The 115,343-nt window shown below is 57.3% G+C and carries 71 protein-coding genes and 3 tRNA genes (1 of these 74 running past the window's edge); 56 read left to right on the top strand and 18 right to left on the bottom strand.

Going from position 1 to position 115,343, the window contains the following annotated elements:
* On the bottom strand, positions 1 to 206 hold the 5' end (the start) of the coding sequence (locus B9Z42_RS15200; RefSeq protein WP_100134262.1) for a type II 3-dehydroquinate dehydratase. Its footprint begins 238 nt before the window's first position; only the first 206 of its 444 coding nucleotides appear in the window; the start codon lies at positions 204 to 206; its stop codon lies beyond the left edge, outside the window.
* Between the two features lie 162 nt (positions 207 to 368).
* Here B9Z42_RS15200 and B9Z42_RS15195 point away from each other — a divergent pair, with 162 nt between their 5' ends.
* A complete protein-coding gene (locus B9Z42_RS15195; protein ID WP_100134261.1) occupies positions 369 to 1,160 on the top strand; it encodes an IclR family transcriptional regulator in 792 nt (263 codons plus the stop codon).
* On the opposite strand, the gene B9Z42_RS15190 is transcribed toward B9Z42_RS15195, so the two are convergent.
* Positions 1,161 to 3,083 carry a methyl-accepting chemotaxis protein gene (locus B9Z42_RS15190; protein WP_158235974.1) on the bottom strand — a complete coding sequence of 641 codons (1,923 nt, stop codon included), beginning with the start codon at positions 3,081 to 3,083 and terminating at the stop codon, positions 1,161 to 1,163.
* Positions 3,084 to 3,305: 222 nt separating this feature from the next.
* Between B9Z42_RS15190 and B9Z42_RS15180 the strand changes: the two genes are divergently transcribed.
* Positions 3,306 to 3,650 (top strand): hypothetical protein, encoded by a 345-nt coding sequence (locus tag B9Z42_RS15180; RefSeq protein ID WP_143474103.1) that lies wholly within the window; start codon positions 3,306 to 3,308, stop codon positions 3,648 to 3,650.
* A 13-nt stretch (positions 3,651 to 3,663) separates the two neighbouring features.
* On the opposite strand, the gene B9Z42_RS15175 is transcribed toward B9Z42_RS15180, so the two are convergent.
* Entirely contained in the window at positions 3,664 to 4,479 is an 816-nt protein-coding gene (locus B9Z42_RS15175) for a hypothetical protein (protein WP_100134257.1), read from the bottom strand.
* A gap of 460 nt (positions 4,480 to 4,939) precedes the next feature.
* On the opposite strand from B9Z42_RS15175, the gene B9Z42_RS15170 reads away from it, so the two are divergent.
* The 7 genes from B9Z42_RS15170 (at position 4,940) to B9Z42_RS15140 (ending at position 49,047) form a co-directional block, all read left to right on the top strand.
* Complete coding sequence (locus tag B9Z42_RS15170; RefSeq protein WP_100134256.1) at positions 4,940 to 46,282, top strand: VCBS domain-containing protein; 41,343 nt, start codon at positions 4,940 to 4,942, stop codon at positions 46,280 to 46,282.
* 153 nt (positions 46,283 to 46,435) lie between these two features.
* Positions 46,436 to 46,741 carry a DUF4160 domain-containing protein gene (locus tag B9Z42_RS15165; RefSeq protein WP_100134255.1) on the top strand — a complete coding sequence of 102 codons (306 nt, stop codon included), beginning with the start codon at positions 46,436 to 46,438 and terminating at the stop codon, positions 46,739 to 46,741.
* Positions 46,738 to 47,019 (top strand): DUF2442 domain-containing protein, encoded by a 282-nt coding sequence (locus B9Z42_RS15160; protein WP_100134254.1) that lies wholly within the window; start codon positions 46,738 to 46,740, stop codon positions 47,017 to 47,019. Before B9Z42_RS15165 ends, B9Z42_RS15160 begins: the two co-directional genes overlap by 4 nt.
* Positions 47,020 to 47,142: 123 nt before the next feature.
* The gene (locus B9Z42_RS15155; protein WP_100134268.1) at positions 47,143 to 47,508 is read left to right on the top strand and encodes a type II toxin-antitoxin system RelE/ParE family toxin; all 366 of its coding nucleotides are present in this window, start codon (positions 47,143 to 47,145) and stop codon (positions 47,506 to 47,508) included.
* A gap of 25 nt (positions 47,509 to 47,533) precedes the next feature.
* Positions 47,534 to 47,812 carry an XRE family transcriptional regulator gene (locus tag B9Z42_RS15150; protein ID WP_369806885.1) on the top strand — a complete coding sequence of 93 codons (279 nt, stop codon included), beginning with the start codon at positions 47,534 to 47,536 and terminating at the stop codon, positions 47,810 to 47,812.
* A gap of 129 nt (positions 47,813 to 47,941) precedes the next feature.
* Positions 47,942 to 48,697: an AzlC family ABC transporter permease gene (locus B9Z42_RS15145; RefSeq protein ID WP_100134252.1), complete on the top strand. Its 756-nt coding sequence runs from the start codon at positions 47,942 to 47,944 to the stop codon at positions 48,695 to 48,697.
* Positions 48,694 to 49,047: an AzlD domain-containing protein gene (locus B9Z42_RS15140; protein ID WP_100134251.1), complete on the top strand. Its 354-nt coding sequence runs from the start codon at positions 48,694 to 48,696 to the stop codon at positions 49,045 to 49,047. Before B9Z42_RS15145 ends, B9Z42_RS15140 begins: the two co-directional genes overlap by 4 nt.
* A 14-nt stretch (positions 49,048 to 49,061) precedes the next feature.
* Here the strand turns inward: B9Z42_RS15140 and B9Z42_RS15135 are convergent, their stop codons facing one another.
* Positions 49,062 to 50,036 carry an NADPH:quinone oxidoreductase family protein gene (locus B9Z42_RS15135; protein ID WP_100134250.1) on the bottom strand — a complete coding sequence of 325 codons (975 nt, stop codon included), beginning with the start codon at positions 50,034 to 50,036 and terminating at the stop codon, positions 49,062 to 49,064.
* A 94-nt stretch (positions 50,037 to 50,130) separates the two neighbouring features.
* Here B9Z42_RS15135 and surE point away from each other — a divergent pair, with 94 nt between their 5' ends.
* Genes surE through rlmD form a run of 4 tightly spaced genes read left to right on the top strand, consistent with a single transcriptional unit; the run spans position 50,131 to position 53,933 of the window.
* Positions 50,131 to 50,892 carry a 5'/3'-nucleotidase SurE gene (gene surE / locus B9Z42_RS15130; RefSeq protein WP_100134249.1) on the top strand — a complete coding sequence of 254 codons (762 nt, stop codon included), beginning with the start codon at positions 50,131 to 50,133 and terminating at the stop codon, positions 50,890 to 50,892.
* Entirely contained in the window at positions 50,889 to 51,692 is an 804-nt protein-coding gene (locus B9Z42_RS15125; protein WP_100134248.1) for a protein-L-isoaspartate(D-aspartate) O-methyltransferase, read from the top strand. The genes surE and B9Z42_RS15125 overlap by 4 nt, the downstream gene beginning before the upstream one ends.
* A gap of 16 nt (positions 51,693 to 51,708) precedes the next feature.
* On the top strand, positions 51,709 to 52,539 hold the full coding sequence (locus tag B9Z42_RS15120; RefSeq protein WP_100134247.1) for a peptidoglycan DD-metalloendopeptidase family protein: 831 nt from the start codon (positions 51,709 to 51,711) through the stop codon (positions 52,537 to 52,539).
* Positions 52,539 to 53,933, top strand: a complete 1,395-nt coding sequence (gene rlmD / locus B9Z42_RS15115; protein WP_100134246.1) for a 23S rRNA (uracil(1939)-C(5))-methyltransferase RlmD — start codon at positions 52,539 to 52,541, stop codon at positions 53,931 to 53,933. The genes B9Z42_RS15120 and rlmD overlap by 1 nt, the downstream gene beginning before the upstream one ends.
* A 110-nt stretch (positions 53,934 to 54,043) precedes the next feature.
* On the opposite strand, the gene B9Z42_RS15110 is transcribed toward rlmD, so the two are convergent.
* Positions 54,044 to 54,730 (bottom strand): Bax inhibitor-1 family protein, encoded by a 687-nt coding sequence (locus B9Z42_RS15110; RefSeq protein ID WP_100134245.1) that lies wholly within the window; start codon positions 54,728 to 54,730, stop codon positions 54,044 to 54,046.
* A gap of 172 nt (positions 54,731 to 54,902) precedes the next feature.
* Between B9Z42_RS15110 and B9Z42_RS15105 the strand changes: the two genes are divergently transcribed.
* Complete coding sequence (locus B9Z42_RS15105) at positions 54,903 to 55,310, top strand: heme-binding protein (RefSeq protein WP_100134244.1); 408 nt, start codon at positions 54,903 to 54,905, stop codon at positions 55,308 to 55,310.
* A gap of 4 nt (positions 55,311 to 55,314) precedes the next feature.
* Here B9Z42_RS15105 and B9Z42_RS15100 read toward each other — a convergent pair whose 3' ends face one another.
* Positions 55,315 to 56,136 (bottom strand): pyruvate, water dikinase regulatory protein, encoded by an 822-nt coding sequence (locus B9Z42_RS15100; RefSeq protein WP_100134243.1) that lies wholly within the window; start codon positions 56,134 to 56,136, stop codon positions 55,315 to 55,317.
* A gap of 181 nt (positions 56,137 to 56,317) precedes the next feature.
* Between B9Z42_RS15100 and ppsA the strand changes: the two genes are divergently transcribed.
* The 8 genes from ppsA to dnaB all read left to right on the top strand — a co-directional run bounded on the left by ppsA (position 56,318) and on the right by dnaB (position 64,002).
* Positions 56,318 to 58,708 (top strand): phosphoenolpyruvate synthase, encoded by a 2,391-nt coding sequence (ppsA, locus tag B9Z42_RS15095; protein ID WP_100134242.1) that lies wholly within the window; start codon positions 56,318 to 56,320, stop codon positions 58,706 to 58,708.
* Between the two features lie 19 nt (positions 58,709 to 58,727).
* Positions 58,728 to 58,946, top strand: coding sequence for a hypothetical protein (locus B9Z42_RS16300; RefSeq protein ID WP_158235973.1), 219 nt, complete (start codon positions 58,728 to 58,730; stop codon positions 58,944 to 58,946).
* Positions 58,936 to 60,930, top strand: a complete 1,995-nt coding sequence (locus B9Z42_RS15090; protein ID WP_158235972.1) for a VC_2705 family sodium/solute symporter — start codon at positions 58,936 to 58,938, stop codon at positions 60,928 to 60,930. Before B9Z42_RS16300 ends, B9Z42_RS15090 begins: the two co-directional genes overlap by 11 nt.
* Positions 60,931 to 61,002: 72 nt before the next feature.
* A complete protein-coding gene (gene rpsF, locus B9Z42_RS15085) occupies positions 61,003 to 61,368 on the top strand; it encodes a 30S ribosomal protein S6 (protein WP_100134240.1) in 366 nt (121 codons plus the stop codon).
* Between the two features lie 20 nt (positions 61,369 to 61,388).
* Positions 61,389 to 61,679, top strand: a complete 291-nt coding sequence (priB, locus tag B9Z42_RS15080) for a primosomal replication protein N (protein ID WP_369806884.1) — start codon at positions 61,389 to 61,391, stop codon at positions 61,677 to 61,679.
* A 12-nt stretch (positions 61,680 to 61,691) separates the two neighbouring features.
* Positions 61,692 to 61,973 (top strand): 30S ribosomal protein S18, encoded by a 282-nt coding sequence (gene rpsR, locus B9Z42_RS15075; RefSeq protein WP_044397946.1) that lies wholly within the window; start codon positions 61,692 to 61,694, stop codon positions 61,971 to 61,973.
* An 11-nt stretch (positions 61,974 to 61,984) separates the two neighbouring features.
* Positions 61,985 to 62,437 carry a 50S ribosomal protein L9 gene (gene rplI, locus B9Z42_RS15070; RefSeq protein ID WP_100134238.1) on the top strand — a complete coding sequence of 151 codons (453 nt, stop codon included), beginning with the start codon at positions 61,985 to 61,987 and terminating at the stop codon, positions 62,435 to 62,437.
* Positions 62,438 to 62,592: 155 nt separating this feature from the next.
* Positions 62,593 to 64,002 carry a replicative DNA helicase gene (gene dnaB, locus B9Z42_RS15065; RefSeq protein ID WP_100134237.1) on the top strand — a complete coding sequence of 470 codons (1,410 nt, stop codon included), beginning with the start codon at positions 62,593 to 62,595 and terminating at the stop codon, positions 64,000 to 64,002.
* A 3-nt stretch (positions 64,003 to 64,005) separates the two neighbouring features.
* Here the strand turns inward: dnaB and B9Z42_RS15060 are convergent, their stop codons facing one another.
* The 3 genes from B9Z42_RS15060 to B9Z42_RS15050 all read right to left on the bottom strand — a co-directional run bounded on the left by B9Z42_RS15060 (position 64,006) and on the right by B9Z42_RS15050 (position 66,856).
* A complete protein-coding gene (locus tag B9Z42_RS15060) occupies positions 64,006 to 65,700 on the bottom strand; it encodes a PhoH family protein (protein ID WP_100134236.1) in 1,695 nt (564 codons plus the stop codon).
* Between the two features lie 150 nt (positions 65,701 to 65,850).
* On the bottom strand, positions 65,851 to 66,330 hold the full coding sequence (locus B9Z42_RS15055) for a peroxiredoxin (protein ID WP_100134235.1): 480 nt from the start codon (positions 66,328 to 66,330) through the stop codon (positions 65,851 to 65,853).
* A 139-nt stretch (positions 66,331 to 66,469) separates the two neighbouring features.
* Complete coding sequence (locus tag B9Z42_RS15050) at positions 66,470 to 66,856, bottom strand: Mth938-like domain-containing protein (protein WP_100134234.1); 387 nt, start codon at positions 66,854 to 66,856, stop codon at positions 66,470 to 66,472.
* Between the two features lie 65 nt (positions 66,857 to 66,921).
* Here B9Z42_RS15050 and B9Z42_RS15045 point away from each other — a divergent pair, with 65 nt between their 5' ends.
* The 10 genes from B9Z42_RS15045 to B9Z42_RS15000 all read left to right on the top strand — a co-directional run bounded on the left by B9Z42_RS15045 (position 66,922) and on the right by B9Z42_RS15000 (position 79,221).
* On the top strand, positions 66,922 to 68,148 hold the full coding sequence (locus B9Z42_RS15045; protein WP_100134233.1) for a pyridoxal phosphate-dependent aminotransferase: 1,227 nt from the start codon (positions 66,922 to 66,924) through the stop codon (positions 68,146 to 68,148).
* On the top strand, positions 68,145 to 69,455 hold the full coding sequence (locus B9Z42_RS15040; protein WP_100134232.1) for a homoserine dehydrogenase: 1,311 nt from the start codon (positions 68,145 to 68,147) through the stop codon (positions 69,453 to 69,455). Before B9Z42_RS15045 ends, B9Z42_RS15040 begins: the two co-directional genes overlap by 4 nt.
* Entirely contained in the window at positions 69,455 to 70,888 is a 1,434-nt protein-coding gene (gene thrC / locus B9Z42_RS15035; RefSeq protein ID WP_100134231.1) for a threonine synthase, read from the top strand. Before B9Z42_RS15040 ends, thrC begins: the two co-directional genes overlap by 1 nt.
* Positions 70,885 to 71,415, top strand: coding sequence for a molybdopterin-guanine dinucleotide biosynthesis protein B (gene mobB, locus B9Z42_RS15030; RefSeq protein ID WP_100134230.1), 531 nt, complete (start codon positions 70,885 to 70,887; stop codon positions 71,413 to 71,415). The genes thrC and mobB overlap by 4 nt, the downstream gene beginning before the upstream one ends.
* Positions 71,412 to 72,653 carry a gephyrin-like molybdotransferase Glp gene (glp, locus tag B9Z42_RS15025; protein WP_100134229.1) on the top strand — a complete coding sequence of 414 codons (1,242 nt, stop codon included), beginning with the start codon at positions 71,412 to 71,414 and terminating at the stop codon, positions 72,651 to 72,653. The genes mobB and glp overlap by 4 nt, the downstream gene beginning before the upstream one ends.
* Positions 72,650 to 72,901: a molybdopterin converting factor subunit 1 gene (gene moaD, locus B9Z42_RS15020; protein ID WP_100134228.1), complete on the top strand. Its 252-nt coding sequence runs from the start codon at positions 72,650 to 72,652 to the stop codon at positions 72,899 to 72,901. Before glp ends, moaD begins: the two co-directional genes overlap by 4 nt.
* A 25-nt stretch (positions 72,902 to 72,926) precedes the next feature.
* Complete coding sequence (gene moaE / locus B9Z42_RS15015) at positions 72,927 to 73,409, top strand: molybdopterin synthase catalytic subunit MoaE (protein ID WP_100134227.1); 483 nt, start codon at positions 72,927 to 72,929, stop codon at positions 73,407 to 73,409.
* A 151-nt stretch (positions 73,410 to 73,560) separates the two neighbouring features.
* Positions 73,561 to 76,170, top strand: coding sequence for an ATP-dependent chaperone ClpB (gene clpB / locus B9Z42_RS15010; RefSeq protein ID WP_100134226.1), 2,610 nt, complete (start codon positions 73,561 to 73,563; stop codon positions 76,168 to 76,170).
* A gap of 113 nt (positions 76,171 to 76,283) precedes the next feature.
* Positions 76,284 to 77,492, top strand: coding sequence for an MFS transporter (locus B9Z42_RS15005; RefSeq protein ID WP_100134225.1), 1,209 nt, complete (start codon positions 76,284 to 76,286; stop codon positions 77,490 to 77,492).
* A gap of 19 nt (positions 77,493 to 77,511) precedes the next feature.
* A complete protein-coding gene (locus B9Z42_RS15000; RefSeq protein WP_100134224.1) occupies positions 77,512 to 79,221 on the top strand; it encodes a thiamine pyrophosphate-binding protein in 1,710 nt (569 codons plus the stop codon).
* 93 nt (positions 79,222 to 79,314) lie between these two features.
* Here the strand turns inward: B9Z42_RS15000 and B9Z42_RS14995 are convergent, their stop codons facing one another.
* Complete coding sequence (locus tag B9Z42_RS14995) at positions 79,315 to 79,776, bottom strand: SWIB/MDM2 domain-containing protein (protein ID WP_100134223.1); 462 nt, start codon at positions 79,774 to 79,776, stop codon at positions 79,315 to 79,317.
* Positions 79,777 to 80,278: 502 nt separating this feature from the next.
* Here B9Z42_RS14995 and aceA point away from each other — a divergent pair.
* The 10 genes from aceA (at position 80,279) to B9Z42_RS14940 (ending at position 89,680) form a co-directional block, all read left to right on the top strand.
* Positions 80,279 to 81,610, top strand: a complete 1,332-nt coding sequence (gene aceA, locus B9Z42_RS14985; RefSeq protein WP_100134221.1) for an isocitrate lyase — start codon at positions 80,279 to 80,281, stop codon at positions 81,608 to 81,610.
* Positions 81,611 to 81,712: 102 nt separating this feature from the next.
* Positions 81,713 to 83,620 carry a threonine--tRNA ligase gene (gene thrS, locus B9Z42_RS14980; RefSeq protein WP_100134220.1) on the top strand — a complete coding sequence of 636 codons (1,908 nt, stop codon included), beginning with the start codon at positions 81,713 to 81,715 and terminating at the stop codon, positions 83,618 to 83,620.
* Positions 83,621 to 83,687: 67 nt separating this feature from the next.
* Positions 83,688 to 84,296: a translation initiation factor IF-3 gene (infC, locus tag B9Z42_RS14975; RefSeq protein ID WP_100134219.1), complete on the top strand. Its 609-nt coding sequence runs from the start codon at positions 83,688 to 83,690 to the stop codon at positions 84,294 to 84,296.
* 116 nt (positions 84,297 to 84,412) lie between these two features.
* Positions 84,413 to 84,616, top strand: coding sequence for a 50S ribosomal protein L35 (gene rpmI / locus B9Z42_RS14970; protein ID WP_100134218.1), 204 nt, complete (start codon positions 84,413 to 84,415; stop codon positions 84,614 to 84,616).
* Positions 84,617 to 84,642: 26 nt separating this feature from the next.
* Entirely contained in the window at positions 84,643 to 85,002 is a 360-nt protein-coding gene (gene rplT / locus B9Z42_RS14965; RefSeq protein ID WP_100134217.1) for a 50S ribosomal protein L20, read from the top strand.
* Positions 85,003 to 85,136: 134 nt separating this feature from the next.
* A complete protein-coding gene (gene pheS, locus B9Z42_RS14960; RefSeq protein WP_100134216.1) occupies positions 85,137 to 86,189 on the top strand; it encodes a phenylalanine--tRNA ligase subunit alpha in 1,053 nt (350 codons plus the stop codon).
* Between the two features lie 24 nt (positions 86,190 to 86,213).
* Positions 86,214 to 88,640, top strand: coding sequence for a phenylalanine--tRNA ligase subunit beta (gene pheT, locus B9Z42_RS14955; RefSeq protein ID WP_100134215.1), 2,427 nt, complete (start codon positions 86,214 to 86,216; stop codon positions 88,638 to 88,640).
* Positions 88,641 to 88,665: 25 nt separating this feature from the next.
* On the top strand, positions 88,666 to 89,001 hold the full coding sequence (locus B9Z42_RS14950; protein ID WP_100134214.1) for an integration host factor subunit alpha: 336 nt from the start codon (positions 88,666 to 88,668) through the stop codon (positions 88,999 to 89,001).
* A 108-nt stretch (positions 89,002 to 89,109) separates the two neighbouring features.
* A complete protein-coding gene (locus B9Z42_RS14945) occupies positions 89,110 to 89,568 on the top strand; it encodes a MerR family transcriptional regulator (protein WP_100134213.1) in 459 nt (152 codons plus the stop codon).
* Positions 89,569 to 89,603: 35 nt separating this feature from the next.
* A tRNA-Pro gene (locus B9Z42_RS14940) sits at positions 89,604 to 89,680 on the top strand.
* Positions 89,681 to 89,736: 56 nt separating this feature from the next.
* Here the strand turns inward: B9Z42_RS14940 and B9Z42_RS14935 are convergent.
* Complete coding sequence (locus B9Z42_RS14935) at positions 89,737 to 91,938, bottom strand: OsmC domain/YcaO domain-containing protein (protein ID WP_100134212.1); 2,202 nt, start codon at positions 91,936 to 91,938, stop codon at positions 89,737 to 89,739.
* Positions 91,939 to 92,125: 187 nt separating this feature from the next.
* Between B9Z42_RS14935 and B9Z42_RS14930 the strand changes: the two genes are divergently transcribed.
* The 4 genes from B9Z42_RS14930 to B9Z42_RS14915 are packed head-to-tail and all read left to right on the top strand — an operon-like array spanning position 92,126 to position 97,141.
* Positions 92,126 to 95,074 (top strand): CHAT domain-containing protein, encoded by a 2,949-nt coding sequence (locus B9Z42_RS14930; protein WP_100134211.1) that lies wholly within the window; start codon positions 92,126 to 92,128, stop codon positions 95,072 to 95,074.
* Positions 95,075 to 95,095: 21 nt separating this feature from the next.
* On the top strand, positions 95,096 to 95,611 hold the full coding sequence (locus tag B9Z42_RS16145; protein WP_143474102.1) for a hypothetical protein: 516 nt from the start codon (positions 95,096 to 95,098) through the stop codon (positions 95,609 to 95,611).
* A 2-nt stretch (positions 95,612 to 95,613) separates the two neighbouring features.
* The gene (locus B9Z42_RS14920; RefSeq protein WP_143474101.1) at positions 95,614 to 96,279 is read left to right on the top strand and encodes a hypothetical protein; all 666 of its coding nucleotides are present in this window, start codon (positions 95,614 to 95,616) and stop codon (positions 96,277 to 96,279) included.
* 7 nt (positions 96,280 to 96,286) lie between these two features.
* Positions 96,287 to 97,141 carry an MlaD family protein gene (locus tag B9Z42_RS14915; protein ID WP_100134208.1) on the top strand — a complete coding sequence of 285 codons (855 nt, stop codon included), beginning with the start codon at positions 96,287 to 96,289 and terminating at the stop codon, positions 97,139 to 97,141.
* A gap of 1 nt (position 97,142) precedes the next feature.
* On the opposite strand, the gene B9Z42_RS14910 is transcribed toward B9Z42_RS14915, so the two are convergent.
* Genes B9Z42_RS14910 through B9Z42_RS14900 form a run of 3 tightly spaced genes read right to left on the bottom strand, consistent with a single transcriptional unit; the run spans position 97,143 to position 101,213 of the window.
* The gene (locus B9Z42_RS14910; protein ID WP_100134207.1) at positions 97,143 to 99,029 is read right to left on the bottom strand and encodes a caspase family protein; all 1,887 of its coding nucleotides are present in this window, start codon (positions 99,027 to 99,029) and stop codon (positions 97,143 to 97,145) included.
* Positions 99,026 to 99,658 (bottom strand): OmpA family protein, encoded by a 633-nt coding sequence (locus tag B9Z42_RS14905; RefSeq protein WP_199172102.1) that lies wholly within the window; start codon positions 99,656 to 99,658, stop codon positions 99,026 to 99,028. Before B9Z42_RS14905 ends, B9Z42_RS14910 begins: the two co-directional genes overlap by 4 nt.
* On the bottom strand, positions 99,576 to 101,213 hold the full coding sequence (locus B9Z42_RS14900) for a CHASE2 domain-containing protein (RefSeq protein ID WP_100134206.1): 1,638 nt from the start codon (positions 101,211 to 101,213) through the stop codon (positions 99,576 to 99,578). The genes B9Z42_RS14905 and B9Z42_RS14900 overlap by 83 nt, the downstream gene beginning before the upstream one ends.
* 224 nt (positions 101,214 to 101,437) lie before the next feature.
* Between B9Z42_RS14900 and B9Z42_RS14895 the strand changes: the two genes are divergently transcribed.
* The 3 genes from B9Z42_RS14895 to B9Z42_RS14885 all read left to right on the top strand — a co-directional run bounded on the left by B9Z42_RS14895 (position 101,438) and on the right by B9Z42_RS14885 (position 104,469).
* Positions 101,438 to 103,309, top strand: a complete 1,872-nt coding sequence (locus B9Z42_RS14895; protein WP_100134205.1) for a radical SAM protein — start codon at positions 101,438 to 101,440, stop codon at positions 103,307 to 103,309.
* Between the two features lie 84 nt (positions 103,310 to 103,393).
* Positions 103,394 to 103,469: transfer RNA gene (locus B9Z42_RS14890), tRNA-Gly, on the top strand.
* 64 nt (positions 103,470 to 103,533) lie between these two features.
* Complete coding sequence (locus B9Z42_RS14885) at positions 103,534 to 104,469, top strand: DUF535 family protein (RefSeq protein WP_100134204.1); 936 nt, start codon at positions 103,534 to 103,536, stop codon at positions 104,467 to 104,469.
* A 50-nt stretch (positions 104,470 to 104,519) separates the two neighbouring features.
* On the opposite strand, the gene B9Z42_RS16385 is transcribed toward B9Z42_RS14885, so the two are convergent.
* Positions 104,520 to 104,903 carry a hypothetical protein gene (locus B9Z42_RS16385; protein ID WP_199172100.1) on the bottom strand — a complete coding sequence of 128 codons (384 nt, stop codon included), beginning with the start codon at positions 104,901 to 104,903 and terminating at the stop codon, positions 104,520 to 104,522.
* 115 nt (positions 104,904 to 105,018) lie between these two features.
* On the opposite strand from B9Z42_RS16385, the gene B9Z42_RS14875 reads away from it, so the two are divergent.
* Together B9Z42_RS14875 and B9Z42_RS14870 are read left to right on the top strand one after the other, a co-directional pair.
* Positions 105,019 to 105,109, top strand: a tRNA-Leu gene (locus B9Z42_RS14875).
* 31 nt (positions 105,110 to 105,140) lie between these two features.
* Positions 105,141 to 105,773, top strand: coding sequence for a DUF6806 family protein (locus tag B9Z42_RS14870; protein ID WP_100134203.1), 633 nt, complete (start codon positions 105,141 to 105,143; stop codon positions 105,771 to 105,773).
* 90 nt (positions 105,774 to 105,863) lie between these two features.
* Here the strand turns inward: B9Z42_RS14870 and B9Z42_RS14865 are convergent, their stop codons facing one another.
* The 3 genes from B9Z42_RS14865 to ilvD form a co-directional block, all read right to left on the bottom strand.
* Positions 105,864 to 107,414, bottom strand: a complete 1,551-nt coding sequence (locus B9Z42_RS14865; RefSeq protein ID WP_199172098.1) for a fumarate hydratase — start codon at positions 107,412 to 107,414, stop codon at positions 105,864 to 105,866.
* Positions 107,415 to 107,556: 142 nt separating this feature from the next.
* Entirely contained in the window at positions 107,557 to 107,862 is a 306-nt protein-coding gene (locus B9Z42_RS14860; RefSeq protein ID WP_100134201.1) for a c-type cytochrome, read from the bottom strand.
* Positions 107,863 to 107,876: 14 nt separating this feature from the next.
* Positions 107,877 to 109,571: a dihydroxy-acid dehydratase gene (gene ilvD / locus B9Z42_RS14855; protein ID WP_100134200.1), complete on the bottom strand. Its 1,695-nt coding sequence runs from the start codon at positions 109,569 to 109,571 to the stop codon at positions 107,877 to 107,879.
* Between the two features lie 88 nt (positions 109,572 to 109,659).
* Between ilvD and lgt the strand changes: the two genes are divergently transcribed.
* From lgt to B9Z42_RS14830, 5 genes are all read left to right on the top strand, one after another.
* Positions 109,660 to 110,475, top strand: coding sequence for a prolipoprotein diacylglyceryl transferase (lgt, locus tag B9Z42_RS14850; RefSeq protein WP_100134265.1), 816 nt, complete (start codon positions 109,660 to 109,662; stop codon positions 110,473 to 110,475).
* A 109-nt stretch (positions 110,476 to 110,584) separates the two neighbouring features.
* Positions 110,585 to 111,265: a GntR family transcriptional regulator gene (locus B9Z42_RS14845; protein ID WP_100134199.1), complete on the top strand. Its 681-nt coding sequence runs from the start codon at positions 110,585 to 110,587 to the stop codon at positions 111,263 to 111,265.
* Between the two features lie 12 nt (positions 111,266 to 111,277).
* Entirely contained in the window at positions 111,278 to 112,711 is a 1,434-nt protein-coding gene (locus tag B9Z42_RS14840; protein ID WP_100134198.1) for a malonyl-CoA decarboxylase, read from the top strand.
* Positions 112,712 to 112,747: 36 nt separating this feature from the next.
* Positions 112,748 to 113,740 carry a tripartite tricarboxylate transporter substrate binding protein gene (locus tag B9Z42_RS14835; protein WP_100134264.1) on the top strand — a complete coding sequence of 331 codons (993 nt, stop codon included), beginning with the start codon at positions 112,748 to 112,750 and terminating at the stop codon, positions 113,738 to 113,740.
* A gap of 30 nt (positions 113,741 to 113,770) precedes the next feature.
* The gene (locus tag B9Z42_RS14830; protein ID WP_100134197.1) at positions 113,771 to 115,312 is read left to right on the top strand and encodes a malonyl-CoA synthase; all 1,542 of its coding nucleotides are present in this window, start codon (positions 113,771 to 113,773) and stop codon (positions 115,310 to 115,312) included.
* The last annotated feature ends 31 nt before the right edge of the window (positions 115,313 to 115,343 follow it).

Below are 115,343 nucleotides of genomic sequence, written 5' to 3'. Positions count from 1 at the left end.
TCTTTGATTGCCGCTTCCTGGATCCAGTCCACCAGAATGCCCTCGTGGTTCGTTTGACGAAAGTCGCAATCCAAACCAAGCGACGCAGCCAGCTCCTTGGTTGATTTTTCAATTTCGGCGAGTGTTGTCGTGCCGTAAATGCCTGGCTCTCTTGTGCCGAGCATGTTTAAGTTGGAGCCATTCAGGATGAAAAGTGGGTGCGCCATTTGCAGACTTTCGAGTTGTTTGACTTGATTGTGTTGAGTTTGTTAGGACGTAATTCCAACTTGGAAACGTCTTTTATATAATGAAATTTCATTGAAATGTTCAGATAAATTGAAGCATTCGATCACGACTTAAAAACGATTCTGTTTAGAAAGAACCACCGCATGACGCTCGCCCTCGACCGTGGACTGTCCCTGCTTGAGCAGCTTTGCGATCAGCCTGAAGGCATGCCTCTCACAGAGCTAGCTGACGAGTTAGGCATTCCACGTAGCGCATGCCATCGCCTTTTAGGAGAACTGCAAAGGCGCGGCTATGTTCGCCAATCCCGCAGCCAAGGCGATTACATGCTCACGGCCAAACTTGCGTCGATGGGGTTGGGGTTGCTGAGTAGCAAGGGCATCATTGACATCGCCGAACCCGTGCTCGAGCGATTGGCCAAAGAGTCGGGCGAACTTGTTCGTTTGTCGATCGTTGATGACGATCGACTGGTCTGGGTCTCAAAGTCGCAAGGCACTCGCATGGGGCTGCGGTATGACCCTGACATGGGTATGGAGGCGCGCTTGTCGTGTACAGCTTCAGGTCATGCGTGGTTGTTAACGATGAGCGATGAGAGAGCTGTTGAGCTGGTCAGTCGACAAGGTTTTGGTCAGCCCAAAGAATACGGACCGAAAGCTCCCACCACTGTGGTGTCACTTTTAGACATGATTCATGAAGCTCGTGCGAGGGGTTTCGCAATGATTGATGAAGTGTTTGCCCCAGGTATGACGGCCATAGCCGCACCTGTGGTTCGTGGTCAAGAGACTGTTGGTGTCGTTAGCATTGCAGGCCCGCGTCAAAGACTCACATTGGCTCGTATGCAAAAACTGTCGTCAGCCGTACTTGCTGCTACAGCAGAGCTCGGGCCCATAAGCAAGATTTCCACCCTATCAGGTAAACCAAAATTAGGAAGATCGTGATCACTGCGCCTTGTAGCCCATCCGAAACCCGCCCCAATGCTGTCCCGCCAACATGATGGGCACAGACAGGTCGTGCATGATTTCACCCGTGTCACGTTTGTACGTTTGCAGCAATAACTTTTGCGTGTGTGAGCCACAGCGGCTGCCGGTTCGGTCGCTGAAAATTCGTTTGCTGCGGCTGTTGACCAAGTCCACGTCGTACCGCCCGGTCAGAGGTTTGGCGAATTTATCGTTGTGTGTAGGCACGTAGCCGCGTTTGTTGGTGCAAATGGCAAACACCAACTCGGGGCAGCTTTTCAACACGGTTTCCTGAATGGCGGGTAACACTTGGTCGGTGAATGCATCAAACTTGGAACTGTACTTTTGGGGGTTGGTGTTCACGATGGCGACGTGTTCCACACTCAGCAAATCAGCCTGACTGATCTTGCCCTGCGCCACGCCTTCTTCAAACACTGCTTGCACCGCATCGGCCGCAGCACGTGCCACAGCGTACATGCGCCTGTGAATGGTTTCTAAATTCAACTCAACCAGTTTTTCGTAAAAGCCTTCGCTCAGTTCGGTCAGCCCCATGGTCTGACGTTCTTGCGATTCGATGCGCAGGCCGAAGCTGGCTAACTCGTCTTGAATCTCCCCCAAATAGTTGGAGATGGTGTTCACTTCTTGCGCCGAATGGCTCGAGGCTTGCACGATGCCGTCCATCTGCTCCGACAGCTCGCTCGACGAATTCAAGATACCTGTGAGGCGTTGGCCCACTTGCTCAATCTGCGTGACATTGGCCTGCACATCGCTGAGCAATTCATTCATGTTGTTGACCGCCAAGCCCGTTTGGCTCGTGATGCCTCTGACGCTGTCGTCAATTTCTTGGGTAGCTTCAAACGTCTTTTCAGCCAATTTACGCACTTCGTCGGACACCACGGCGAAGCCCTTGCCGTGTTCGCCCGCGCGTGCGGCTTCAATGGCGGCATTCAATGCCAGCATATTAATTTTGTTGGCAATGTCTTGAATCAGCCGAACCACATGTTCGATTTTTTGGGAGCTGGCTTGCAAATCCGTGATTGAGGACGACACCATCTGTGTACGCGCACCCATGTGGCGCATGGCGTCGATGGTGTTGTTCAGCTCGACTTGGCCCAATTGAGAATTCTCACGGGATTGTTGGGCCAATTGAGCGACCGATGCCGCATCTTTGCTGACACGGTTGGAGTTGTGTGCCAGCGATTGCGAGGAGTCAGAAACTTGCGCACCCTTGTTGGCCAGGGCCTTCATTTCTTGGTTGATGGTGTTGGCCTGCCACGATAAATCTGCCAAGGTGATGGAGCTGTTTTCGACCACCAACGTCATGTCGTGCACGATTTTGAGCAAATTCAAATGACCTGCATCCAGTTTTTCAAGGGCAGGCCCCAGCAGGGGATCGGTGCGCCAAACGGACGCAACCGAAGAACCCGAAACAGACGTGTTGTGCACGTCGGTGTAGACCTGCTGGATGAAGTGATCAAGCTCTGCCATCAATGTTTGTAAGTGGCCTAATCCCAACTGAACGCTGCTCAGCATGTGAGCGCCTTCGCTATCCGTCTCAGACGACGCAGTGCTTGACATCGCTGTGCCAAGTTGGCCTCGTTGCAAAGCCGACATGGCTGTGCCAACTTGTCCCATCGCAACGCTTTGACGATTCAGGCGCGCAGCCACCGTGTGGGTGAGTTGCTTCAATTCGACAGGTAACTGTGCTGGCAAGTCACGATCCCCATCGCCCTGAGCTTGCGTGTGTTCAAGCCGCTGCTGAACAAAGTGCAAACCTGTCAGGATGGGCCGCAAAACAACCCAGCCTATTAACAAAACCAAAAGCAGGGCGGTGAACAACACGCCCATCAGCCATGCCCCCGCTGAACTCTGAATCAATGCCAGAGGCAGCAGTGAAAAGATCACCCCCGAAGCGCAAGCGATCACCAGCGCACAAGAAAGAACAAAGAAAACAAGTCGTTTTTGGATGGAGTGCAGCACAAAGAATTCCCCAACAAATAGTCATTTTTGTTGGTTTTGATGGATTGATACAGTCTCAAATTATCGACGATTGAATTTTTTAGCTTCAGAATGGCGTCGCTTTTGAAGCTAAAAATCGCAGGACCCATAGCCTCATCCACTCCACCTATGCAGCCCATACAAATTTTCACCAAGACCTGTGTCGGCGTTTTGTTTTTCATCGCCTTTGCAGGTTCAATCCATCTGCATGCTGCCAGCTTGTTTGGCGACCACACCTGTGCACGTTGGGCCACATTGTCCGAGGCCGATCAAAAGGCTTGGGCCAACGCGTTTATTGCGCCTTTGAGCCTGACGTTCAAAGGGCTTAGAAAGAGTAACGTCGACAAATACAACGACAACCCCAACGCGTCTTTGCAAGCCACGGAGAGTATCAACGCCTATTGCAAAGCGCACCCAGATCAAACCGCAGCCCATGGCGCTGCGGCTTATCTGAGCCAACTCATCAACAATTAAAGCGCAGCTTCAATCAAGGCTTCAAGTAGGTCTGCACCGTGTCCCAAGCCACTTGCTGCAGATGAAGCGCTACGTCAGGCTTTAAGCCCGCAGAAAACTTCAAGCCAACAGGCGATTGTTTGAACAGCGTGGCATAGGTCGTGGCAGCGGCCAAATACGTGCCTTCCACGCTGGGGTGGCGCTTGTCTGGGGCGTATAAATTCACAGCCGGTTGCACGGCGATCGAGCGCGCAAACGCCAAACCGGCCGGTATCACCAACGCTTGATTGGCGTTGCCAGCCTCGGTGTAAGCCTGTGCCAATTGGGCTGTCATTTCGGGCTTGTCTTGGTAGGCCCATGACATGAAAAAGACGGGCTTCGAGCCATGTTTGCGCACCGTGTCGCTGTGCTTTTTGGCGAATTCTGTGAACACGGGCTTCATGGTGGGGTGAATCGGGCATTGGCTGCAATCCATCATGACCGACGCTTCGAAGAGCTTGTTGGTGCTGGGGTTGAACACCACGCTGTTATCTGCCGCAAACGAGTATTTGCCAATCGCATTGGGTCTGAAATACGAGTCCACGTCGTGCCAATCAAACCCCGATCCACTGATCGTGATCATGGAGCTGCGATACGGATGCCCTTTCAGCCCCTCCGCGACCATGGGGGACAAGTGCGACACGATGCCGTTGTTGAAATAGAAAAAGCTGTTGCCAATGTAGGCCACCGAGGTCGGTGGGGTTCCCACCCATTCTTTGACGGAAGGCTTGTCTTGCGCCATGGCTGCGGTCAGCGAGCTCGTCAGCATCCAGCAGGCGATGGCACGGGTTAAAAATTTAGGCAGGTTCATGGGGTCTCCAAGTTTGAAATGTGAATTTCATTGGACCTCAGCAAGCCATCCCAATTCGTCGCAGAAATGACAGTGCACCCGCCATGTCTGAGGTCCCTTGACCCACGGTTTCCTCACCTCTCATGATGAATCAGGGTTAACCCTTGGGTGATCTTTTATGACGACCTGCCGCGAGTCAAAGAGAGTAGGTTTTTTGCTTTTTAAAAGTCGTACTCAAAAACTGCATTTCCCCTCTTAAAAAACCCCTCAAATACGCCAATTGGCGCATGTACGTACACCTAAAAAAACAAGAAAATAGGTTTTATCAAATTGTGCGTATTTTATGTTTTTAATATTTAATTTGTTTAATTAAATAAATGTAATAAAAACTAGAAATTTATGAGGTTTGCCGCGAACTTGGCAACGTCTCCTTTTCTCCTGCGCACACACCCTGTCTTTGTCGAATTAAGTCACACGCACCATGGTCAACACAATCCAAGTCATCGCCAAAACCAACCTTGCCGATACTTACCAAGCCATCGAAATCGTTTCCGGTCACGGTTCTTTGGGCAAGCCCGTCAGGTTAAAGGCGTTTCCGCGTGGGCGTTATTTGCTGCAAGACCCCGCGTTGAACAACCAAGGTCCGCAAACGTTACGCACCCAGCGTGTTGGCAAAAACTTGCATGTCTTGCTAGATGGCCACGCTCAGCCCGATTTGATCGTCGAGGGCTACTTTGACGAAGCCAACTTGATCGACCCCAACCAAGGCCTCATGGGCCGAGGTCCAGATGGGCTTATGCACAGCTATCTGCCCAGCGAGTCGGGTGTGTCCGGCTTGGGTGTGGACGGCGGGGGCGTGGTGTCCCATTTCCTCAATTCGGTTCCGTTGTCAGAGGTTGCGTGGCCTATGACGGCAGGTGCCACTGCAGGCACCACTGCTGCAACTGGCATTGGTCTGGGTTATCTGGCTGGTACGGGAGCAGGTATTGCTTTGGCTGCGGGTAACGTTCGTCGCAGCGGCAATGCTGCAGGTGGTGCAGACAACAGCGCCGCTAAACAACTCGCTGCCGCGGCCGATCAAGCCGCTGCCGCTGCCGCGACCGATGCCAATAACGCCGCTGCCGCCGCTAACGCCGCCAAGGTCGAACTTGCCAACGCCGTTGCCGCCCTACCAACCCTTCCCACACCAGCCACGCCAGCGCAGTTGGCCGCCGTGGAAGCCAAACAAAATGCAGCAATCGCAGCTGCCACAGAGGCGGCCAACAAAGCCACAGCTGCGACAGTTGCAGCCACTGCTGCCAGTGCCGCCGCGGTTGCCGCGAATCAAGCCGTGCCTGCCAGCGTGGCTGCAGCCAACAACGCCGCCACAGCAGCGAATAACGCCGCGACTGCTGCTACCAACGCAGCCACCGCCAGTGAAACCACCACGGACGCACAAGTCGCCGCTTTGGCCGCAGCCGCTGAAGCCGCCGCCACAGCTGCCAACACGGCTGCCGCAGCGGCCAACACCGCCAAAGATGCAGCCGAAACCGCCAAAGCTGAACTCGCCGCTGCTGTTGCGGCGTTGCCTGCGCCTCCTGCATCGCCCACGCCAAGTCATCTGACCGAATTGAGCACCAAGCAAAGCGCCGCCGAAGCCGCAGCCACTCAAGCTGCGGCCAAAGCCACAGAAGCCAGCAACGCCGCCACAGCTGCCATAAACGCAGCCACGGCAGCACACAACGCCGCTGTTGCTGCCAATGAATCCGACCCCTTGGTCTCTGGCACATCCACCACTGCTGTGGACGCCGCAAACACCGCTGCTACCGCAGCCATGAGCGCAGCTACGACAGCCAACAACGCGGGTCAAGCCCTCGCCTTGGCCATCATCAGCAGCGCCGCGCAGGGCAACAACGCCAGCGCCACATCGCCCTCAGAAAACGTCTACCAACTCGCAGGCGTTTCGGGTGTCACGCCTGCCAACTTGTCAGCGCTGAGCAACTTGCTCAACGGTGGTGCCGTTGACGGTGAGGCCACCAACACCACAGGCGAAGTGCAGGGCATCGTGGACCAGTTGGCCGCCTATTTGGTCGCCATTGACGCCATCCAAACTGCCGCGCAAAACAACTCAGCCACCGACACCAGCCCCAGCTTGCCGCAATACCTGGCCGCGGGTGTGAGTGGTGTCAACAGCAGCAACTTGGCCGCCATCAACAGCGCGTTGAACAGCAGCGCCGTCAATGGTGCGGGTGCTGACACGGCCTCTGAGTTGCAGGCCATCGTCAACAGTTACACCACCCTCTTGGCTGCGGCGGATGGTACGGCGGGCAACGCCACCACCACACCGTCCAGCACTGACTACGCTGCCATTGGCGTGACCGGCGTCACCCCAGCCACCGAAGGTTTGTTGGGCACTGTCATTGACGCCAATGCGGCCACTGCAGTGGACAGCGTGTCCAAACTGCAAGGCTTGGCCAATGCGGTGGCGGCGACCCTCGCTTACACCGGGAACAACGGCGGGAACAACGCCCAAGCTCAAACAGCGCCAACCGTCGACCAACTGAACGCGCTGACGCATGCTGCGACAAACGGCATCAACGGTGGTAACAACGGTGGCGGTCAACCCACCAGCGCCGTCACCCCCGACAACCTAGCTGCCGTGTTGGCCGCCTTAGCCGCCGCCAACGCAGATGGCACGCCCGTGGCCACCCAAGCCGAGCTCGAAACCCTTGTCAACCAATCGGTCAGTGGCTACACCGCAGCCTTGAACCAAATCAGCACCGCGGCAGAAAACAACACCGCCAGCGCCACCAGCCCCAACGCCACGCAGTACACCGCAGCCGGTGTCAGCGGCGTCAACGCCAGCAACTTGGCCGCCATCAACGAAGCGCTCAACAGCGCAGCCGTGAATGGCGACAAAGCCAACTCAGCCGCTGAAGTGCAGGCCATCGTCAACGCCTACAACGCTGTTTTGGGCGAAGCCAACGGCGCGGCCATCGATGCCAACGCCAACAGCAACCCCACGGCTGAGCAGTACGTCCTCATCGGGGCCAACATCGGCGCAGCGGCCACCACACCCGCCAACCTCGCGCTCTTGAACAACCTCGTGGGCGCGCAAATCGCCGCCGGTGTCGACACCATCGCCGAGATCAACGAACTCGCCCGCATCGCCAACGCCATCCAGACCCTTGCGGCTGGTGGCACAGCCACGCCTGCGCTCACCAACGCCGACTTCGCCAAAGTAGGCCTCACCGGCGTCACTCCCGACAACTTGCCCGCTGTTTTGTCCGCCATCGCCAGCAAAAACGACAACGGCAGCCAGACCGAATCGCAGGGCGAGTTGCAAACCTTGGTCGACAACGTCAGTGCCGCACTCAGCGCTTTGAGCAGCTTCGCGCAACTGAACGCCACGGGCATGGCCCATGCGCAAGGCACCACGCCTGACCTCACCACCTACGCCAACGCCGGTGTTAACAGCGTGACCGCCGACAACCTCGCCGCCATCAACGACGCACTGGCCTCCGCTGTGGTCGATGGCGGAAAAGCCGACACGCCAGCCGAGTTGCAGGCCATCGTCGACGCCTTCAACAAAGTGCTCAATGCCGCCAACGGCACCGACGCAGACGCCTCACTGGCCAACACCGCGAACGCCACCGACTACGCCCGCTTGGGACTCACGGGCGTGACCACCGCCACCGCTGCCTTGCTCAGTGACGTGGTGGACAGCAAAGCCAACGCCGATGTGAACACGGTGTCCGAATTGCAAACTTTGGCCGATGCCGCCAAGGTGGTTTTGGGTTACTCCAGCGCAGCCGCTGCCGCTGCCGCCAATACCGTGCCCACCGCCGCCGATTTGAACCATCTGGTGTCAGGCGTCACTGAGGCCAACTTGGCTGCTGTGTTGGCCGCACTCGAAGCCGCCAACGGCAGCGCCACGCCTGCTGCACCGCTCACCCAAGCCACCTTGCAAACCGTGGTGGACAACATCAACAACGCCCTCAACGGCATCGTCACGGCAGCCGGCAACAACAGCGCCGTCTCGGGCGGCCTGTTGACCCTCGCGCTGTATGCGAACGCAGGCGTCACCGGCGTGAGCGCGGCCAATGTGGGCCTCCTCAACGACATGCTCGACACAGCCGCCATCAACGGCAGTGCTGTGGACAGCCCCACCAAAGTGCAAGCCTTGGTCGATGCGTTGACACACATCCGTGCTTTGGCCGATGCCACCTCAGACACAGGCCCGAAATTGGACAACGCCGACCTCTTTGCCCTGGGTCTCAGCGCGGTGGTGCCCCTTGATGCACAACGACAGCTCTTCAACGACACCCTCGACAACGCGGGGGCTGCGAGCGTAGACAGCGCCGCCAAAATTTTGAATCTCGCCAGCATTGCCGAGCGGGTGGTGCAAGTGGGCTTAGGCCAAACCCCTGCCACTGCTTTGACCGCAGCTGACATGACCACCATCGGTCTGAGCGGTGTGACACCCGCGAACCTGAGCCGTGTGCTCGCCGCCATCGACACCGCCGTGGTGGGCAGCGATGCCCGCACCGTCGACACCTTGGGCGAACTGCAAACCTTGGTCAACACCGTCAACTGGCTGGCCAGCACCGCGCCCGTGGTGATGGTTGAAGCAGCCAACGGCGTGAGCACCACAGAGTTGCTGGATGGCTTGCAAACCGTGGTGGTCGTGCCCGCCGATGCCAGCGTGGGCGACGTGTTGACGCTCTCGCTCAAAGACCCCAATGGCGATGTGCGCAGCGTCACCCATGTGTTGACCGCACAAAACTTGGCCAGCAGCAGCGTCACCCTGACCGTGCCCCGCACCGCCGTGGACGAAGACGGCAACTACACCCTCACCAGCCACATCACGCGCCAGAGCGACGGCTTGATCACCGCCGACAGCGTCAGCAACTTTGTGTTGGATGCGACTGCACCCACCTTGTTGGTGACGAGCATCTCGGGCGACGCTGTCTCCTTGCTCACCAACGGCATGGGCCAACTCATCAATGCCAAAGGCGAATTTGACGCCGTTGAGCGCGGTGTGGTGCTCACAGCCGTGGCAACACCTGTGATCATTCAAGGCACCACCAACGCCGAAGTGGGGCAGGGCGTGCAAGTCACGCTCAATGGTCTGACCTACGCCGCCACGGTGGCTGCGGGTGCCAGCGCACAGCCCAACACCTGGACCATCACCTTGCCCACGACCGACGCGATCGCGTTGAACCACGGCAACACCTACAGCGTGAGCGTGCAGGCCAACGACGTGGCAGGCAACCCCACGGTGGAAGACCGCTTCAGCCTGTTTGTGAATACCGCCTACCCTGACATGCCCACGGTGGACAACCTGTTCACGCACGGCGTCCTGCAAGGCTCGGCGTATGCCGCCACGCCCACGCTGTCTGGCAAAGCTGCCAAGCTTGTCTCGGTGGGCGCAGACCCCACTGTCAGCAGCAACTACATCGCCTTGGCCGGCAGTGACCAAATCACCGTGACTGTGGCTGGACAAACCATCACCGGCACCATCGCAGCGATGCCCGCCGGCTTGAGCTACAACGCTGCCGCCAAAACTTGGAACCTCAACACCAGCTTGATCAGCGGCTTCACGCCTTTGGCCGACGGCAGCTACAACGTGGCGGTCACCGTCGCGGCGGGTGGCGTCGTCAAAAACGATCTGGGCAGCAACGAGCTGGTCATCCACAGCACGCCACCCGTGGTCACACTCAACCCACTCGCGGGCGACGGCTACATCAATGCCGCCGAAAACATCCAAGACCTGGTCGTTTCGGGCACCACCGACGCCCAAGTGGGCTCTGCGGTCACCTTCACCGTGGGTGGTGTGACCTACACCGCCCAAGTGCAAGCGGGGGTGGGTGTAGGCGCGGCCAACACTTTCTTGCTGAGCGTGCCAGCCGCCGCCTTGCAAAACTTGGCCAACGGCGCACAAACCGCGCAGTTGAGTGTCACCAACCGCTATGGCAGTGAAACGCTGCTAAGCCCCAGCCTCACCGTGGACACCCAAGCCCCGGGTCAAAACCCAGACGGCAGTGATGCCGCCGTGGCCCTGCCCACCGCCGTGTTGCCCGAGAGCGTCAACGCCACTCCTGGCATCAGCGCGGCCGAGTTGGCCGACGGCGGCGGCATCGAAGTCAACGTCACCTTGCCTACAGGTTCGGTGGCGGGTGATGTGGTGCAAATCGCAGTCACCGCGCCCAACGGCACCGTCCGCACTGTCGACCACGCACTGTCCGCCACAGACATCACCTATGCCGCCACCCACGGGGGCGCGGTGGTGCTCACGCTGCCTGTGACCAGCGTTGCCGCAAACGGCAATTACACGGTTACGGTGACCACCCGAGACGTGGCCGGCAACACCAGCAAAGTCAGCGCAGCTACCAACTTCACGCTCGACACCCAAGCCCCGGGCCAAAACCCCGACGGCACCGACGCCGCCTTGCCTGCGCCCGTGCTCACCTTGGCCGAAGCCGTCAACGGCGTGAACCAAACCGAGTTGGCCGACGGCCTGCAATACCAAATCACACTGCCCAGCGGCAGCAAAACCGGCGACGTGCTCAGCTTCACGTTCACCGCGCCCGATGGCACAGTGCGCACCGACAGCCACACCGTCACCGCCCTTGAGGCAGCAGCAGGCAGCGCCAGCTTGACGCTGGCCAACACCTTGGTCAACGAAGACGGCACTTACACCGTCACCGTCACCAGCACCGACTTGGCGGGCAACGTGGGCAACTACGCGGCCAACACCGGCACCACCACGTTTGTGCTGAACGCCGCCTTGAGCACGCTCATCACCTTTGCACAAACCAACGCCACCGGTTTGGTCAACGCCAGCGGCACCGTGCCCGATGCCACCACATATGCAAAAGCCGGCATCACCGGCGTGGACGCCAACAACCTCAGCGCCATCAACGACGCCTTGGCCAGCGCCGCCGTGGACGGCTCCGCCACCCGCACCGTGGCCCAAGTGCAAGCCATCGTGGACGCCTACAGCGCCATCTTGGCTGAGGCCAATGGCAGCGCCCCCGACGCCAGCCCCATCGCCACCCCCACCACCGACCCCACCCAAGCGCAATACGCCGCCGTGGGCGTGACCGGTGTCGACTCCGCCGCCAAAGAAACCCTGCTCGGTGCCGTCATCGGTGCCAAAGTGGCAGGCGATGTCAACAGCGTCGCCGAGCTGCAAACCTTGGCCAACGCCGTGGCCGCCACCGTCACCTACACCGGCGCAGCGGGCCAAACCGGCCCCGACGCCACCCAACTCAACAGCCTCACCGGTGGCACGGGTGCTGCGCACACCGTCACGCCTGACAACCTGAGCGCGGTGCAAGCCGCCCTCGCAGCGGGCAACACCAATGGTTCGCCCATCGCCAGCGAGACCGAACTGCAAGGCCTGATCGACGCTGCCATCACCGGCTACAACAACGCGCTCAGCACCTTGAGTGGCTTCGCCCAAGCCCAAGCAGGCGGGCTGGCCAACGCCATCGCGCAGGCAGCCACAACCCCTGCGTTGGCCGACTACGCCGCTGCCGGTGTCACCGGTGTCGATGCCAACAACCTCAACGCCATCAATGACGCCTTGGCCAGCCTGATCGTCGACAGCTCACTAGCCGACTCTGCCGCTGAAGTGCAAGCCATCGTCAACGCCTACAAAGCCGTTTTGGCTGAGGCCAACGGCAACTTGGCCGATGGCAACTCCGCCAGCAACCCCACGGCCACGCAATACGCGCAAATCGGTGCCAGCATCGGTGCCGCTGCCAGCGATGCCGAAAACCTGAGCTTGCTCAACGACATCGTGGGTGCCAAAACCACCGCCGGTGTGGACACCGTCGCTGAGATCGACGAATTGGCCCGCATCGCCAACGCCATCCAAACCGTGGCTGCCGGTGGCACAGCCACGCCTGCGCTCACCCCAGCCGACCTCACTTTGGTGGGCCTGTCCGGTGCCAACAGCGATAACCTGAAAGCGCTGATCAACGCCATCGCAGCTCAGCCCAACAACGGCATGGGCACCGACTCGCTCAGCAAGTTGCAAGGCGTCATCGACAGCGCTGCTGCCGCTTACAACAGTGCGCTCACCGCCATCCAATCGGCCGCGCAAAACAACAACGCCACCCCCACCCACCCCAGCTTGGCCCAATACGAATCTTTGGGCGTGAGCGGTGTGACCGATCAAAACTTGGGCGCCATGAACAGCGCCTTGAACGACGCCGACATCAACGGCACGCAGACCAACACCGCCGCCAAAGTGCAAACCTTGGTCGATGCCTACAACACCATCTTGGGCACCGCCGACGGCGTGCCGGGCAACGCCCCCGACCCTGCCGCTAGTGACTACACCGCCATCGGCATCAACGGTGTGAACACCCCACAAGAGCTCAGCCTCTTGGGCGACGTGCTCGACGGCAAAACCAAAACCGACATCAACACCTTGGCCAAGCTGCAAGTCTTGGCTGATGCCGCGCAAGCGGTGATGGACGGCAACGCCACGCAAGCCCAACTCGAAGCCTTGGGCGTGACCGGTGTCACCCCCGACAACTTGAGCACCCTACAAGCAGCCTTGGCAGCTGCCAATGACGCGACCGAGCTCAACACCCAAGCGGGTTTGCAAAGCGTGGTGACCGACGCGCTCAATGCCTTGTCGGCCATCCAATCAGCTGCGCAAAGCAACACCGCCAGCGCCACTACCCCCAGCGTCGCTCAGTACGACGCCATGGGCGTGACCGGGGTCACTGCGCAAAACTTGGCCGCCATCAACAGCGCCTTGAACGATGCCGACGTCACCGGCACCCAAGCTGACACTGCGGCCAAAGTGAAAGCCATCGTGGACGGTTTTAACGCCGTCTTGAACAACGCCGACGGCACCGCCAACAACGCCAGCAATCCGTCTCAAGCCAACTACGACGCCATTGGCGTGAACGGGGTGGACACCCCGCAAGAAGTCGGTTTGTTGGGCGACGTGATCGACGCCAAAGCCAGCACCGACGTCAACACCGTGGTCAAACTGCAAGCCTTGGCCGACGCTGTGCAAGCCGTGATGAACGGCAACCCCACCGAGGCGCAACTCGTCGCCTTAGGCGTGACTGGCGTCACCAGCGCCAACCTCAGCACCGTGCAAGCCGCCTTGGCCGCGGCCAACGATGCCACCCAACTCAACGCGCAGGCAGGTCTGCAAGGCGTGGTGAGCAACGCCATCAGCAGCTTGGCTTTGATTGAAAACGCCGCGCAAACCAACACCGCCACCGACACCACGCCCACTGCTGCGCAATACACCGCCATGGGCGTGACCGGTGTCAGCGCGCAAAACTTGGCCGCCATCAACAGTACTTTGAATGACGCCGATGTCACCGGCGCACAAGCCAACACCGCGGCCAAAGTGCAAGCCATCGTGGACGGTTTTAACGCCGTGTTCAACAACGCCGACGGCACTGCCAATAACGCCGCCAACCCCACCCAAGCCCACTACGCAGCCATCGGCGTCAATGGTGTGGACAGTGCCCAAAAAGTCACGTTGCTAGGCGATGTGGTGGATGGCAAAACACAGGCCGATGTGAACACGACTGCCAAATTGCAAGCCTTGGCCGACGCCGTTCAAGCCGTGATGAACGGCAACGCCACGCAAGCCCAACTCGAAGCTTTGGGCGTGACAGGCATCACGGCTGCCAACCTGAGCACCGTGCAAGCGGCCTTGGTCGCCGCAGGCCCCAACGCTGCCACTCAGCTCGACACCCTCGCACATCTGCAAACCGTGGTGAGCGACGCACTGGGCGCTTTGGCTGCCATCGAAGCTGCTGCACAAGCCAACACCGCCACCGCCACCACACCGAGCGCCGCGCTCTACGTCGCCATGGGTGTGACCGGTGTGACCGCGCAAAATTTGGCGTCCATCAACGACGCGTTGAACGACGCCGACGTCACCGGCGCGCAAGCCAACACCGCGGCCAAAGTGCAAGCCATCGTGGACGGCTTCAACGCCATCCGCAACAACGCCACCGGTGGCAGCAACGCGGTCACCAACCCCAGTCAAGCCCATTACGCCGCCATCGGCGTGACCGGTGTGGACACGCCGGAAGAAGTCAGCCTGATGGGCGACGTGATCGACGGCAAAGGCAATCACGACGTCAACACCGTGGCCCAAGTGCAAACCTTGGCCGACGCCGTGCAAGCCGTGATGAACGGCAATGCCAGCGAAGCCCAACTCGTTGCCTTGGGTGTGACCGGCGTCAGCAGCGCCAATCTGAGCACTCTGCAAGCCGCCTTGGCCGCGGCCACAGATGCCACCCAACTCAACACCAAAACGGGCGTGCAAACGGTGGTCACCAACGCCATCAATGCCTTGAGCGCCATTGAAGCCGCTGCCCAAAGCAACACCGCCACAGCCATCACCCCCAGTGCCGCGCAATACGCCGCCATGGGCGTGACCGGCGTCACCGCACAGAACCTGGCCGCCATCAACGACGCGCTGAACGACATGGACGTCACAGGCTCGCAAGCCAACACCGCGGCCAAAGTGCAGGCCATCGTTGACGGTTTTAATGCCGTGTTGAACAACGCCAACGATGCCACCACCGCCAACCCGTCGCAAGCCAACTACGCCGCCATTGGCGTGAGCGGTGTTGACAGCGCAGCCAAAGCCAATTTGTTGGGCGACCGCATCGACGCCTTGGCTGCCGCCGATGTGGACCAAGTCTCCGACGTGCAAAGCTTGGCCGATGTGGTGTCTGCCGTCATGGCCGCCGCTGCCTTGGGCGCGGGTGCCAGCAGTACTCTCAGCAAAGCCCAACTCGAAGCGCTGGGCATCACCAGCGTGACCGACGACAACCTGAGCGCCGTGCGTGCAGCGATCGTGGCCACCGCAGACAACGGCAGCGCGGTGGACAGTCTCAGCAAATTGCAAGCTGTGGTGAGCGCCGCTGCGACCAATGCCGCCAGTGCCTTGACCACCCTGAGCACGTTCGCGCAAGCCAACACCCAAGGCGTGGCCACGCCCACGGGCACCGTGCCTGATCTGAGCGCTTACACCCAAGCCGGTGTCGCGGGTGTCAACGGCAACAACCTGAGCGTCATCAACGACGCGCTGGCCAGTGCACCGGTGGACGGTTCGGCGGTCAACACCACCGCCAAAGTGCAAGCCATCGTCGATGCCTACAACGCCATTCTGGGCGAGGCCAACGACACCACCAGCGCCGCAGGCAACACCACACCCGATGCCACACCGAGCGTCAACCCCACGGCTTCGCAATACGCCTTGATCGGTGCCAACATCGGTGGTGCCGCCACCGATGCAGACAACCTCAACCTCTTGAACGACATCATCGGCGGCCTGCAAACCACCGACGTCAGCACCATCGCCGCCATCAACGATTTGGTGCGCATTGCCAACGCCATCCAACTCACGGCCGCCAATGGCACACCCACGCCTGTCTTGACTGCTGCCGACTTGGTCAAAGCCGGTTTGTCTGGCGTCACCCCTGACAACCTGCCCGCCGTGTTGGCCGCCATCGCCGCCCAAAACAACGACGGCAGTGCGACAGACGCCTTGAGCGAGTTGCAAGCCATCGTCACCACGGCTGGCAACGCCGCCGCCAGTGCGCTGGCCACCCTCAGCGCCTACGCCGAAACCAACACCACCGGTTTGGCCAGCGCCACCGGCACTGCGCCTGTGTTGGCCGACTTCACCGCCGCTGGCGTGACCGGCGCCGATGCGACCAACCTCAATGCCATCAAAGATGCGCTGGCCAGTGCCAGCGTCAACGGTGCGGCTGCCCAAACCACGGCGCAAGTGCAAGCCATCGTCAACGCCTACAACACCGTGTTGGCCCAAGCCAACGATGTGGCCGACAGCGTGGGCAACAACACGCCCGCCACCACGGCCAACACCACAGCCGTGCAATACGAACTCTTCGGTGCCGACATCGGCGCGGCCGCCAGCGACACCGACAACCTCGGCCTCTTGAACGACGCTGTCGCGGGCAAACAAGCCGCTGACGTGGACACCGTGGCCGAGATCAACACCTTGGCCCGCATTGCCAACGCCATTCAGCTCACTGCGGCCGATGGCACAGCCACGCCCGCTTTGAGCGTGGCCGACTTCGTGACGCTGGGCCTCACCGGCGTGACGGTGGACAACTTGCCCGCCGTGCTGGCGGCCATCGCCGCCAAAGCCAACAGCGGCACCGAGACCGACAGCCTGAGCAAGTTGCAAGCGCTCATCGACACCACCGCCACCGCGCAAACCACCGCCATCAACCTGATCGCGGCCTATGCCGAAACTGGGGCCACTGCACCCGCCACCACCGACTACGCCGCTGCGGGTGTGAAGGGCGTGAACGCCACCAACCTCAGCGCCATCAACGACGCCATCAACCACCAAAAAGGCGCTGACCTCGTTTTGGGCAACGCCAACGACCGAGACGGCGCCGACACCACCGCCGAAGTGCAAGCCATCGTGGATGCCTTCAACACCCTCTTGGCCCAAGCCAACGACGTGGACAGCACAGCCGGCAACAACACCGCCGCCACCAGCCCCAACGCCACCGCGGCGCACTACGCGCGCATCGGTGCCAACATCGGCGCAGCCGCTACCGACACAGAAAACCTGAGCCTACTCAATGAGATCGTTGGCGGCCAACAAAGCAGCGATGTCAACACCGTGGCCAAGATCGACAACTTGGCCCGCATCGCCAATGCCATTCAACTGATCGCAGCGGGTGGCACACCCAACCCTGCTTTGACGACCTCAGACTTTGCCACGGTGGGCTTGACGGGCGTGACCTCAGAAAACCTGCCCGCCGTGCTGGCTGCCATTGGCGCTAAAGCCGACGACGGCACCCAGACCGACAGCTTGAGTGAGATGCAAACCATCGTCACCGCAGCAGCAGCAGCAGCCGTGGTCGCCTTGGGCGACTTGAGCACCTTTGCCAACGCCAACGCCACGGGTTTGGTGGCTGCCATCAACGCAGCCCCTAGCACCGTCCCCGTGCTTGGCACCTACGTGGCCGCTGGTGTGACCGGCGTCAACGCCAACAACCTCGACGCCATCAATGACGCCTTGGCCAGCGCCCCCATCAACGGTGCAGCGGCTGACACCGCCCCCAAATTACAAGCCATCATCGATGCCTACAACACCATCTTGGCCCAAGCCAACGATGTCGATGGCACGGCGGGCAACAACACGGCTCCCACCTCGACCAATGCCACCGCCGCGCAATACGCGCTTGTCGGTGCAGACATTGGCACCGCCGCCAGCGACGCCGACAACCTCAGCCTTTTGAACGACATCGTGGGCGGTCAACAGACCGCGGGCGTGGACACCGTGGCCGAGATCAACAACTTGGCCCGCATCGCCAACGCCATCCAAACTGTGGCCGCCGGTGGCACGCCGGCGCCCGCTTTGAGCGCTGACGACTTTGCACAAGCCGGTTTGGAGGGCGTGACGGCAGACAACCTGTCAGCGGTTCTTGCTGCCATTGCCGCTAAGAACCCCAACGGCAGCGAAACCGCCAGCCTGGGGGCTTTGCAAACCCTCATCACGGCCACAGCCGCCGCACAAACCGCCGCGATCAACAAGATCGCGGCTTACGCCGAAGACGGCGTGAACAACCCCGCACCCGACGCGCAAGACTACGCCGACGCCGGTGTGGCCGGTGTGACGGATGGTGCCTCGGGCAACCTGAATGCCGTCAGCGACGCCATCAACAGCCAAAAGGGCAGTGATGCCATCTTGGGCAACACCAACGACAAAGACGGCGCCGACACCACGGCCGAAGTGCAAGCCATCGTCAACGCCTACAAGGTCATCCTGGCCCAAGCCAACGACGCCACCAACAGCGCAGGCAACAGCACCGCAGCCACTACGCCCAACGCCACGGTCGCGCAATATGCCGCCATTGGCGCAGACATCGGTGCCGCCGCCACCGACGCTGACAACTTCAACTTGCTCAGCGACATCGTCGCGGGCAAGCAAGCTGCGGATGTGAACACCGTGGACGAGGTCAACGAACTCGCCCGCATCGCCAACGCCATCCAAATTTTGGCCGCTGGTGGCACCAGCACGCCTGCACTGACCGAACTCGACTTGGCCAAAGCCGGTTTGAGCGGCGTGACCGTGGACAACTTGCCTGCAGTGCTAGCCGCCATCGCTGCTCAAAACCCCAACGGCTCAGACACCGACAGCCTGAGCAAAGTGCAAGCCGTCATCACCACCGCAGCTGCGGCGCAAACAGCAGCGATCAACAAGATCGCGGCCTATGCCGAAAACGGCGTGAGTAACCCAGCCCCCACCGCTGCCGATTACGCGGCCGCGGGTGTGTCGGGCGTCACCGCAGGGGCTTCGGGCAACTTCGGCGCCATCAACGACGCCATCAACAGCCAAAAGGGCAGCGACGCCACGCTGGGCAACGCCAACGACAAAGACGGCGCAGACACCACGGCCAAAGTGCAAGCCATCGTCAACGCCTACAACGCCATCTTGGGCGAGGCCAACGACACCACCAGCGCGGCTGGCGACACCACCACGGACGCGACGCCCACCGTCGACCCCACTGCGGACCAATACGCCCTCATCGGCGCGAGCATTGGCAACGCGGCCAGCGACGCCGACAACCTGGCACTGCTCAACGACATCATCGGTGGCCTGCAAAACACCGATGTCAACACCGTCGCCAAAATCAACGATTTGGCCCGCATCGCCAACGCCATCCAAACCATGGCAGCCGGTGGCACACCCGCGCCCGCTTTGACCGACGCCGACTTGACCCAAGCGGGCTTCTCCGGTGTCACCCCCGACAACTTGCCCGCTGTGCTGGCCGCCATTGCCGCCAAAAACGACAACGGCAGCGAGACCGACAGCTTGGCAAAAGTGCAGGCCGTGGTCACCGCAGCGGCCAATGCGGCCAGTGCTGCGCTGGGCACCATCAGTGCGTTTGCACAAACCAATGCCTCAGGCTTGCTGATGGCTACAGGCGCCGCACCTGCGTTATCCGACTTCACGACGGCGGCTGTCACCGGCGTGGACGCCAACAACCTCGCGGCCATCCAAGACGCCTTGGCCAGCGCCGTCATCGACGCCGCCAAGTCCAACACCCGCGTGCAAGTGCAAGCCATCGTCGATGCCTACAACGCGGTGTTGAGCGAAGCCAATGGTGCGACGACCGATGCCAGCGCCACCGACCCCACGGCCGAACAGTACGCCGCCATAGGTGTCACTGGCATCACCACCGGCGTGAAGACCGATTTGCTGGGCGACGTGATCGGCAGCAAAGTCAGCACCGATGTGGACACCGTGGGCGAGGTGCAAATCTTGGCCGACGCCGTCGCCGCTGTGATGGCCAACGCTGTGAGCACAGGCATCGTGTCGCTGGCACAGTTGCAAGCCTTGGGCATCACGGGCGTGACGGCCGACAACTTGGCCGCCATCCAAGCGGCCATTGCAGCCACCCACAACGATGGCACCGGTGTGGACAGCCAGTCCGATCTGCAAAGCTTGGTCAACACCCTCAACACGGCGGTCACTGCCATCAGCACCTACGCACAGGCCAACACCGGCACTGCACCCACTGAGCAAAACTACGTCGACGCAGGCGTGACCGGATTTGTATCCGCCAACTTGGCCGCCATCAACAACGCCTTGGCCTCGGCCAACGTCACCGGTTTGTCGGTCGACACACCGGCTGAAATTCAAACCCTCGTCAACGCGTACAACGCCATCCTCGCCAGCGCCGACGGCACCGACAACAACGCCACAGCCCCCACCGCCGCACAGTACGCCGCCATTGGCGTGACGGGCGTCGACAGCGCTGCAGAACTGAGTTTGTTGGCCGATGTGATCGACCTCAAATCAGTTGCCGATGTCAACACCGTAGCCAACGTGCAGGCTTTGGCCGACGCCGTGAAAACAGTCATGAACATGGCAGCGGGCATCGCCCCCACCGCCCCCGCTGCCGACACCGTGGCACAGCTCACGCTCTTGGGCGTGACCGGCGTCACCACCGTCAATTTGTCTCGCGTGCTCGCTGCCTTGGCCAGTACATCCGACGACGGTAGCGTGATCAGTACTTTGGCGGGTTTGCACGCCGTGACCGATGTGCCGCAAGCGCACGCCACACTGGTCAGCGTTACCGACGACTTTCCCGTGGCCACCAGCACCATTGCCAACAACGGTTACAGCGACGATGCCACCCCCACGTTGGCAGGCACCTTCACCGGCACCTTGGCCGCAGGCCAAGTCATTGCCGTGTACGACACCGTCAGTGGCACCCGTTTGGGCGTTGCCACCGTCAACGCAGGCGCAGGCACTTGGACCTTCACCCCTACGTTGCCCATCAGCACCATCAAAGCCGACTTCAGCTTCCAAGCCGTGGCCGAAAACGCCTACGGTTTGCGCGACGACACGCCGAGCGGCACCAGCTTGATGCACTTCGACAACACCCCGTTGACCATCGTCACCCAAGTGAGCGATGCGATTGCGTCTGTGGCTGATTTGAAAATCGTCTTTAACCAAGATGTGGTGGGCGTACAAGGCAAGCAAATCAAGCTTTACAACCAAGCCAACGATGCGCTGGTTGCCACCATTGATGCCGATCACACTGTGGTGATCGACGGCGTCGTCACCATTGACCATGCCAGCGTCACCATTGACCCCACCAACCCCTTTGTGCTCGGTCAGCAGTACTACGCCAAGATCGACGCGGGCGCTTTCCGTTCGCTCAGCGGCGTTGAATTTGCAGGTTATGCCAGCGCAAGCGACTGGACGTTCTACCCCGCCGACCCCGTCACCACGGTCGAATTCAGCGGTGCCAGCGTCAATGCCACGAACGGCATCAACGCGGCAGAACTGGCGAACTTGACCATTGGCGGCACCATCTCCAGCAATTCGTGGGGCGCGGTGAGCAACCTGGAGATTGCCAAAATCAGTTTCGTGCCCACGACTGGCACCACGGTTGAGGTGACCTCAGGCTTCACCACCACCCTCAACCAAGGTAGCCCAAACTGGACGCTCGCCAACCACGCCGACTGGACCAGCCAGCTGGTGAGCGGCACCGCTTATCAAGTGCGGGTCGAACTCGCCAGCAGCGTCAGTGGAACGCCCACCTTGTCCACAGCCAGCACGTCTTACACGCTGATCGACACCACGGCACCCATCATCACCCTCGACGCCACACTGGCAGGCGACAACATCGTCAATGCCGCTGAAGACAACGATTTCACCGTCAGCGGCTCCACCTCTGGTGCGGAAGACGGCCAAGTTGTCACCGTGACGGTCACTGATGGCACGAATACGCTCACCAAAACCGCCACCGTGTTGAACAACGCTTGGGCTTTGAGCGTGGCGCAAAAGGCCGACATCAGCGCCTTCATTAACGGCAACGTATCCATCAGCGCGAGCGTGAGCGACCGCGTAGGCAACACTGGTACGACGTCACTCCCAATCCGAACCGTCACGCTGGATAAGGCGCTGCCCACCATCAGCGGCGCGCCTGCCATCACGGCCAACACCGGCCTGACTGACGTCAGCAACATCACCACGCTCAACGAGGGCGACACCGTCACCTTCACCGTCACCTTCAGCGAAGCGGTCGTGGTGGACACCACCGGCGGCACGCCCAAGCTCGCCCTCAACATCGGCGGCACCACCGTGCAAGCCAACTACGCAGGCGGTACTGGCACCACGGCGCTCACGTTCACCGCCACCATCGCCGCCGGTTTGAACGACGCCAACGGCATCAGCGTGGCAGCCAACGCCTTGACGCTCAACGGCAGCACCCTCAAAGATGCCGCTGGTAACCCCGTTGTCTTGACCCACATCGCGATGGGCGACAACGCCAGCTACGTGGTCGACACCGCAGCTCCTGTGGCACCGGTGCTCACCTTGGGCACAGGCGTAGCCAATGGCGCCACAGCCGATGAAGCCACCGCCGCAGGCGGCGTGGTCTTGGTCACGGCAGAGCAGGGCGCGTCTGTCGCGGTGACATTCACCGACGGTGCCAGCACACCGCACACGGTCACCAAAACCGTCACCGGCAACGGCACCACCCCTGTCGCCGTGGTCTTGACCAGTGTCGAGCGTGGTTTGTTGATCGACGGCACCATCCGTGTCAGCGCCATTGCCACCGATGCAGGCGGTAACGCCAGCAACGCAGGCTCGACCAGCTTCACCCTCGACACCTCAGCGCCTACTGCGCCGGTGTTCACTTTGGGCGCTGGTGTGTCGGGCGGCGCCACAGCCGCAGAAGCCATCGCCAGCACGGGCGTGGTCAGCCTCACGGCCCAACAGGGTACGACTGTGGACGTCACTTTTACCGACAGCGCCACGCCAGCCCACACCTTCACCAAAACCGTCACAGGTAACGGCAGCACTGCTGTGCCCGTGGTCTTGACCAGCGCAGAGCGGGACAGCTTGGCGGAAGGCACCATCAACGTGAGCGCTGTGGCCACCAACGCCGCAGGCAGCACCGGTGGCGCAGGCACCACCACGTTCACACTCGACACCCAAGCACCGTCTGCACCCTCGGCTCCTGTTTCATACCAAGACAACGCGGGCAACACCACCGGTGACGCCAGTGCCGCAGCCACCACCGACGACACCACACCTGGCGTGCAAGTCGGCGCAGGTCTCACCACCACGCCCAAGCTCTACGTCAACGGCGTGTTGACGGCGGCCACGTACGACAGCGGTACCGGTTTCTTGACCCCTGTCGCACCTCTGGCCACCGGCGCCCAAGCGCTCACGTACACACTCACCGACGCCGCAGGCAACGAGAGTGGCCAAAGCCCCGCTTTGAACGTGAACCTCTTGGCAGCACCTGTGTTCACCAGCGCGGCCACTGCCACGTTTGCAGAAAACACAGCCACAGCCACCGTGGTTTACACCGCGCAAGCCACGCAATCGGGCAGCGCTGTGAGCTACACCCTGGGTGGCACAGATGCGGGCAAGTTCAGCATCAACGCCAGCACCGGTGCGCTGACCTTTGCTGCTTCGCCCGACTTCGAAGCGCCGACCGATGTGGGCGGCAACAACGTGTACGACGTCACCGTGCGCGCCACCAACAGCGCGGGCGGCTACACCGACCAAGCCGTGGCCATCAGCGTGACCAACGCCAACGACCCAGCGGTTATCGGCGGCAACCTCAGCGGCGCGCTGACCGAATCCAACGCCGCCCAAACCGCCACCGGCACACTGGCCATCACCGACCCCGACGGCGTCGGCCAAGCCGCGTTCCAAGCTCAGACCAACACTGCGGGCAGCAGCGGCTGGGGCAAGTTCAGCCTCACGTCGGCTGGCGCGTGGACCTATGTCATGAACTCGGCACAAGACCAGTTCGTCAATGGCCAGACTTACACCGACAGCTTCACCGCCCTCAGTGTGGACGGCACCACCCAGCTCATCACCGTCACCCTCACCGGGACCAACGATGCGGCTGTGATCGGCGGCGTGACCACTGCCACCTTGACCGAAACCAATGCGGTGCAAAGTGCCAGCGGTGCTTTGACCCTCAGCGATGTCGACAGCGCAGCCACCTTCACCGCGCAAGCGGGCACGACGGGCAACAACAGTTACGGCACCTTCACGCTCAACACTGCTGGCGCGTGGACCTACACCATGGGTTCGGCCCACGATGCGTTCGTGGCGGGCCAGAGTTACACCGACAGCTTCACGGCGGTGTCGGCAGACGGCACCACCCAGACCATCACCGTCACCCTCAACGGCACCAACGATGCGGCTGTCATCACCGGCGTCAGCACGGCAGCCTTGACCGAAACCAACGCGGCCCAAAGTGCCACCGGCACGCTGCTCATCAGCGACGTCGACAGCGCTGCTACCTTCCAGGTGGAGAGCAACATCGTGGGCAACAACAGCTACGGTGTGTTCAGCATCAGCAGCGCAGGCGTGTGGACCTACACCATGAACAGTGCCCACAACGCGCTGGTCGACAGCCAAACCTACACCGACAGCTACACCGCCAAAGCCACCGACGGCACGACCCAAATCATCACCGTCACACTGACCGGCACCAACGACGCCGCCGTCATCACCGGCGACACCGTCAAGGCCTTGACCGAAACCAATGCGGCGCTCAGCACCAGCGGCACCTTGACGATCGCTGACGTGGACAGCGCCACCACCTTCACCGCGCAAGCGGGCACCGCAGGCAGCTACGGCACCTTCACGCTCAGCAGCGCAGGCGTGTGGACCTACACCATGGACGGCGCACACAACGAATTTGTGGCTGGCCAGGTCTACACCGAAACGTTCACGGCGGTCAGTTCCGATGGCACCAGCCAGTCGGTCACCGTCAATATCACGGGCAGCAATGATGCGGCGGTCATCAGCGGTGCGACCACCGGTGCCTTGACCGAAACCGATGCAGCCCTGAACACCAGCGGCGCCTTGACCATCAGTGATGTGGACAGCGCCACCACCTTTGTGGCGCAAGCGGGCACAGCGGGCAGCAACAACTACGGCACCTTCACGCTGGCCACCAACGGCGCATGGACGTACACCATGGGCACTGCCCACAACGAGTTTGTGGCGGGCCAGACCTACACCGACAGCTTCACCGCGGTCAGCGCCGACGGCACCTCACAAGCTGTCACCGTCACGATCACCGGCACCAACGACGCACCCGTGTTGGCCGACACCGTGCTCAGCCTGAGTGGCTTGAACGAAGACGCCGCCGCCCCAGTGGGCGTGGTGGGCAACCTCGTCAGCACCCTCGTGGGCGGCCTGTCTGACGCCGACACGGGCGCTGTCCAAGGCATCGCCATCACGGGCACCAACACCACCAACGGCACGCTGTACGTCAGCACCGACTCGGGCACCACATGGACGCTCGTGGGCGCGGTCAGCAGCACCAGCGCTTTGCTCTTGGCGTCTGACACGGCCACACGTCTTTACTACAAGCCTGCGGCCAACACCAACGGCAGCACCGCCGACGCCGTGACCTTCGTCGCGTGGGACAAAACCAGCGGCACTGTGGGCAGCAAAGTCAGCATCGCCACCCATGGCGGCAGCAGCGCTTTCTCCACGGCGTCCGACACCGTGGCCATCAGCATCAGCGCTGTCAACGACGCGCCGGTCAACACCGTGCCAACCGCACAAACCACGGCCGAAGACACGGCTTTGGTGATCACCGGTTTGAGCATTGCCGACGTGGACGCAGGCACCGGCAGCATGAGCGTCACCCTCAGCGTGAGCCAGGGCACCGTGACGGTGCTCGCCAGCGCAGCGACCACAGCGGGTGTGACCCTCAGCACCAACGGCACCCCCAGCGTGCAGCTGAGCGGCACCGTCAGCGCCATCAACACCTTGCTGGCCACCACCAACGCGTTCACCTACACCCCGAGCGCGAACTACACCGGCGCAGACACCCTGACCCTGCTCATCAACGACGGTGGCAACACCGGCAGCGCTGGCGCGTTGACCGACAGCGACACGGTGGCCATCACCGTCACCGCCGTCAACGACGCACCCGTCAACACCGTGCCTGCATCGCTGAGCACCGACGAAGACACAGCCTTGCTTGTCACCGGCTTGAGCATTGCCGACGTCGACGCAGGCACCGGCAGCATGACCGTCACCCTGAGCGTGGCCCATGGCACTTTGGCCGTGGTCGGTGGCACCGCCACCATCGCAGGCAGCGGCACGGCCAGCGTGACCCTCACTGGTACCTCGGCGCAAATCAACGCCACCCTGAGCGCGTCCAATGCCGTCACTTACACACCGACGGCCAACTACAACGGCGCAGACACCCTCACCATGGTCAGCAGCGACGGTGGCAACACCGGCACCGGCGGCACCTTGACCGACACCGACACGGTGGCCATCACCGTCAACGCCGTCAACGATGCGCCCGTCAACACCGTGCCCGGCGCACAAACCACCGCCGAAGACACGGCCCTGGCCGTGACCGGCCTGAGCATTGCCGACGTGGATGCAGGCAGCAGCACGATGACCGTCACGCTCAGCGTGGGGCAGGGCACCATGACGGTGCTCGCTAGCGCTGCCACCACAGCTGGCGTCACCCTCAGCACCAACGGCACCAGCAGCGTGCAGCTGAGCGGCACGGCCAGTGCCATCAACACCTTGCTGGCCTCGACCAACGGCGTCACCTACACGCCCGCCCTCAACTACAACGGCGCAGACACGCTGACCATGGTCACCAGCGACGGCACCGCGTCCGACAGCGACACCGTGGCCATCACCGTGAGCGCCGTCAACGATGCGCCCACCGTGACCGTGCCTGCGGCACAAAGCACCAACGAAGACACGGCCAAAGTGATTGCCGGTTTGAGCATTGCCGACGTCGATGCCAGCACTGGCACCATGACGGTCACCCTAAGCGTGGGGCAGGGCAGCGTGACCGTGTTGGCCAGTGCGGCCACCACAGCAGGCGTCAGCCTCAGCACCAACGGCACCGCCAGCGTGCAACTCAGTGGCACTGTCAGCGCCATCAACACGCTGTTGGCCATGGCCAACGCCGTGACCTACGCACCCACGGCCAACTACAACGGCAGCGACACCCTCAACGTCACCGTCAGCGACGGTGGCAACACCGGCTCGGGAGGCACCAAGTCCGGCTCGGGCAGCGTGGCCCTGACGGTCAACGCCGTCAACGACGCGCCTGTCAACACCGTGCCCGTGGCACAAACCACCACCGAAGACACGGCTAAAGTCATCAGCGGCCTCAGCATCGCCGACGTGGACGGCGGCAGTGGCACCTTCACCGTCACCTTGGGCGTCGACCACGGCACCGTCACCGTGCTGGCCAGCGCCGCCACCACAGCGGGCGTCACCCTGACCACCAACGGCACCGGCAGCGTGCAGCTCAGCGGCACGGCCAGCGCCATCAACACCGTGCTGGCCACCGCCAACGCCGTCACTTACACGCCATCGGCCCACTACAACGGCGCAGACACGTTAACCATGACCACCAGCGACGGTGGCAACACCGGCTCGGGCGGCCCACAAAGCGACATCGACACTGTGGCCATCAGCATCAGTGCGGTCAACGATGCACCGGTCAACACACTGCCCGCCACCTTGGTGACCAGCGAAGACACCGTCACCGCGCTCAACGGTTTGAGCGTGAGTGATGTCGACGCCGGCACAGCCAGCATCACCGTCACCTTGACGGTGCTGCAAGGCACCTTAACCGCCCAAGCTGCGGCAGCCACGACCGCAGGCGTCACCCTCGCCACCAACGGCACGGCCAGCGTGCAACTCAGCGGCACCGTCTCGGCCATCAATGCCTTGCTCGCCACACCAGGCGGCGTCAGCTACACGCCCGCGACCAACTACAACGGCACTGACACGCTGACCATGCTCACCAACGACGGTGGCAACACCGGCACCGGTGGCACCTTGAGCGACACCGACACCATGGCCATCACGGTCAACGCGGTCAACGACGTACCGGTCAACACCGTGCCTTTGACCCCGCTCACCACCAACGAAGACACCGCGCGCACCATCACCGGCTTGGCCATTGCCGACCTTGATGCGGGCACTGGCACCCTGACCGTCACCTTGGCCGTCAGCAACGGCACCGTGGCTGTTTCGGGCGGCACGGCCAGCATTGCCAATAGCGGCACGGCCACCGTCACCATCACGGGTACCTTGGCGCAAATCAACGCCACACTCAGTGCGGCCAACGCCGTCACCTACACGCCTGCGCTTAACTACAACGGTGCAGACACGCTGACCATGACCACCAGCGACGGTGGCAACACCGGCGGTGCCGCGCAAAGCGCCATCAGCACCGTGGCGCTCAGCGTCGCGGCCGTCAACGACGCGCCCGTGTTGGCCGACACCATCCTCACCTTGCCCGCAGTGGCCCAAAACTCCGCAGCACCTTCGGGCGCCGTCGGCAACACCGTCAGCAGTTTGTTGGGCGGTGTGAGTGATGTGGATGCCAGCGCCTTGCAAGGCATGGCCATCACCGGCGTCAACGCCAATGGCAAGCTGTACTACTCGACCGACAGCGGAGCAACGTGGACAGAAAACACCACCGCACTCAGCGCAGGCAATGCCTTGCTGCTCAAAGCCGATGCCAGCAACCGCGTCTACTTCAAGCCCAACGCGGGTTATGAGGGCGTGACCAGCGACGCTTTGAGCTTCCGTGCTTGGGACCAAACCAGTGGCACACAGGGCAGCTACGTCAGCACCACCGCCAACGGCACAACCACCGCGTTCTCAACCTTCACCGAGACGGTCAGCCAATCGGTGGGCAAAACGCTCACCATCGACACCGTGTCGGTGGACAACCTCGTGGCCATCAACGAAGCCGTCACGCTGAGCGGTACAGCCGCTTCCAACGCCAGTGTGTCCATCAACATCAACGGCACCACCCGTGGCGTGACGGCCGACAGCAATGGCAACTGGTCTTACGCCCTGAAAATGGTGCCCTTGGTGCGCTACATCATGGTGCGCGATGTGCTCGACAGCGGTGTGGACAGCACCACCTTTGACATCGCTGAACTCAAAGCCATGCAAGGCACCAACAACTTGGCCTCGGGCAAGTCCATGTCGTCTTCGACGGGCAGCACGATCACCAACTTGACAGACGGCAGCGCCAGCACCACCGAGAGCTTCACCAGCAACGGCGAAGTGTGGGTGCAAGTCGATCTGGGCGGTTTCTACCGCGTGGACAGCATCCAAGCGGTCTCCAAAACCGGCACGCCCAACAACCTCAACGGCGCCAAAATCTACAACTCGATCAGCGACATGTCAGGCATGACGTCGGCGCAGCTTGATGCGGCATCCAACGTCTCGGGCACCGTCATTTCAGGCGTGGCCAACAGTGGCACCTTCACCGTCACGCAACCCAACGCAGCCGACAAAGAAGTGATCAACGCCGGTGTCAACACCCTCACCGCCACGGCCACCGATGCCAACAGCGTGGTCACCACGGCCAGCAAAACGGTCACGCTCGACGCCGTGCTGCCCGCCATCACCAGCTTGTCCGTCAGCAGTGCCAGCGGCGCAGTGGGCACTTGGCTCAACACCGGCGACGTGGTCACCGCCACCGTCAATTTGGGCGAAGACGTCATCGTCACCGGCGCCCCTCAACTCGGCTTGACCGTGGGCAGCACCTTGGTGCAAGCCACTTACGACGCTGGCAACTCGACAGCGCGCATGCTCAAGTTCAACTACACCGTGGTGGCTGGCAACAACGATGCCAATGGCATCAGCTTGCCTGTCAACGCGCTCACCTTGAACGGCGGCACCCTCAAAGATGCCGCTGGCAACAACGCCAACTTGGTCAGCGTGGCCGTGGCCGACAACGCCACCTTTAACGTTGACACCACCACGCCGCAAGCTGTGGCCGACACCGCCAATGGCACCGAAGACAGCACCAGCCTGAGCGGCGATGTGTCTGCCAACGACACCGCCAAAGACAGCTCAGAAACCTACAGCCTCACCACGGCGGCCGTGGGCACCTACGGCACCTTGGCGCTCACCCCCAGCACGGGCGCGTGGGTCTTCACCCGCAACGCCACCAACTTGAACGCCATCAGCGCCAACGCGGTCGACACCTTCAGCTACACCACCACCGACCGTGCAGGCAACACCAGCAGCAGCACGCTGACCGTCACCTTGGTGCCCGTCAACGATGCACCGGTCAACACCGTGCCTGGCGCACAAAGCACCACCGAAGACACCGCCAAAGTCATCACCGGCTTGAGCGTGGCTGACGTCGATGCACTGTCGGGCAGCCTCACCGTCACCCTGTCGGTGGCGCAAGGCACCTTGGCTGTGGTGGTCGGCACCGCCACCATCACAGGCAGCGGCACCGCCAGCGTGACCCTGACCGGCACGCTGACGCAAATCAACGCCACCCTGAGCGCTGCCAATGCAGTGACCTACACGCCCAGCGCCCACCACAACGGCGCCGACACGCTGACCATGCTCACCAACGACGGTGGCAACACGGGCGGCGCGGCCTTGACCGACAGCGACACCGTGGCCATCACCATCACGGCCGTCAACGATGCGCCTGTGGTCACCGTGCCCGCAGCACAAACCACCGCCGAAGACACCGCTTTGGCCATCGCAGGCCTGAGCTTCACCGATGTGGATGCAGCAACAGGCACCGTCACCGCCACCTTGGCGGTGACCCAAGGCACGATCGACGTGTTGGCCAGTGCCGCCACCAGCGCAGGCGTGACCGTGACCACCAACAGCACCGCCAGCGTGCAACTGACCGGCACCTTGGCCGCCATCAACACCGTGTTGGCCACCACCAACGCGGTGACCTACACGCCCACGCTCAACTACAACGGCAGCGACAGCCTGACCCTCACCGTCAACGACGGTGGCAACACCGGCGGCGTGGCACAAAGCGCCTCGGGTTCGGTGACCATCACCGTCACCGCCGTCAACGATGCACCTGTGTTGGCTGACACCACCTTGAGCTTCACCACCTTGGCTGAAGACGCTTCAGCGCCTTCGGGTGCTGTGGGTGCGTTGGTCAGCAGCTTGGTGGGCGGCATCAGCGATGCCGACACCAGCGCGGCCAAAGGCATTGCCATCACCGGCACCAACACCATCAATGGCACGCTGTACTACAGCACCGACGCTGGCGCAACGTGGACCGCCGTCGGCGCGGTCAGCAGCACCAGCGCTTTGTTGTTGGCCTCTGACGCCAACACACGCCTGTACTACCAACCCGCTGCCAACTACAACGGCACCACGGCAGACGCCGTCAGCTTGGTGGCGTGGGACCAAACCAGCGGCACCGCAGGCAGCAAAGTCAGCACCGCAACCCACGGCGGTAGCAGCGCGTTCTCCAGCGCCTCAGACACCGTGAGCTTGACGGTCACCGCCGTCAATGACGCGCCGGTGCTCGACACCACCGCATCACCCGCCATGGCGGCTGTTTTGCAAGGCGCAGCTGCGCCTGTCAATGGCAGTGCTGTGGGCAGCTTGGTCAGCAGTTTGATCACCGGCGTCAGCGACGTTGACACCAGTGCCGTCAAAGGCATCGCCATCACCGCCACCAACACCACCAATGGCACGCTGTACTACAGCACCGACGCGGGCGCAACTTGGACCGCGGTCGGCGCGGTCAGCAGCACCAGTGCTTTGCTGTTGGCGTCTAACGCCAGCACCCGCGTTTACTACCAACCGACCGCCAGTTTCACCGGCACCACGGCCGATGCCTTCAGCTTTGCGGCGTGGGACCAAACCACTGGCATCGCTGGCGCCAAAGTCAGCACAGCTTCTAATGGCGGCACCAGCGCTTTCTCCAGTGCGACCGACACCGTCAGCCAATACGTGGTGACCCCTGTCACCGTCAACGCCGTGTCCAGCGACAACTTGGTGGGCGCGAGTGAAACCTTGGTGGTCAGCGGCACATCCGATGCCAATGCCACCGTGGCCGTCACCATCGGTGGCAGCAGCTACAACGTCACCGCCAACAGCAGCGGCGTCTGGACCTACACCGGCAACGCCAGCTCGACCATGCTCAGTGCAGGTGCTAACACCATCACTGCCGCTCAGGTGGTGTCGGGCGTCAGCAGCAGCGCCAACGTGTCGGTCACGTTGGACAGCGCTGCGCCCACTTTCAGCGGCTTGTCCATCACCTGGGCCGATGGCGTGGTTAACAACACCCTCAATGCGGGCGACACCATCACCTTTGGCCTCGCCATGAGCGAAGCTGTGGTGGTCACAGGCTCGCCACGCCTGACCCTGAACATCGGTGGCTCCACCGTGCCGTACGCCACCTATGACAGCGTCAACTCCACGGCCACCTTGCTCAAGTTCAACTACAGGATCTTGCCGGGCTTGAACGACACAGATGGCATCAGCGTGAACGCCAACGCCTTGAGCCTCAACGGTGGCAGCATCAAAGACACCGCAGGCAACGACGTGGTGCTCACCACGCCCGCCTTGGGCGACAACGCCAGCTACTTGGTCGACACCCATGCGCCCGCAGCCCCTGTGCTGACCTTGGGCACCGGCGTGACCGGTGGCGCCACAGCCGCTGAAGCCACCGCCAACACCGGCGTGGTCTCGCTCACGGCCGAGCAGGGCGCCAGTGTGGTGGTGACCTTTACCAACGGGTCGAACACGGTGCAAAAAACCGTCACCGGCAATGGCGCCACCGCTGTGCCTGTGCTGCTGGACGCCACCGACCTGAGCACCTTGACCAACGGCACCATCACCGTCACAGCCGCCGCCACCGACGTGGGTGGCACCGCCAGCTTGACCAATGGCAGCACCAGCTTCGTGCTCGACACCTTGGCCCCCGACGCGCCCACCGGTGCATTGACCGCCTATGTGGACAACGTGGGTGCCACGCAAAGCACCAACAGCACCGCAGCCAGCACCGACGACACCACCCCAGGCATTCAGTTGCCCACGGGCCTCACCACGTCTGGCGACAGCGTCAAGCTGTATGTGGACGGTGTGCTGACTGCCGCCACCTACGACAACACCACCGGTGTGCTCACGCCCAACAGCGCCTTGGCCACCAGCGCCACCGCCAAGAGCTTGACCTACAGCCTCACCGATGCCGCAGGCAACGAGAGCGGCCAAAGCCCCGCCTTGAGCCTCACCGTGTTGGCCGCGCCGGTGTTCACCAGCGCCACCACCGCCAGCGTGGCTGAAAACACCGCCACCAGCACAGCGGTCTACACCGCTGCCGCAGGCACGGGCATCACCTACAGCATCGACACAGCCGTGGGTGCAGACGGCAGCCAATTCGCCATCAACAGCAGCACGGGCGCATTGACCTTTGTGGCCTCGCCCAACTTTGAGGCCCCCACCGACGCGGGCACCAACAACGTGTACGACGTGACCGTGCGCGCCACCAACGTCACTGGTGCCTACACCAACCAAACCGTCGCTGTGACCGTGACCAACGTCAACGAAGCGCCGGTCAACACCGTGCCCTTGGCCACGCTCACCGTCAACGAAGACACGGCCTTGTCCATCAACGCCGGCAACCTCATCAGCGTGGCCGACGTGGACAGCAACATCGTCACCACGCAACTCAGCGTGGCCAACGGTGCCCTGACCGTCAGCCTCGCCGGAGGTGCCACCGTGACAGCCGGCGTCAATGGCTCTGCAGGCTTGACCCTCAGCGGCTCAGCCACGCAAATCAACGCGGCCTTGTCGACGCTGAGCTACACCGGCAGCCTCAACGTCAACGGCAGTGACGTGCTGACTGTGCTCACCACTGACGCCGGTGGTCTGACCGACAGCGACACCATTGCCATCACCGTCACCGCGGTCAACGACGCCGCTGTGCTCGCCACAGGCTCGACCTTGGGTTACACCGAAAACGCAGCAGCCACAGCCATCAACACCGGCATCACCGTCAGTGATGTGGACAACACCACGTTTGCCTCGGCCACCGTGACCGTCAAAGACGCCAGCAACAACGTGCTGGCCGAAGACGTGATCAGCTTCACCAATGTGAGCATGGGCAACATCACAGGCAGTTTCAACGCCGGCACCGGCGTGATGACGCTCACCTCTGCAGGCGCCACCGCCACCCAAGCCCAATGGCAAGCCGCCTTGCGCGCCGTGGCCTACAGCAACACGTCGGACGCCCCCAGCACCTCAGCCCGTACCGTGAGCTACAAAGTCAACGATGGCGCAGCCGACTCCAACGTGGTCACCTCCACCATCAACGTCACCGTCGCCAACGACCAACCCGCCTTCACCTCGGCTTCCACCATCGGACTCAGTGGCACCGAAGACACGGTGTACAGCGTGCGAATTTCCACCGCTTTGGCAGGTCAAGTGACCGACCCCGATGCCGGTGCCAGCCTCAAAGGCATTGCCATCAGTTGGAACCAATCTACCGCTTCGCAAGGCGTGTGGGCTTGGAGCACGGACAACACGACATGGACGGACTTGCCGGCTGACATCACGGGGTCAACCGTGTCGTCCAACCATCCAGAAAACGCGCTGTACCTCAATGCCAGCGACTACCTGCGCTTCACCCCTGCCGCCAATTTCAACGGCAACGTGAACCCACTGGGGTTCCGCTTGGCCGACAACACCATGCCGACCACCACCTCGGGCACGCGCTTGGATGTCAGCAGCTACAACAGTGCCACCGGTCCCATGAGCTTGGCACCAAACAGCTACACCCTGAGCCTCACGGCGGTCAACGACGCGCCGGTGTTGGCCACCGGTTCGACCTTGGCCTACACAGAAAACGCAGCGGCCACCGCCATCAACACCGCCATCACGGTGAGTGATGTGGACAGCACCACATTGGCCACAGCCACGGTGAGCATCACGGCTGGCTTTGCCACGGGCCAAGATGTGCTGAGCTTCACCAACGCCGCCATGGGCAATATTGCAGGCAGCTACGACGCCGATACAGGTGTGATGACGCTGACCTCGGCCAGCAGCACCGCCACGCTGGCCCAATGGCAAGCCGCCTTGCGCGCAGTGAGCTACAGCAACACGTCTGATACCCCCAACACGGCAGCGCGCACAGTGAGCTACGTGGTCAACGACGGGGCATTGAATTCATCGGCCGTGACATCGACGATCAACGTCACCGCCGTCAACGATGCGCCTGTCGTTGCCGCCGCCATCCCTGACCAAGTGGCGGTGCAGGGCACCGCGTTCAGTTACACCTTTCCAGCGGGCACCTTCACCGACCCAGAAAACAATGCACTCACCTACACCGCCACACGCGGTGACGGCACAGCGTTGCCTGCGTGGATCACGTTCAACGCCGCCACGCGAACTTTCAGCGGCACACCCAACAACACGATTGACTTCAACATCAAAGTCACCGCCAGCGATGGCACAGCCAGCGTCAGCGACATGTTCTTGGTGGGCATTCCCCCTGTGGTCAGCAGCGTCGCCATCACCGCGGATACCGGTAAGCAAAACAACTTCTTGAGCGCGAACGACACCGTCACCGCCACCGTCACCTTCAGTGAGCTGGTCATCAACGTCACCGGCACGCCGCAACTCACCCTCAACATCGGTGGCACCTCGGTTTTGGCCGATTACGTGGGTGGATCGGGCACGAGTGCGCTGACTTTCAGTTACACCATCTTGGCGGGTCAGGCCGACCCCAACGGCATCAGCATTGGCACCAACGCATTGGTCCTGAATGGCGGCACCATCAAAGATGCCGTAGGCAATGACGCCACCTTGGCCACAGTGGCAGTGAGTGACAACGCCAGCTACAAGGTCGACACCACCGCCCCGACGAGCAGCACCTTGACCTTGGCTGCCGACACCGGCACCAGCACCAGCGACGGCATCACCAGCAACGGCCAGATCAACCTGACGGGGCTGGAAGGCGGCACCACCACTTGGGAGTACAGCACCGATTCGGGCGCGACCTGGACAACGGGCACCGGCACCAGCTTCACCTTGGCCCAAGGCGTGTATGGTGCCAACGCCGTGCAAGTGCGCCAGACCGATGCCGCAGGCAACGTGCAAGCCACGTCCGACAAATACACCACCCAAATCACCGTTGACACCACCGCCCCCAGCTCAGCGATGTCGGTGTATTTCAGCGACGACCACGGCACCAGCGGCAGCGACTGGACCACCACCAGCGACGGCGGTGCCACCTCGCTTTATGTGGCAACCACAGCGGCCGCGCGTGCCACCACCGAAACTGCACAATACAGCATCGATGGCGGCAGCACTTGGGTCTCGTTTGCGCCAGCGCTGAACACCAACGGCTTGGCCACGGTCATGCAAGGTGCCTTGCCCACCGTGACCACGACTTACACCTTCCGCATCGTTGATGCGGCGGGCAACGCGTCGAGCACCGTGACCAAAACGTTCACGCCCAGCGCTTTGCCCACGGCAGCCGCGTCGGCCACGACCTTCAACGTGCCCACCACCGCCGACAGCAGCACCTTTGTTGGTTCGGGCAGTGACGATATCTTCGTGTTGAGCCAAGCGGGCATCTCCAACTACCTCAGCCAATCCACCGCTTACTTGGAAGGCCGCGGCGCTAACGACACCTTGCAGCTGACCGGCGCAGGCACCTCGCTGAACTTACTCAACTACATGAACGACTACACCCTGAACAAAATTCAGGGCATGGAGTTCATCGACATGAGCACCGACACCGGCGCGCAAACCTTGATCGGCAATGCACAAGCCTTTGCTTCGCTGACCAAAGCGGCCTGGTTGAACAACAGCTATCTGCTCGGTGGTAACTATCAAATGGTCATCAAAGGCACCAGTGCTGACACCTTGGTGCTGGGCAAGGGCGATGGTTTTGACACATCAGGTTTTGTCAAAGGCTCTACTGCACCCAGTGCGGCCAACAACTTGGCCGCCTATGACGATGACATTGCTTACGACATCTGGACCAACTCGGCCCTGAAAGTCCAGCTCTTGGTGCAGCAAGGCATCGTGGTCACCTCGGAAACCAACGCCACCAACGCCGCGCCTGTGTTGGCAGACACGGCGCTCAGCCTGTCAGGCGTGGCACAAAACGCCGCTGTGCCCACGGGTGCTGTGGGCAACTTGGTGAGCGCCTTGGTCGGTGGCATCACCGACAGCTTTGCCGCCTCGCAAAAGGGCATCGCCATCACTGGTGTGAACACCACCAACGGCACGCTGTACGTCAGCACCGATGGCGGCACGAATTGGAGCGCGGTAACGGCCACCTCCGACACCAACGCCTTGCTCTTGGCCGCAGACGGCGACAATCGCGTGTATTACAAGCCCAACGGCACCTACGTGGGCACGATGACCGACGCCATCACCCTGCGCGCTTGGGACCGCACCAGTGGGGTCGACGGCACTTACGCCAGCACCTCCACCAACGGCAACGCCACCGCGTTTTCGACGGCGACCGACACAGTCGCTCAGCAGGTGTCCAAACCCGTCACCCTCAACGCCGTGTCGACCGACAACGTGTTGGCCAGCAGCGAAGCGCTGGTGGTCAGCGGTACCGCTGCGGCCAATGCCACAGTGGCCTTGAGCTTCAACAACCAAACCGTCAACGTCACCGTCGACGGTTCGGGCAACTGGACCTACAACGGCAGTCCGTCCGTCACCGGCGCCACATTGCCCGCGACCAGCACCATCACCGCGCAAACCACGGTGTCGGGTGTGACCACCATGGCCTCGACCAACGTGACGGTGTTCTCGTTGACCAGCAGCAGCCCTGCGGACAACGGCTACCTGTCGAACGTGGCGGCCAACCTCACGCTGACCTTCAACCAAGCCACGGCCAAAGGCACGGGCACCATTCAGCTTTACAACGCGGCCAACACCCTGGTTGAAAGCTTTGATGTGGTCAGCAGCAGTCTGGTCACCGGCTGGGGTGGCAACACCCTGACCATCAACCCGACCGCCAACCTGACGGCGGGCACCGGCTACTACCTCAAGATTGCGGCCACGGCCATCAAAGACACGGCAGGCGATGCCTACCCAGGCATTGCTGACACCACGACTTACAACTTCACCACCACGGCTTCAGACGGCAGTTTGCCGGTGGGCGTCAACGCTGTTCCATCCAACTCGGGCTACATCGGCCTCACCAGCTTGGGTGACTTCAATGGCGATGGTTTTGGTGATTATTTGGTCACACCGGGCAGCACGAACACGGCCTATTTGATTTACGGCAACGCTACAGGAACACCGCCCAACATTGCCGGTGGCAACATTGCCGCAGGCAGTGGCATCAAAATTTCCGCCTACTCGACCATTTGGGCCTCGGGCGCGGGCGATTTCAACGGCGATGGCTTGGCCGATTTGCTGATGGGCGCCGGCGGCAACACTTTTGTCATTTATGGCACGACCAGCTCAGCCGCTGTCAACCTCAGCAGTGCCACGCCCACCATTGCACCAAGCGTGGGCTTGCAAATTCCAACGGGTGGTTATGCCGTCTCTGGCGCGGGCGATGTGAACGGCGATGGTTTTGCCGATTTGATCACCGGCGATTCAAGCGGCAACATCAAGGTCATTTATGGCGCAGCCAGTGGCGTAACCCCGACAGTGACGGGTTTCAGCATCACGGCACAGACCACTTCAAACCCCGTTGCCTCTTATGCCGTATCTAGCGCGGGTGATGTGAACGGGGACGGCTTGGCGGACATCATTGTGGGCAGTCATGGCGTCAACAAAGCCTATGTGATTTACGGCAGTAGCGCCACAGGCCAATCGCTGAACTTGATCAGCAGCAACCCAGCCCCTAGCGCAGGCTTCACCATTTCCTACGCTTCTGGAAACCCTGAATATTTAGGTTACCAAGTATCGAGCGCAGGCGATGTGAACGGCGATGGCTTGGCCGACGTGATTGTGGGCACGAACACCACCAGCAGCGGAACATCGTCGGTTTATGTTGTGTATGGCAATGCCAGCGGCACCAACGTCAGCATCACCCCCGGCGTGATTGCACCCAGCAACGGTTTTGTGATTGCAGGTCCATCGTCCAGCGCTTTTGGTTCCTTTGTTTCGAGCGCCGGTGATGTCAACGGCGATGGTCTGGGCGATATATTGACAGGCCGATTTGGCGACCCTGGAGCTGCTTACGTTATTTATGGCAACGCCAGTGGCACGACGGTGAGTGTGACCAGTGGATCGATTGCAGCTAGTCAGGGTTTCAAGGTGACGGGTGGCGCACTCGGCAACTTTGGTTGGACAATTTCAAACGCTGGTGATATCAACGGTGATGGTTTGTCTGATCAGCTGGTGGGTGGCTACGGCAGCTCAGCGGGTTTCAGCGTCATCCTTGGCGGCACGCAGTGGGTGAGCAACGCGGTGACGGGCAGCGGCACGGTGACGGGCACTGCTGCAGCCGAAGCCATCATCGGCTCGACCAACGCTGACGTTTTGACCGGCGGCGGCGGTGTGGACCGTTTCTATGCAGCCATGGGCAACGACACCATCGTGCTGACGACCAGCGACGTGGCCAACCTCGCCAACACCACCACCGGTCAATCGGCCAAAGCCATCGTGAGCGGTGGTGAAGGCTTTGACACCCTTCGCCTAACCGGTGGCACCGCGCTAGACCTGACCAGCATCAGCAACAGTGGCGGCATGGGCTTGGAAGAAAACAGCCGGATTGAGGGCATCGAGCGCATTGACCTCGCCACCGACAGCGCAGCCAACACGCTGACGCTGGCGGCCAGGGATGTCAAAGACATGGCAGGCTTCAACCTGTTCCGCACCGGCAGCGCCAGTGCAGACGGCAAGACCTGGACCAACGTGTTGGGCACAGCGCTGAGCGCCACCACCACCTTCCACCAACTGCAAGTGGACGGTGGCAACACCGACAGCTTGGTGCTCAACACCCACGCAGGTGTGTGGACCAACGCAGGCACCGTGAACAACGGCACCAGCAACTACACGGTGTACCAAAACACCGCCACCGACACGCAGGTGTTGGTGCAAGCGGGTGTGGCTGTCAGCGTGCCACCCGTGCTGGTGTACAGCAGCCCAAGCGACAACGGCTACATGGTGGCCGTGGGCAACAACATCACGCTGACGTTTGACCAAGCGGTAGAAAAAGGCACAGGCACGATTGGCATTTACAAGTCGGCCGACAACACGCCGCTGGAAACCGCCTACGACGTGGCCAGCAGTGGCTTGGTCACTGGCTGGGGCACCAACAAGCTGACCATCAACCCGAGCATCGACTTGGCTGCGAGCACGGGCTACTACGTCAAGGTGTCCAGCACGGCCGTAAAGAGCGCAGGCGGTGCCAGTTTTATCGGCATCAACGATGCAACGACCTTGAACTTCAGCACGGCAGCGGCCGATGGCAGTGTGTCTGCTGGGACGGCTTATTCAGGCCAATCTGGCAGTTACCTGGGCTATACAGTCTCGGGAGCCGGTGACGTGAACGGCGATGGTTTCGATGACTACATCGTCAGTGCGCACTCAGCCAACAGCGCATTTGTGGTGTACGGCGATGCCAGTGGTTCAGGTGTGAGCTTGACCGATGGCACCATTGCGGCATCCAAAGGCTTCAAAATTTCGGGTGGCAACTCATTGGGCTGGTCGGTGTCGGGCGTGGGCGACTTCAACGGCGACGGCTTGTCCGACGTGGTTGTGGGTTCGTATGCCAACACCGGCTCGGCCTATGTGGTGTATGGCAACTCGACCGGCACATCTGTGACCCTGGACGGTAGCCAAAACATTGCAGCGAGCCAGGGTTTCAGGATGAGCGGCGGTGTCAACAGCTATTTGGGTTACACGGTGTCGGGGGCTGGCGACGTCAACGGCGACGGCTTGGCCGATTTGATGATCAATGGCCCTGGCACCGGCAGCAATGCTGTGAACTATGTGGTGTATGGCCGAGCAAGCAGTACTGGCTTGAGTTTGGCAAATGGCACCATTGGCGCGACCGATGGCTTCAAAATCCACAACGTCGACTGGTGGTACCCACCCATGTCCAGTGCGGGCGATGTCAACGGCGACGGTTTTGGTGATGTACTTCTGTACTCCACGGTGATTTATGGCAACCCCACTGGCACCTACACCACCTTGTTCCCGCCTATTGGAGGCAGTTCGGGTTTCAACATCAGCTCAGCGCAATCTGGCAGTAATTTGGGCAGCAGCTCATCTAGCGCTGGCGACGTCAACGGCGATGGTCTGGCCGATGTTGTGATTGGTGCTTACGGCGTTAACAGCGCTTATGTGGTGTTTGGCACCACCACAGGCGCTGATGTGAGCATTAACGGCGCCGGCAGCATCGCAGCGGGCAGTGGCTTCAGGATTGCTACACCCTCCAATGCCACCAGTCAATTTGGCTCGCGCGTTGCTGCGGCCGGAGACATGAATGGAGACGGTTTGGCAGACGTGGTCATTGGAGCGAGCTCGGCAAGCGGGGCCAATTTTTTCACTGTGGTGTATGGCAAGGCCGATGGCACGACGGTGAGCGTGGGCGCCAGTGGCGAGATTGCGGCCACGGACGGCTTCAAAATCACCAACGTGACAGGTGTGGTTTCTTCAGCGGGCGACATCAACGGCGACGGCTTGGGGGATCTCATTTTTGGTTCGGGCGGTTCATACAGCTTGTTCTTGGGGGGCTCGCAGTGGGTCACCTCTGCTGTCAACGGCACCGGCACGGTCACAGGCACCAGCGCAACTGAAGCCATCATCGGCTCAGGCGCAGCCGACACCTTGACCGGTGGCGGTGGTGTGGACCGATTCTTTGCTGGCCAAGGCAACGACACCATCGTGTTGACGGCCAGCGACGTGAGCAACCTCTTGGCCACTACAGGGACCACCCGTGCCACAGTGCACGGCGGCGGCGGATTTGACACGATCCGCCTGAGTGGTGGTGCAGGCTTGAACCTGAGCAGCATCAGCAACATTGGTGCGATGGGCTTGGAAGAAAACAGCCGCATCGAAAGCATCGAGCGCATCGACCTGGCCACCGACAGCACCGCCAACACGCTGGTGCTGGCCGCCAAAGACGTGAAAGACATGGCGGGCTTCAACCTGTTCCGCACCGGCAGCGCCAGCGCAGACGGCAAGACCTGGACCAACGTGTCGGGCACGGCTTTGAGCGCCAACACAGCATTCCACCAACTGCAAGTGGACGGTGGCAACACCGACAGCCTGGTGCTCAACACCCATGCAGGCACATGGACCAACGCGGGCACTGCGAACAACGGCACCTGCAATTACACGGTGTACCAAAACGATGCCACAGACACGCAGGTGTTGGTGCAAGCAGGCGTGAGTGTGTCGAATGCTCCGGTCATGTTGGCTGCGAGTAATCCAGTGGCCAATGGCTACCTGACGTCATTGGGCAACAACCTCACGCTGACGTTTGACCAAGCCGTGCTCAAAGGCACAGGCACGATTCGTCTGTTCAACAGCGCAACGGGCGCTTTGGTGGAAGGCTTTGATGTGGCCAGCAGCACACTGGTGGCAGGCTGGGGCACCAACACCTTGACCATCAACCCGACCTCAGACTTGACCGCGAGCACCAGCTACCACCTGAAAGTGACCGATAACGCGGTGCAAAACGCGGCGGGCAGCACGTTTGCGGGCGTGAGCAGCAACACGGGCTTGAGCTTTACGACCTCAACTAGCAGCAGCAGTGTGGCCGCCACGGTTTACACCGGTCCGGCAAGCTCCTTGGTGGGTTATTCGGTGTCGGCTGCGGGTGACGTGAACGGTGACGGCTATGGCGACTACATCGTCGGCTCGAACGTTTCAGGTGGTGCCGGCGGTATGGCCTTTGTTGTGTACGGTGATGCCACTGGGCTGGGTGTGAACTTGACAGACGGCACGATCGCAGCGTCCAAGGGTTTCAAAATTTCTGGCGGTAACTATCTGGGTTACAAGGTCTCGGGCGTTGGTGACGTCAACGGTGACGGCTTTGACGACGTGATTGTGGGAAGCTACAGCACCGCGGGTGCGGCCTACGTTATTTACGGCAATAGCACGGGCACTGGTGTGACTTTGGATGGCAGCAACAACATCGTCAACAGCAGCAGTGGCTTCAAAATCACAGGCAAAGCCAACAGCTATTTGGGCACCTTGGTGTCAGGCGCAGGCGACGTCAACGGTGACGGTTTGGCTGACTTCATCGTGGGCGCTTATGCCGCCAGCAGTTCTGGCAGCGCGTATGTGGTGTACGGCAAGACGGGCAGCACTGGCTTGAACTTGAGTTCAGGCAGCATTGCTTCTACCGATGGTTTCCAAATCACGGGCAGTACCAGTGGCTTGGGCATTTTTGTGTCTTCTGCGGGTGATGTGAACGCCGACGGGCTATCCGACGTGATCGTGAGTGACAGCACGGGTGTGGCTTATGTGGTGTACGGCAATGCAAGCGGCACAACGGTGAGTGTGGCTTCTGCCACGATTGCGCAGGCCAACGGTTTCAAGATCAGTACCTTGCAAGGTTCTTCTAACTTTGCCCGCATTGCGTCCAGTGCAGGCGATGTGAACGGCGACGGTCTGGCAGACTTGGTGGTGAGTGGCTACGACACCAACAGTGCGTACGTGATTTATGGCAACGCCAGCGGCACCGCTGTGGCCATTGACAGCACGGGTGGCATTGCTTCCAGCGTGGGCTTCAGAATCTCGACGCCTACAGTGAACACCATTTCTTTGGGCTCATGGGTGTCGAGCGCAGGCGATGTGAACGGTGATGGTTTGGGTGACCTGATCATTGGTACGAACTCCAATTCGTCTGGGGCTTATGTGGTGTACGGCAATGCGACTGGCACGGCGGTGAGCATCAGTAGCAATGGCGTGATTGATGCCAGCAATGGGTTCTTGATCACGGGGTCTGGTGTTTCGGCCGGTTTGTTTGGTTACAGAGTCTCCAGCGCAGGCGACATTAACGGCGATGGCTTAGCCGACCTGTTGGTGGGCTCCAACGCAGCGGGCTACAGCCTCGTGCTGGGTGGTACGCAGTGGGTAACCGCAGCGGTGTCTGGCGGCGGCACAGTGACGGGCACGGCTTCTGCCGAGGCTGTCATTGGCTCTGCGGCAGCCGATACCCTGACAGGTGGCGGCGGTGTGGACCGTTTCTATGCAGGCATGGGCAACGACACCATCGTGCTCACCGCCAGCGACGTGAGCAACTTGGCCAACAACACATCGGGCGGCCCCAAAGCCCTCGTGAACGGTGGCGGCGGTTTTGACACGATCCGCATGAGCGCAGGCGCAGCCGTAGATCTGACGGCCGTTCGCAATGCAGGTGCGATGGGCCAAGAAGAAAACAGCCGCATCGAGAGCATCGAGCGCATTGACTTGGGCACCGACACGGCGGCCAACACCTTGACCTTGATGGGTCGCGATGTGAAAGATATGGCGGGCTTTAACCTGATCCGCACCGGTTCGGTCAGTTCCGATGGCAACACCTGGACCAATGTGACGGGCATCGCTTTGAGAGCGAGCATGGCTTATCACCAGTTGGTATTGGACGGCTCGTCCAACGACGCCTTGGTGTTGTCGCCAGATACAGGGGCTTGGGCTGATGTGGGCACCGTGAGCAACGGCACCCACACCTATAACGTGTACCAAAATGAAATGACCAGCAGCCAAGTGTTGGTCAGGTCGGGCGTGGTGGTGACCAACAACGACCCGAATGTGGCACCTGTTTTTGCGTCCACCACTGCGACGACGGCGTCGGGGTTGTTTCCTCTTGCAGGTGGATCGCCGGTCTGGTACAGGACGGCCACCTATGGCAGTTCTAGCTTGGGCGGCATCACCACCAACATCATGGCGACGGGTGATATCACGCCAACCAATTCTTACGGGACGGGCAGTTCTGCTTTCATGTGGATCGGCGATCAAGACAGGACAGAAACGTTGAGCGTGTCGTTTGACAATCCGGTGTATCAGGTCAAGATTGAGTTTTCAGCTCTCAACAACGACGGCACCAATAAAGACACACTGTCTTTCCAAGTCAACGGTGCTAATTTGGTGCTCAGCAGTGCTAATTTGAGCTCGTCCGAAACGAGTGTCAGTGGCAACACCATCACAGGTAATGGTGGTGGTGTGTACAGCATCACTTCCTCCACGGCTATCAACAGCTTGAGCGTGACTGACACCATTAGTGGCGGTCCCAGTGGCGTTGGTGTGGCTATTCAGTACGCCGGTGGCGGTGCAGCCATCCGCTCGCTGATGCCTGCGGCTACTGATGCCGATGGCAGCGTGGTGGGCTATGCCATCACCAGCGCCGCCACCGAGACGGGGGCCGACACCACGCCCGGCCGTTGGGAATACTGGAATGGCAGCACTTGGATCTCGTTGGCCAATGCCAGCGTGTCGCAGGCGGTGTATTTGAACGCCAGCACCTTTGTGCGTTGGAATGACAACGACACGGGTTACACGGCACTGTCGGCGGTGGCGGTGGACAGCACAGGGGCTGCAGCGCTGGGGCAAACGCTCAACGTGACAACCCGAGGTGGCTCAACGGGCTTCAGCACGGGCATCGCGACATTGGCCGCGACGGTGGCCCCGCTGGTGTTCGACTTGAACCGTGACGGTCAGATCAGCTACAGCAGCGTGACGATGGACGTGAACGGCGATGGCCACCTTGACCTCACCGCTTGGGCCGGGGCGCAAGACGGCGTGTTGGTGTGGGACAAGTTCGCAGACGGCTTGGTGCACGACAACAGCCAATATGCCTTTGCCCAATACGCCACGACCTATGCCAATGGTTTGGATGCGCAGGGCAAAGCGCCCACCGACTTGTCGGGCTTGGCCGAGGCGTTTGACAGCAACCACGACCGCATGTTCGACCCGCAAGACGCGAAGTTTGCCGAGTTCAAGGTGTGGCAAGACGTGAACCAAAACGGCGTGAGCGACGCAGGCGAGGTGCGCAGCTTGGCCGATTGGGGCATCACCTCGATCACCCTCACCAGCGACGGCGTGGTGCGCACACCGGTGGCGGGCGTGACAGAAGCGGGCCAGACCACAGCGAGTTCTGCGGACGGGTCGTCGATGTTGGTGGCCGACGCGGCGTTTGCCTACAGCAGCGTGGCGTACAGCATGAGCGGCGGCTTGGGTAACACGTCGGGCAATGCGGCGCAGGGCACGTCTGCGGGCAACGACGCCACCTCGGTGACGTTGAACCTGTTAGGCACGCACATGAACCTCGACCTGTCGAGCTTCGTGGCCCAGCACGCCCAAATAGACGCGGTGGACCTGAGCGGCACCGGTGCCAACACGCTGAAGATCAACCTGAGCGATGTGTTGCAAGGCACCTTCAACGGTAACGATGCCAACACCCTGCAACTCAACGGCGACGCCGACGACACCGTGGTGCTCAACACCGCCGACTGGACCGCCTCGGGCCAAACTCTGCTGCAAAACGGCCACCAGTACGCGGTGTACAACGCCAACGCGCATGTGAACGCACAGCTGTTGATTGAGCAGCACATGGGGGTGCAGAACGTTTAAGTTGCACCGCTTGCTTTAGGCGCTGAATGCGCCAACGGACCCCCAAGCCTCACAAGAGCTTGGGGTTTTATTTTGTGATCAATGGTTGAGTTTTTTAGGGTTTGACGGCTCTATGGTTTGATGTCTTTTGAAATCTGTTGCGGGAAGTCATCGATGCCAAAGTTATATGAATATTTCGGATTGGTGGTGCTTTTTTATTCGAATGAGCACCAACCTATTCACGTACATGGAAAATGCCAAGGCCGTGAGTCAAAAGCTGAAATAATCTTGGTGAACGGCTCTATTTCTTTTATCCGTTATTCTGATGAGGCTGGTCGCGCGCCGCTCAGTGCTTCCGAGTTACGGGTGTTCACCGAGTTGGTGGATGCAAAAGCGCAAGACATCGTGACGAAGTGGATTGATTATTTTGTGTTGCACAAATCGGTCCGATCAGAACGCATTAAGCAGAGGCTCAAATGACAAACAAAGTTATTTCCATTACCGCAGCCGAAGACTTAGGTGATTTGCGTTTGCGGTTGACGTTCAGCGACGGTGTGATTCAAGAGGTGAATTTCCGCAGTTTTTTGCAACACTCCAACCACCCAGAAATTCGCGCATTCATTGACGCCAAAAAGTTCGCCACATTTGCGCTGAAAGACGGTGATTTGATGTGGGGCGATTTTGAGCTGTGTTTCCCCATCATGGACCTGTATCAAAACAACATCAACCACAGCCCTGTGTTGTCAGTCGCAGCTTAAACGGCACACACTTGCTTAGAAGAACCCCGCGCCTCACAAGGGCGTGGGGTTTTGTTTTGTGATCAATGCTCACACGGCATGTCGAAATGATTGACAGAATATTCCATGGAAGGCATACTTAATATGACATGGAATGTTGAATATACCGATCAATTTGAAGCGTGGTGGGCATTGTTGTCCGAGGACGAGCAGGTTTCTGTTGCCGCATCAGTGGCGTTGCTTGAGGCGCGTGGCCCACAGCTTGGTTTTCCGCACAGTAGCGCAGTGAATGGCTCACGACATGGGCACATGAGGGAATTGCGTACGCAGCATGCAGGCCGTCCGTTTCGTACCTTGTATGCGTTTGATCCGCGGCGGGACGTTATTTTGTTATTGGGTGGCGACAAGACAGGGCAAAACAGATGGTACGAAGTGAATGTGCCAATTGCAGACGAACTGTATGACGTTCATTTGGAAGAGCTTCGAAAGGAAGGGCAGATTGATGACTAAGAACTTTGCAAAATTGCGAGAGCAAATGTCGCCTCAGGCGCAAGAAAAAACCAAGCGTAAAACGACCGAAATGTTGGCTGAAATGCCGTTGCATGAATTGCGTCAAGCGCGAGGTTTATCGCAAAAAACATTGGCAGAGGTCTTGCACGTTCAGCAGCCCTCCATCGCTAAGTTAGAAAAACGCACGGACATGTATCTTTCTACTTTGCGTCATCACATTGAGGCGATGGGTGGTCAGCTAGAGGTCGTTGCGCGCTTTCCTGATGGCGCAGTGAAGATCAACAACTTTGCGGCGCTGAGTTAACGCCAAGTCATACGTCCCTGCTAGCGAACCCCACGCCTCACAAGGGCGTGGGTTTTTGTTTTGTGAAAACGCTCAACGGCGACGCAGACAAGACAAGCCGACTGCGAGTGCCACTTTAAAATTCCACCAATGACTTCGCCTGATCACCCCCATCCCTCCCAGCATTTTTCGACGCGCCGCGAGGCGTTTGTGCAGGGGTTCAAGGACTCGCTGGGCGCGCCCGTGTTGGTGTTGTTCGCCGGCATGATCGGGTTTGGTGCGATGGGGCAAACGCATGGGTTTGATGCGTGGATGACGGGGCTGACGAGTTTGTTGATGTTTGCGTTGCCCGGCCAAGTGGTGCTGCTAGAGATGCTGATTTCTGGCTCGTCGTTGCTCGCCATTGCCTTTGCGGTGACGCTGACGTCGGCGCGTTTTGTGACGATGGTGGTGACGCTGTTCCCCCAACTAGACGCCCAAGACCGTAACCGCGGTTTGTACGCGTGGGTGCACCTGTTGGCGATGACGGCGTGGGCGGTGTCGATGCGCGAGTTTCCGAACATGTTGCCCAAGTACCGCTTGAGTTATTTCATTGGCCTCGGGCTGCCGTGCTGGCTGGTGGCGTTGCCCGGCACGGTGTTGGGCTATCTGGCGGCGGGTTGGGTGCCTGCGGCGGTGACGCTGGGGCTGGTGTTCATCAACCCTTTGTTTTTCTTGCTGACGTTCACCGAGGTGAAGCCCTGGGCCAACCGCATCGCGATTGTGTTGGGCTGTGTGATGGGGCCTGCTTTTTACCTGCTGGACGCCAACAGCAGTTTGCTCACGACAGGTGTGGTGGCGGGAACCTTGGCTTATGCCCTAGACCGCAAGTGGCTGCGACCTAAGCCGGTGGAGGTGTCAGCATGAGCGCGGTGATGCCAGCAGCTATTCAGGGCTGGGAGCAATGGCTGGGGCTGAGTGCAGCGTGCTTGGGTACATATGCTTGCCGCGCTTTGGGCGTGAAGTTGTCAGGCCACATTCACGCCGAGAGCGAGATTTTTAAGTGGATTTCGGCGGTGACTTACGCCATGGTGGCTGCCTTGACGATGCGCATGATCGTGATGCCTTTGGGCTTGTTGTCCACCGTGCCCTTGTGGTTGCGCGTGTTGATTTGCGCGCTGAGTTTGGGGGTGATGATGTCTAGCCCCAAACGCCGCTTGGTGCCCGCTTTGCTCACGGGCACCTTGCTGATGTTGGCGTATGGGGTGACGCGTTGAGCGCCTCTAAGTTGTCAATTCACCATCACCAATTTGCCCATCACGCCGCGTGAGCCCATGTCGGCATAGGCCTGCTTGAGTTGCGCCATGGGCAAGGTGTTGTGGATGACGGGTTTGATTTTTCCGGCGCCGTACCACTGAGCGAGCTCTTGCATCATGGCGGCGTTGGCGGCGGGTTCGCGGCGCGAGAAATCGCCCCAGAACACGCCGACGATGGACGCGCCTTTGAGCAAGGCCAAGTTCCAGGGCAGGGCAGGGATGGGGCCTGCGGCAAAGCCGACCACCAAGTAACGGCCGCGCCACGCGATGGACCGGAAGGCGGGCTCGGCAAATTCGCCGCCGACGGGGTCGTAAATGATGTCGGGGCCTTTGCCGTCGGTGAGGGTTTTGAGGGCCTCGCGCAAGTTTTCGGTGCTGTAGTTGATGGTGGCGTCGGCACCGATGGAGGTGCAGAGCGCGCACTTTTCAGCGTTGGACGCTGCCGCGATGACGCGTGCGCCTGCGGCTTTGGCAATTTGAATGGCCGCTGTGCCCACGCCGCCCGCAGCACCGAGCACCAACACGGTTTCGCCCGCTTTGAGTTGGCCACGGTCCATCAGCGCATGGTGCGAGGTGGCGTAGGTCATGATGAAAGCGGCGGCATCGACCGCGGGGAAGCCCGCGGGCAAGGGCATACACAACTTGGCAGGGGCCAGTGTGTGGGTGCCAAAGCCGCCGGTGCCGCTGAGGCAGGCCACGGCTTGACCGACTTTGAGGTGCGTGACGCCTTCGCCCACGGCCTCAATGGTGCCGGCGTACTCAGAGCCAGGCACGAAGGGCAGGGGCGGCTTCATTTGGTATTTGTTTTGCACGATCAACAGATCGGGAAAGTTCAAACTGGCCGCTTCGATGCGGATCAGCACCTCGCCTGCACCGGGTTGGGGCGTTGGGCGTTCTTGCCAAGTCAGGGCGTCGACGCCGATGGGGTTTTCACAAAGCCAAGCATGCACAGGAGTCTCCTTTAGGTGTTTGCAACATGATAGGCGTGTGGGGGCGTTGGGCTTGTCTCAAACTCTACAATTGAAAAGTAATTCAAAGGCTCGCATGAATATTTTGATCTCCAACGACGATGGCTATCAGGCCCCTGGCATCGTGGCCTTGTACGAGGCGCTGAAAGATTTGGGGCGTGTCGAGGTAGTAGCCCCCGAGCAAAACAACAGCGCCAAGTCGAACGCCTTGACCTTGCATTCGCCGCTGTACGTGCACACCGCCGCGAATGGCTTTCGGTATGTGAATGGCACACCCGCCGACTGTGTGCACATCGCGTTGACGGGTTTGTTGGACTACAAGCCCGATTTGGTGGTGTCAGGCATCAACAACGGCGCCAACATGGGCGACGATACGATTTATTCAGGCACGGTGGGCGCGGCGATGGAGGGCTATTTGTTTGGCATTCCGGCCATTGCGTTTTCTCAAGTAGAAAAGGGCTGGGGGCAGATTGACGCCGCCGCCGCTGCCGCCCGCGCCTTGGTGTTGCAGATGCAGCAGCAAGGCCAGATCAAAGGCGAGCCTTGGTTGCTGAATGTGAACATTCCCAACCAGCCACTGGCGCAACTCAAACCCCTGCGGGTGACGCGCTTGGGCCGTCGCCACTCAGCAGAACGGGTGATCACACAAACCAGCCCACGCGGCGAGACCATGTATTGGATTGGCAGCGCGGGTGCGGCCAAAGACGACAGCGATGGCACCGACTTCCATGCCACGTTTGAAGGCCATGTGTCGGTGACGCCCCTGCATGTGGACCTCACCGAGCACGCCACTTTGCCTCTGTGGGCCCAACGTTTGAGCGAGAGCAAGCTGGCATGAAACCCAGGCCCAGTTTTCCGGCGCGTTTAGACACCTCGAACGACTCAGCCAAGCCCAAGGCCTTGCTGGGCGCCACGCGGGTGGTGACGCCGCAAACAGCAATGCGCGGGCCAGCGCAGGTTGCGTTAGCCAGCCCGACGGGGGTGGGCCTCGATTCTTCGGCCGTGCGCCGGCGCATGGTGCAAAAGTTAGCCGAGCAGGGCCTGCAAGACACGGTGGTGCTGGACGCGATGGGGCGCATTGAGCGCCATCGTTTCGTCGACTCGGCCTTGGTGAACCAAGCCTACGAAGACACGAGTTTGCCGATTGGCTTAGGTCAAACGATTTCTAAGCCCAATGTGGTGGCCCGCATGATTGCGCTGCTGCGCGAGGCTCCGGGTTTGAAAGCTGCTCCCATGGGCCGCGTGCTCGAAATTGGCACGGGCTGTGGCTACCAAGCGGCAGTCTTGTCCTTGGTGGCGCGCGAGGTCTACAGCATTGAGCGGTTGCGGGGCTTGCACGACAAGGCCAAAGAGAACTTGCGGCCCATGCGTTTGCCCAATGTGCATTTGATGTTTGGTGACGGCATGTTGGGTTACCCCAAGGGCGCGCCTTACAGCGCCATCATCGCCGCCGCAGGTGGCGAGGCGGTGCCGCAGGCGTGGATTGACCAGCTGGCGGTGGGCGGGCGCATTGTGGCGCCTATGCAAACCACGGCGGGTCAGCAGGCTTTGGTGGTGATTGACAAAACGCCGCAGGGTTTGCAGCAAAGCTTGCTCGAGGCGGTGCACTTCGTACCTCTAAAATCAGGGATTGCTTGACGACGGAGAAGAACGCATGTTTGGTGCAGGAAAATGGGGGGCTTTAGCCCTGGTGGCAGCGTTCGCGCTGTCAGGATGTACCACCAAGGTACGTCAAGCGCCTGTGGATGAGCGATCTTCTCAGCTGACGCGGGCGCCTGTCGCCAAGCCCTTGCCCGGTGCTGAAAACGCGGGCAAGGCCGGTTTCTACACCGTCAAGCCGGGCGACACTTTGATTCGCATTGGCATGGACAACGGCCAAACCTGGCGCGATCTGGTGCGTTGGAACAATTTAGAGAACCCCAATTTGATTGAGACGGGCCAAGTGCTGCGCATTGCACCGCCTGAGGTGGTCGTTGCCAAGCCATTGGCCCCCGTCGCTGCGACAAGCAATCCACCAGCCCCCACAGCGGGTGTGGTGCCTGCTACGCCAGCGGCCAGTGCCGCATCGGCTGCGGTCGCGGTCAAGCCCGCTGCCCCTGTGGCACTAGAAGTTGAAGATGCGGTGAATTTTCAGTGGCCCGTTCGAGGCAACTTGATTTCTGGTTTTGACGAAGCCAAGAACAAAGGTCTGGACATTGCTGGCAAGGCGGGCGACCCTGTGTTGGCCGCTGCCGACGGCCGTGTGGTGTATGCGGGTGGGGGGTTGCGCGGTTACGGCAACTTGATCATCTTGAAGCACAACAACACGTATTTGACGGCTTATGCACACAACCAAACCTTGTTGGTGAAGGAAGACCAAGCGATCAAGCGCGGTCAAAAAATTGCCGAAATGGGCAACAGCGATGCCGACCAAGTGAAGCTGCATTTTGAAATTCGCCGTCAAGGCAAACCGGTGGACCCCGCCAAATATTTGCCTTCGAACTGATGACCGATACAACGACAGAAAAAAAATGGCCAGACAACGCGCTGACCATTGAATCGATGGACCTTGAAGCCCAAGGCGTGGCACACCGTGCCGATGGCAAGGTGGTGTTTGTGGAAGGCGCCTTGCCCTTTGAGGTGGTGCGCGCCAACATCCATCGCAAGAAAAACAACTGGGAAATGGGCTCGTTGCTGGAGGTGATGCAAGAGTCGTCACAGCGCGTGACGCCGGGTTGTGAAAATTTTGGCTTGCATGCCGGTGCATGCGGCGGCTGCAAGATGCAGCACCTCGACGCCACGGCGCAAGTGGCAATCAAGCAGCGCGCGATGGAAGACAACTTGTGGCATTTGGGCAAGGTCAAACCCGAAACCATGCTGCGCCCGATTCAAGGCCCTGCTTGGGGCTACCGCTACCGCGCCCGTTTGTCGGTGCGGTATGTGGTGAAAAAGGGCGAGGTGCTGGTGGGCTTTCATGAGCGCAAGAGCCGCTATGTCGCGAACATGCGCAGCTGCCGCATCTTGCCGCCGCATGTGGACGCCATGCTGCTGCCCCTGCGTGCCTTGATTGGCAGCATGGAGGCGCGTGAGACGTTGCCGCAAATCGAACTCGCGTGTGGTGACCATGTCACCGCGTTGGTGTTGCGCCACATGGAGCCGTTGAGCGATGGCGATATGACGCTGTTGCGCCAGTTTGCTGCCGAGCACGATGTGCAGTGGTGGTTGCAGTCCAAAGGCCCCGACACGGTGAAGCTGATGGACGAGGCGGGCGCTGTGCCGCTGTCTTACGCCTTGCCTGAATTTGGCATCACCATGCCGTTCAAGCCCACCGATTTCACGCAGGTCAACCCCCACATCAACCGCGTGTTGGTGACGCGGGCTTTGCGCTTGTTAGATGTGAAGCCCACCGAGCGCGTGATCGATTGGTTCTGCGGCTTGGGTAACTTCACTTTGCCTTTGGCGACGATGGCACGTGAGGTGCTGGGCATTGAGGGCAGCGAGGCTTTGGTGTCACGCTCGCGCGAGAACTTGGTGGTGAACCAGGCGGGGCGTCGCACGCCTTTGGCACCCACGCAGTTTGTGGCGCGCAATTTGTTTGAGATGACGCCTGAGTTGTTGATTCAAGACGGCACGGCTGACAAGTGGTTGGTGGACCCCCCGCGCGAAGGCGCGTTTGCGTTGGCACAAACCTTGGCAACGCTGCACGAGCAGCCCGAGTTGCGTCAAGGCTGGACACTGCCCAAGCGCATCGTCTACGTCAGTTGCAACCCTGCCACCTTGGCACGGGATGCGGGTGTGTTGGTGAACTCTGCGGGTTACCGCATTTCTGCTGCGGGCGCAGTGAACATGTTTCCGCACACCGCGCATGTGGAGAGCATGGCGGTGTTTGATTTGGCGTGAAGCCAATCAGGCAGAGCGCATGCGCTGTTTCAATAGACGCAAAAAAGGCTGCTCATGAGCAGCCTTTTTTGTGGGCGCTGAACGCCTAGGGCGTTCGCGTTATTGTCGGTTTACTCGCGTTCGCCGCTTGTCAAGCCCAACAAGGCCAACAAACCTTGGAACACGTTGATCACGTCCAAATACAGCGTCAAGGTGGCGCTGATGTAGTTGGTTTCGCCGCCGTCGATGATTTGCTTCAGGTCATACAACATGAACGCGCTGAAGATGCCGATGGTCAACACCGAGATGGCCATCATGCCAGCGGAAGAGCCAACAAACACGTTGATGATGCTGCCAACCATCAGAACGATGGCGCCGATGGTCAGCCATTTGCCCATGCTCGACAGGTCGCGTTTGATGAAGGTGGACAAGCTGGCCATCAAAAAGAACACACCGGCTGTACCGCCGAAGGCCGTCATGACCAACTCAGCACCGTTTTTGAAGCCCAGCACCATGGCGATCATGCGAGAAAGCATCAGACCCATGAAGAAGGTGAAGCCGAGCAACACATACACACCCGTGATGCTGTGCTTGGTTTTTTCGATGGCATAGATGAAGCCGAAAGCGCCGGCGAGCATCAAGATCATGCCCAAGCCACCTGAGAACAATTGGCTCAGGCCTGTGCTCACACCCAGCCAAGCACCGAGAACAGTGGGCAGCATGCTGACAGCCAGCAAAACATAAGTGTTACGCAACACACGGTTGCGCTGTTGTGCGTCTAAGACGTAGTGGTCAGCAGTTGGGAATTGGTTAAACATACCAAGGTCTCCGAAAAACACCTGCACATGCAGATATGGCGGATTCTAGTGTGTCTGTTGCTGAGCGTGTACTCCCTACTTTTCTTGAGGTTTCTTTTGCTTTTCAGGGGCGCATTCGGTCCCTATGAGTGGGTATGCTTGAGCCCTCTTAAAACTGACCTGATCCATTGCCATGAAGACCAAACATTTCCTCGAATCCGCTGACATCAAAGCCATCGCTGCCGCTGCAGAGGCCGAAGCATTGAAAAACAACTGGGCGGTCACCATCGCCATCGTGGACGACGGCGGTCATTTGCTGTCCTTGCAACGTTTGGATGGCGCGGCCCCCATTTCCGCCCACATCGCTCCCGCCAAAGCCAACACGGCCGCGGTGGGCCGTCGTGAGAGCAAAATTTACGAAGACGTGATCAATGGCGGCCGCGTGTCGTTCTTGAGCGCGCCTGATTTGAAGGGTTTGCTCGAAGGTGGCGTGCCGATCATGAAAGACGGCCAGTGCATTGGCGCTGTGGGTGTGAGCGGCGTGAAGTCCAACGAAGACGCACAAGTTGCCAAGGCGGGCATTGCCGCCATTGGCCTCTGAACCCTCAGTAAATCAGGCGCTCAGGGCTGAGCTCTTGCAAAATCGTGGTGGCAATCTCTTCGATGCTTTTGTTGGTGGTGGACAGCCAACGAATGCCAGCACGACGCATCATCGCCTCAGCTTCTGCCACCTCATGACGACAGTTAGGTAGGCTGGCGTAGTTGGAGTTGGGGCGACGTTCGTTGCGAATTTCGCTCAGGCGCTCTGGCTGAATGGTCAGCCCAAAAATCTTCTTCTTGTGCGGGATCAGCGCGGGAGGGAGTTGGCGGCGGTCAAAGTCTTCAGGAATCAACGGGTAATTCGAAGCTTTGAGGCCGTGCTGCATGGCCAAATACAGACTGGTAGGCGTTTTGCCGCTGCGGCTCACGCCGACCAAGATCACGTCTGACAAATCTAAATCGCGGTTGAGTTGGCCATCGTCGTGGGCCAAGCTGAAATTGATGGCTTCAATGCGGTCGTGGTATTCCTTGCTTTTGCTCACGTCCGAAAAGCGTCCAATGCGGTGGTTAGATTTGACGCCCAGCTCTTCTTCCAGCGGATTCACAAAGGTGCCAAACATGTCAAGCAAGCGGCCTTTGCAGCCTTCTTGGATGACTTTGAGCACATCCATGTCGACCAAGGTGGTGAACACAATGGGCTTGCGGCCTTCAATTTCGGCGGTGTGGTTGATTTGACGAACAGCCTGGTGGGCTTTGTCGACCGAGTCGACAAACGGCAGCCGGATGTGGCGAAACTTGAACTCGAACTGTGCAAGGATGGCGTTGCCAAAGGTCTCGGCGGTGATGCCAGTGCCGTCAGAGACAAAAAATACGGTGGGATTGGGCATGAAAAACTTTCAGGTTCGAGGCGCTGATTGGCACGGATTCGGTGCGCTTGTGCGGGTGGTCAGCCACCTACAATTGCCTATTATCTAAATTCCGCTGCCGTCTCAGCGCAACCTATTCGAAAAATAACCAAGTTGCCCGTGGACGAGTCGCCGTACCCGTTTTAACTTTTGGAGCTTTCCCATGTCAGCACTGTTCAGCCCAACCGCTTTGGTGGTCCCGTTTGAGAACTTGAGAATGACGGACGTCGAGTCCGTGGGCGGTAAAAACGCCAGCCTCGGCGAAATGATTTCGCAACTCCCCACCGGCGTGCGCGTGCCCACGGGCTTTGCGACCACAGCCCACGCGTTCCGTGAGTTCTTGGCGCACGACGGCTTGGCCGACAAGATCAACGCCACTTTGGACAAACTCGACACCGAAGACGTGCGTGCTTTGGCCCAAGTAGGTGCCGAAATTCGCGCCATGGTGGAAGCGCAACCGTTCCCTGCTGACCTGCAAAAAGCCATTGCTGACGCCTTTGCCACTTTGTCTGCTGGCAACGCCGCCGCCACCTTTGCGGTGCGTTCATCGGCCACGGCCGAAGACTTGCCTGACGCTTCGTTCGCCGGCCAGCAAGAAACCTTCTTGAACGTGCACGGCATCGACGAAGTGCTGCACAAGATGAAAGAAGTGTTTGCGTCGCTCTACAACGACCGCGCCATCAGCTACCGCGTGCACAAGGGCTTTGCCCACGCCGATGTGGCTTTGTCTGCCGGCGTGCAACGCATGGTGCGCTCTGACTTGGGCGCAGCGGGCGTGATGTTCACCATCGATACCGAGTCGGGTTTTGAGGACGTGGTGTTCATCACCTCAAGCTACGGCCTCGGCGAGACCGTGGTGCAAGGCGCGGTGAACCCCGACGAGTTTTATGTGCACAAGCCAACTTTGAAAGCTGGCAAGCGCGCTGTGATTCGCCGCAACTTGGGTTCCAAACTCTTGCAAATGGAGTTCTCGACAGCCGACGAGAAAAAAGCCACTGGCAAATTGGTCAAGACCACCGATGTACCCACCGAGTTGCGCAACCGTTATTCATTGACCGACGCTGACGTCGAGCAATTGGCCCATTACGCCGTGGTGATCGAAACACATTACGGACGTCCCATGGACATCGAATGGGGCAAAGACGGCACAGACGGCCTCTTGTACATCTTGCAAGCACGTCCAGAAACCGTGAAGAGCCAAGCCAAAGGCCAGTCTGAGTTCCGCTACAAACTCAAAGGTCACAGCACGGTGTTGGCTGAAGGTCGCGCGATTGGCCAAAAGATTGGCACCGGCCCTGTGCGCTTGGTGCACAACATCAGCGAGATGGACACGGTCCAGCCTGGCGATGTGTTGGTGACCGACATGACCGACCCCAACTGGGAACCCGTGATGAAGCGCGCCAGCGCCATCGTGACCAACCGTGGTGGCCGTACCTGCCACGCCGCCATCATTGCGCGTGAGTTGGGTATTCCTGCGGTGGTGGGTTGCGGCGACGCGACAGAGAAATTGAAAGACGGCACGTTGGTGACCGTGAGCTGCTCTGAAGGCGACACCGGCATGATTTACGACGGTTTGCTCGAGACCGAAGTGACCGAAGTGCAGCGCGGCACCATGCCCGAGATCAAAACCAAGATCATGATGAACGTGGGTAACCCACAGTTGGCGTTTGACTTCTGCCAGTTGCCCAACGAAGGCGTGGGCTTAGCTCGCTTGGAGTTCATCATCAACAACAACATTGGTGTGCACCCCAAGGCGATTCTTGATTACCCCAATGTGGACGCCGATTTGAAGAAGGCGGTGGAGTCTGTGGCCCGTGGCCATGCGTCACCCCGCGCGTTCTACGTGGACAAAGTGGCCGAAGGCATTGCGACCATCGCTGCGGCGTTCTGGCCTAAGCCCGTCATCGTGCGTATGTCGGACTTCAAGTCCAACGAGTACCGCAAGCTCATTGGCGGCAGCCGCTACGAGCCCGAGGAAGAAAACCCCATGCTGGGCTTCCGTGGTGCAGCACGTTACATCAGCGAAGACTTCGGCGAAGCGTTTGCCATGGAGTGCGAAGCCATGCGCCGCGTTCGCTCCGACATGGGTTTGACCAACGTGCAAGTGATGGTGCCTTTTGTTCGTACGCTAAAGCAGGCCGAGCGCGTGACCGATTTGTTGGCCACGCACGGTTTGAAGCGCGGCGAGAACGACCTCAAGGTCATCATGATGTGCGAAGTGCCCAGCAACGCCATCCTCGCCAACGACTTCTTGAAGTTCTTCGACGGCTTCTCCATCGGCTCGAACGACTTGACCCAATTGACGTTGGGCTTGGACCGTGATTCTGGTTTGGAGTTGCTGGCTGCTGACTTTGACGAGCGTGACCCCGCTGTGAAAGCTTTGCTGACGCAAGCGATCTCTGCCTGTCTGGCTCAAGGCAAGTACGTGGGCATTTGCGGCCAAGGCCCCAGCGACCACCCGGACTTTGCCCATTGGCTGGCGGATCAAGGCATCAGTTCGATTTCGCTGAACCCAGACAGCGTGATCGAGACTTGGAAGTCGCTCGCTCAATAAGCCCTTGCGGCATGGCGTGATGCACAAAGTTCGGTCAAGCTCAACAGACAACCAGCGCGCTTTTTGGGGTGTGTTGTGCTTGCTGGGTCTGACGGTGTTGACCATGTCTGTGGCTTGGTATTGGCCTGATCAGACCTTGATGCATTTTTGGTTGGTCGCTCAAGCTACACCTGTCTTGTATGTGGTTTTGGCGTGGTGGGGGGCGAGTGCTCCGACTGAGGACCGTGATGCCCAATAAGCCTTGGCGTTGGCGCTTGGTTTTGTCTGGCTTGGTTGGCCTTGCCGTGTTGTCCGTGTGCTTGCTTGCCGCGGATGTGATGGGGGTGTCTAAGCCAGTCATCAATGGTTTCTTTTTAGTTATCTCGATCTTGGGTTACGCCGCGATTGGGATGTTTTGCCGCACCTCAGTTGCCGAGGAGTACTACGTCGCGGGGCGTCGCGTCAGCGCCCCGTTCAATGGCATGGCCACCGCCGCAGACTGGATGTCGGCTGCCTCCTTTTTAGGGGTCGCTGGGTTATTGCTGTCAGACGGTTTTGTCGGCGATGGCACTCATGCTGGCGGTTTGGCCTATCTGCTGGGCTGGACAGGTGGATTTTGTTTGCTGGGTTTTTTGTTTGCGGCCAAGCTCAATGCCTCCGGTGCCACCACCATTCCGCAATTCTTAGGACGTCGTTTCAACAGCCCGGTGGTGCGCTGGTTGGCGGCCTGGGGAGCGATTTTGTGCTCCAGCGTTTACTTGGTGGCTCAGATTTATGGCGTCGGTTTAGTCGCCTCTATGCTCTCTGGACTGACGTTTGAATTAGGTGTTTTCTTGGCCCTGGGCGGCATTTTGCTGTGTTCGTTTTTAGGTGGCATGCGCGCGGTCACATGGACGCAGGTGGTGCAGTGCGTGGTGATCGTGGCGTCGATGTTGGCCGTCGCCATGGCGGTGTCTTGGCAGGTTCAAGGGCACCCCGTGATCTCGGTGGCAGCGGCGCAGACTTTGCAGCAGATGGAGGCGCGCATTCAGGTGATTCAGGCCGATCCCGCTGAATTGGCGACGCGTGAGGCGATGGCGCAGCGCATGTGGGACCTAGAGGCCAAGATGGCTGACCCCTTGAATGCCCGCGAGCTAGAGCGACAAGTCTTAGCCAAGCAAATTGCCAAAGCAAAATCGGACAGCCTGCCTTTGCGGGATATTCAGCGCCTAGAGGCCAATCCTGCTTGGAGAGAGCAGGGTTCTGAGCGCTTGGTACGCGCCTGGCAAGAGGAGCGCGATGGTCTTGCACGGGCCATTCAACACCCCGTTGGTTTTCAAGCGCCGCGCGAAGAAGGCTTCAAGCAAGGTTGGGTGAATTCGCTGGCTTTGGTCTTTTGTTTGATGGTGGGAACGGCGGCTTTGCCGCACATTTTGGTTCGCTCTTACACGGCGGCAAGTCCTGACGAGGCTCAGCGATCGATTGTTTGGGCGATGGTTTTTATCGTGATCGTTTATTTGTGTGCATCGTCTTTGGCGGTGTTGCTCAAGTCCTTCGTGCTCAATGAGTTGGTGGGCGCACCCTTGAACCAATTGCCCGAATGGGCCGAACGCTTGAAGCTGCGTAAGCTGGCGCTGCTGAGCATCAGCGACTACAACAACGATGGGGTGGTGCAGTACGCTGATATTCGGTTGATCGAGCAATACATCGTGCTGGCAGTGCCAGAAATTGTGCGGATTTCACCCGTTTTTACGGGGTTGATTGCCGCAGGGGCGTTGGCAGCGGCCTTGTCAACAGCAGACGGTTTGCTGCTCACGATTTCTAATGCGCTTGCCCAAGATTTGTATTTCGACACGGTCGATCCGAATGCGCCCCCGCTGCGCCGGGTGATGTTGTCCAAAATCATGCTGATGGTGGTGGCCTTGCTGGCGGCTTGGTTTGCGACCAACCGCTCAGTGAATATTCTGTTTTGGGTAACGTGTGCGTTCTCTTTGGCCGCATCCACGTTTTTCCCTGTGCTGCTGATGGGGCTGTATTGGCCGCGTATGAACCGCGTGGGGGCGGTAGCGGCGATGGTGTCGGGGCTAGGCGTCTCGTTTTATTACATTGTGGCCAACCACCCCTGGGTCCAGCTGTCTTTGAATTTGCAGCCCAGCGACACCTTGTGGTGGGGCTTAGAGCCCATTTGTGCCGGCGTGTTCGGTGTTCCAACGGGCTTATTGGCTGGATTCATCTTCAGTCAGCGTAGGACACGGCAAAATTGACTATACTAGTGAGCTTTCCCTTGCTGCAGTGCGTCTGACGCCGCGAGCAGCTTCAACCCACAAGGAGTGTCCATGCGTCATTACGAAATCATTTTGTTGATCCACCCGGATCAAAGCGAGCAAGTTCCAGCCATGCTGGAGCGTTACAAAGGCATGATCACCGCAGGTGGTGGTGCTATTCACCGTATGGAAGACTGGGGTCGCCGCCAGTTGGCCTACATGATCAACAAGCTCGCCAAAGCTCACTACATTTGCTTGAACATCGAAGCTGACCAAGCTGTGATGTCTGAACTCGAACACGCGTTCAAGTTCAACGATGCTGTGTTGCGTCACCTGACTGTCTTGAAGAAGAAAGCTGACACAGCGCCTTCACTCATGATGAAGACAGTTGAGCGCGAAGAAGCCCGTAAGACTCAGCAAGCTGAGTTCGCCGGCTAATTTTTGCCTTATTGCAAGGTGTGAATCACGTTGTTTTGAACGCTTGCATCGCAGAGGTTTCGGCCATGCGGTATACCCCAGCAGGTTTACCTGCCCTTGATTTGAGGCTCGAACATGAGTCTGACATCGAAGAAGCGGGGCACAAGCGACAAGTCAAAACAAGTGTCAAAACAGTGGCTTTGGGTGCTTTGGCTGAACGCTTAGTTCGTCAACCCTTAGGTAGCCTTTGGCAGTTCACCGGTTTTTTAGCCAGCCCGCGCAATAGCAAAAACGTCGTTCTTCATATTCAAGATTTTCAGCAAATTTCATAGGAGGCCCAGATCATGGCCACGTTCAAGAAATTCAACAAAGACAAGCGTCCTAAGCGCAACACACAATCTCTGCTCTTCAAACGCAAGCGCTTCTGCCGCTTCACCGTCACGGGCGTTGAAGAAATCGACTACAAAGACGTCGACACATTGCGTGATTTCATTGCCGAAAACGGCAAAATCATCCCCGCACGCCTGACCGGCACACGCGCCATTTACCAACGTCAGCTGAACACAGCCATCAAGCGCGCACGCTTCTTGGCCCTGGTGCCTTACAGCGACCAGCACAAGATCTAAGGAGCCCGACCATGCAAATTATTCTGCTCGACAAGGTCGTGAACCTCGGCAACCTCGGCGAAATCGTCCGAGTGAAAGACGGTTACGCACGTAACTTCTTGATCCCTTCAGGCCGTGCTCGTCGCGCCACTGAAACCGCGATCAAGGAATTCGAAGTGCGCCGCGCTGAACTTGAAAAAGCTGCCTCTGAAAAGCTGGCTGCTGCACAAGCACAAGGCGAAAAATTGGCCGGTACTTCGGTCAAACTCAGCCAAAAAGCGGGTGTGGACGGCCGTTTGTTCGGTTCGGTCACCAACAGCGACATCGCTGAAGCCTTGACTAAAAACGGCTTTGCTGTGGTCAAGTCACAAGTGCGTATGCCCACAGGCCCCATCAAGGTTGTGAGCGATAGCACGGTGAGCGTGGCTCTGCACACGGATGTGGTCGTTGAGATCACTGTGTCTGTGTACGGCGAAACTGCTTAAGTTTCTTCCGCCCAGGCAAAAGCCGCTCTTCGGAGCGGCTTTTTTCTTTGTTTGCTTGAAATATTGTTTTCCCCAAATAGCGCACCGCTTATCCACAGAGTTATCCCCGAGCTTGTGCTGTCTGGGACGTAGGATGCGTGTTTTACAGGATGCTTATGTCTGCCGCTTTGTCCAGCCTTGAAGATGGCTTTTCCGCCGATCAACAAATCGCTCAGTTGCGTATTCCCCCGCACTCCGTCGAGGCCGAGTCGAGCGTCTTGGGGGGCTTGCTCTTGGACAACAGCGCGTGGGATCGCGTGGGCGATTTGTTGGTCGATGGCGACTTTTATCGCTACGAACACAAGCAGGTCTACGCCGCCATTGGGGCTTTGGTGAACACCAGTCGACCTGCTGACGTCATCACGGTGTATGAGCATTTGCAGGCTTTGGGAAAGGCCGAAGAGATCGGTGGCTTGGGTTATCTCAACGCCTTGGCGCAATACGTACCGAGCGCGAGCAACATCAGACGCTATGCCGAAATCGTGCGTGAGCGTTCGATTTTGCGCAAGCTGGTGACAGCCAGCGATGAAATTGCCACCAACGCCTTCAATACGCAAGGCCGTGCAGTGGCTCAAATTTTGGACGAGGCCGAGCAAAAGATCTTCAACATTGGTGAAGAAGGCTCGCGCATGAAGCAGGGCTTTCAGGCCATGCCCCAGTTGGTGGTGGACCTGTTGGACCGTGTGCAAGAAATGGCCGACAACCAAAACGACATCACCGGCGTGCCAACGGGCTTTGTCGACTTTGACCGCATGACCTCCGGCTTGCAGCCGGGTGACTTGATTGTGTTGGCGGCCCGTCCGTCGATGGGTAAAACGGCGTTAGCCATCAACATCGCCGAGCATGTGGCGGTGAACGAAGGTTTGCCTGTGGCTGTGTTTTCGATGGAGATGGGCGCGTCGCAGTTGGCAGTTCGTATCGTGGGCTCGATTGGTCGTGTGGACCAAGGCCATTTGCGTACCGGCAAGCTCAGTGATGATGAGTGGCCGCGTTTGACCGAGGCGATTGAAAAGCTGCGCAATGTGTCGTTGCACATTGACGAAACACCTGGCCTCACGCCTAGCGAGTTACGCGCTAACGCCCGACGTTTGGCACGTCAGTGCGGCAAATTGGGCTTGATCGTGGTCGACTATTTGCAGCTGATGAGTGGCTCTAGCAGCAGTGGTGGTGACAACCGTGCTACCGAGATTGGCGAAATTTCTCGGGGTTTGAAGATGCTCGCCAAAGAACTGCAGTGCCCCGTGATTGCCTTGTCTCAGCTCAACCGAAGCGTGGAACAGCGCACCGACAAGCGCCCCATGATGAGTGACTTGCGTGAATCGGGCGCCATTGAGCAGGACGCGGACGTCATCATGTTTATTTACCGCGATGATTATTACAACAAAGAGTCTAAAGAGCCGGGTGTGGCCGAGGTCATCATTGGCAAGCAGCGTAACGGCCCCACGGGCACCGTCAAGCTGGCCTTCTTGAAGCCGCTGACCAAGTTCGAGAGCTTGGCCAGTGGCTACAGCAGCGGCGACTATTAAGTCTTAGAGCACATCGCTGGCATAGTCTGCCAGTCGTGAGCGCTCACCGCGCGCGAGGGTGATGTGCCCGCCGTGTGGCCAGCCTTTGAAGCGGTCTACGGCGTACGTCAAACCGGACGAGCCTTCGGTCAAGTAAGGCGTGTCGATCTGGGCCAAGTTACCCATGCAGACGATCTTGGTGCCGGGGCCCGCACGGGTGATCAAAGTTTTCATTTGTTTGGGTGTCAAGTTTTGCGCCTCATCAATGATCAAGTACTTGTTCAAGAACGTGCGTCCGCGCATAAAGTTCAGGCTCTTGATCTTGATGCGGCTGCGAATCAACTCATTGGTCGCAGCACGGCCCCATTCGCCGGACGTGGTTTCGGTTTTGGCCAGCACTTCCAGGTTGTCGTCCAACGCACCCATCCAAGGGCCCATTTTTTCTTCTTCTGTGCCGGGCAAAAATCCGATGTCTTCGCCCACGCTCACGGTGGCGCGGGTCATGATGATTTCGGTGTACCGGCGATCGTCTAAAACTTGGGTCAGGCCCGCAGCCAGAGCCATCAAGGTCTTGCCTGTGCCTGCCGTGCCGGTGAGGGTGACGAAGTCAATCTCAGGGTCGGTCAACATGTTCATCGCGAAATTTTGTTCGCGGTTGCGTGTCGTCACGCCCCACACTGAATTCTTGAGGTGGTTGAAATCTTTGAGGGTCTTGAGCACCACGTTTTTGCCGCGGATCTCAGTCACGCGTGCGTACAAACTGGGTTCGCCAGGCGCTTCGTAATACACAAATTGGTTGATGTGCAAGTCGGCCACGATGGGGCCGCTCAAGCTGTAGAACGTCTGGTTGCCACTTTGCCAGCTCTCTACCGACTTGGCGTGTTTGATCCAGAAGTCTTGGGGCAGGGCGATGGCACCCGAGTAAAGCAGGTCGCCGTCTTCAAGGGTTTTGTCATTTTGGTAGTCTTCCGCCGCCAAGCCCAACGCGCGTGCTTTGACGCGCATATTGATGTCTTTGGAGACCAGCACCACTTCACGCGGCGCATGGCGTTGTCGCAAGGCTTCGACCACACCCAAGATTTGGTTGTCAGCCTTGCCTTGGGGCAAGCTCGAGGGCAAGGTGAAATCGAGCACCTGAGTTTGAAAGAACAGTCGACCACCCACTTGGCGGTGCCCTGTGCCATCGAGCTTGATGCCGGTGGTGATGTCCGCACCATGCGTGGCCACCAACGCATCGAGCGTGCGGCTGGTTTGGCGGGCGTTGCGCGCAACTTCAGTCATGCCTTTTTTGTGACCGTCGAGCTCTTCAAGCACGATCATGGGCAAGAACACATCGTGCTCTTCGAAATTGAAGAGGCACATGGGGTCGTGCATCAAGACGTTGGTGTCGAGCACGAACAATTTGGTGGGTCCACTCTGTTTTGGCTTTTTGACGCGTGCCGAGGTGTTGCGTGTTGGCGCTGACTGTCGATCTTCGTTGCGAGGTTTCTCCGCTGGGGCTTCAGCGAGGCGAGCATTTTCGGGGCGCACCTGACTCACTTTGCTGGCAGGGGCTTGTGGTTTCACCAAAGGTGCTTTGGGCGACTGTTCGGACACCATGGTTGCCGTGGGCTCCGATTTTTCTTCTGTCCTGCGGAGCGATTTGGTTTTTGCAGGAGGCTGGATGGCTTCGGTATTCAGGAAAGCAGCGCGTTTGGCAGGAGCAGGAGGCAGTGGCATGGAATGACTTTGTATGAAGTAACGAAAAAGTTGGGCTCAAAAACGAAAAAGCCGCCTGGAGGCCAAGGCGGCTTGAACAGAAAGCGTGTTCGTTTTTGTGAACGTCATGAAATCACTATAACCGAGCTCTGTGACGTTTTGAGGGCAAGTTTAGGCGCCTGCTTTTTTCAAGGCTTTGACGGCTTTTAAAACATCATCCACATGCCCTGGGACTTTCAAACCGCGCCACTCTTCTTTGAGTAAGCCATCTGGCCCCACCAAGAACGTGCTGCGTTCAATGCCTTTGACCTTTTTGCCGTACATGATTTTGTTTTTGACCACACCAAACATGTGACACATTTTTTCTTCCGTGTCGGCAATCAGTTCGAACGGGAGTTCAAGTTTGGTTTTGAAATCGTCGTGAGACTTCATGTTGTCGCGAGACACACCAAAGACGATGGCGCCAGCTTTGACAAAGTCTTTGTACTTATCGCGAAATTGCATCGCTTCGGTGGTGCAGCCAGGGGTGTTGTCTTTGGGGTAAAAGTACAATACCATCATTTGGCCGTTGTGAGAGTTGTTAGAAACCTTGATGCCACCTGTTGCATTGGCCTCAAATTCGGGAAGGGGTTTGTTGACAACAATTGCCATAGCGCTCAATCAGGTGTGACAGTGGAGACGGCCGGATGAAGGAGGCGACTGTCTAGACAGCCCCCTTGCGGCAACCCATTATTTTAACTTAGAAAGATAAGCGGTATGTGCTTTGGCCAGTAGGTCACTGAATACGTACTTATGAATTACTTGGTGTTGCCTCAATCAGCAAAGCGGCCGCCACTTTACGTCCTTCGCCCGCCAAGATGTTGTAGGTGCGGCAGGCCGCTTGCGTGTCCATCGTCTCGAGCCCAATGCGCTTATTCATCAGGCTCGTCAGCCATTGGGGAGGGGCAAAGCGCAAGCGTTCACCGCTGCCAAAAATCACCAGTTCGACATCGAGTTCGGCCAGTTGCTCAAAATGATGCGGCTGCAAATCGTCAAAGCTGGTGCAGGACCAATCCAGTCGAATACCTGCTGAAGAGATCAGCACGCTGTGATGTGTTTTTTCACCTTGAATAGCGACCCAGCCAGGTCCATAGCCGGTGACGGACAAGGTGTCGATGCGATCGGGTTGTAATTTCATAAATTCCTAGAGAAATGTGGTCAAATTATAGGTTTTCACCCTGCTAAAGAGCCCTCGGAGGGACTTTGAAGAAGATCCAAAAATCCAACAAGCTGTCCAACGTCTGTTATGACATTCGCGGTCCCATCATGGACCGAGCGCGTCACATGGAGGAGGAGGGCCACAAGATCATCAAACTCAACATCGGCAATTTGGCTGTGTTTGGTTTCGATGCGCCCGAAGAAATTCAGCAAGACATGATCCGTAACCTGCCCACCTCGGCCGGTTACTCCGACAGCAAAGGTATCTTTGCTGCGCGCAAAGCGGTGATGCACGAGACGCAAAAGCAAGGCATCAAGGGTGTCACGCTGGACGATATTTACTTGGGTAATGGCGCCAGTGAGCTGATCGTCATGGCCACCAACGGTTTGCTCAACGATGGCGACGAAATGTTGTTGCCCGCCCCCGACTATCCGCTGTGGACCGCGGCGGTGAGCTTGTCGGGCGGTACGCCTGTGCATTACGTGTGCGACGAAGCCAACGGTTGGATGCCCAACATAGCCGACATTCGCGCCAAGATCACGCCCAACACCAAAGGCATTGTGGTCATCAACCCGAACAACCCAACGGGTGCGTTGTACTCTGATGAGCTGTTGCTCGAGATCGTGGCCTTGGCGCGTGAGCATGGCTTGATCATTTTTGCCGACGAGGTGTACGACAAGGTTTTGTACGACGGCGTCAAGCACACGCCGCTGGGCAGCTTGAGCGAAGACGTGCTGACGTTGACATTCAATTCCTTGTCCAAGAGTTATCGCTCGTGCGGTTACCGCGCGGGTTGGTTGGTGGTGTCAGGCGATAAAAAGCCCGCTGCCGATTACATCGAGGGCCTCAACATGCTCTCGAACATGCGCTTGTGTGCCAACGTGCCAGGCCAATGGGCGATCCAAACCGCCTTGGGCGGTTACCAAAGCATCAACGACTTGGTGGGTGAGGGGGGCCGTTTGCGCAAGCAGCGCGACTTGGCGTACGAACTCATCACCGCGATTCCTGGTGTGACGTGTGTGAAGCCTCAAGCGGCGTTGTATATGTTCCCGCGCTTAGACCCGAAGGTCTACCCGATCAAAGACGACCAACAATTCTTTTTGGAATTGTTGGAAGAAACCAAGGTCATGTTGGTGCAGGGCACGGGCTTCAATTGGCCAGACACGGATCACTTCCGCATTGTCTTCTTGCCTCACGTCGACGATTTGCGCGAGGCCATCTTGCGCATCGCTAAATTCCTAGAAAACTATAGAAATAAAAACGCAGTATGAAACCGATTCAAGTTGGCCTATTGGGCATTGGCACTGTAGGCAGCGGCACATTTGAAGTGCTCAACCGAAACCAAGAAGAGATCCAGCGTCGCGCGGGTCGCGGCATTGAAGTGACGATGGTGGCCGACCTTGATGTGGCACGCGCCAAAAGCATTGTGGGTGCCAACGTGCAAGTGGTGGGCGATGCGCGCAAAGTCATTGCCAACCCCGACATTGACATCGTGGTTGAGCTGATTGGCGGCTACGGCATTGCCAAACAACTCGTGCTCGAAGCCATCGAGGCAGGCAAGCATGTGGTGACCGCCAACAAGGCCTTGCTCGCCGTGCATGGCACAGAAATTTTTGCAGCAGCCCACAAAAAGGGCGTGATGGTGGCGTTTGAAGCGGCTGTGGCTGGCGGTATCCCAATCATCAAAGCCCTGCGCGAAGGCCTGACCGCCAACCGTATCCAGTGGCTGGCCGGCATCATCAATGGCACGACCAACTTCATCTTGTCTGAGATGCGCGACAAGGGCCTGGCTTTTAACGACGTACTCAAGCAAGCTCAAGCCTTGGGCTATGCCGAAGCCGACCCCACCTTTGACATCGAAGGTGTGGACGCCGCGCACAAAGTCACCCTCATGTCGGCCATCGCTTTTGGCGTACCGGTGCAGTTTGACAAAGCCTATGTGGAAGGCATCACCAAACTGGAAGCGCAAGACATCAAGTACGCCGAACAACTGGGCTACCGCATCAAATTGCTAGGTATTTCAAAGCGCACAACCGCAGGCATTGAGCTGCGCGTGCACCCCTGCTTGGTGCCAGCCAAGCGCTTGATTGCTAACGTCGAAGGCGCGATGAACGCCGTGATGGTGCATGCCGATGCCGTGGGCACCACGTTGTATTACGGCAAAGGTGCAGGCAGCGAGCCCACCGCCAGCGCCGTGATCGCCGATTTGGTGGACATCACCCGTTTGCACACCGCAGACCCGTTGAACCGCGTGCCGCATTTGGCCTTCCAACCTGACGCGATGAGCAACCTGCCTATCTTGCCGATGGCCGAAGTTGTGACCAGCTACTACCTGCGCATGCGCGTGGCAGACCAGGCTGGCGTGCTCGCCAAGGTCACCGGCATTTTGGCCAACGCCGACATCAGCATTGATGCCGTGTTGCAGCGCGAAGCCGGTGAGGGTGAGAGCCACACCGACCTCATCATCTTGACCCACGATTGCGTGGAAGCCAAGATGAACCAAGCCATGGCTGAGATGCAACAACTCAGCACCGTGTTGGCCCCGATCACCCGCATCCGCAAAGAAGAGTTGAACTGATGCTGTATTTGTCCACGCGCGGCCACCCCGAGCGCAAGCGTTTTTGTGAAATTCTCCTCGAGGGCTTGGCCCCCGATGGTGGTTTGTATTTGCCCGAGCACTACCCGCAGGTGGACGATGCAGCGTTGACGCGTTTGCGCACCACGTTCAAAACACAAGGCTATGCAGCCTTGGCCTTTGAAGTACTGTCGCTCTATATCGACGACATTCCTGCTGCCGATCTGAAAGCTCTGTGCGCCAAGACTTACACCAAAGAGGTGTACGGCACTGAGGCCATCGTGCCGGTGCGAAAGCTTGAAGAGGGCTTGCTGGTCGAGGCTTTGTCCAATGGCCCCACCCTCGCGTTCAAAGACATGGCCATGCAACTGCTGGGCAATTTGTTTGAATACGAGTTGGCACGTCGTGGCGAAGAGCTGAATATCTTTGGTGCGACCAGTGGCGACACGGGCAGCGCAGCCGAATACGCCATGCGTGGCAAAAAAGGTGTGCGCGTCTTCATGACCAGCCCACACGGCCGGATGAGCCCGTTCCAACAAGCGCAAATGTTCAGCTTGATGGACGAGAACATCCACAACATTGCCATCGAAGGCGTGTTCGACGATTGCCAAGACTTGGTGAAGGCCGTCTCCAACGATTTGGACTTCAAAACCAAATACAAAATTGGCACGGTCAACTCCATCAACTGGGCGCGCTTGTTGGCCCAAGTGGTGTACTACTTTGCTGGCTATTTCCAAGCGACCACGGCCAACAGCCAAAAGGTGAGCTTCACGGTGCCAAGTGGCAACTTCGGCAACGTGTGCGCCGGCCATGTGGCCCGCATGATGGGTTTGCCCGTGGACACCTTGGTGGCCGCCACCAACGAAAACGATGTGTTGGACGAGTTCTTCCGCACCGGCGTGTACCGCGTGCGCGGCAGCGCTGACACCCACGAAACATCCAGCCCGTCGATGGACATTTCCAAGGCCAGCAACTTCGAACGTTTTGTGTTCGATTTGCTCGGTCGCGATGCAGCGCTCACCAAAGACTTATTTGGTGCGCAAATCTCGAAGAACGGCAAGTTCGACCTGAGTGGTAACCCGCACTTTGCAGAAGCTGCAGCGCGTTACGGTTTTGCCAGCGGCAAGAGCACACATGCCAACCGTTTGGCCACCATCCAAGATGTGTACAAGCGCTTCGGCGAAATGATTGACACCCACACGGCAGACGGCGTGAAAGTGGCGCGTGAACACCTCAAGGCTGATGTGCCCATGATCGTGTTGGAAACCGCTTTGCCCATCAAATTTGCGGCCACCATCGTGGAAGCCTTGGGTCAAGAGCCACATCGCCCAGCCAAATTCGAGGGCATCGAGGCCTTGCCAAAGCGGGTGCTGGTGATGAAGGCGGATGTGGCGCAAATCAAAACTTACATCACCCAACATTGCGACCACGCATGAAGGTCGTTGCATTTGCAGGGTATTCCGGATCGGGCAAAACCACGTTGGTGGAGCAACTGATTGTGGAGATGCGCATGCTTGGGCTTCGCGTGTCGGTGGTCAAACATGCACACCACAACTTTGACGTGGATCAGCCGGGCAAAGACAGTTGGCGTCACCGTGAGGCGGGCGCTTTTGAAGTTGTAGTCGCCTCTAGCCAACGCCTGGTGGTGCAACGCACGTTTGAGCAACCCACACGTTTGTCGGTGCACCAATTGTTGGCCGAGGTGTACGACGGTGTCGATTGGGTGTTGGTTGAGGGCTTCAAGCAAAGCGATTTGCTCAAAGTCGAAGTCTGGCGACATGCCTCGGGCCAGCCTGTGCGTTACCCAGATGACGATTTTGTGGTGGCCATCGCGACCGACTCCCCGCAAGCCTTGCCTGAGCCCACCCTGCGCCCTCTGTTGGATTTGAACGACGCCGAAGCCGTGTGCGCCTGGCTGATCGACCACGAAGATCGCTTTCACTACAACCCCCGTTCTCTATGACACGTCCTGCACTGCTGTCTCTCGATGAAGCCATGCCTCAACTGCTGGCGCAAGCCAAGCCGTTGGAAGCCAAGCAAACCATCTCCACCTTTGACGCGGACGGGCGGGTGCTCGCGCAGGATGTCGTGGCCGCCTTGCAAGTTCCGCCACAAGACAACAGCTCGATGGACGGCTATGCCGTGCGCACGGCTGACTGTGCCCAAGCCGGTGCCGTGTTGCGTGTGACGCAGCGTATTCCTGCCGGTACGTATGGCACACCTTTGAATGCAGGCGAAACAGCTCGCATCTTCACAGGTGCACCTATCCCCCTCGGCGCAGATGCCGTGGTGATGCAAGAAGACTGCGAAGTCCTAGAAGGCGAAAAAATCAAAGTGAGCAAGTCTGTGCCTCCAGCGCAGTGGATTCGCCGCTCGGGTGAAGACGTCAAACGTGGCGCCAAGGTACTGACCCAGGGCATGCGTCTGACGCCCGCTGAATTGGGCTTGGCGGCCAGCATCGGCTTGGCGCAGTTGCAGGTATCGGCAAGACCACGCGTGGCCTTGTTCTCGACTGGTGATGAGTTGGTCATGCCTGGCGATGTCGCCCCCGAAGCCATGCCTGCCGGTGCTATTTACAACTCCAACCGTTTCTTTTTGCGTGCCATGTTGCAGCGTTTGGGCTGCGAGGTGACCGACCTGGGCATCGTGCCCGATAAGCGCGAGGCCACCATTGCGGCTATGCGAGAAGCCGCCCAACACCACGATTTGATTTTGACCAGCGGCGGTGTGTCGGTGGGCGAAGAAGACCACATCAAGCCCGCCGTTGAGGCCTTGGGTGAATTGAACCTCTGGCAATTGGCCATCAAGCCCGGTAAGCCCTTTGCGTATGGCAAGGTGAATCGTGGGTTCGAGGGCGATGCTTGCCACTTCATGGGCTTGCCCGGCAACCCCGTGTCCAGTTTTGTGACCTTCTTGTTGTTGGTCCGCCCGTTTGTGTTGGCCTTGCAAGGCGTCACGCAAACCGAGGTGAAACGCACCGAGATGACGGCCCACTTTGATTGGCCCCGTGCCGACAAGCGCCGTGAGTTTTTGCGTGTCAAACGCAACGCGCAAGGTGGGCTCGATTTGTTTCCCAATCAAAGCTCGGGCGTTTTGACTTCGGCCGTGTGGGGTGATGGCGTGGTGGATAACCCCGCCGGGCAGACGATTTCAAAAGGCGATACCGTTCGCTTTATTTCCTTTGCGGAGTGGTTGGCATGAACGTCACCTTGAAGTACTTTGCGTCCATTCGCGAAGCCATCGGGCAGGGCAGTGAAAGTGTGAGCACGCAAGCCCCCACGCTCAATGCTTTGCGCGATGAGTTGCTGGCGCGCGGCGGCGCTTATGCGGAAGTTTTGGCACCCGGCCGCGCTGTGCGCACGGCTTTGAACCAAGACTTGTGCGACGGCGATGCGGCGCTCAGCGAGGGTTGCGAAATCGCATTTTTCCCCCCCGTGACCGGCGGCTGATCCCCTTGGTTTTCTAAGACGATTTATGACTTTCACTGTCAGCATCCAAACCCAAGATTTTGATGTGAGCCAAGAGCTCGCAGCCTTGCGTGCCGGGGATGCGCGTGTGGGCGCGGTCTGTTCTTTTCTTGGCACCGTGCGTGAACGCAACGACGGCAGCTCGGTCGCCAGTATGGAACTGGAGCATTACCCAGGCATGACCGAGAAATCCATCTCGGCCATGATGGACGAGGCCAAAAAGCGCTTTGACATCTTTGCCGCTCGCGTTATTCACCGTGTAGGGTTGTTGCATCCCGAAGACCAAATTGTGTTTGTGGCCGTGACCTCAGCCCACCGTGGTGAGAGCTTCAAGGCCTGTGAGTTTTTGATGGACTACCTCAAAACCCAAGCGCCTTTCTGGAAGAAAGAAGTCACGCCCGAAGGCGCGCGCTGGGTGGATGCCCGCGTTAGCGACGACCAAGCCTTGGCGCGTTGGGGTATTCAAGCGACGAACAGCATCGCACCCTAGTGGTGTGCGTCACCGCACAGACAGGGCGGTGTTTGACGGGTCGAATGTGTCATGCCTTGACCCATGTCAAGGTCACTTTGCTTGTGTGATCTTGAAATAAGACGCAACAGCCTCAGTTATTGATCTACACAACATTTGCTCCGGAGTTTCCATGCGTCTCGACAAACTCACCACTAAATTTCAAGAAGCGCTGTCAGAGGCTCAAAGTTTGGCCTTGGGTGGCGACCATGCCTACATCGAACCCTCTCACGTACTGGTTGCCATGCTGCGCCAAGACGATGGCCCCAAGTCGTTGCTGCAACGCGCGGGCGCGAACGTCGTCAGCTTGCTAACCGCCGCTGAGACTGCCATGAACCGCTTGCCCAAAGTTGAAGGTCAAGAACAAGTGCAAGTCGGGCGTGACACCGTGTCCTTGGTGCAAGCCGCTGAAAAAGAAGCCATCAAGCGTGGCGATCAGTTTGTAGCCAGCGAGTTGTTTTTGCTCGCCATGTGCGACAACAAAGGCAACTGGGGCAAGATGGCCACCGACAGTGGCCTGAGCCGTCGCTCCTTGGAGTCTGCCGTGACAGCCGTGCGCGGTGGTCAAAAGGTGGACAACGCCGAGAGCGAAGGTCAGCGTGAGTCGCTCAAAAAATACTGCGTCGACCTGACCGAGCGTGCACGCAATGGCAAGCTCGACCCCGTGATTGGCCGTGATGACGAAATTCGCCGCGCTATTCAAGTGCTGCAGCGTCGCACCAAAAACAACCCCGTGTTGATTGGTGAGCCTGGCGTGGGCAAGACCGCCATTGTGGAAGGCTTGGCTCAGCGCATTGTGGCGGGCGAGGTGCCGGATTCACTCAAAGGCAAACGCGTGCTGTCCTTAGACATGGCCGCGCTGTTAGCGGGTGCCAAGTTCCGCGGTGAATTCGAAGAGCGCCTGAAAAGCGTCTTGACCGAATTGGCCAAAGACGAAGGCAAGACCATTGTTTTCATCGACGAGCTGCACACCATGGTGGGTGCAGGCAAGGCCGAAGGTGCGATGGACGCGGGCAACATGCTCAAGCCCGCGTTGGCCCGCGGCGAGCTGCATTGCGTGGGTGCCACCACGCTGGACGAGTACCGCAAATACATCGAGAAAGACGCCGCATTGGAGCGTCGTTTCCAAAAAATTATCGTCGGTGAGCCCACGGTCGAAGCCACCATCGCCATCTTGCGTGGACTGCAAGAAAAGTACGAAGTGCACCATGGCGTGGAGATCACCGACCCCGCCATCGTGGCGGCGGCTGAGTTGTCGCATCGCTATATCACCGACCGTTTCTTGCCCGACAAAGCGATTGACTTGATCGACGAAGCCGCGGCTAAGGTGAAGATCGAGATCGACTCCAAGCCCGAGGTGATGGACAAGCTCGACCGCCGCTTGATTCAGCTCAAGATCGAGCGTGAAGCCGTGCGCAAAGAAAAAGATGAAGCCTCGCAAAAACGCCTGGCCCTGCTGGAAGAAGAGATCACGCAACTGGGCAAAGAAGCCGCTGATTTGGATGAAATTTGGAAGTCTGAAAAAGCGTCGGCCCACGGCGGCGCGCAGATCAAAGAAGAGATCGACCGCTTGCGTTTTCAAATTGAAGAGTTCACCCGCAAGGGCGATTTCAACAAGGTGGCCGAGTTGCAATACGGCAAATTGCCAGAGCTTGAAAAACGCATGAAAGACGCCACTGCTAAAGAAAATGCCAAGCAGGCGAAGACCGGTGGTCATCGTCTGCTGCGTACGCAAGTGGGCGTGGAAGAGATTGCCGAAGTGGTGGCGCGTGCCACAGGCATTCCGGTTTCTAAGCTGATGCAAGGCGAGCGCGAAAAATTGCTGCAAATGGAAGACAAGTTGCACAACCGCGTGGTCGGTCAAGATGAGGCCATCACCGCGGTGGCCAACGCCATTCGCCGCTCGCGCGCAGGTTTGGGCGACCCCAACCGTCCGACCGGCTCGTTCTTGTTCTTGGGCCCCACCGGCGTGGGCAAGACCGAGTTGTGCAAGGCCTTGGCGGGGTTCTTGTTTGACAGCGAAGACCACATGATCCGCATCGACATGAGTGAGTTCATGGAGAAGCACTCGGTGAGCCGATTGATCGGTGCGCCTCCCGGCTACGTGGGCTACGACGAGGGCGGTTATTTGACCGAAGCCGTGCGTCGCAAACCCTACAGCGTGTTGTTGCTCGATGAGGTGGAAAAGGCGCATCCCGATGTGTTCAACATCTTGTTGCAAGTCTTGGACGACGGTCGATTGACCGATGGCCAAGGCCGCACGGTGGACTTCAAGAACACGGTGATCGTGATGACGTCCAACATTGGCTCGCCCATCATCCAAAGCATGGTGGGTGAAGACCCGCAAGACATCAAAGACGCGGTATGGGATGAGTTGAAAAACCATTTCCGCCCCGAGTTTTTGAACCGCATTGACGAGACGGTGGTGTTTCATGCCTTGGATGCTGGGCACATCGCCAGCATTGCTGACATTCAGCTCAAAGTTCTATCGGCTCGTTTGGCCAAGATGGATTTCACCTTGCAAGTTTCGCCGGCAGCGTTGGCGGAGTTGGCCAAGGTGGGCTTTGACCCTGTGTTCGGCGCTCGCCCCCTGAAGCGTGCGATTCAGCAGCGGATTGAAAACCCCTTGTCGAAGCTGCTGCTCGAAGGCAAGTTCGGCCCCAAAGACACGATTGCCGTCAATGTCGACCCGGTGCGTGCCCCGGGCGAGTTTGCGTTCACCAAAATCGCTTCCCCAACGTGAGTGGCATCTCAGGTTGATGCGGTGTGGGGGGCTTGTCCCCCAGTAGACGGGGCATCAAAAGTTCAGCAGTTAGGATTAAGCACCCTATTTACCGAGCTTTTTAGCCGCCCACTATGACCACGCTTGCTCCAACAGACACCCCTTGGCGCGATGACGCGTCTGTCATTGGTTTGGTGGGCTTGGCGCACGCCAGTTCGCATTTTTCTCACCTGTTGCTGCCCTTGATGTTCCCTGTGTTCATCAAAACCTTTGGTTTGAGCTATTCAGAACTTGGCTTTTTGATGTCGGTGTTCTTTGTGGTGTCGGGCATTGGGCAAGCCTCAGCCGGTTTTGTGGTGGACCGCTTTGGGGCGAGGCCTGTGATGTTTGGCTCCCTTTTGTTGTTGGCGCTTGCTTGTGGGGTCGCCTCGGTTGCACAGAGTTACGCAGGGTTGATGGCGGCTGCGGCCATGCTGGGGTTGGGCAATTGCGCGTTTCACCCCGTCGACTTCACCATCTTGAATCAAAAAGTTTCACCTCCGCGTTTAGGCTACGCGTTCAGTGCACACGGTCTGACGGGCAATTTGGGTTGGGCCGCCGCACCAGTTTTTATGGTGGGCTTGAGCACTTGGCTGGATTGGCGTGCCGCCTATGTGGGCGCGGGGTTGGTGTTTTTTGGGATTTTTCTTTTGCTGCTTTGGCAGCGTGAGGCCATACAGACGCAGGCCACGCACCACCAACAAGCCCCGGGTGCTGAGCACACCTTGGCCTTTTTAAAAATTCCTGTGGTGTGGTGGTGTTTCGGGTTTTTCTTGCTGTCCACCATGACCTTAGCGGTGGTGCAAAGCTTTGCCGTGTCCATTTTGCAAGCCATGCATCAGGTGACGTTTGAAGCGGCCACCATGACCTTGACTGCGTATATGTTGTGCGCTGCCCTGGGTATGTTGTTCGGTGGCTTTGTGGCCGCGCGATGGCCGCTTCAAAGCGACAAAGTCGTGGCTATTTGCATGACGGTGGCCGCACTTTTCATGGCTTTGTGTGGTACCGGTTGGCTCGATGCCAACGCCACCATGGTCATCTTGGCTTTGACCGGGATGGCCATTGGCGTGGGAGGGCCGTCACGCGACATGATGATTAAAAAAGCAACGCCCAAAGGCGCGACAGGTCGGGTGTATGGGATGGTGTATTCCGGCCTTGATGTCGGTTTTGCGATGTCGCCCGTGATCTTTGGTGTGTTCATGGACCGAGGCTGGTATGGCGCGACCTTGTTGGGGTCTGCGCTGGTGTTGCTGATGAGCGTGGGTGTGGCATTGGGTGTGGGCCGACGTACGCTGCAGAGTTAAAACGTAAACGAGACAAAAGATGACAAAACAAATTGCAGGCCATTTGCTGGTCGAGTGCTTGATTGAACAAGGTGTGACGCACGCGTTTGGTGTGCCGGGTGAAAGCTATTTGGCCGTGTTAGATGGCTTTCATGCTTACCACGACCGCATTCGGTTTGTGACCAACCGCCAAGAGGGCGGTGCAGCCTTCATGGCCGATGCCCAAGGGCGTTTAACGGGTCGTCCAGGCGTGTGTTTTGTCACGCGTGGGCCTGGGGCTACCAATGCGTCGATCGGCATCCACACGGCGTTTCAAGACAGCGCACCGATGGTGTTGTTTGTGGGCGATGTGGGCAGCGATTTTCGTGACCGCGAGGCCTTTCAAGAGGTCGACTACAACAGCTTCTTCGGCCCCAGTACCCGCGGCATGGCCAAGCGCGTCGAGCGCATTGATGACCCTGCGCGCATTCCTGAATACGTGGCGCGCGCCTTTGCCACCGCCATGAATGGCCGTCCTGGCCCCGTGGTGCTGGTCTTGCCAGAAGACATGCTGGTACGTGAGGTCGAGACGCGTCCCTTAGCCCGCGTGGAGCCTGCGCAAGCGTGGAGCGATCCGGGGGCTTTGCGCCAGTTGCGCGAAATGCTGTTGGAGGCGAAGCGTCCGTTCGTGATTGCGGGCGGCAGCGGCTGGACGCAGCAGTCTGCACAAGCCTTACAGCGCTTTGCGGAAAACTGGAAGTTGCCCGTGGGCAATGCCTTTCGTTTTCAAGACACCTTCGACAACCACCACCCGCAGTATGCGGGCGACGTGGGCATTGGCATCAACCCCAAGCTCGCGCAGCGCGTTCGTGACAGCGATTTGATTCTGGCCATTGGCCCTCGCTTGGGCGAGATGACCACCAGCGGTTACACCTTGTTGCAAGCGCCCAAGCCCACGCAAAAGCTGGTGCACATTCACGCCAGCGCTGAAGAGCTCAACCGCGTCTACCAAGCGGACTTGGCCATGCTGTCCACCATGAATGCCGCAGCCCGTTCCTTGGAAGTGTTGACAGCACCCACCAGCTTGCCTTGGGAGGCTTGGACCGCTTCAGCACATGCCGACTACGAAGCCAACATGACCCCCCAAGCGATGCCGGGCGACATTGACATGCCCGCCATCATTGATGTGGTCAACCGATTGATGCCCGACGACACGGTCTACACCAACGGGGCGGGCAACTTTGCCAGTTGGGTGCATCGCTTTCACAAACACCATGGCTTAGCCCGTGGTCTGCGTACCCAACTGGCCCCAACGGTCGGCTCTATGGGGTACGGCGTGCCTGCAGGTATTGCCGCCAATATCTTGACAGGCCGTACGGTGTTCACCATTGCTGGTGACGGTGATTTTTTGATGAATGGCCAAGAGTTGGCAACAGCCTCACAGCACGGCGCTAAAACGATCATCGTGTTGTTGAATAACGGCATGTACGGCACGATTCGCATGCATCAAGAGCGTGAGTATCCGCACCACCTGAGCGGCTCGTATTTGCAAAATCCCGACTTCGCAGCCTTGGCGCAGGCCTATGGCTACGCGGGTGTCCGCATCACACGCACGGATGAGTTTGAGGCTGCGCTGACCGATGCGTTGGCTCGCAAGCAGGGGACATTGATTGAGGTCATGCTAGACCCAGAAGTGATCACCACGCGCGGCACCTTGAGCGCTATTCGGGATGCTGCGGAGCAACAGCGAGTCAAATCGGCAGCGTCGTAATCTGTGTATGGTTTGAGGCTTGCTCGCGAGGCTTCACCGCAAAAGCAAAAAGGGACGCTAACGCGTCCCTTTTTGCTTTTGGCGAAGACCTGATTACGAGAGGTGCTTGCCAATCAAGCCAGCCAATTCGAACATGGTGACTTGGGCTTTGCCGAATACGCCTTTGAGCTTGTCGTCAGCGTTGATGTTGCGCTTGTTGGTGGCGTCTTGCAGGCCGTGCTTCTTGATGTAAACCCACAGCTTGCTGACCACTTCCGTGCGAGGCACAGGTGTGGCGCCGATCACAGCAGCCAATGCGGCGCTAGGCGTCATGGCTTTCATGAAGGCAGCATTAGGCGTGCGCTTTTTAGCGGGGGCTTTTTTGGCAGCCACTTTTTTAGCTGGAGCAGCTTTCTTAGCGACGACCTTCTTAGCGGCTGGCGCAGCTTTTTTAGCAGCTGGCTTTGCAGCAGCGACTTTCTTAGCGGGAGCAGCTTTTGCAGCTACGACTTTTTTCGCGGCAGGAGCAGCTTTTGCTGGTGCTTTTTTTGCCGGTGCTTTCTTTGCAGTTGCCATGTTTGAGTTCCTTCTAAAAGTGTTTGTCATTGCCTCTGAGAGACGAGCTCTTTGAAACAAGTTGCATGCTAATTGAGAAAAATCTTCTTTCCAAGTGAAAAATGATTTTTTTCATTCGAGATTGTTGTTTTTGTGACTGTGGTTTTGTGAGGGAGCAGCACCTGATGGCAGACGCTAGTGCCTGAGCGCACTGCTACCTTGTCATGGGTGGCAAAGCGGACGTGGTGTAGGCGCTTTTTTTTGATGTTGAATTCATAAAACATATTTTCATAATATGAATTTATTTGATGTTGCAACGCAGTATTTTTTCTTGATATGAGAAATGCAATTTTGTATAACAAAATATATTTCATAAGTCATTGATTTTTAATGATAAAAATAAATTCTTATATAAGACATAAGACATGACTTGACTCTTATAGAAGACTTATAGTTAATCCATCGAAAGCAGCTTGCTTTACAAGCCTCTTCGTGAATAACCACCAACTTAATGGAGTGAACCATGCCTCAATCCCTGAACGAACAACTCAGCCGCGAACAACAAATTGCTGCCCTCGAAAAAGACTGGGCCACCAACCCACGCTGGAAAGGTGTGAAGCGTGGTTACTCGGCTGCAGACGTCGTACGTTTGCGCGGCAGCATGCCCATTGAGCACACACTCGCCAAGCGCGGTGCTGAAAAGCTCTGGGACAAAATTAACGGTGGCGCCAAGAAAGGCTACGTCAACTCATTCGGTGCGATCAGTGCTGGGCAGGCCATGCAACAAGCTAAAGCGGGCTTGGAAGCGGTGTATTTGTCAGGCTGGCAAGTCGCGGCTGATGGCAATTCGTCAGAGACCATGTACCCCGACCAATCGCTCTATGCCTACGACTCAGTGCCGACCATGGTTCGCCGCATCAACAACACGTTCAAGCGCGCTGACGAAATTCAGTGGGGCCGTGGCATCAACCCAGGCGACAAAGAATTCATCGACTACTTCTTGCCCATCGTGGCTGACGCTGAAGCCGGTTTCGGTGGCGTGTTGAACGCATTTGAGTTGATGAAGAACATGATTGCTTCTGGCGCTGCTGGTGTTCATTTCGAAGACCAATTGGCTGCCGTGAAGAAATGCGGTCACATGGGCGGCAAAGTGTTGGTGCCAACGCACGAGGCTTGTGAAAAATTGATTTCTGCCCGCTTTGCGGCTGACGTCATGGGCGTCAACACCATCGTGTTGGCTCGCACCGATGCTGAAGCTGCCAACTTGATCACGTCTGACCATGATGCCAACGACAAGCCTTTCTTGACCGGCGAGCGCACGCCCGAAGGTTTCTACCGCGTCAAAAACGGTTTGGAACAAGCCATCAGCCGCGGCGTGGCTTACGCCCCTTACGCTGACTTGGTGTGGTGTGAAACAGGCGTGCCAGACATTGGCTTCGCTCGCGAATTTGCACAAGCTGTGCACGCGGCTTGTCCAGGCAAGCTGTTGTCTTACAACTGCTCACCGTCGTTCAACTGGAAGAAAAACTTGGACGACAAGCAAATTGCATCGTTCCAAGAGGACCTGTCGGCTTTGGGCTACAAGTACCAGTTCATCACCTTGGCTGGTATCCACATCAACTGGTACAACACCTTCCAATTTGCACACGCCTACGCCAACGGCGAAGGCATGAAGCACTACGTCAACATGGTGCAAGAGCCTGAATTCGCCGCACGCGACAAGGGTTACACCTTCGTTTCGCACCAACAAGAAGTAGGCGCAGGTTACTTCGACGACGTGACGACTGTGATCCAAGGCGGCGCGTCTTCTGTGAAAGCCTTGACAGGTTCTACTGAAGAAGAGCAGTTCCACTGATCGACTTCGCGAAGCTAAATGCGGGGCGGCGTAAAATCCGTCTCAGCGTTTAGATACTTTTTCCAAGCGCGGCTCCTGCCGCGCTTTTTTACTTTCAGACACATGGTTCAGATTACTCTCCCCGACGGTTCGCAACGTGAATTTCCTGGCCCCGTGACCGTGGCCGACGTGGCTGCGTCCATTGGCGCAGGCTTAGCCAAGGCGGCTTTGGCTGGCAAGGTCGATGGCAAAGTGGTGGACACCAGCTTCACGATGAGCAGCAACGCCAACTTGGCCATCATCACTGCCAAAGACGCCGAAGGCTTGGAGGTGATTCGTCACTCCACCGCCCACTTGTTGGCCTACGCGGTGAAAGAGCTGTACCCCGAAGCGCAAGTGACCATTGGCCCGGTCATTGACGACGGCTTCTTCTACGACTTCTCATTCACCCGCGGCTTCACCCCCGAGGACTTGGTGGCGATCGAAAAGCGCATGACCGAGCTGGCCAACAAAGACGAGGCCGTGGTGCGCCGCGTGTTGCCACGTGACGAGGCGGTGGCGTATTTCAAAGGTTTAGGCGAGCATTACAAGGCCGAAATCATTGCCAGCATTCCAAGTAACGAAGACGTGAGCCTTTACCGAGAAGGCGCTTTCGAAGACTTGTGCCGTGGCCCACATGTGCCCAGCACGGGCAAGCTCAAGCATTTCAAGTTGATGAAAGTAGCCGGTGCCTACTGGCGCGGCGACAGCAAGAACGAAATGCTGCAACGCATTTACGGTACAGCGTGGACCAGCAAAGACGATTTGCAGCTCTACCTCAAGCGCCTGGAGGAGGCTGAAAAGCGCGACCACCGCAAACTGGGCCGCGAGCTGGATTTGTTCCACATTGACGAGCATGCACCCGGCTTGGTGTTTTGGCATCCCAAGGGTTGGACCGTGTGGCAGACCATCGAGCAGTACATGCGTCAGGTTTACCGCGACAACGATTACCTCGAAGTCAAAGGCCCACAAATCATCGACAAGTCGCTTTGGGAGAAAACCGGCCACTGGGACAAGTACCGCGACAACATGTTCACCACGGAGTCTGAAAAGCGTGATTACGCTTTGAAGCCGATGAACTGTCCAGGCCACATCTTGATCTTCAAGCAAGGCATCAAGAGCTACCGCGATCTACCACTGCGCTACGGCGAATTTGGCCAATGCCACCGCAATGAGCCCTCGGGCGGTCTGCACGGCATCATGCGCGTGCGTGGTTTTACCCAAGACGACGGCCACATTTTCTGTACTGAAAACCAAATCCTGCCCGAGTGCGACACCTTCACCAAGGTGCTCAAGAAGGTCTACGCCGACTTTGGCTTCACCGACATCTTGTACAAAGTGTCCACGCGCCCTGAAGCCCGCATTGGCTCAGACGAGCTGTGGGACAAGGCCGAAAAAGCCTTGATGGACAGTTTGACCGCAGCAGGTTGCGAGTACGTCATCTCTGAAGGCGACGGCGCTTTCTACGGTCCCAAGATTGAATACACCCTGAAAGACGCGATTGGCCGCGAGTGGCAGTGCGGCACGATTCAGGTCGACTTCAACCTGTCTGAGCGCTTGGACGCTGAGTACACGGCCGAAGACGGCTCACGCCAACGCCCCGTTATCTTGCACCGCGCCATCGTGGGCAGCATGGAGCGTTTCATCGGAATTTTGATTGAACAGCACGCCGGCGCCTTGCCCACTTGGCTGGCTCCCACCCAAGTTGCGGTGCTCAATATCACCGATTCGCAGGCCGAATATTGCAAAGAAGTTGCTAAAACGCTGCGAAATCAAGGGCTTAGGGTCGATTTAGACCTGCGCAACGAAAAAATCACGTATAAAATACGCGAGCATTCAATGCAAAAGCTTCCCTACATCTTGGTCGTAGGCGACAAAGAGAAGGAAGCTGGCGCCGTCGCAGTGCGCGCCCGAGGCAATCAAGACCTCGGTGTGATGTCCCTCGAAGCCTTCTCTCAAAAGATTGCCTCAGACATCGCTCTCAAAAGCTGATTTCATTGAGAAATTGCCAAGAGTTGTGCGTCGCACACGTGTGTCGGTTTGTTTTTGATTTTTAAGGATAGTCACCATCGCTACAGAATTTCGCGACCGCCGCCAGCGCGAGGAACGCAAACACCGCCTTAACCGGGAAATCATGGCCCCGGAAGTCCGCCTTTCAGGTCCTGACAACGAACCCCTCGGTATCGTGAGCTTGGCTGATGCCTTGCGCATGGCCGGTGAGATCGACGTTGACTTGGTTGAAATTGCCGCCACGGCTGTGCCGCCGGTGTGCCGTTTGATGGATTACGGTAAGTTCAAGTACCAAGAGCAAAAGAAGGCTGCCGAAGCGAAGTCCAAGCAAAAGGTCATCGAGGTCAAGGAAATCAAGTTCCGTCCCGGTACCGATGATGGTGACTACAACATCAAGATGCGCAACATCAAGCGCTTCTTAGATGACGGTGACAAATGCAAGATCACGCTGCGCTTTCGTGGCCGCGAGATCACGCATCAAGAAATCGGTATGGCGCTGTTGCAGCGCATCCGTGATGAGTTGGCAGACCTGATCGTTGTTGAGCAGTTCCCCAAACTCGAAGGGCGTCAAATGATCATGATGATCGCGCCTGGTAAGCGTAAATCGGGTGGCGCCGCCAAACCCGCTGCAGAAGCCGCTTCGGCAGCCTCTGCATAAATTGGCAGCGCGGCATGCTGCCGCGCTTGAAAGGCAAGCAAATTAGTGTCTCGGGGCTTACAAGACTGCGCACCCTGCGTAGGCGCCTCGCGAGCACAAATTAAAGGAGCATTTAAATGCCCAAAATGAAGACCAAAAGCAGCGCTAAAAAGCGCTTCCGCGTTCGTCCAGGTGGTACCGTGAAACGCGGTCAAGCCTTCAAACGTCACATCTTGACCAAGAAGACAACCAAGAACAAGCGTCACCTCCGCGGTTCAGTGGCTGTGCATGAGACCAACATGGGTCACATGGCGCAAATGCTGCCCAAGTGCGGCCTGTAATTAACTGACGAACAAGGAGAAAAAATATGCCTCGCGTTAAACGTGGTGTTACGGCCCGTGCCCGTCACAAAAAAGTTCTGGCTTTAGCCAAAGGTTTCCGCGGTCGCCGCGGTAACGTCTTCCGCATCGCTAAACAAGCGGTGATGAAGGCAGGTCAATATGCTTACCGTGACCGCCGCACTAAAAAGCGTGTGTTCCGTCAGCTGTGGATCGCTCGTATCAACGCTGCTGCACGTCAGTGCGGTCTGACATACAGCCAATTCGCCAACGGCCTGAAAAAGGCAGCGATCGAAATCGACCGCAAGATGTTGGCTGACCTGGCCGTTCACGACATGGCTGCCTTCAGCAGCATCGTGGCTCAAGTCAAAGCCAAATTGGCCGCTTGATAGCCGAGGGTTAACCACCCACGAGCAAAGGGGTTGAGGCTACACAGCTTCAATCCCTTTTTTGTTTTCTCCTCTCCCCAAATTTTCAATGAAATAACTTTCATGATCAGGGGTCAATTGGAATCACCAAAGTTATGAACGAGTTGGACTCTCTGGTCGCTAGTGCTCAGGCCCTGTTTGCGCAAAGCACCACACCGGCTGATCTTGAAAACGCCAAAGCCCAGTTCTTGGGCAAGTCAGGTCGCATCACTGAGATGATGAAAGGCATGGCCGCATTGAGCGTCGAAGAAAAGAAATCGACCGGTGCTGCCATCAACGTGGCCAAGCAAGCGATTGAAGCCGCGCTTACTGCACGCCGCCAAGCCTTGGCCGATGCTGAACTCGAGACCCAACTCAAAGCCGAAGCCTTGGATGTGACCTTGCCCGGTCGCGCTCGCATGGCTGGCGGTTTGCACCCTGTGACGATCACGCTCGAACGCGTCGAAGCCATTTTTGGTTCGATGGGCTTTGAAGTGGCTCAAGGCCCAGAGATCGAAACAGACTGGTTCAACTTCACCGCGCTCAACACGCCTGAAGACCATCCCGCACGTTCCATGCACGACACCTTCTATGTGGAAGGTGGCAGTGCCGAAGCGCCTAACTTGCTGCGAACGCACACCAGCCCCATGCAAGTGCGCCATGCGGTGCAACACGTCAAGCGTTACCAAGCGCGTTTGGATGCTGGTCAAGGCATGCCCGAAATTCGCGTCATCGCACCCGGCCGCACCTACCGTGTGGACAGCGATGCCACGCACTCGCCCATGTTCCACCAATGCGAAGGCTTGTGGATTGGTGAGAACGTGAGCTTCAAAGACCTCAAAGTGGTCATCACCGATTTCTGTCGCACTTACTTTGAGAGCGACGATTTGGTGTTGCGGTTCCGCCCTAGCTTCTTCCCATTCACAGAGCCCAGCGCTGAGATTGACATTCAATTCCAAAGCGGCGCTTTGGCGGGCCGTTGGCTCGAAGTGGGGGGCTCAGGCCAAGTGCACCCGAACGTGGTGCGCAACATGGGCCTCGACCCTGAGCGTTTTATCGGCTTTGCCTTTGGTATGGGTATGGACCGTTTCACCATGCTGCGTTACGGCGTGAACGACTTGCGCTTGTTCTTCGATGGCGACATTCGCTTCTTGAGCCAGTTCCAATAACTTCACGCACACACGAGATTCATCATGCAATTCCCCGAATCCTGGTTGCGCGAATTCTGCAACCCATCCCTCACTACCCAAGAGTTAGCCGACACCTTGACCATGGCCGGTTTGGAAGTGGAAGAACTCCAACCCGTCGCACCGCCTTTCACAGGCATCGTCGTCGGTGAAATCAAAGAAGCCGTGCAGCACCCAGACGCTGACCGCTTGCGCATTTGCCAAGTTGACGTGGGGCAGGGCGCGTTGCTCAACATCGTGTGCGGTGCACCCAATGCACGCGTAGGCATCAAAATTCCATGCGCCACCGTGGGCGCAGAGTTGCCTCCCGGCGAAGACGGCAAACCTTTCAAAATCAAAGTGGGCAAGCTGCGTGGCGTGGAAAGCCAAGGCATGTTGTGCTCGGCCAAAGAACTCAAAATTGCGGACGACAACGGCGGCTTGCTCGAGCTGCCCCCCGATGCACCTTTGGGTCAAAACATCCGCGAGTACCTGAACCTCGACGACACCTTGATGACATGCAAGCTCACGCCTAATTTGGCGCATTGTTTGAGCGTTTACGGCATTGCCCGCGAAGTGTCAGCCCTCACAGGCGCACCGTTGAAGGCACCTGCTTTCCCAGCTGTTGCCGCTACAAACGCTGACAAAGTAGCTGTGAACATCAGCGCCCCCGATTTGTGTGGCCGCTTCTCAGGCCGCGTTGTGCGTGGCGTGAACACCAAAGCGCAAACGCCTGCATGGATGGTGAACCACTTGGCCCGTTGCGGCCAACGCAGTGTGAGCCCCTTGGTCGACATCTCCAATTACGTGATGTTCGAGATTGGCCGCCCTACTCATATTTTTGACCTTGACAAAATTCAAGGGGGCTTGGATGTGCGTTGGGGCAAGGCCGGTGAGCAGCTCAAACTCTTGAACGGCAACACCGTGACCGTGGACGAGAAAGTGGGCGTCATCGCTGACGCGCATCAAGTCGAATCTCTCGCCGGCATCATGGGCGGCGACGCCACGGCCGTGAGCGACGACACGCAAAACATTTACATCGAAGCCGCCTTCTGGTGGCCCTCGGCCATCGCAGGCCGCTCACGCCGTTTCAACTTCAGCACTGATGCCGGTCACCGCTTTGAGCGTGGTGTGGATCCTGAGTTGACGGTGGAGCACATCGAGCGCATCACGCAGTTGGTGATCGACATTTGCGGCACGCCCAACACCACCGTGGGCCCGATTGACGACCAACGCGTGAACATGCCGGTGGCCAAGCCTGTCACCTTGCGCGTGGCGCGTGCCGAAAAAGTGATTGGTATGCCGCTCACCCAGCAACGCGTGGCGGATGCTTTGCGTGGTTTGGGTTTGCCCGTGACAGAAGGCGAGGGTGTTGTCACCGTGCAGCCCCCATCCTTCCGTTTCGATTTGCAAATCGAAGAAGATTTGATTGAAGAAGTGGCGCGCATGGTGGGTTACAACAACCTGCCCACCACACCACCTTTGGCTCCCATCACGGCCAGCGCGTGCCAAGAAGCACAACGCAGTCCACACGCTTTGCGCCACCACTTGGCCGCTTTGGGCTACCAAGAAACCATCAACTACAGTTTTGTGGATGAGCGTTGGGAACACGAGTTGGCGGGCAATACCAACCCCATCAAATTGCTCAACCCCATCGCCAGCCAAATGAGCGTGATGCGCTCTACCTTGTTGGGCTCGTTGCTCAACGTGGTGAAGTTCAACGTCGATCGCAAAGCATCACGCGTGCGCGTGTTTGAGCTGGGCCGCGTGTTCCACAAAGACGCATCGGTGCAAAACACAGACACCACCGTGCAAGGCTTTGACCAACCCATGCACGTGGCAGGCATTGCCTTTGGCAGCGCTGCACCTTTGCAGTGGAGTACCAAGGAGCAAGCCGCTGACTTCTTTGACGTGAAAGCGGATGTAGAAGCTTTGTTGGCCCCCGCTGTGCCGCAGTTTGAAGCGGCTGAGCATCCCGCCCTGCACCCAGGCCGTTGTGCCAAGGTGTTGGTTAATGGCCAAGCCGTGGGCCATGTGGGCGAGTTGCACCCACGCTGGCGTCAAAGCTGGGACTTGGCGCAGGCCCCTGTGATGTTTGAGCTCTCGCTCGATGCCGTGTTGCACCGCGATGTACCCAAGTCCAGTGGCGTGGCCAAGTTCTCGAACGTGGAGCGCGACATTGCGGTCATCGTCAAAGACAGCGTCACGCACGCGCAATTGATGGCTGCTGTGCACGCGGCTCAAACACAAGGTTTGCTGCGCCATGTTGTGCTGTTTGATGTGTATCGTCCCAAAGCCGAAAGCTCGTCCATGGCCTTGGACGAAAAGAGCTTGGCGGTTCGCCTCACACTCAACAGCGACGAAGCCACTTTGAACGAAGCACAAATCGAAGGCGCGGTGAAAGCTGTTGTCGATCAGTTATCCACGCAGGTTGCGGCCCGCTTACGCGCTTGATGCGCGCGATGTAAAGACAGACGTTATGGAACTTTCGTTTGAGAGCTTAGAAACCCCTGCTTTGACCAAGGCGCAGTTGGCCGAATTGTTGTTTGAACAAATTGGCTTGAACAAGCGTGAGTCCAAAGACATGATTGACGCGTTTTTTGACTTGATCGCCAAAAGTTTGGTGGATGGGACGGATGTGAAGATTTCCAGTTTTGGAAATTTTCAAATTCGGACCAAAGCGCCTCGACCAGGGCGCAACCCGCGCACAGGTGAGGCCATTCCAATTGAGGCGCGAAGGGCGGTGACGTTTCACGCCAGTCACAAACTGAAAGAGCAAATTCAGGGTGACACCGTCGAAAAACAGGATGCCTAAAAAAGAGACCTTCGCAGGTCTTTTTTGAAAGGCAATGCACGATGTGACTGGTGCCCCTGCTGAACTTCGTGTAACCTCTACGCTCCCATTTACAAGCCACTGATTTTCATGGAGATATCCCTCCCTCCCATCCCTGCTAAACGCTACTTCACCATCGGTGAGGTGAGTGATTTGTGTGGCGTGAAACAGCACGTGCTGCGCTATTGGGAGCAGGAGTTCACACAGTTGCGTCCGATGAAACGCCGTGGCAATCGACGTTATTACCAACACCATGAAGTGTTGATGATTCGCCGAATTCGCGACCTGTTGTACGACCAAGGCTTCACCATCAGTGGTGCGCGCAACAAGTTGCAAGAGTTGGTGCAAGTTGAGCGTGACCGTCGTCGCTTGGGCACTCAGGGGTTGATCGATTTAGATCTGTCCGATGACGACGGCATTGAGGACCATTTAGAAGATGCAACAGACCATGCGGAGACCACCGCATTGACCACCTTGATATTGAGTGACGATGATGCTCTGCAAATTCTTCGCAAAGAACTTGTACAAATTCGTGAATTGCTCAATTAAGCACTCAGAGTCGCGTTATAATTTTTTTCTTGAATCGGTGTGTGGCGCAGCCTGGTAGCGCACTTGCATGGGGTGCAAGGGGTCGAAGGTTCGAATCCTTTCACACCGACCAAAAATGATAAGGGCTAGCAACATCATTGTTGCTGGCCCTTTTTTCTTGGGCGTGACTCAGTTACTTTGCTCCGCAAGCGAACGCGCCGCATGCAGTTTTTTGTAGCTGTCCAACAGGCGATGGTGCCTGTCAAGGCCCTCCAGCTTCATGCTGGTTGGCGTGAGCCCAAAGAAGCGCACGCTGCCTGCCACAGAACCCACAACGGCATCCATCCGCGCGTTGCCAAACATCCGCCGAAAGTTGAACTCGTAGTCTTCGAGTGCGAGGTCTTGATCAAGTTGTACTTCTAGCACGACGTTCATGGCTTGGTAAAACAGCTTGCGTTCAAGCGTGTTGTCGTTGTACTGCAAGAAGGCGCCCACCAATTCTTGTGCTTCCTCCAGTTGCTGCAGCGCCAGGTGAATCAACAGCTTCAACTCAAGAACGGTGAGTTGTCCCCAGACTGTGTTTTCGTCAAATTCGATGCCGATCAAGGTGGCAATGTCCAAGTAATCATCGAGCTCGTTGTTTTCCAAACGATCGAGCAGGGCAGACAAACTGGCATCACTGAGGCGATGCAGATTTAGGATGTCTTCGCGAAACAGTAGCGCCTTGTTGGTGTTGTCCCAAATCAAATCTTCAACGGGGTAGATCTCCGAATAGCCTGGCACCAAAATGCGGCATGCCACAGCCCCTAGTTGGTCATACACCGCGGTGTACGACTCTTTACCGATGTCTTGAAGGATTTCAAACAAGGTGGCTGCTTCTTCGGCATTCGAGTTTTCCCCTTGGCCAGAAAAGTCCCACTCCACAAATTCAAAGTCAGCTTTGGCACTAAAAAATCGCCACGACACGATGCCACTCGAATCGATGAAGTGCTCCACAAAGTTATTGGGTTCCGTGACAGCATGGCTCTCGAAGGTGGGGGGCGGTAAATCGTTCAGCCCTTCAAAGCTGCGGCCTTGCAGTAACTCGGTCAGGCTGCGCTCAAGCGCCACTTCTAAGCTGGGGTGTGCACCAAAAGATGCAAACACACCGCCTGTGCGCGGGTTCATCAACGTGACGCACATGACAGGGTAGATGCCACCCAAAGATGCGTCTTTCACCAGCACCGGAAAGCCTTGTTCTTCCAAACCTTGAATGCCAGCCAATATGCTGGGGTACTTAGCCAACACCTCTTGCGGCACATCGGGCAAACAGATTTCACCTTCGATGATGTCGCGCTTGACGGCGCGTTCGAAAATTTCGGACAAGCACTGCACTTGCGCTTCGGCCAGTGTGTTGCCCGCACTCATGCCGTTGCTGACAAACAGGTTTTCGATCAGGTTGGAGGGGAAGTACACCACCTCACCATCCGACTGGCGCACATAGGGCAGGGCGCAAATGCCGCGCTTTGTGTTCCCTGAGTTGGTGTCGATCAGGTGTGAGCTGCGCAGCTCGCCATCGGGGTTGTAGATGGACAGGCAATGGTCGTCCAATATTTCTGAGGGCAGCGCGTCTTTTTTGCCTGGCTTGAACCAACGTTCATTCGGGTAGTGCACGAATGCTGCGTTGGCCAGGTCTTCACCCCAAAAGGCGCCCGCATAAAAATGGTTGTTGCTCAAGCGCTCGATGTATTCGCCTAGGGCCGACGCCAACGCGCTTTCCTTGGTCGCGCCCTTGCCGTTGGTGAAGCACATGGGCGAGTGCGCATCGCGGATGTGCAGCGACCAGACATTGGGAATGATGTTGCGCCAAGAGGCGATTTCAATCTTGATGCCCAAGCCCGCCAACAGTCTCGTCATGTTGGCGATGGTTTGCTCCAGTGGCAGGTCCTTGCCCAAGATGAAGGTGCTACGGTCAGCGTTCGGATTCAGCGTGAGCAAGGACTGCGCGTCTGCATCCAAATTCTCAACTTCTTCGATCACAAACGCGGGGCCTGCTTGCACCACTTTTTTGACCGTGCAGCGCTCGATCGAATTCAAAATGCCTCGGCGGTCGATCTCTTGGATGTCCGCTGGCAACTCGACCTGGATTTTGAAAATCTGCTGGTAGCGGTTCTCAGGATCAACGATGTTGTTTTGAGAAAGGCGGATGTTTTCGGTAGAAATTTTGCGTGTGTCGCAATACAGCTTCACAAAGTAGGCCGCACACAAAGCCGATGAGGCCAAAAAATAGTCGAATGGACCGGGTGCCGAGCCATCGCCTTTGTAACGGATGGGCTGGTCGGCGACCACCGTGAAGTCATCGAACTTGGCTTCTAAGCGAAGCTTGTCGAGAAAGTTGACTTTGATTTCCATGAATTATTTTTAATTAAATTAAGCAAAATGATGAAGTGGTGGAAATTGTTGACCACTACGGGCCATCCGAGTATAAGAATTCCTATGATGGCAAGGTTTTAAAAAATTGATCAAAGATAGAATCAATGGGACTTAAGATTTTTCATTTTGCTTTTTCTCAAATCATGAACTAACACTGTTGATCAGTATGAAATTTTTTTTTACAGCTGTCTTGTTGTTTTGTGTTTTCGGCATCCATGCACAGGATCAAAATTTAGATCAAGCTGGTGTGCGTCTTTCCGCTCAGGAGCGCGAAAGACTGCAACTCATCCTTGATAAACCCATCGATGAAAGTTCACTTTTCTCATCGCGCGTTGTTCTTCATCGTGACAAAGATTTGGCGGCTTTTAAGTTGGGTGATGTCGTTCGCCGTGAGGAAAATCTGCGCGCTTGGGCTGCCATTGATCCACAAGATGGAAAGTGGGGCTTGTTCGGTTTCTTGATGGACACCCAAAATCGTGCAGAGGGCTATCGCCTCGGGCGAGAGTTGGTGAATGAACAGAAATGGCCACCAAACCGTGTTCGATTGCGCATCCAACTCGCCCGTAACTTCATTGACGACAGCAATTTAAAAGAGTCTGCAAAGTTGATCGCTGAAGCGGAAAACATATTGCGCAGCGATGTCAAAAATATGCCGCGTCAAGGTAACACAACCTTTTGGATTCTACGAGCCGAAGTCGAGTTCTACATTGCCAAAGCTATTTTGAATATGCGCATGGGGCGATGGCAAGAGGGTATTGAGGATGCAAAAAGTGCCGTTGTTAAATCGGTGGATCTCTCTAAGCTGATGAGCATGGCCCCGACTGAAAATGCCAAGCAATGGTCCTATGGAACTATGTTGCATGCCTACGCCACTTTGGGACAACAACAAATTTTGGCAGGTCTTTATGCTGAGGCTGAATGGACGCTGCGTGATGCCTACCAACGTACCAAAACCTACGGCATGCCCGAGACCAGCATGCAGGGCTTTTACAACCGCGTCGCTGATTACTACATGGCTGTTGGGCAATTCGACGAGTCCTACAAGTTCGCAGTGATGAGCGAGAAAATTGTTCTAGATCAAGGTTATCAAATGGGTTCCCCGATGTGGTTGTGGGCGCGTATGCGTTTCAACTCCGCTTTGATTGGATCTGACAAATGGCAAGAAGCGTTAAAAAGTTTTGACTTGGTTGATCAAGAAACAGCGCGCCTAGGCCGTGCACCACGTGGCGCACAGTCTCAGAGTTTGTTACGCGGCTATGTTTACATTCGCAACGGTCAATTCGAAAAAGCGCTGAGCATCTTGCAAGCGAATATGAATTGGCATGTCAATAATTTTGGTGAAGATCACTACTTCACTTCAGTCAATCGCGGCGTACTTGCTGTTGCTTTGTGGAAAAACGGTCGGGTTACCGAAGCCAGACAAGGATTTGACCGTGCTGTGCGCGGCTTGACTGCCCCGGAGTCGTTGACAGGTGATTATGTTGAAACAGCGATTCAACAAAAAATTAGTCGTTTCATTTTGCAAAGTTATTTGCAATTGGTTGCTCAAACGGCGGATAAAGATCCGAAAGATGCAGAATTAATTTTTCAAATTGCAGAGCAGCTCAATGTTTCAAAGGTTCAGCAAGCGTTGGCGGAAGCGGCTGTTCGGTCTGGTGTTTCGGAGCCTGGTTTGTCGAGCATCATTCGAAAAGAGCAAGACGCCAAAAATGAAATTGCCACCTTGACCAACTACATCAGCGGGCAAGGCACGGAAGAGGACAAGCGCCGCAATCCGCAAATCCTGACTCAAATGCGCGAGCGTTTACGTGAGATTGAGAAAGAACGTCGAGAGTACAAGGTTCAAATTCAAAAGACCTATCCAGAGTATTTTCAGCTCATTCAGCCTAAGCCGCCTTCGACGCAAGATATCGCCAGACAACTCCAACCCGATGAACTTTTTTTAGCCATCACGCCCTTGGAGGATAAAACCTATGTTTGGGCGATCGATGGGAAAGGTGAGGTTAAGTTTCAGATCTCAAATTTATCGGAAGCAGATTTGAAGAAACTGGTGACTCAAACCCGTAAGACGCTGGATGTCGCGGAACTAGGACTCCGTGCCCCGCCTTTTGATGTCAACAGTGCACACCAGATTTATAAACAAATTCTTGCCCCCTTTGAGGATGAACTCAAGCGCAGCAAGCACCTGATCGTTGCGACTTCTGGCCAATTGGCGCAGTTGCCATTTGCCGTGTTGCCTCGAACGCCCGACAGCAAATCCACTGCTTGGCTTGTGCAGGACATCGCGATCAGCCATGTGCCTGCCGCCAATGGCTGGCTGGCTCTCAAACGTCTGAGTAAGCAGCCGACGGCCAAACAGCCCATGCTGGCTTGGGGCGATCCTGCGTTTGATGCAAATCCCACGACCAGCATCGCTGGCGGAGGAAACGTGGTCCGTTCGATGGCGGTCACGCGCTCTCTTGAAGCAAGCCAGCGCAACATCATGGATGCAGCCAACTATGTGGCTTACAGCAAAATTCCGCCACTGCCCGAAACCAGGGATGAAGTTCTGCGGCTTGCCACTATTTTGAAAGCTGATCCTCAACAAGATTTGATCATGGGTCACGAGGCCACTAGGAGTTCTGTGCTTAAGCAAAGTGCCTCGGGCAATCTGGCTCAAAAGCAGGTCGTAGTCTTTGCTACGCACGGTTTGCTAGCAGGTGATTTGCCTCAGCTTAACCAGCCTGCGCTTGCCATGGCTGCAACCAAAGACGCCAAAGAGTCACCGCTTTTGACATTAGAGGATGTGCTCAGCCTTCGACTCAATGCAGATTGGGTTGTCTTATCCGCATGTAATACAGCAGGGGCTGACGGCAAGGCGGAAGAGGCTTTGAGCGGCTTAGCGCGTGGGTTTTTCTATGCAGGTAGTCGTAGCTTATTGGTCACCCATTGGGCCGTTGAGTCAATCAGCGCGATGAATTTGACAACCAAAACCTTTGCTGCATACAAGCAAAATACACAAATTCGTCGCGCTGAGGCTCTCAGGCAAGCGATGCTCGATACGATGAAAATGCCCAATTTCTCTCACCCCACCTACTGGGCGCCGTATGCTCTGGTTGGTGAGGGGGGGCGTTAAATTTATCCCAAGGAACGTGACATGAATAAATCAAAATTCTCTCTTCTGGTTTTAGCTTTCAGTGCCCTTGTTTTATCGGGCTGTCAGACCACACCTGATTCAAGCATTGGAGCGGTGAGTGGCGGGCGTAGTGCGGTTGCCAACACGATCAGTTTTATCGACTTCACAGGGTTTGATCGCGATTTGAATCTCGCACTTAGGCAGGGACAGCCTTTAGTGACTGTGGTGATGTATGACAAAGTCAGTCCTAACAGCACCCCAGACCGCTTACAAAAATGGCTCAATGCCGTTGAAAGCAACGGTGGTCGAGTTGAAATTGAACCACCACCTAATGAGCTGGTACCACGCAACCCTTTGGCGCTGATCAGTTTGGTCGGTGGTTTGTGGAATGTCATCAAAGCCACTGCAGATCTGCGTGACAGAGAGCTTACGCAAAGTGTCAAAGGTCACGATGCGGTGATTAGTCTTGAGCGCAACGACGCAGGGCATGTCGTTGTCGGGAAAATTATGTTTAAGAAAGCGAAGACGGCATCCTGACGATGAGGCATCGTTCGTCTTTGTCCAATGCGGGTATTGATATGCCCTTTGGGCCGGCGTTTTTGAATTTGACGCAAACTTTGCTGTTGGGTTGTGGTTGGTTTGCCATCTTATTAGGCGGGTCGCTTGGGTTGGCTTTTGCCATAGCGACGCAAAGTGGCGTCTTAGCCATTGACCCTGAGTGGAGTCGACAGTTATTCGCGCACTTTATGTTGGGTCGTCTACCGACTTTACTGGTCGCTTGCTTCGTCTTGTTGCGCGTCAATTTTCAATTTGCAACAGATGCCGAACTGGTGCAAGGCCTGTTTGAGCGAAATAAATTCGGTGCTTATGTGTTGGCTTGTATTCTGGCAACCATGTTGGCTTGGTCTTGGTTTTTCTTAAGCGTTTTAGTCAGCTCATGGCTTGGATTCATGCACAGCTTTTCTGGGTTTGGTCAGATTTTTTGGGAGTCTTACCTAGTTGAATTCCAGTTTTCACAGCTTTTACATGCCGCCTTTCGAATGTTTGTCTTGTCTCTGAGCTTGTGCCTGGTGACTCTTTTCGAAATCAAATTTTTATCGACTCAGCCAGATCAATTGCATCAGATGATGTCCCGCACCACGATATTTGGTGTTTTGATGATCTTGGGTATTGAATTGCTCGATTTTTTCTGGTCACTCAATTAGGAAAATCATGTCAGCTGCTGCTCCCTCTCGTTTTAAATGGCAGTTCGTGTGGACTGTTCTGGCGATGTCGCTGGTCATAAGTTATTTGGCATTTCTCAAGGGGAGCTTTGAGTCACGTCTGCGTTTGAGTTTTCATGCCGAATCTGCCGCTAATCTGTTTGAGGGCATGAGAATTAACTACAAAGGGTTTGAGGTGGGGAAGCTCACTCAGCTTGAGTTGACACCGCGAGGTGATGTCCGTGGTCAAGTGGAAATTCGTGTTCAACATGCACCGTTTTTCACCCGGGGTTCCACTCTCAAGATATCGAAGGAAAAAATTGTCACAGCTGAGCTTTTACTACAACGCGATGAAAGTCAAAACGAGGTCTTGGCCCAGGATGCAAACATTCCCATCGTGAGAGATGATCTTGCTGCTGATTTGACCAAGCGGCTTGAACCGTTGTTACAAAAGTTTCAGCAATTGTTGACTCAACTTGCAGATCCAAAAGTTGGCGTTCAGGCAAATCTCCAGCAATCTCGACAAGTTATTTCTCACACCATCAAGACGCTTGATGAAGCCACCCACGCGATGCAAGTGATCAGCGACGAACAAAAAGGATTACCGGCTGTGCTGAGCCAAACTCGAGACACGATGCAGGCATTGCAGCCAACGGCCAATCAAGCGACAGAAACACTGAAAGAGTTGGAGAAAACGTTGGTACAAACCACGGGTACCCTTGAGCAAACAAATAAGACGCTTGATAACGCCGATAAGTTGATCCAAAACGTCGACGCGACCGTGCAAGAGGTCCAGTCTGCGCCTTTATACCGTTGGCTCGTACCTGCCAAAAAGCCTGAAGCTAAGACGAATTTGGCTGATTAATTCACTTAGCTTCCTTTTCCTCGATCTGAACAAGTACTGAGGCAAAGGCATCAGAGCAAGCCTCTTGGACTTGAAGATTACGCTTAGTGCCGCCCTCCTGACAGATTTTTTGATCTGAGTTGGCAGAGTTTCCGAGCAACCACTGAAGCTGTCCGTTGCCCTGTGGATTAAGCAATGTTTTTACAAAGGGCCCCGCTTTCTCACTGGCTAGTTGGGATAAATCTCGTGGGGAGTCTGCCACGATGACCAAGACCGTATCTAGCCCTTTGGGCCCTGCTGCAGTGATGCGCCATCCTTGACGGGGTAGCTCAATGGGTTTGTTGGCCTCAATGTAGTTGTTGCCATCAAGGCTGTTCGGAAAAAGAAGGTACAAACTTTTCTCATCTGAACCAGCCAACGCCATGTACAAATAACCACTGCGCGGTGACAGCACAGTCACCTGCAAGGGATCTTGCAAGATGCGCAAAGATTTCAAACTTGGTGTAACTTGCAGTGTTCGCTGTGCATCCCGCTGGGCGTGTATTTGTCCTAACAATTCGGCAGGCTTGACCGTAGATATTGAAGGCTGTGGTAGCGCGGGAGTCGCCGAATTGCTCTCTAAGTTTTGTACATTGTTGGTCCCACCTTGGGTAACCACCGACGTTGAAACGGAGGAGACAGCAGAATTTGCATTGCTGTTCGCAGCCAGTTGGTAAGAGGGAATGAAAGCCTTGTTTCCGCCAATGGTCATATGCTGACCCAAGATATCTGGAAATTGCTTGAGTTTTTGATCCAAACTGTTTTGTGCGCAACTTGTGATTTCTTCCACATTGAGCATGCCGTTGCCATCGGAGTCTTTGGCTTTGCCCAGCATGCAGTCACGCCAAGCTACTGTTGCCAATCCACCTGAGCGCGCATCATCAAACGAGACTTCATCTGGGCGGGAGGCCGCGATTGAGACGATGTTGTCAGGTAATACGCCTTTCTTGCTTAGTTCATTGCTTAAAGAGCGTGTGCGCATGTTTGTCGGCTTCGCACAAGCCTCTGGGCTCATATTTCCCACGAATTTTGGGGTGATCATCGCACCTGCGAAATTAAGCGAGCGCGTACGCATCGGCTGGTTGACGATACCTCCCGAGTGGCAAGCATCGTAAAAGACCAGCAGTTTGTCTGTTTTTGAGGCGATCGGTGCGAGCAGATCGCTGATTTCGATGTTCGAGATAGCCTTCCCGTCAGTGCTTAACAGACCCTCTGTGCAATGCTCAGGCTCGACGGGATCCACCCAGCGTGTGCCGTGACCAGAGTAGTAAACAAAGACGCGGTCACCAGGACGCACGCGGGCGTTGAGGTCTTGAACAGCTTGACGAATTTGTTGGGCGGTCGCTTGTTCATCTCGTAAGTAACTGATGTTTTCGTCCGGTATTGACATGGTCTGAGCAATCGACTTGGCGCTTTGCATGTCGTGCTTGACACCTTTTAGAGGCATGATCCCGCCGGAGCTGTATTCGCCAATGCCGATAATCAGCGCATGCCTTGATGCTTTGGGGATCGAGCGGATGCCAGTTGTTGACATGCTGTTGTTTGCGCCTGATCGGCCTGATGCCAACGTAGCTACATTGGCCAATGAAGCTGAATTGCTGCCTTTTAATGCCATGGCACGAACCCAGCCCATTTGCCCTTGTACCTTGACTTGAACCCAGCCTGCTTCAGTTTTTATGCTGTCAACTGCCTGAGCTGCTTGCAGGGTTGCTAAGGTTGCTGCATCCAAGTAACGATCTGCCTTCAGTTCGGTCGTACGTACAACCGTGAGGCTTTCTGCCATGCAGGTTGTCAGCGTAAATGCGCCCAAAAAGAGCCCAAGAGCGGTAGTTTTCTTAATTTTTAAAAACATGGGGTATTTCCAGCTCATGGCGTGAGGGTGATGATTTTGACGCGACGGTTTTCTGCCGCAAAGCGATCTTGTGTGTTGATCAATTCGGTGTCACCTTTACCTTGTGACGTCAGATGCTGTGTATCCACACCCAATTGGACTAAATAGGTTTTGACTGCTGCAGCCCGTTGTTGCGACAGCTTGAGGTTGTAGTCAGGCATCCCTTTTGCATCTGTATGCCCTTCAATCATGAATTCGAGCGTGCGCAGCTCATCGGACAACAACGCCTTGGCGAGCGAACTCAATGTCGCAGCGCTTTCAGGCGTGATTTGCGATGAATCAAATTTAAAACCGATCGTCAGCGATACAAATTTTGGAGCACTTTTTTGGGGCTCAGGCTCAACGGTTTGTTCAACGCGAAGGTTTCGTAAACCGCGAGTGCGCACCGGCGCAGAGGGCTCCGTTTCAGGTTTTAGCGCATTGATGATGGTTTGGCTGTCGATGGTTTGTGCGTGAATGAAATCAGCGCTTAACATGAGACAAGCCGTGGCGACTACCCAGCAAATGAGTTTGCGATCTATCAATTTAATTGGATGCATGTGAAAGTTTCCAGTGGTGTTGTGCGGTGGCGCTGTCTTGCCAAATAGTTTCCCAGAAGTGGGGTGCAAATAGTTGAGGTTTGCGTGCAGGGCTCACGTAAAAGGCGTCTGGTACGTATGGCAGGCTAAGTATCATTTCGTTCAAAAGCTGACCGCCTTTATCGGGCTCGTCCGTACGTAGTGAAATATAAATCAGGCCGTTTTGTAAATGCGGCAATTGACCAAGCGCACCCAGTTGTATGACATTGGCATTTTTGGCTTCGGAGGGCAACTGGTCACATAAGCCACCTAGATCTTGAATGGCAAAGTTAGTTTTCAGTAGTGCAAATGTTTCGTAGATTAGCGCATCAGAGTTAAGTTCCGGCGCTGGCGGAGGTTGCGTGAAATAGCGCGTGCGCCAGTTGAGATAAATAGTCCAAACTGTAAAAAACAACAACGCATGTGAGGCTGACGGCGTCAGATCTAAATAGAGGTTGCTTTGTGTATGCAAACTTAGATAGCTCAGCCCAAGAAATAAGCTGGGTGCGGCAGGGACGGCCCACTTCATTTGGTCTTCACGAATTTTTGTACTCGCCCAAGCAACCAACAGCAAGCCAAGCCAAGCTGTCACGATTTGCAGGTTAGGTGAGGTGCGTTTTAAAAAGCTGTGGTGCATCAGGTTGTCAACCACATTTGCCAAGATCATCACGCCTGGATGATTGGGTGACAAAGGGCTGACCTTCACATCAAATAAGCTGGTTGCCGTCGCCCCGATGATGACGATAGCATTCTTGAACCTAGGGTCTGGCTTTCGACCATCTGCCTTCTGACTGCTTTGCCATACCTCGGAAAATGGGACTGTTTGAAATGCATCTTTTGTCCGGGTGAACTGAATCAATTGCTTGGGTTGTTCCGGAAGTTTCCAGCCTAAGTCAAGTGCCAAGCGCGCAGGAAGAGACCACATGCGCCAGCCTTCTTTGTCTTCCCAAAGTTGGTAAAAGCGATTGACACCGTCCTCATCTGCGTAGATGTTGTGGTACCCCAGTCGCTGGCTCTTAATCAGGGCGTCAAATACCGGAGGCACGACGGCGACTGTTGGACCAGTTTTCGCGGTTTCTTGGTTTATGGCCGATGCAAAACCCGATAACTGATCAGCATGAACTTGGCTTAGTGGATCGTTATCCTTGTTGAGTCTGAGCACTGGGAAATAACTGTTACTTGAATCCTCTACGGCTTGGACAAATGCCGCATCAGAGGCTGGGTTCAGTGTGTCAGCGTCAGCAAACAAGATATCAAAGACAACGGCTTGTGCGCCTTGATGGTTAAGCCAATCTAGCGCTGCAGCCAGAGTCTCGCGTGGCCAAGGCCAGCGGCCGAATTCATTTTTGAGCTGATCTAAAGATCGTTCATCGATATCTACGATGATGATGCGAGGATCTGGCGAGGGCGCTATCAAACGGCGCTTCACCATTTGGTCATAGCTATTGCGGTCAAATTCAGAGCCGTTTGGAAGCCACAAGATGTGTGCAGTCGCCCACAGCCCCAAAATACCAACGAGGATCCACAGGATTCGGCGGCTGTTCTGTATGGCGAGGTAATTTAGTAAATATTCAAAATTTTTAATGTGAGCCTTCAATTTTGGCATTTGTCATTTTTAATGTTATCAAATTTTAGGGTTTGATAATGCTTGTTGAATCGGTTGTCGGTAAGTCATTGACACTGACACAAATAATCCTCAACTGGTCTGCTAAACGATAATACGCACTGCTTATTTTTATCGAACTCCTTACCGTGAAACTGTCTTCCCCCCCAGCTGCTAGCCCTGTGGCAACTGATGCAGCATGGCGTGTTTTGAGCCTCATCCCGCCGATGACGCAGCTCAACACACCCTACCCGTCAACGGCGTATCTCACGGGGTTTTTGCGCGCACACAATGTCGATGCGGTGCAGGACGATTTGGCTTTGGCGCTGGTTCTCGCGCTGTTCACCCCAGGCGGTTTGGTGCAAGTGCGTGATCGAGCTTTGGCCTTGCCCGAGGAAGAGCGCAGCGCCTCAGTGAACTATTTCCTCGATTTCTTTTCTCGCTACCACGGCACGATCGCGCCCACGATTGCTTTTTTGCAAGGGCAAGACTCTACCTTGAGTCACCGCATTGCGGGACGCGGCTTTTTGCCAGAAGGCCCGCGCTTTGTTGCCTTGGATGCTTACGAGGACGACGGCAGCGGCGACCCCTTGGCGTGGGCATTTGGCGCTTTGGGGCAGCAAGATCGAGCGCGGCATTTGGCCACCTTGTATTTGAATGATTTGGCCGATGTGCTGCGCGACGCCGTCGACGCTCGTTTTGAGTTTGTCCGTTACGCCGAGTCGTTGGCCGGCAGTCAGGCCACCTTTGAGCCTTTGGCGCAAGCGCTGGCCGCACCTGACACATTGGTGGATGAGGTGCTCCAAAGCTTGACCTTGGCCGCAGTGGCCAAGCATCAGCCGCAGTTGGTGCTGTTGTCGGTGCCGTTTCCGGGGGCCGTGTATGCGGCGTTGCGGATTGCGCAAACGATCAAGCGTCACCACCCGAATGTGCGGATTGCGATGGGCGGTGGGTTTGTGAACACCGAATTGCGTGAGTTGACCGATCCGCGACTGTTTGATTTTGTCGACTTCATCACACTGGACGCGGGCGAGCGACCTTTGCTCGCGCTCTTAGAGCACTTGCACGGCAAGCGCAGTGCGCAGCGTTTGGTGCGTACCTTCATTCGCAACGATGACCACCAAGTGCGTTTGATGAACTGGGCCGAGCCAGATGTCCCGTTTGAAGATGTGGGCACACCCACGTGGGACGGCTTGCCCCTGAATCGCTATTTGTCTCTGCTGGACATGCTCAACCCGATGCACCGTTTGTGGAGCGATGGGCGTTGGAATAAGCTGACGGTGGCGCATGGTTGTTATTGGAAAAAATGCAGCTTTTGTGACGTGAGTTTGGACTACATCTCGCGCTACGAAACGGCCTCTGCCAGCACTTTGGTCGATCGCATTGAACGCATCGTGGCCGAGACCGGGCAGACTGGATTTCACTTTGTGGATGAAGCTGCACCACCCAAAGCGTTGAAAGCTTTGGCCGAAGAGTTGCTGCGTCGCCAAGTCCATATTTCTTGGTGGGGCAACATTCGCTTTGAAAAAACCTTCACGCCTGAGTTGGCCGAGTTGCTGGCCGAAAGTGGATGTATTGCCATGTCGGGTGGCTTAGAAGTGGCGTCAGATCGTTTGTTGAACTTGATGAAAAAAGGCGTGTCGGTGGAGCAGGTGGCACGCGTGACCAAAAGCTTTTCAGACGCGGGCGTGTTGGTGCACGCTTACCTGATGTATGGTTTTCCAACGCAAACGCTACAAGACACCGTGGATGCTTTGGAGTACGTGCGCCAGCTCTTTGAGAATGGTTGTATCCAAAGCGGTTTCTTTCACCGCTTTGCCTGCACCGTGCACTCCCCCGTAGGCAAAGACCCCGAGGCTTACGGCATTGAATTGGTTCCGCTGCCGGATGTGAGTTTTGCGAAGAATGACATTGGCTTTGTCGATCCCACAGGCACAGACCATGACACCTTGGGCTTGGGTTTGAAAAAAGCCATCTACAACTTCATGCATGGGGTGGGCTTGGAGCAGGATGTGCGCAGTTGGTTTGCCCTTCCCAAGGGGCAATGTCCAAAGTCCACAGTAGGGCGGCACCGGATTTCGAAAGCTTTGGGCAATTGACGCTTTGTGCGAATTATTTAAAGCCGCCATCTGGGAAGCAGATAAATACCTTTATAATTTGGCCTTCGTTAAATACGAAGCAATGCGGGAATAGCTCAGTTGGTAGAGCGCAACCTTGCCAAGGTTGAGGTCGCGAGTTCGAGTCTCGTTTCCCGCTCCAGTTCTAAAACCTCTGAAACTTGGTTTCAGAGGTTTTTTTATGCGTGCTTGAAAACTCTATAAAAATGACCAAGGTACTTTCTTTGCCAGCAAGCGCGACGACAAACTTTCGCCAGCTTGACGATGGTCAGGGTGGTTGGTTGCAAACGGCCAAGCGGCAACTCAAGTTCAATTTGCGTCACTGGATGTGCCGGCGACATTTAGCGCGCATCCGACATTACGTTGATGCGCGGGGTTTGAGCGGTGTCATGACCCGCCATGACATGCAGCTGATGTTTCGACCCATGCGTTCTTACCTCTGGCGCTCGCTCAATGCGCAGATGCGAACTGACGCGATGTTGTCGCATTTTGATTGGCTGACGGCCCATGTGTCGGCATCCGTTATTCAAGATTTTTACGATCAAGGCATCATTGAGTTGTACACGCAAGAATGCCCCGAAGGTGTGATCAGCATTGATTTACTACCTGGCCGTTCCTTGGGGCGCGAAGGGGAGATGGAGTTGCATCTCAAGCTCAACAAAGTCACGGTCATGAAGGCTGCTTTGAGTGTGTTGGCGCATACGCATTTGCAAGGGGGCCACTCGGGTGATATGTTGGTGATTGGCAATATTCAAGGTCAACGCCAAGCCCAGCAAGAAATCAAATGGGTCACGCAGCGCCTAGAGCGCACACGACCGCACAACATTTTGTTGACCGCTTTTCAGGCGCTGGTCTCAGGTTGGCAACTGACGGATCTGTTGGGTGTTGCCGATCACGAGCACGCTTATGCGGGATATCGCAGCCTGTCGCGTCGGGTGGGCCAAAACTACGATGCCATCTGGAAAGAGTTGGGGGCTACCCAGTTGGTCGGGAAATCGCATTGGCGTTTGCCGATGGAATGGGTGCCGCGTTCGGAGCAAGAGGTGCCCTCCAGCAAGCGCTCCCAGCTGCGTCGAAAAAATGAAATTCGGCAAAAAATCTTTGATCAAGTTGCTGTGCGTGCGGCATCACTGCTTAAGTAAAAAGCCTGCGTTCACGCAGGCTTTTTTGTTGCATGCTTTTTATTGGGTGTTTATTTTTTGGGTGCTGTGCCGCCGCTCTTGACACATTCATCCATCGTTTTGAATTCGGTGAACTTCTTGGTACGTTCATAACTGGGGCTGGCTTTGTCATGGCAAATGCCGGCGTCTGATTTTTTGACCATGGCCTCGGCAGCGGCGGCTTGCCCGTTGGGCGCTCGGCCACCTGTTTTAAGGCATTCTTCCATCGACGCGAAGGCGGTGAATTTTTTGGTACTGGTGAATGAGGCGCTGGTCTTATCGTGACAAATGCCGGCGTCTGATTTTTTAACGACGGGTTCTGCCGACGTAGCAGTTTTTGGGTCTGATGCGTGACTCAGGTTGATGCCCAAGACCAGAAAAATTCCGAGTGAAAGTTTGAAAAAATTTAAATTCACGATGCTTCTCCTTTGTGGTGAATCGAATATAGCGCATCCATTTGTTGATTCGAATGCACGTATCCCCGAGAGCCGCCATGGCTTGGCGTAAAATCAAGATCACGTCAAAGACACCGCCCGAGTGGTGAAATAGGTAGACACAAGAGACTTAAAATCTCTCGCTTTCCGTAAGGGGCGTACCGGTTCGATTCCGGTCTCGGGCACCATCAATTTAGGCTGCAAAGAAGGAGTTTCGTCATGGCACGTTACAACGCCGCGTATGAAATTCACGTTCACGGAGAAGTCTCTCTCCGTGCTGATGTGGACCTTGCACAACTGCAAGATGCTTTGCGCCCCCTCTGGAAATACGCCGGTTCGTCTTCTTTACAAGACGGTGCAACCAGCGCCTACCCTGAAGAACCCGGTATTCGTTTTGATGCCCAAGCGCATCTGCTGCAAATGTGTTGGACCGTTCCTGGTGATGACGATTTTCGCCAATGCTTGGACGAAATGTGCATGAGCTTGAACGAACTGACGGCTGCAGGTGCCGCGATTGAGGTCACCTTCTATGACAACGCCTTCGACGAAGATGACGAGGATCGTGGCGAAGATTCACGCGATGATTTTGTGATGCTCTTCGTGGGCCCTACACCCGCTGACATCATGCAAGCGCAACGCGACATGTTGATCAACGATGTGGTGCATTTGATGGAGCGCCATTTCGATGGCGCCGAGTTGGGTGGTGTGGTCAATGAAATTGACAAACTGTTTTCACAACGCTTTGACAACTTGTTGAACTCGCTCGATCTCGGCCGTCCCCCGCGTGGGTCAGGTGGTAACGGGCACGGTGGCTCTGGCCATGGTGGGCGCAAACCTCGCCATTTGCACTGAATTGAAAAGACAGTAAAAAAACCGGCCTCTGCCAAGAGAGCCGGTTTTTTATTGGGCGCTTAAAACGCTCAGCGCTTTAAGACGTCAAGATCAGTTGGACTTGATGCCAATGCCTTTGAACTCACCCGTGGCAATGCGCTTTTCCCATTCAGCGGGGCCGGTGATGTGGGCGCTGGTGCCACCCGAATCCACCGCCACGGTCACGGGCATGTCGACCACATCGAACTCGTAAATGGCTTCCATGCCGAGGTCAGCAAAACCCACCACTTTGGCGTGCTTGATGGCCTTGGACACGAGGTAAGCCGCGCCGCCCACAGCCATCAGGTAAGCCGACTTGTGCTTCTTAATCGCTTCAATGGCGGTTGGGCCGCGCTCAGCTTTGCCCACCATCGAGATCAAGCCTGTTTCGGCCAGCATCATCTCGGTGAACTTGTCCATGCGTGTGGCGGTGGTGGGGCCGGCTGGGCCCACGGCTTCGTCGCCCACGGGGTCGACCGGGCCCACGTAGTAAATCACGCGGTTCGTGAAGTCGACGGGCAACTTTTCACCCTTGGCCAGCATGTCTTGAATGCGCTTGTGCGCGGCATCACGCCCGGTGAGCATCTTGCCGTTGAGCAAAATGGTTTGGCCTGGCTTCCAGCTCGCCACTTCTTCTTTGGTGAGGGTGTTGAGGTCCACACGCTTGCTTTTTTCTGTGTCGGGCGTCCAGTTGACGTTGGGCCACAGGTCCAGCGATGGCGCTTCTAAAAACACAGGACCAGAGCCGTCCATCACAAAGTGGGCGTGGCGTGTGGCAGCGCAGTTAGGGATCATCGCGATGGGTTTGCTGGCCGCATGCGTGGGGTACATCTTGATCTTCACGTCGAGCACAGTGGTCAAGCCGCCCAAGCCTTGTGCGCCAATCCCGAGGGCGTTGACCTTGTGGTACAGCTCCAATCGCAGTTCTTCCACTTGGCTGAGCTTGTCACCCTTGCTGGATTTCTCCAACAACTGGTACATATCGAGGTCGTCCATCAAGCTTTCTTTGGCCATGAGCACGGCTTTTTCAGCGGTGCCGCCGATGCCAATGCCCAACATGCCAGGCGGGCACCAGCCCGCGCCCATGGTGGGCACAGTTTTGAGCACCCAGTCCACCACGCTGTCGCTGGGGTTGAGCATATACATCTTGGACTTGTTCTCGCTGCCGCCGCCTTTGGCTGCCACAGTCACATCGACTTGGTTGCCGGTCACGATTTGCGTGAAGATGACGGCAGGGGTGTTGTCTTTGGTGTTTTTGCGGGCGAACTGAGGGTCGTCCACCACCGAGGCGCGCAGCATGTTGTCTGCAAAGTTGTAGCCGCGGCGCACGCCTTCGTTGATGGCGTCTTCCAAGCTGCCCGTGAAGCCTTCCCAGCGCACGTCCATGCCCACTTTCAAGAACACATTCACGATGCCGGTGTCTTGGCAAATCGGGCGATGGCCGAAGGCGCTCATCTTGCTATTGGTCAGAATTTGCGCGATGGCGTCTTTGGCGGCAGGGCTTTGTTCGCGCTCGTAGGCGCTGGCCAAGTGACTGATGAAATCGGCAGGGTGGTAGTAGCTGATGTACTGAAGGGCAGCGGCGACCGATTCAATCAAATCGTTTTGGCGGATGGTGGTCATGTTCAGGGTCCTGGAAAGGGCTTGGTGACAGAGATAAAACAGCGTTAGAGTTTACTCAATACCCCTGTCACAAGGCTTGCAAATATTGCTTATAAAAAAACCCGCTGGGTGAGCAGCGGGTTCGTGGCGATCGTTGAGACGATCACTTGATAGTCAAGATCCAGGTCGCCAGTTTTTGGGCTTCTGCATCGCTGACTTGTGTGTTAGCAGGCATGGGGATAGGGCCCCAAACGCCAGCGCCACCTTTTTGAATTTTGATGGCCAGTTTGTCAACCGCTGTTTTATCCGCTGCGTATTTGGCAGCCACATCCTTGTAGGACGGACCCACCAGCTTTTTGTCGGCAGCATGGCAAGCCATACAGTTTTTCGATGTTGCCAGTGCTTGGTCAGCAAAGGCGGGGCTGAGCAATGTAGTGGCCGAAATCAAAGCCAATAAAGTGCGTTTCATGGTGTCTCCTTGAATCAATAGTCGTCCAACACAGCACCCTTGCTGGCGCTGGAAGCGTTGAAGGCAAATTTGGCTTGCACGCCACGCGTGTAACGCGGTGCCGGGGCAGTCCAGCCTTCTTTGCGTTTGGCCAGTGTGGCGTCGTCCACGTTGAGTTGCAGCAGCAATTGACGAGCGTCGATGGTGATCGAATCGCCTTCGTTCACGAATGCGATGTTGCCGCCCGCTGCGGCTTCAGGGGCGACGTGGCCTACCACCATGCCCCAGGTTCCACCAGAGAAACGTCCGTCGGTGATCAAGCCCACGCTCTCGCCCAAGCCCGCGCCAATCAAGGCACCTGTGGGAGCCAGCATTTCAGGCATGCCAGGGCCGCCTTTGGGGCCGAGGTAGCGCAAGACCATCACGTCGCCGGCCACGATCTTGCCGGCCAAAATGGCTTCGAGGGCTGATTGCTCGTCGTCAAACACACGGGCTGGACCGGTGATGACGGGGTTCTTCAGGCCGGTGATCTTGGCCACAGCGCCTTCAGGCGACAAATTGCCTTTGAGGATGGCCAAGTGGCCTTCGTCATACATGGGGTTGCTGATGGGACGGATGACATCTTGGTCGGCGCGAGGCGCGTCTGGGATGTCTTTCAAGTTCTCAGCCACGGTCTTGCCGGTGATGGTCATGCAGCTGCCATCGAGCAAGCCAGCGGCCAACAACGTTTTCATTACTTGGGGAATACCACCTGCGCGATGCAGATCAACGGCCAAGTACTTGCCGCTGGGCTTCAAGTCGCAAATGACGGGCACTTTGCGGCGCACGCGCTCGAAGTCGTCGATGGACCATTCCACACCAGCGGCGTGGGCGATGGCCAAGAAGTGCAGCACAGCGTTGGTCGATCCCCCAGTGGCCATGATGACGGCCACGGCGTTTTCCAACGAGGCTTTGGTCACGATGTCGCGCGGTTTCAAATCTTTCTTGACTGCTTCAATCAGCACTTTCGCCGACTCTTGTGCAGAGTTCAGCTTCTCGTCATGCGGGTTGGCCATGGTGGACGAGTAGGGCAGGGACAAACCCAAGGCTTCGAAGGCCGAAGACATGGTGTTGGCCGTGTACATGCCGCCGCATGAGCCCGTACCAGGAATGGCACGTTGCTCGATTTGTTTGAGGTCTTCGTCGCTCATGTTGCCGGCGGCGTTTTGGCCCACGGCTTCAAACACGCTGACGATGTTCAGGTCTTGGCCCTTGTAGTGGCCAGGCAAGATGGTGCCGCCGTACACATAGATCGCGGGCACGTTGGCGCGCAACATGCCCATCATGCCGCCGGGCATGTTTTTGTCGCAGCCGCCGACCACCAGCACGCCGTCCATCCACTGACCTTGCACGCAGGTCTCGATGCAGTCTGAAATCACTTCGCGGCTGACCAGCGAGTACTTCATGCCTTCGGTGCCCATGGCCATGCCGTCGGAAATCGTGGGTGTACCGAAAATTTGGGCGTTACCGCCAGCTGCCTCAATCGCGTCTACGGCTGCGTCCGCCAGTTTTTGCAAACCGCTGTTGCATGGGGTGATGGTGCTGTGGCCGTTGGCCACGCCGATCATGGGCTTGGAGAAATCGCTTTCTACGTAGCCCATACCGTAATACATAGAGCGGTTAGGAGCGCGGGACTTTCCCTCGGTGATGTTGGCCGAGCGACGGTTGATCTTGATGGTTTTAATGTCCATGTTGACTCTGAAAATTGGTTAAGTCTTGAGTTTAACCGCGGCTTTTCGTGTCAAAGCGTCGCCTTGGCGCAAGGCACAATCTGAAGCTATGTTGTACCACCCCACGATCGATCCTGTTGCCTTGCAATTGGGCCCTTTGGCCATCCATTGGTATGGCCTTACTTACTTAGCGGCCTTTGCGCTTTTCATGGGCTTGGCTCGCTTACGGTTGCGACAAGCGCCTTACGCGCAGTTGGTAGCCCAAGGACTGTGGGCCCGGCAGGACATTGAAGACTTGCTGTTTTATGGCGTGGTGGGTGTGGTGCTGGGCGGGCGCGTGGGGTATTGCTTGTTTTACAAACCCGGCTATTACGCAGCGCATCCGCTGGAGGTGTTTGCGGTTTGGCAAGGTGGCATGAGCTTTCATGGCGGCATGTTGGGTGTGATTTCTGCCATGGCCTTGTTCGCGTGGCAACGGAAACGGTCTTGGTTTTTGGTGACCGATTTCATTGCGCCGTGCGTGCCTACGGGTTTGGCAGCGGGCCGTGTCGGTAACTTCATCAACGGCGAGCTCTGGGGTCGGGCGGCAGATCCCTCGCTGCCTTGGGCCATGGTGTTTCCGCAAAGTGGCAGCATGATCCCGCGCCATCCTTCGCAGGTTTACCAATTTTTGGGTGAAGGTTTGCTGCTGTTTGTGGTCATGTGGCTTTATGCCCGCAAGCCTCGGGCGGTGGGGGCGGTGTCTGGCGTCTTTTTGATCGGTTACGGCTGCTTGCGATTCATGGCCGAGTATTTCCGCGAGCCCGACGCACATTTAGGCTTGTTAGCCTTGGGGTTGAGCATGGGCCAGTGGCTGTGCGTGCCCATGGTGGGCTTGGGTGTGTTGATCTGGTGGCGAGCTGTTCGATCGCACGCAGAGACTTGACATCTTATTAAAAAGTTAAGGGAAATCCCTAGTCGCAGAGTGCCTCCTACGCTGGGTTTGGCTTCCATAATTATGCGTAATTACAGAAAATTACGAGCCGAATTAAGCCATGCGCCCACTTGCCCATTCTCTCCATGATGATGTCGCGTCACTGCTGCGCGCCGCCATCTTTGATGGTGAATTGATGCCGGGCAGTTTCGTTGACGAAGCGGCCTTGTGCACCCAATGGTCTATTTCTAGAACCCCTCTGCGTGAAGCCCTCAAAGTCTTGACTGCCGAAGGCTTGGTGCGCCATGAGCCTCGCCGCGGCTGCTTTGTGAACGAAGTCACCGAGCAAGATTTGGACGATATTTTTCCGGTCATTGCCTTGCTCGAGGGGCGCTGCGCCTTTGAGGCTACCCGTCGTGCCAGTGAAGCCGATATTCTTGTTTTGTCTCAATGGCACGAGCGATTGGCAAGTCATGCTGAGGCTGGTCGTATCAACGATTATTACGAAGCTAACTTGGTCATTCATGAGGCCATCATTCGGCTGGCCAGCAACAAGTGGTTGGCTCAAGCCATTGCCGATTTGCGCAAAATTTTGAAGCTCACTCGCCTGAAGCAACTCCACGCGCCAGGTCGGTTGACACAAAGCTTGGCAGAGCACATGGCTGTATTTCGTGCCTTAAAAGCGCGTGACGCCGAGGCCGCCGAAAGTGCCATGCGTCACCATTTGCTGCAACAGCGCGAGGCTTTGCGTGGATTAACGCAAGGCCTCAGCTTGGTGCCTTTGAGCGTCCTAGAGATTTGAAGAAAGAAACCCATGACCGCATCATCCTGGCTCAACCACAAACTCAACGTACTGGGCCATACGACGCTCGGCAACGCAGCCCCTCAAGAGGAAAAGCGTTCCACACGTGAACGCTTAGACGCCACCCTGCGACAAAAGAAAGAGGCTTTGTCGCCTCGCTCTTTGCGCCGTACGCTGGCCGAGTTACAAGCGGTGTTGGATCCACGTGTGAGCGAGGTCGAAGGCGGGCGTCGCGCCAAAGCTTTGGCCGACTGGTATGCCAAGGCCAGCGTGGATGAGCGACAAGATTTGTGGTTGCTGATCAGCGAGCAATTTGGTCCTGACGCAGTCAAGGTTCGCGCGGCGCGCGATGACTACGACGCCGCCTTGGGCACCGCCGACGAGGGGTCGGCCGAGATTCGCTTGCGGCGGGCCCTCGTGTCTCCGCGCACGCGCTTGTTACAGCGCTTTGCAGCGTACTCTGGTGGCATGCGGTTTTTGGTGGACTTGCGTGCTGAGCTGCTGCCCCAACTCAAAGGCAACAAACGCTTGCTGGCGCTGGATGCTGAGTTAGAAAATTTGTTTTCGACGTGGTTTGATGTCGCCTTTTTAGAGTTGCGCACCATCAGCTGGGACTCGCCCGCATCCTTGATTGAAAAACTCATCAAGTACGAAGCGGTGCATGACATTCGCAGCTGGTCCGATTTGAAAAACCGCCTCGACAGTGACCGCCGCTGCTACGGTTTCTTTCATCCCAGCTTGCCCAACGAACCTTTGATTTTTGTGGAAGTCGCCTTGCTCAACGAGATGGCCGACAACATCATGCCGTTGCTGGACGAGGGGGCTGCACCAGAAGATTTACAAAAATCCAGCGTGGCCATTTTTTATTCCATCAGCAACACGCAAGGTGGCTTGAAGGGCGTCAGTTTTGGTGATTCTTTGATCAAGCGTGTGGTCGAGACCTTGCGGGCAGAATTCCCTAAGCTCAAGACCTTTGCCACGTTGTCGCCCATCCCAGGCTTGCGCCCTTGGCTCGTGCGACAAATGCCCGAGCTGCTGGTAAACTTGAATGACCGAGATCTGTCTTCCTTGGGGCGTGAGTTGAGCTTTGAGCCACCCACTGCCACCCATGTGTTGGCGGCCATCGAGCAGCCTTTGGTGCTGAGCGCTTTGTCGACCAAATCGGCCCTGCGTTCGTTTTTGACCCGTTGCGCGGCCCAATATTTGGGGCAAAGTCGCCAAGGTGAGCAAGTGCTTGATCCCGTGGCACGTTTTCATTTAGGCAATGGCGCCCGCATCGAACGGATCAACTGGTTTGCCGACCCTTCCACCAAAGGCGTCAAACAGTCTTACGGCCTGATGGTCAATTACCTTTACGACTTGAAGCGTTTAGACAAACACCGTCACATGCTCGACAACGGCGAAGCGCCTGCCTCTAGCGATGTGCAGAGCCTGTATTTCAAATAACTTTTGCGCATGATCAAAACCACGAAGGAGACCCACATGAATCCACTCAACACCACTTCAACGCGCCGCAGCGTTCTTAGCTTGGCTGCCGCTGCTTTGGCCTCCATCAGCTTGGGCGCCTATGCGGATTCAAACTGGCCGAGCAAACCCGTCAACCTGATCGTGCCGTTTCCCGCCGGAGGAGGCACGGATACGTTCGCACGTCCTTTTTCAGCACAATTTTCCAAACAGTCCGGCAAAACTTTGGTGATCGACAACCGAGGTGGTGCGGGCGGCAACCTGGGTGCGGGCATTGCGGCTAAGGCAGCTCCCGATGGTTACACCTTTTTCATGGGCGCGGTCCATCACTCGATCGCGCCGTCTATGTACCCCAAACTTGACTACGATTTGGAGCGTGATTTTGTGCCTCTTGCACTGGTGGCCAGCGTGCCCCATGTCTTGGTGGTGAACACCAAAACCATGCCCAGTGATTTCAAGTCTTTCATGGAACTGGTGCGCAGTAAGCCAGGTCGCTTCAACTACGGTTCTGCGGGCGGGGGCACGTCGCACCATTTGGCGGGCGAGTTGTTCAAGTTCCAGAGCAAAACCTTCATCACGCACATCCCTTACCGCGGGGCGGGCCCTGCTTTGCAAGATTTGATTGCAGGCAACGTGGACATGATGTTTGACGGTTTGGGGTCTTCAGCGCAACACATCAAAGGTGGCCGCATCAAAGCCTTGATGGTGTCGGGCAACAAACGCAACCCCGCTTTTCCAGATGTGCCCTGTGCTGCTGAGTTGGGCATGCCCGACTACAACGTGAACACGTGGTATGGCTTGTGGGCGCCTAAAGGTACACCTGCCGATATTCAAACACGCATGATCGAAGAAGTGCGCAAGGCCGCGACTGCCGACGACATCAAAACAAGCTGGTCCAACAGCGGTGCTGAATTTCCTAACCTCACGGGCCCGCAATTTGGAGCGTTCGTGAATGCTGAAATCAAAAAATGGGCGGCTGTGGTGAAAGCTTCTGGCGCCAAATTAGATTGATATGAACTTCTAAGCATCGTGTTTTTGAAAATGACCATGAACCACAATCTCTACGCTGCCTTGCGTGCGGCCTTTCCGAAAGACTTGAGCTCCACCGCTGTGGAGACTGACGACGGCCAGTTCTACAGCTGGGCTGATCTGGAGCGCGCCAGCGCCATGATGGCCAATTTGCTGGATTCGTTGGGCATCCCCAAAGGCGCTCGCGTCGCGGTACAAGTTGAGAAATCAGTCGAAGCCATGATGCTTTACCTGGCAACTTTGCGCGCAGGTTATGTGTTCTTGCCTTTGAACACGGCCTATCAAAGCGCTGAGATTGAGTACTTCATTGGCAACGCCGAGCCTGCCGTGGTGGTGTGCAGCAGCAAAAATTTTGGCTGGGTTAGCAAGATCGCTTTCAAGGCAGGCACACAAAATGTGTTCACCTTGGACGACAACCGCACGGGCAGTTTGCTAGAGCGCGCGGCACATTGCTCCGATCAGCACGAGGTGGTGCAAAACAACGCCGACGATTTGGCTGCGATTTTGTACACCAGTGGCACCACAGGCCGCAGCAAAGGCGCCATGCTCTCGCACGGCAATATGCTCAGCAACGCGCAGACCCTGAAGAAGTACTGGGGCTGGAAGCCTGGTGATGTGTTGATTCACGCGCTGCCCATCTTCCATGTTCACGGCTTGTTTGTGGCCATTCATGGTGCTTTGCTCAACGGAAGCAAGATGATTTGGATGTCCAAGTTCGACCCCAAATTGGTCATCTCCAAAATGCCCGAAGCCACCGTGTTCATGGGCGTGCCTACTTTGTATGTGCGCATGCTGGCCGAGCCCAGTTTGACGAAAGCGCAGGCCTCGAACATGCGCTTGTTCGTAGCAGGCTCTGCGCCGCTGCTGCTGGAAACTTTCAACGAGTGGCAAGACCGAGTAGGCCAGCCGATTCTCGAGCGCTACGGCATGAGCGAAACCGTCATGTTGACATCGAACCCTTATGCGGCTGATGCGCGCTACCCAGGCCAAACTGAGCGCCGTGGCGGCACAGTTGGCTTCCCGTTGCCTGGTGTGTCTTTGCGTGTGCAAGACGACGAAGGCATGGCTTTGCCCGTGGGCGAAATCGGTGGCATTCAGGTCAAAGGCCCAAACGTGTTTGCGGGTTACTGGCGCATGCCTGAGAAAACCAAAGAAGAGTTCACCGCCGATGGGTATTTCAAAACCGGCGACGTGGGCAAGATTGATGAACGCGGTTACGTGGTGATCGTGGGTCGCAGCAAAGACTTGATCATCAGCGGGGGCTATAACGTGTATCCGGCAGAGATCGAGGGCTACATCAACGACATGGCTGGCGTGGCTGAGAGTGCTTTGATTGGCGTGCCTCATCCTGATTTTGGTGAGGTGGGCGTGGCGGTGGTGATTGCTAAGTCGGGTGCCAAGGTGGACGCGGATGCGGTGATTGCGGCGCTTAAGTCGCAATTGGCGAATTTCAAGATTCCTAAGAAGTGTTTTGTTGTGGCTGAGTTGCCGCGCAACACCATGGGCAAGGTTCAGAAGAACTTGCTGCGGGATCAATACAAAGGGTTGTTTTAAGCCATTTGTCTTTCGGGGCGTTTGGGGTTTT

The organism is Limnohabitans sp. B9-3 (genome assembly GCF_002778325.1).
In the GTDB taxonomy this organism is placed as follows: Bacteria; Pseudomonadota; Gammaproteobacteria; order Burkholderiales; family Burkholderiaceae_C; genus Limnohabitans; species Limnohabitans kasalickyi.
The sequence above is the reverse complement of the archived record's forward strand: the minus strand, read 5'-3'. Positions and strand labels throughout refer to the sequence as shown.

Coding starts and splice junctions, on each gene's coding strand:
- rlmD (WP_100134246.1), top strand. CDS start 52,539: ATGACCGATACAACGACAGAAAAAAAATGGCCAGACAACGCGCTGACC.
- ppsA (WP_100134242.1), top strand. CDS start 56,318: ATGTCAGCACTGTTCAGCCCAACCGCTTTGGTGGTCCCGTTTGAGAAC.
- aceA (WP_100134221.1), top strand. CDS start 80,279: ATGCCTCAATCCCTGAACGAACAACTCAGCCGCGAACAACAAATTGCT.
- pheT (WP_100134215.1), top strand. CDS start 86,214: ATGCAATTCCCCGAATCCTGGTTGCGCGAATTCTGCAACCCATCCCTC.
- B9Z42_RS14870 (WP_100134203.1), top strand. CDS start 105,141: ATGGCACGTTACAACGCCGCGTATGAAATTCACGTTCACGGAGAAGTC.
- B9Z42_RS15090 (WP_158235972.1), top strand. CDS start 58,936: ATGCCCAATAAGCCTTGGCGTTGGCGCTTGGTTTTGTCTGGCTTGGTT.
- B9Z42_RS15145 (WP_100134252.1), top strand. CDS start 47,942: ATGACTTCGCCTGATCACCCCCATCCCTCCCAGCATTTTTCGACGCGC.
- B9Z42_RS14900 (WP_100134206.1), bottom strand. CDS start 101,213: ATGCCAAAATTGAAGGCTCACATTAAAAATTTTGAATATTTACTAAAT.
- B9Z42_RS14950 (WP_100134214.1), top strand. CDS start 88,666: ATGGAACTTTCGTTTGAGAGCTTAGAAACCCCTGCTTTGACCAAGGCG.
- surE (WP_100134249.1), top strand. CDS start 50,131: ATGAATATTTTGATCTCCAACGACGATGGCTATCAGGCCCCTGGCATC.
- thrC (WP_100134231.1), top strand. CDS start 69,455: ATGCTGTATTTGTCCACGCGCGGCCACCCCGAGCGCAAGCGTTTTTGT.
- B9Z42_RS15175 (WP_100134257.1), bottom strand. CDS start 4,479: ATGAACCTGCCTAAATTTTTAACCCGTGCCATCGCCTGCTGGATGCTG.
- B9Z42_RS14995 (WP_100134223.1), bottom strand. CDS start 79,776: ATGGCAACTGCAAAGAAAGCACCGGCAAAAAAAGCACCAGCAAAAGCT.
- B9Z42_RS15050 (WP_100134234.1), bottom strand. CDS start 66,856: ATGAAATTACAACCCGATCGCATCGACACCTTGTCCGTCACCGGCTAT.
- rpmI (WP_100134218.1), top strand. CDS start 84,413: ATGCCCAAAATGAAGACCAAAAGCAGCGCTAAAAAGCGCTTCCGCGTT.
- clpB (WP_100134226.1), top strand. CDS start 73,561: ATGCGTCTCGACAAACTCACCACTAAATTTCAAGAAGCGCTGTCAGAG.
- pheS (WP_100134216.1), top strand. CDS start 85,137: ATGAACGAGTTGGACTCTCTGGTCGCTAGTGCTCAGGCCCTGTTTGCG.
- B9Z42_RS14840 (WP_100134198.1), top strand. CDS start 111,278: ATGACCGCATCATCCTGGCTCAACCACAAACTCAACGTACTGGGCCAT.
- ilvD (WP_100134200.1), bottom strand. CDS start 109,571: ATGGACATTAAAACCATCAAGATCAACCGTCGCTCGGCCAACATCACC.
- B9Z42_RS15150 (WP_369806885.1), top strand. CDS start 47,534: ATGTCGCCTCAGGCGCAAGAAAAAACCAAGCGTAAAACGACCGAAATG.
- rplT (WP_100134217.1), top strand. CDS start 84,643: ATGCCTCGCGTTAAACGTGGTGTTACGGCCCGTGCCCGTCACAAAAAA.
- glp (WP_100134229.1), top strand. CDS start 71,412: ATGACACGTCCTGCACTGCTGTCTCTCGATGAAGCCATGCCTCAACTG.
- moaD (WP_100134228.1), top strand. CDS start 72,650: ATGAACGTCACCTTGAAGTACTTTGCGTCCATTCGCGAAGCCATCGGG.
- rpsF (WP_100134240.1), top strand. CDS start 61,003: ATGCGTCATTACGAAATCATTTTGTTGATCCACCCGGATCAAAGCGAG.
- B9Z42_RS14865 (WP_199172098.1), bottom strand. CDS start 107,414: ATGACCACCATCCGCCAAAACGATTTGATTGAATCGGTCGCCGCTGCC.
- B9Z42_RS15125 (WP_100134248.1), top strand. CDS start 50,889: ATGAAACCCAGGCCCAGTTTTCCGGCGCGTTTAGACACCTCGAACGAC.
- B9Z42_RS14935 (WP_100134212.1), bottom strand. CDS start 91,938: ATGGAAATCAAAGTCAACTTTCTCGACAAGCTTCGCTTAGAAGCCAAG.
- B9Z42_RS16145 (WP_143474102.1), top strand. CDS start 95,096: ATGAATAAATCAAAATTCTCTCTTCTGGTTTTAGCTTTCAGTGCCCTT.
- B9Z42_RS15170 (WP_100134256.1), top strand. CDS start 4,940: ATGGTCAACACAATCCAAGTCATCGCCAAAACCAACCTTGCCGATACT.
- B9Z42_RS15180 (WP_143474103.1), top strand. CDS start 3,306: ATGCAGCCCATACAAATTTTCACCAAGACCTGTGTCGGCGTTTTGTTT.
- B9Z42_RS15060 (WP_100134236.1), bottom strand. CDS start 65,700: ATGCCACTGCCTCCTGCTCCTGCCAAACGCGCTGCTTTCCTGAATACC.
- B9Z42_RS15040 (WP_100134232.1), top strand. CDS start 68,145: ATGAAACCGATTCAAGTTGGCCTATTGGGCATTGGCACTGTAGGCAGC.
- B9Z42_RS15110 (WP_100134245.1), bottom strand. CDS start 54,730: ATGTTTAACCAATTCCCAACTGCTGACCACTACGTCTTAGACGCACAA.
- B9Z42_RS15055 (WP_100134235.1), bottom strand. CDS start 66,330: ATGGCAATTGTTGTCAACAAACCCCTTCCCGAATTTGAGGCCAATGCA.
- B9Z42_RS15160 (WP_100134254.1), top strand. CDS start 46,738: ATGACAAACAAAGTTATTTCCATTACCGCAGCCGAAGACTTAGGTGAT.
- B9Z42_RS14885 (WP_100134204.1), top strand. CDS start 103,534: ATGACCAAGGTACTTTCTTTGCCAGCAAGCGCGACGACAAACTTTCGC.
- B9Z42_RS14930 (WP_100134211.1), top strand. CDS start 92,126: ATGAAATTTTTTTTTACAGCTGTCTTGTTGTTTTGTGTTTTCGGCATC.
- mobB (WP_100134230.1), top strand. CDS start 70,885: ATGAAGGTCGTTGCATTTGCAGGGTATTCCGGATCGGGCAAAACCACG.
- B9Z42_RS14910 (WP_100134207.1), bottom strand. CDS start 99,029: ATGAGCTGGAAATACCCCATGTTTTTAAAAATTAAGAAAACTACCGCT.
- B9Z42_RS15195 (WP_100134261.1), top strand. CDS start 369: ATGACGCTCGCCCTCGACCGTGGACTGTCCCTGCTTGAGCAGCTTTGC.
- thrS (WP_100134220.1), top strand. CDS start 81,713: ATGGTTCAGATTACTCTCCCCGACGGTTCGCAACGTGAATTTCCTGGC.
- moaE (WP_100134227.1), top strand. CDS start 72,927: ATGACTTTCACTGTCAGCATCCAAACCCAAGATTTTGATGTGAGCCAA.
- B9Z42_RS14860 (WP_100134201.1), bottom strand. CDS start 107,862: ATGAAACGCACTTTATTGGCTTTGATTTCGGCCACTACATTGCTCAGC.
- B9Z42_RS16300 (WP_158235973.1), top strand. CDS start 58,728: ATGCACAAAGTTCGGTCAAGCTCAACAGACAACCAGCGCGCTTTTTGG.
- B9Z42_RS14915 (WP_100134208.1), top strand. CDS start 96,287: ATGTCAGCTGCTGCTCCCTCTCGTTTTAAATGGCAGTTCGTGTGGACT.
- rplI (WP_100134238.1), top strand. CDS start 61,985: ATGCAAATTATTCTGCTCGACAAGGTCGTGAACCTCGGCAACCTCGGC.
- B9Z42_RS14920 (WP_143474101.1), top strand. CDS start 95,614: ATGAGGCATCGTTCGTCTTTGTCCAATGCGGGTATTGATATGCCCTTT.
- B9Z42_RS15005 (WP_100134225.1), top strand. CDS start 76,284: ATGACCACGCTTGCTCCAACAGACACCCCTTGGCGCGATGACGCGTCT.
- rpsR (WP_044397946.1), top strand. CDS start 61,692: ATGGCCACGTTCAAGAAATTCAACAAAGACAAGCGTCCTAAGCGCAAC.
- B9Z42_RS14830 (WP_100134197.1), top strand. CDS start 113,771: ATGACCATGAACCACAATCTCTACGCTGCCTTGCGTGCGGCCTTTCCG.
- B9Z42_RS15000 (WP_100134224.1), top strand. CDS start 77,512: ATGACAAAACAAATTGCAGGCCATTTGCTGGTCGAGTGCTTGATTGAA.
- B9Z42_RS15120 (WP_100134247.1), top strand. CDS start 51,709: ATGTTTGGTGCAGGAAAATGGGGGGCTTTAGCCCTGGTGGCAGCGTTC.
- dnaB (WP_100134237.1), top strand. CDS start 62,593: ATGTCTGCCGCTTTGTCCAGCCTTGAAGATGGCTTTTCCGCCGATCAA.
- B9Z42_RS14895 (WP_100134205.1), top strand. CDS start 101,438: ATGACGCAGCTCAACACACCCTACCCGTCAACGGCGTATCTCACGGGG.
- lgt (WP_100134265.1), top strand. CDS start 109,660: ATGTTGTACCACCCCACGATCGATCCTGTTGCCTTGCAATTGGGCCCT.
- B9Z42_RS14945 (WP_100134213.1), top strand. CDS start 89,110: ATGGAGATATCCCTCCCTCCCATCCCTGCTAAACGCTACTTCACCATC.
- B9Z42_RS15100 (WP_100134243.1), bottom strand. CDS start 56,136: ATGCCCAATCCCACCGTATTTTTTGTCTCTGACGGCACTGGCATCACC.
- B9Z42_RS14845 (WP_100134199.1), top strand. CDS start 110,585: ATGCGCCCACTTGCCCATTCTCTCCATGATGATGTCGCGTCACTGCTG.
- B9Z42_RS15165 (WP_100134255.1), top strand. CDS start 46,436: ATGCCAAAGTTATATGAATATTTCGGATTGGTGGTGCTTTTTTATTCG.
- B9Z42_RS15155 (WP_100134268.1), top strand. CDS start 47,143: ATGACATGGAATGTTGAATATACCGATCAATTTGAAGCGTGGTGGGCA.
- B9Z42_RS14835 (WP_100134264.1), top strand. CDS start 112,748: ATGAATCCACTCAACACCACTTCAACGCGCCGCAGCGTTCTTAGCTTG.
- B9Z42_RS15105 (WP_100134244.1), top strand. CDS start 54,903: ATGAAGACCAAACATTTCCTCGAATCCGCTGACATCAAAGCCATCGCT.
- B9Z42_RS15140 (WP_100134251.1), top strand. CDS start 48,694: ATGAGCGCGGTGATGCCAGCAGCTATTCAGGGCTGGGAGCAATGGCTG.